The organism is Burkholderia sp. BCC0044, from assembly GCF_902832955.1.
Classification (GTDB): Bacteria; Pseudomonadota; Gammaproteobacteria; order Burkholderiales; family Burkholderiaceae; genus Burkholderia.
This window is the reverse complement of record NZ_CADFDO010000003.1, coordinates 621323-736665: the sequence shown is the minus strand read 5'-3', so window position 1 is coordinate 736665 and position 115343 is coordinate 621323. Positions and strand designations below refer to the sequence as shown.

Sequence of the window (115343 nt, the reverse complement as noted above, 5' to 3'; positions counted from 1 at the left end):
GATCTGAACCTGTTCGTCGTATTCGAGGCGATCTACAACAAGCGCAACCTGACGCGCGCGGCCGAGGTGCTGAACCTTACGCAGCCGGCCGTCAGCAACGCGCTGGCGCGGCTGCGCAAGACGCTGAACGATCCGCTGTTCGTCAGCACGCCGGCCGGGATGATGCCGACGCCGATGGCCGAGAACATCGTCGGCCGCGTGCGCGAGGCGCTGCAACTGCTCGATTCGAGCGCGCACGAAGGCGACGTGTTCGATCCGGCGTCGTCGGAGCGCGTGTTCCGGCTCAGCATGAGCGACCTGACGGAAGCGTTGCTACTGCCCGCGCTCGGCGAACTGCTGCAGACGCATGCGCCCGGCATGCACGTGCGCAGCTACACGATGGATCGCCGCGAAGTCGCGACCGCGCTCGCGAACGGCTCGGTCGACATCGCGATCGACGCGCCGCTGATCGGCGATCCGCATCTGCACCAGGCGCTGCTCGTGCAGGATCGCTACGCGTGCATGATTCGCGACGATCACCCGTTCAAGGGCGACAGGCTGACCATGGACGACTACCTGTCGATGGGGCACATCCACGTGTCGAGCCGCCGCAAGGGCAGCGGGCACGTCGACGCGGAACTGACGCGGCTCGGGCTGCGCCGCAACATCCAGATGCGTGTGCAGCACTACATGGTCGCGCCGCTGATCGCGATGCGCGGCGATCTCGCGCTGACGGCGCCGCTGCGGCTGCTGCAGCGCTATCCGGCGCGGATTCTCGAACTGCCGTTCGAGATGCCGGGGCTCGACTACTTCTGCTACTGGCATCGCAGCGCCGATCAGGATCAGGGCAGCCAGTGGCTGCGCGAGCAGTTGATGGCGTTGATGGGCGGGATGGGGGAGGTGCGGTAAAGGGCGGCGTGCGTTTGGCCCGGTCGCTCGTGCTTGTCGGCTCAATACGAATCGTCGTCGAAGCGGGACGACGCCGGCCGGCGCTTCATGTCCTTCAGCCAGCGCCTGACCTGATCCGGATCCTCGAACTCGCGCAGCGCGACGCTCAGATCCTGGTTGCTCCGCTGCATGCCGGCGATGTCGCGCGCCAGCATGCGCAGCACGGTATCGGGTGCGACCTTGGTGGACGATGCGATCCCGTACGTGCGGCGGAAGTCGTTCTCGACGTGAACGATCTCCTGATCGAGTTCGCGCAGTTGCTCGTCGAGGATCCCGTTGTAGCGCGTGAGCCGCGCTTCGCTGAGGCCGTCGATCGCACGCCGGTCGATCTGTTCGATCTCCAGTTGCAGTTCGAGCAGTTGCAGCAGATTGCCCTTCTCGTAGGCGCGGTTGACCCGCTGCATCAGCACGGTCTTGCGTTGCTGCTCCTGCGGATCGGTTTCGCGATCGGGATGCAAGGCGCTTGCGAGCTTGCGATAGATCTCGCGGATCGACTTGTTCGATTCGGCCTGCTCGGCTTCGATGCGAGCCTGTGTGGCCGATTGCTTCGGTGTTTTCTTGCGCTTCGCGCGCTGCGCCTCGCGAGCCGCATGGGCGGCCATGTCGCGCTCGAACTGTGCGTCGAGTTCGGCCTGCATGCGTGCTGCGAGTTCGTCAGGCGACAGCGTGTCGAGATCGTCCGACGACGCTTCGGCAGCGGATAGGGGTTCGGGTCCCGGCTTCGTCGGCGCTTGAGCGCCCGTTGCGGAGCCGCCGTCGCCGGACGCGGCATGCCGGTTGTAGATAATTTTCAACGTCGCGTCGTCGCTGACGTCGAGTAAGTCGCGCGCCATGTCCGTGATCAGGTCCGACAGCGTGCGCTGCTCGGCCTTGCTCAGGCCCTTCTGCAGGAACGCGTCGTCGAGCAGATGGATCAGCCGGATGCGCAGCGCCGTCGCTTCCTGTTCGAGCGGCAACAACCCGTCGACGAACTTCTTCTGGAACGCAGGCATCACGGCGTCCCACGCGCCGAGCCGCTCGCGGCGCTTTTCGATCTGCTTGACGAGCGTATTGAACGTTTGCTGGGCTTTCGACAGGCTGGCTGCCTCGTGGCCGGGTGCGATGGCGACCGCGGCACCGCGACGTGCGGTCATGTTGAGTGTCCTCCGGCCGCGGCGGGACGCGCGGCAGGCCGGTATTTTAGCCGGACCGGCGCGTGCCGGTGCGCCGATGCCGATGCGTTACAGCACCGCCATCGATTCCGTCATGTTCTGCTTCATGTAGTCGAGGAAGCGCTTCTGGAACAGCATCGTGTGCTCGTGTGCGGCGCGCTCGGCGGCGTCAGCATCGCGGCGCACGATCGCGTCGATCAGTTCGTCGTGGTCGCGGCCGAGCTTCGCGGCCGTCGGCGAACTCACGGTGAAGTCGAAATGCAGATGGAGCAGGCGCTGCCCTTCGCCGAGCAGACGCTCGTAGTAGCCGACGAAGTATGGGTTGTTCGCCGCATGCGCGATCGCCATGTGCAGCGCCTTGTTGGTCTCCGACATCGCCTGGAAGTCACCGCTCGCAACGGCTTCCATGTACACGTCGTCGGCCTTGCGAATCTTTGCGAGGTCGCCTTCGGAGCGCTGCGTGGCCGCGAGCCGCGTGACCGCACGCTGGATCAGGTCGAGCGCCGAGATGTATTTCGGGAATTCCTCGATCTCGAACGGCGTGACGAGCGTCGTGCGGTTCGGCAGGATCGTCACGAGCCCTTCGCTGCTCAATCGCGCGATCGCGTCGCGCACCGGAGAGCGCGACAGCCCGAACTGCGCGGCCAGCGAGATTTCGTCGAGCTGCACGCCCGGTTTCAGCTTCAGCGTCAGGATCTGCTTGCGCAATTCCTCATACACATACCGCCCGCCGTGCCGGCGGCCGCCACCTTCGGTTTCAACGGCCTCTTTGCTCATCTCGCTACCCTTCCTGTAATCGGCCCGGGTCGCCGGGCGCGCTCTGGAGTTTAGCATCGCGTCCTCACGTGCCCGACGCGGCCGACGGGCCGAATCCGTCGCCCCACGTGTCGCTGAGCATGAACCCGGCGGCGAGCGGATCGTCGGGGTCGACGCCGAGCTGCTGGAACCCGAACACCCATGCGCGCCCGGTCACGCGCGGCAGCACGGCCGGCCGGCCGCCCACTTCGGTCGTGCCGAGCAGCTCGACGCGGAATTCGCCGCCGATCGTCGAGCGCGACGTGAGGACGTCGCCAACCTGCACGCGTCCGCGCGCGGCGAGCGTCGCGAGGTTGGCCGAGCTGCCGGTCCCGCATGGCGAGCGGTCGACGCGGCCGGGCGGCAGCGTCGTGCAGGTCTGGTAGACGGTATCGTCGACGCGGTTGCGGAACATCACGTACGCGACCTCGTCGATCTCCCGGAACAGCGGATGCTGCACGGCGACCTGCCGGTTGATGATCTCCTTGAGCCGCACGCCATGCGTCGCAAGTTGCCGCGCGTTGCCTGGCGCGATGTCGAGTCCGATCTGGCCGACGTCGACGAGCGCGTAGTACACGCCGCCGAATGCGATGTCGACCTTGATCGTGCCGAACTCCGGCGTGTGGATGTCGACGTCCAGCTGTTCGACGAACGCCGGCACCATGTCGAGCGAAACGCCGACGCAGCGGCCGTCGCGGCACGCGGCCCGCGCGGTGACGAGCCCGGCCGGCGTGTCGAGCACGACCGTGGTCTCCGGTTCGTGCATCGGCACCATCCCGAGTTCGAGCAATGCCGTCACGACGCAGATGCAGTTGCTGCCCGACATCGGATGCGCCTTGTCGGCCTGCAGCACGATGAAGCCAGCGTGCGCGTCGGGCCGCGTCGGCGGCAGCAGCAGGTTGACCGACATCTGCAGGCAGCCGCGCGGTTCGAGCACGACCAGGCGCCGCAAGCTGTCGTCGGTCTCGTTGATGTGGTTCATCTTGTCGAGCATGGTCTTGCCCGGCACGTCGAGGACGCCGCCGGTGATGACCTTGCCGATCTCGCCCTCGCAATGCACGTCGACGAGCTGCAGCGTTTTGTTCCAGCGCATGATCGATTCACCTTCGTCTTACTTGATATACCAGCCCCACGGCTTGTCGCTGTCGTAGCGCGTGATCTGCTTGACTTCCAGGTAGTTGTTCAGGCCCCACTCGCCGAGTTCCCGGCCGATCCCGCTCTGCTTGTAGCCGCCCCACGGCGCCTCCGTGAAGGTCGGCTGCGAGCAGTTGATCCATACGATACCCGCGCGCATCGCGCGTGCGACGCGCTCACAGCGCGGCAGATCGGCCGACATGACCGCTGCCGCGAGACCGAAGCGCGAATCGTTGGCCGAGCGTACCGCTTCGTCTTCGGTATCGAACGGCCGCACGCACACCACCGGCCCGAAAATTTCCTCGCGCCAGATCCAGCTGTCTTCCGGCACGTCGGCGAACACGGCCGGCTCGATGAAGTAGCCGCGTTCGAGATGCGCGGGCCGCGCACCGCCCGTCACGAGCCGCGCGCCTTCGTCGCGGCCGCGCGCGATTGCCTCCCGCACCTTGTCGTACTGGCCGCGGCTCACGAGCGGGCCGAGCAGCACGCCGTTGTCGCGGCCGTTGCCGATGGTGATTTTGCGCGCTTCCTGCGCGAGCCGCTCGACGAGAGGAGCATACAGCGAGCGCTCGACGAGTACGCGCGACGTGGCCGAACATACTTCGCCCTGGTTCCAGAAGATGCCGAACAGGATCCATTCGACCGCGGCGTCGATGTCGCTGTCGGCGAACACGATGAACGGCGACTTGCCGCCAAGTTCGAGGCTCACGTTCTTGATGTCGCGCGCGGCGGCCTGCATGATCCGGCTGCCGGTCGGCACGCTGCCGGTGAACGCGAGCTTGTCGATGCCCGGATGCTCGGCGAGCGGCGCGCCGGCGTCCGAGCCGAGGCCCGTCACGACGTTCAGCACGCCGGCCGGGAGCCCGGCCACGTCGGCGATGCCGGCCAGTTCCAGCGCGGTGAGCGGCGTCAGTTCGGACGGTTTCAACACCATCGTGCAGCCGGCCGCGAGTGCGGGCGCGACCTTCCACGCGGCCATCAGCAGCGGGAAATTCCACGGGATGATCGCGCCGGCCACGCCGATCGGCTCCTTCCGGACGACCGTGCTGAAGCGTTCGTCCGCGAGCGGCACCGGCGTCTCGGCGTTGCCGTCGAGCTGTTCGGCGAGCCCCGCATAGAAGTCGAAGCAACCGGCGGCGTCGCCGAGATCCCACATCGCTTCGGGCAGCGGCTTGCCGTTGTCGCGTACTTCGAGCTCGGCGAGCTCGTGCAGGCGGTCGCGAATACCTTGTGCGATCGCGCGCAGCACGGCGGCCCGCTGCGCGCAGCTCATCCGCGGCCATGGGCCTGCGTCGAAAGCGCGGCGGGCGGCGTTGACCGCGGCGTCGATGTCTTCGGCGGTGGCGGCGGCCACCTTTGCGATCACCGTTTCATCGCTCGGATCGAGCGTATCGAAGGTACGGCCTTGAACGGGCGCTACCCAGCGCCCATCGATGAAAAGTCGTTCGTAGGAGTGCATGAGGGGTCTCGTAGGTCAGGCGAAGCGATAAGCGCTGAACGGCGTCAGGTCCTGCCGTGTCGGGCGGCCGGCTGCAAGGTCGCGGACCAGGCGCCCCGTGGTTGCACCGAGCGTGAGCCCGAGCTGGCCGTGGCCGAACGCCATGATGACGTTCGGCAGTCGCTTGGAGCGGTCGATTACCGGTTTCGTGTCGGGCAGGAACGGCCGATAGCCGACGCCGTATTCGACGCGGGCGGTCTGCAGCTCGGGCAGGATGCGTTTGGCCTTCTCCAGGATGATGTCCGCGCGCCGGAAGTTCGGTGCCGCATCACGGCCCGCGAACTCGATGGTGCCGCCGATCTGCAGGCCGCGTGTCATCGGGCTGAAGCAGAAGCCGCCGTCCGCATAGATGACGGAGTGACGGAACTCGACGCCCGGATCGGTCACCAGCGCCTGGTAGCCGGCGATACCTTCGAGCGGCACGCGTACGCCGAGCGTGCCGAAGAACCGCCGCGAACCGGTGCCGGCCGCGACGACCACATGATCGGCCGCAAGACGCTCGCCGTTCGCGAGCGTCACGCCGGTCGCGCGCCCGTCGGCTTCGTCGATGCGCGCGGCATTCGCGCGGATGCGGCGTCCGCCTTGCGCTTCGAAGCTGGCGGTGAGCGCCGCGATGAAGCCTTCGGTATCGTTGACCGCGCGCCAGTCGGGGAACAGCAGTCCATGCTTGAACCGGCCGGCGAGCGCCGGTTCGAGATCGCCGATGTCGGCGGCGCTCAGCCGCTGCGACGCGAAGCCGAGCGATTGCCGCAAATCGAGATGCGGCTGCTCGTGTGCGATGCCGGCCGGATCGTCGAACACTTCGAGCACGGGCCGTTGACCCAGCAGCGCGCGGTCGCCGCACGCATCGAGCAGCGGCGCGTAGTCGGTGTAGACGTCGTGCGTAAGGGTGGCCATCGCCTGCGCGATCGACACGATCTTCGCGTGACGGGCCGACGCGACGAACCGGAAGAACCACGGCAGGATGCCGGGCAGCGCGCCGGGCCGCAGCGCGAGCGGCCCTTTCTGGTCCATCAGCCAGCGCGGCACCTTCAGCAGGATGCCGGGTTTCGACAGCGGGATGACCTCGCTGACCGCCATCTGCCCGCAGCTCCATTTCGCGGTGCTGTCGCCGGGCGCGGCCGGATCGATCAGCGTGACCGCGCGGCCGTCGCGCTGCAGATAGAGCGCGCAGCACACGCCGACGATCCCGCCGCCGATCACGATGGCCGTTTCCTCGCGAGCGGTGCCCGGTGCAGCGGGCGCATGCTGTTGCGGAATCGCGTTCAATTGACGAACTCCTGCAAGCTGAAGCCGTGCGCGTACGGCTGGGACGGATCGACGCGATACTGCGCGCGCCCGGTCACCCATGCGCGTCCTTCGATGCTCGGCCGCACCGCGTCGAGTCCGCTGTCCAGACGCGCGACCGATTCCACGCGGCCGATGAAGCGGCTGCCGATCAGGCTCTCGTGGCAATATGCGTCGCCGGCCTTCAGCCAGCCGCGCGCGAAGCGCTGCGCGACGCGCGCGGAGCTGCCGGTGCCGCACGGCGAACGGTCGACGAGGCTGTCGCCGGCGATCACCACCGCGCGCCCGTGCGCATCGTCCGCGATCGGCTTGCCTGTCCACATGCAATGGTGGACGCCGCGAATCGCCGGATGATCGGGATGCACGACGTCGCGTGCCGCATTGACCGCGCGCTGCACGTCGCGTCCCCAGGCCAGTAGCTCATCCGGAGTGAAATGCTCGCAGCCGGGGAAGTTCGGCTGAACCTCGACGATCGGATAGAAGTTGCCGCCGTACGCGATATCGACGGCCAGCGTGCCGAGCGCGGGAATCTCGATCTCGACGTCGCGCGCGAGCAGGAAGCTCGGTACGTTGGTGAAGCGCACCGACGTCACGCGTGCGCCGTCCATCTCGTAGCGCGCGACGATCTGGCCGGCCGGCACGTCGACCGTGACCGTGCCCGGCTGTTTCGGCACGACGAGGCGCTCCTCGATCGCGAACGCGATCGAGCCGATCGTCGCGTGGCCGCACATCGGCAGGCAACCCGACGTCTCGATGAACAGCAGGCTGAAATCGGCGTTGTCGCTGACGGGCGGGTAGAAGATCGTCCCGGACATGTGCGCATGGCCGCGCGGCTCCAGCATCAGCGTGCGGCGCACCCAGTCGTGCTGCGCGACGAAGTCCTCGCGGCGCGCGTTCATCGTCGTACCTTGCAGCGCCGGCGCGCCGTCGATCACCATGCGCACCGGCATGCCTTCGGTATGGCCTTCGATACAGGTAAAGCTGTGAATCGTCATGTTTGAATTCCCCGGTCGGCGTACCGGCGCCCAACGGCGCCGGTACGGAAGCGCATTACGGTATTACGCCTGCGACGCCTCGAAGATCGTGCGGAACTCGGCCTTCTCCTGATCCGTCAGCGGCTGCAGCGGCATGCGTGCATTGCCGACCTTGAAGCCGGCCAGCTCGCAACCGTACTTGACCTTCTGGATGAACTTGCCCGACTCCATGCTCGCCATCACCGGGAACAGCGAGCGCATCACGTCCTGTGCACCGGCGATATCACCGGCCGAGAATTTGTCGTAGAAGCTCACGACCTGTTTCGCGAAGCAGTTCGCGGGCCCGCAGATCCAGCTTGCCGCGCCCCACAGGAAGAAGTCGAGCGCCTGGTCGTCCGAGCCGCACGACAGCTGGTAGTGGTCGCGGTACTTTTCGCCGATCTCGATCGCGCGCAGCAGGTTGCCGCTGCTTTCCTTGATGCCGATCACGCGCGGATGGTCCTTGAACGCGTCGAGCACGCCGAAGCCGACCTCGACGTTCGTGCGCACCGGATAGTTGTACAGAATCACGTTTACGTCCGTTACCGCCGCGAGGATCGCGTCGTAGTGGCCGATCAGTTCGTCTTGCGACGGCAGCGCGTAGTACGGCGGCGCGATCAGGATGTTCGTGTAGCCGGCATCGCGCGCCTGGCGAACCTGCTCGATCACTTCGCGCGTCGATGAGCCGTTCGCGCCAGCGATCAGCGTGCCGCGGTTGCCGACCACTTCGCGCACGGTCTTCATCACCGCGCGGCGCTCGTCGTTCGTGAGCGCGTAGTACTCGCCGGTCGACCCCAGCGGCACGAAGCCGCTGACGCCCGCGGCGAGCTGAAATTCGAGGATCGACGCGAGCGTGTCGTGATCGACCGCGCCCGATGCATCGAACGGCGTGACGAGGGCGGGCAGAATGCCTTTCAGTTGCATGAGATTTCTCCGGCTTGAGGAAAGCGTTGCGAGTTAATAGGCATAGCGCCTGAGCATCCTGGACTCCACTACGCCGACCAGGCGGGTCAGCGGAAAGGCGACGAGGAAATAGATGACGGCGACGGTCGTCAGGAATTCGACGGGTCGCGCGGTGCTGTTCGACACGTTCTGGCCGACGAACATCAGGTCGGCGATTCCCACCGACGAAATGAGCGCGCTTTCCTTGAACAGGCTCACGACGTTCGACAGCAGCGGCGGAATCGCGCGCAGCAGCGCCTGCGGAAAGATCACGTAGACGATCTTCACATGCGGCGACAGGCTAAGCGCGATGCATGCGTCGTGCTGCTCGCCGGCGATCGACTTCAGCGAACCGCGGAACGTCTCGCTCGTGATCGCGGCCATGTACAGCGTCAGCGAGATCAGCACCGACAGGTACGGCGGAATCGGCAACCGCAGCACGACCGGGAAGCAGAAGAACACCCAGAACAGCTGGATCAGCAGCGGCGTGCCGCGGAAGAATTCGACGAACGCGGTGACCGGCCCGCGCAGCCAGCGCGACGGCGACATCCGCAGCAGGCTCAGCACGAAGCCGAGCAGGCTGCCGACGAGCGCGCACGTCACGGTGAACGCGAGCGTCAGCCCGAGGCCTTTCGCAAGGACGAGCCAGTACGGCCAGACGACAGCAAAATCGAGATTCACGACGGGCTCCTCAGCGCTGGACGGCGACGTCCTGACGGCGCTCGATGACGTTGACGAGTTTCGCGATCGGCAGCGACAGCGCGAAATACACGAGTGCGACGACCGAATAGGTTTCGAGCGGCCGGTACGCTTCGGTCGCGATGCTCTTCGCGACGTACATCAGGTCGCCCACCGCGACGATCGCGACCAGCGCGCTTTGCTGCAGGCTGCCGATGCCGTTGGTCAGCAGCACGGGCATCGCGCTGCGCAGCGCCTGCGGCAGCACGACGAACAGCGTGCGTTGCCGCGGCCGCAGGCCGAGCGCCACCGCCGCGTCGAGATGCTCCTTCGGCACCGCCTGCACGCCGGCCCGGTAGGCTTCCGCGTTGAACGCGGTCAGGTTCAGGCCGAGCGCGAGCACGCCCATTGCGACTGGGTCGATGAACACGTCGACCATCATCGGGATGCAGTAGAAGAACCAGATGATCTGCAGCAGCGCGGGCGTGCAGCGGAAGAATTCGATGAAGAGCTGGGCGGGCCAGCGCACGATCGTCCAGCGGCTCATCGCGAGCAGGCACAGCGCGAAGCCGAACACGAGGCCCATCGCATTCGCGGCGACGGCCAGCACGACGGTGACCTTCAACCCGTCGAGCAGCGCGCCGACGCTGCCGGCGAGGAAGCTGAAATCGAAGTGGTAGTTCATGGCTTCGGGCTCAGTCGAGATGCAGCACTTTCTCGAGGAATTCGCGCGTGCGCACTTCCTTCGGACACTTGAAGATCTGGTCCGGAGTTCCTTCCTCGACGATCTTGCCGTTCGCGCAGAGCACCACGCGCGTGGCGATGTCCTTCGCGAAGTGCATGTCGTGCGTGACGATGATCATCGCCATCTTCTGCTCGGCGAGCTGCAGCATGACGTTCTGGACTTCGATGACCATCTCCGGATCGAGCGCGGACGTCACTTCGTCGAACAGCATCAGCTTCGGTTCGAGCATCAGCGCGCGCGCGATCGCCACGCGCTGCTTCTGGCCGCCGGACAGCTGGCTCGGATATGCATGCAGCTTGCTTTCGAGGCCAAGGCGCGCGAGATACATGCGCGCGCGCTCGGTCGCATCCGACTTCGACAAGCCGCCCACGCGCATGGGCGCGAGAATCAGGTTGCCGAGCACCGACAGGTGCGGAAACAGCGTGTAGTGCTGGAACACCATGCCGACCTGCTTCTGCAGCTTCGCGTCGATGCGCCAGCCGCCGCGCGCATCGCCGCCGCGGATGTACGACGCGCCCTGGAACGCGATCTCGCCGCGCTGGATGCCTTCGAGGCCCATCATCACGCGCAGCAGCGAGCTCTTGCCGCTGCCGCTCGGGCCGATGATCACGAGCCGGTCGTCGGCGCGCATGTCGAGGCTCATGCCGTCCATCACGACGAGGTTCGGGCCGTACGCTTTGTGCACGTCGCGCAACTGCACGAAATCGCCGTCCGGCGCGGACGTGGCGACGCGCGTGGTCGAAAGGGGATGCATGGCCGACCTGACGGCCGTCGTTTGAGGCGACAACATGACTGTCTCTCCAGGGGCGCCCGAGTTCGGCGCGCAAAGTGCGAATCGGGAAATCGGAGCCCGCCGGCGAGCGGCCGGGCCCGTTTGCGCGGCCGGCGCTTACTTGCCGGGGACGAGCATCGCCTGCACGGACGTCTTGATCAGGCGGTTCACGGCGCCCGACTTGACCTGCCGGGCGAGGTAGTCGTTGAGCACGTCGAGGTCGGCCTTCGACGTGTCCTTGCGCAGTCCGAACGCGACCTCCTGCTGCGCGAGCGGCGGCGCCGGATTGAAGCTGGCAGCCCAGTCGGGGTGTGCTTCGGTCAACAGCATGTTGGTGATGTTCGCGTCCGCGAGCAGGTCGGCGCGCTTCGAGATCAGCGACAGGCGCGTCTCGTCGTTGCCGGGCAGCCGCATGATCCGCGCCTGTTTCAGTTCGGCCGAAATCGCCTTGTCCTGCGACGTGCCGGACATTACCGCGACCGTGACGTTCGACTTGTCGATGTCTGCGAGCGAGCGCAGGGGCTTCGCGATTTTCGGATTGTTCTTGTTGTAGACGAACGAGACGTTGTAGTCGGTCGCCGGCGCGGAGAACGCGACGGCCTTTTCACGCTCGGGCGTGTCGTTCAGCGCGAGCGACAGGTCCCACTTGTCCGATTGCAGGCCGGCCACGATGTTGTCCCAGCTCGTGTCGACGAATTCGACCTTCACCTTCAGCACGTTCTGCCCGAAATCGCGGCACAGATCGGAGAAGAAGCCGCTGTAGGCGCCCGTCTTCGGGTCGCGCATCACGTACGGCGGCGCGACGGCCGCGCCACAGCGGAGCACGCCGGCCTTCTTCACTGCGGCCCAGGTATCGGGCCCGGCAGCGTGCGACGGCGCGGCGGCGAGCAACGATGCCGCCGCCACGGTGCACGCGGCGATTTGACGGGTGAAACGGGACAGTCGATTCATGGTGACCTCACTCGAGATGGGTAAGCCCGGATCCTGCTGATGGTTCCACACAATACTGTGTGGTTTGTTGTGTGCAGCGTTGTGTGCATATTAGGAGGACAAAAATCGCTGTGTCAACGGGAAGTTGCGCTGTGACGGGGGCGGGTTTCCCCGGGGCGAGGGAGGCGGTCGGCCGCATCCGGCGCGAGACGGCGGACGGTGGAGCGTGGAGAGCGGAGAGCGTGGGCGCGACGCGGAGCGGGCGGCGGCTACGGGGAAAGGCCGGAAGGTTCAGTTGGCGTCCGGGCGGACGGGGGCGCGGGTTCGGCGCAACAGACGGCTTGATGGAGGAGAGGCGGGGTCAGCACGCCGTCGTCCTGACCGACGACGGCGTCGTTGTTTCAGGCGGTGAGCGGTTCAGCGTGGGAGGCCATGCTTGCCGCGGCGCTGGCGGCGCGTTATTGCTTCACCGCGCCTGCCGGCGCGCCCGAGGACGTGCCCGGTGCGCCATTCGGCCCGTAGGCCGCTTCGGCGTTCTTCTGTTCGGCGAGGCGCTTCGCGGCCAGGCGGTCCTGCGCGGCGACGATGTCGTCCGGATAGCTGTCGCCGTCGCCAATCGTCGGGTTGTAGCCGACCGATTCGAGGTCGAGCAGTTCCTGGCGCACTTGCGCGCGGGTGAGCGTCGAGTGCGACGATTGCGCGTAGGACGTGGTCGGTACGGCGAGCAGCACGGTGGCGGTAGCGGCGATGGTAACGATGATCGATTTCACGATTTCCTCAGACAGTTTCGTTGCGGTTCGGCGCACGTGCGGTAGGCCGGACCGATGGAGCAAGTTTAGGAACCCGCAACGGCCGGATAAACGGCGATTCCTGGCGAGCTGTGTTCCAGAATGCGCGAGAGTGCGCAACGCGCGTTCCGTGGAGATCACGCATCGGCGGTTGCTGCGACGGTGCTTGCCGCATTGGCCGTGCCCGACGCGCGCGGCGTGCAGGCCGGATTTCCGACCGGGCAATCGGTTTTTGCTTATCGTTTGGCAGGTAGGCGCGTGCGAACGCCGATCTATGCCGCTATGGATCGATCGCGAAACAGTGGGCTACGCGCTGCTGAAGGAAATCGGTTGCACGCGCAACCGGGTCGGGCTCGAGCGTGATCCGTCAGTCGCCGAACAACTGCCCCTGCCCGGAGATCACGCGTTCGAAATCGTCGCGCAGGAACGGCAGGATCGCATCGGCGACGGGTTGAAGCTGGCGGCTCAGGTAGAACGCATAGTCGATCGGCGAGCGCATCGTCTCGAGCGGCTCGGGGCCGGCCGTCGTCATCACGTAGCTGATCCAGCCGCCGCGCTGATACTGCAGCGGTCGGCCCTGCGCGTGGTTGAACTCGTCGGCGATCCGTGCCGCGCGCACGTGCGGCGGCACGTTGCGCTCGTATTCGCGCAGCGGCCGGCGCACGCGCTTGCGGTAGACGAGTTGATCGTCGAATTCGCCGGCCAGCGTGCGCTGCACGTAGTCGCGAATGAAATCCTGGTACGGCTCGCGCCTGAACACGCGCCGGTACAACTCGCGCTGGAATTGCTGCGCGAGCGGCGTCCAGTCGGTGCGCACCGTTTCGAGCCCCTTGAACACGAGATCCTCGCCGCCGTCGGCCGTCGCCGCGAGGCCCGCATAGCGCTTCTTGCTGCCTTCTTCCGCGCCGCGCACGGTCGGCATCAGGAAGCGGCGGTAATGCCGTTCGTATTGCAGCTCCAGCGCGCTGTCGAGCCCGAACTGTTCGCGCAGGTGGGTATGCCACCAGCGATTCACGTGCTCGACGAGCGCGCGGCCCTTGGCGCCGGCTTCGTCGTCGTCATGCGCGCGGCCGAGCCATACGAACGTCGAATCGGTATCGCCGTAAATCACTTCGTATCCCTGAGCTTCGATCAGTTTGCGCGTGCGATGCATGATCTCGTGGCCGCGCATCGTGATCGACGACGCGAGGCGCGGGTCGAAGAAGCGGCAGCCCGTCGAGCCGAGCACGCCGTAGAACGAATTCATGATGATCTTCAGCGCCTGCGACAGCGGCGCATTGCGCTGCCGCTTCGCGTCGTCGCGGCCTTCCCACACACGGCGCACGATATCGGGCAGGCAGTGCGCGGTGCGCGAGAAGCGCGCGCCGAGAAAACCGGGCACCGATGCGTCGTCGCCGGGGTGCGCGAGCCCCTCGATCAGGCCGACCGGATCGATCAGGAACGTGCGGATGATCGACGGATAGAGGCTCTTGTAGTCGAACACGAGCACCGAGTCGTACAGCCCGGGGCGCGAATCCATCACGAAGCCGCCGGGGCTGTTCTGCCCCGTCACGTCGCCGAGGTTCGGCGCGACATAGCCGAGCCGGTGCATGCGCGGCAGGTACAGGTGCGTGAACGCCGCGACCGACCCGCCGGTGCGATCGGCCGCGAGGCCCGTGACGCTCGCGCGTTCGAGCGCGAAGGACAGCAGGTCGGCCTTGTCGAAGATGCGCGTGACGAGTTCGCAATCCTTCAGGTTGTAGCGTGCGAGCGCGGGCTTGTCGTGATCGAAGCGGCGCTGGATCTCGTCCATCCGCTGGTACGGATTGTCGATCGACTTGCCTTCGCCGAGCAGCGACTGCGACACGTATTCGAGGCTGAACGACGGGAAGGTCCACGTCGCGGATTTCAGCATGTCGATGCCGTCGAGGATCAGCCGGCCGGCCGCGCCCGCGAAGAAGTGGTCGGGCTGCTGGCCGTGCGCGCGCCAGTCGAGCACGCTGCCGCCGCGCCCGAGCTTCAGCGGGATGCCGTATTGCTCCGCGTGCGCGTGCAGGATGCGCAGGTCGAACTGCACGAGGTTCCAGCCGATCACCGCATCGGGATCGTGTTCGTCGAACCAGTCGTTGAGCCGCGCGAGCATCGCGGGGCGGCTGTCGCAGTAGTCGAGGTTGAAGTCCAGGGCGCCTGCGTCGCTGCCTGCGTCGCCGTTCGGCGGCCCGAGCATGTAGACCTGGCGCTGCCCGCACCCTTCGAGCGCGATCGAGTACAGCTCGCCGTGGACGCTGGTTTCGATGTCGAGCGACACGCAGCGCAGCGCGGGGCGGTAACCGGTTGCGGGCTTCAGCTCGCCGCCGGTGAGCGTGCCGTCGCGGCCGGGCTGACCGCGAAACTGGACGCATGCGGTGATGAAGCGCTCCATCGCGTAGCGGTCGGGCGGCTGCACGTCGGCCTCGTAGACGTCGACGCCGGCGGCGGCGAGCCGCTTCTGAAGCCCGGACAGATGGCGGTAGCGCTTGCAATAGAGGCCGACGACCGGGCGCTGCCGGAAGTCGCGCAGCGCGAGCGGGCGCAGCTCGGCTTCGTGCTCGCCGGCCAGCGTGCGTTCGGCGAGCGCCTGCTGGTCGGCCGGGATGAACGCGACGGCTTCCTGCGGGCGCAACCGTACGCGGCGCGGACCGTGTTCGGTTGCCAGCCAGAACTCGATCTCGATGCCGGATGCGGTGTCCCGCCAGTGGCGGGTAAGGATGAAGCCCTGCTCGAACGCCGTCAAAACGCTTGCTCGTCGTGGATGCCCAGGCGGCGGATTTTAGCGCCTGGAAGCGCTTCGCGCCGGCGGCGGCCGTCTGGCATCAGGTGGCAGGAAGGCGGAGCGCGACGCGCCATCCCGTCTGGGCCGCATCGATCGGCTGCAGCAACCAGCGGCGCGCGGCGATCGCGTTGCGTTTCTGCGTGACGTATTCGTCTACCGCGAGTTCAAGAGTATCGTCGCCGACGCGGGACAGTGTCGCGGCGGCGCCGGAGCCGTCCGCGAATTCGATGACGGCCGGATGCGGCTGGGCGGTGCGCGGCGCATCATGGTCGAGCGTCACGATGCTGCCCGGGTAGAGGTGCGAATGGCTTGTCCGCAGCAGGACGGCAGTGGGCATGAAAAGCGCTCCGGAAAACGCCGGCCTGGGCGACGTGAGCCGGCTTCCGGAGCCTACATGAAGGTGAGCGTTTGCGGGATCATGGCTGGCAGACGTCAGGGTGTTCGGTGCCGGGGGCCGGACTTGAACCGGCACCCCTCAAACATGCCCCTCATGCTCGATCGCCCCGCCATGCGCCGCCCGCGTCGCGACCCTCACCGGCACCCCGGAAGCCTTGGCCGCCCGCTTCGCCCACATCGCGGTCAGAATCGGCACGAGAATCGCCGTCACGAGGCATGCGGTCGCGACGATCGCCGTGGCCGCCGGCACCATCGGTTTGAACTTCGGAATCATCTCGCCGATGATCGCCGGGTTCGCGACCGCGGCGCCGGCCGTCGACGACGCGGCCAGCCCCGCCGTGCCATTGCCGCCGCCCAGCAACTTGTCGGCAAGAATCAGCGGCACGCCCGTCACGACGATCACCGCGAGCCCGAGCGCGATGCCCGGCAGCCCGCTCTTCGCGATCACGTTGAGATCGATGCCGTTGCCGAGCGCGAAGCCGAAGAACGGAATCAGCGGATGCACGCAGCGCCCGAACAATTCGCGCAGCTCAACATCGAGGTTGCCGAGCGTGAAGCCGATCAGGAACGGCAGCACCGCGCCGACGAAAAGCCGCGTCTCGAACACCGCGACGCCGGCCGCGCCGAGAATCAGCATGCTGACGAGCGGCCCCGATTCGATCGACATCAGCACGAACGCGCCGGCCTCTTCCCTGGTGCCGTACTGCTGCATCACGGCCGCATAGAGGCCGCCGTTGGTCATGTCCATCGACGTCGTGATCGCGAGCAGCGACAGGCCGGCGAACAGGCCCGTGCGGATGCCGTCGTCGGGGATGAACCGCGCGGCGATCACCGTCGCGAGCCACGCGACCACGATTTTCGTCGCGAGCAGCGTGCCCGATTTGCGCAGCACGACGCCCGTCGCGCGCAGGTCGATCGTCGCGCCCATGCAGAAGAACCACACGGCGAGGATCGGCACCGTGCCCGCGATCAGGCCGTTGGTGAACGAGCCGAAGTACTTCCCGGCATTCGGCGCGAACGTGTGCACGCACGCGCCCAGCAGCATCGGGACCAGCATGAGCCCGCCCGGAATGCGGTCGATGGCCTGTTTCAGCTTCACGTCTCCTCCGTGGACGTCGATGCGTCCCGTTGTCGAATGATGTCTGCTGACTGACTATAGGACATGATTCGGAACGGTGTTCCGTTTTTGTGGATTTCGACGTAGTCGTATCATCCGGAAGGGGCCGGCGTCGTAGCGACGAGTCGTAGCGACGACCGTCACGCAGGATTGAACGTGTGCCGGCCGCGAACCGGCAAACCGAAAAACGAGAGGGCGTAGAGGGCGAACGATGAAGATGAAAATGACGATGCGCACGGGCATCGCGATGCTGGTGCTCGGCGCGAGCCTGGCCGCGAATGGCGCGCATGCAAAGAGCGCGGTCGATTGCGGGAAGCTCGATGCGGCCACGAGCGGCCCCGACGACAACTTCCGGCCGCCGGCATCCGGCACGGTCATCGGCACGGGGCGCGCGTATTTCTACTCGGCGCCCGACGCGCAGTGCATCACGAAGCGGACCTTCATCGTCCCCGGCGATTCGGTGACCGTCTACAAGTCGCACGGGCGCTGGTACGACGTCATGTACGTGAACGGCAAGACCGGCGACGATTTCGAAGGATGGGTCGAGCAGGGCCGTGTGCACCTCGGCGGTCAATACGGCGCGCAGTAGTCGCCGTCGGCGCCGCCGCTACACCGTCGCGCAGGCGAAATCGCGCGTCAGGTTCTCCGCGCGCAGGGGGCGCTGATACAGGTAGCCCTGCGCGTACTGGATCCCGACCGCATGCAGCGCGCGATGCTGGGCCTCGGTCTCCACGCCTTCCGCGATGATCTTCAGGCCGTAGTGATGCGCGACGGCCGCGATCCCCTCGATCAGCTTCGCGCTGCCGGTGTCCAGTTGCGACACGAACTGTCGATCGATCTTCACGTAGTCGAACGGAAAGCGCGACAGCATGTCGAGATTGCTGCGATGCGTGCCGAAATCGTCGATCGCGAACTTCGCGCCTTTCGAGCGCAGCGTCTGGAAGATCTCGGTGGTGCGCGCGTTCTGCTCGAGCAGGATGCGCTCGGTGACTTCGAGCACCAGCGTGAAGCCGGGCGGCAGCGCGCGGATCGCTTCCTCGACGACGGCCACGAACTGCACACGCTCGAGGTCCTGCGGTGCAATGTTCACGGCGATGCGCAGCGGCGCGGACGGCGTCAGCGCGGTCAGCTCGGACACCGCCGTGCGCAGCACGAAGTCGGTGACCTTCGGCAGCAGCGTGCTCGATTCCACCTGCGGGATGAACACGGCCGGGCCGATGGCCCCCCACTTCGGATGGTGCCAGCGCAGCAGCGCTTCGACGCCGACCGTCCTGCGCGTCTGCACGTCGACGATCGGCTGGTACACGACATGGAATTCGTTGCGCCTGAGCGCGTGACGCACGGCCTTCAGCAACAGCCGCCGCGGCGCCATCGCGAGCAGGTAGGCGGCCATCACGAGGCTGTCGGCCAGCAGCACGATCGTCGCGCAGATCAGCCGGTAGTGGCGCTGGACCTGCGACGCATAGCGCGCCGATGCGACGACCGACACCGTGAACGGCCAGCGCTGCGACGCAATCGTGCTGCCGCCGGCGGCGCCCGCGTCGGTTTCCGGCGCGAACGTCCCGTGTTGATCGAGGCGGCCCGAACCCGCGATCGACAGCGTGGCCGTTTCCGCTTCGTTGCCGGTGCCGTGGGCGAGCGCGTCGGCCACGTAGTCGCCCTCGATCACATACAGGACGCCCGCGCCGCGCGCGGTGGCGCGAAATACGCACAGCACCGGAATGCCACGCTGGAACGGCGTCTGGCGCAGCAGCGTGACGGTCATCGCGCCCGGTTCGGGCTCGCGTGCATACGCGGCGAGCGGCAGGTCGATCGAACCGAGCGCCGACGAGCACATGAGGCGGCCGTCGTTCACCAGCCCGACCGCACGCAGATAGCGCAGGCGAGTGCCCACTTCGGCCAGCGTCCGGAACACCGTCTTGCAGGGCCGCCCGACGAGCGCGGTCAGCTCGTCCGCGTGTCGGAGACGCACGCCGTCCAGGATGCGGTCCACGGAAGCTACGATGTCGTTTGCCGCGACGCGCTCGTGCGCGGTGACGACATCGCGCGCGTAGCGGTCGGCGAGCACGAGCGCGAACGCGGGCACGAGTACGCAGATGATCGCGGCGGCGAGAAACATGACCCGCGGCCCCGCGCCGCGGCGGTGGAAAGCAGGCTTCGAGCCGGCGGTGCGCGCCCACAGTCCCGCGATTGCCTTTGGTGTTATACGCATGGCGTGGCAAGTCGAACCGGTCGATATGCAAACGGCGCGCATGCCGCATGCCTGATTCGGGCCATGCGGCTCGCGCGCCGGTTTCGGGACGCCGATCGATTCGGCCGTCGCGACGGGCATCGGCACGAGCCTGTCGCGATCGGCCACTTATCTGGCAGCATCACGCAATAACATGCGCGCATCAAGCATGTATATCGACGCAGCGTACCGAAAAAAGCCCCGGCCGCACGGTGTGTGCAGCCGGGACAAAAGACACCGTCTCTTGGCACGAGGATGGTGCGCGGCAAGTATATGACGCGGCGCGCCATTGCGAAATATTGTTGTTTAAATATTGATGAGGTTTCGTGATTGTGTCTCAAAAAGAAACATTTTCATGTGACGACGTTGTCGGCAGTCGGCTGCCTGCGCGTCGAACCCGGAGCGTTGCGATGGAAGACAATGCCGCACCCACGGTCATCGTGACCGATGGCGCCGCCGCGGCGGACGGCGGTTCGCTGTGGATTCGGATCGCGGTGGACGGAGCAGCCCGCGACTATTCGCTCGATCGCGCGCTCGCGTCGCGCGGCACGCCGCGTTACGACAGCATCCGCGGCGCGCACGGCGTGCTGTCGAACGAAGAACGACGGGAATTGCGGGCGCTGCTGGAGCGCATCGCCGACCCGGCGATGTGGGCCGGCATCGTCGGCACGTTCATCCAGGTGCTGAAGTGCCCCGACCCGTCATGATGATGCGGTGCCGCGGCGAGTCAGAAATCGTTGCGCATCTTGTGGAGCAGGCCGCGGGGCGACTGGTGCGTGTCCACGGCGGTGAGGACATCGGTCACGAACCACGGCAGGTTCAGCTGCGTGTCGGCATCGCCGACGCAGACGCGGATCGGCGGCGCGCTGGACGGTGAGCGGGCGCCTTGCGCGGCATCCCGCGACGGCACGCAATTCTTTGCGTATGCCTGAGCCGGAACCGGCGCGACGGCGCCGGAGGAGGCACCGGCGAGTGCCGGCACGGGCAAGCTGATGGCGGTAAACAGGGTCAGGGCAGCGGCAAGGGCGACGCGTTTCATGAGGGCTCTCCGACGATGCTCGTTCGACCATGCGAGCCGCCGCGAGTTCGTCGGCGCGAGATGCCGGCCGCCGCCCGCACCGCTGCCGGTTGCGCCGCTGACTATCGCATCACTGATACCCGTAACACTGCTTCAGCCCCGCGTAGTCGTAGAAGTGGCTGCCCGGCGCGATCTTGGCGCCGTCGCACGTGGCCTGGAAATCCGTCTCGCGCTCGTTGTACAGCATCTTCACGATGAGCCGCGACCCGTTGCGATAGACGTCCCACTGCATGTTCGCGGCCATCGGTGACACCTGGTCGCCGCGCCACGGATTGTTCGCATACGTGTACGTCTGCGCCTGCGGCGTCGGCACGAACACATTCTTCAGGTTCATGATCGACGCGAACGGAATCACGATCTCCGCATGCGTGAAGCGCAGCTTCGCGGCGTGCGTCAGGTCGCCGCGCGCGATCGCGTCGACTTCACCGAAGAAATCGTCCTGCAGCACCTTCGCCATCCGGTACGTCACGGGATTCGCTTCCTGGATGCCGGGCCCCTTCTGGTAGTAGTCCTCGGCATCCTGCAGGTACGCGAGATACTGCGCCTGCTCCGCGCCGATGTACTTCTCCATCGTGACGCCGCCCGTTTCCGCGGTCATTGCCGGCGCGACCTGCAGCAGGTTGTACAGCACGTTCACCGCATCGACGGCGGTCGCGATCTTCGTCTTGCCGTCGCCCTTCAGCGTGTTGGTGAACTTGCCGTCCGTCGACGTGAACGCATAGGTGCCGGTGTTCGCGAACGTGTAGCCGTCGGTGCCGAGCTTCGCGATGAAGGCCGGCGACACGAGCGCGGACAGCACCGTTTGCGCGACGTCGGCCGCCTGCGGCGCGGCCTTGATCGCTGCCAGCTTCGCGGCCACCGTCGCGTCGCTCGCATAGGTCTGGTACGTCTGGCTCGCCTGATAGGTCGCGTAGTATGGATCGCTTGTATCGGTCACGAGATCGGTGGCTGGCTTCAGCGAATGGAAATACAGCAGGAAACGGTTGGTGCCGGCCGGCTGCGCGACCGGCGCGCTCGCCGGATAGCCGGCCGGCGCGGCCGGCAGCGTGATGGCCGGCGCCAGCGCCGGCTGTGCGGTAACGAGTGCTGCCGAGAAGTACGTCGAACTGTCGACCGCGCGATCCTGGCCCGAGTTGACGACGATCACCTGCCGGTTGCCCGCGGCGAACAGCGCGGGCAACCGCTGCGCGAGACGCGCGGCGAGTTGCTGATGTTCGCGGATGCCGGTTTGCGTGAGGTTGCCGTAGCCGGGTGTCGAGATGCCCGGCACGCCATAGCCGAGCAGCGCATTGGCCTTCATCATCGCGTACGTGTCGGCCTTGAGCTGCACGCCGAGCGGCGTCAGCGCGCCGTCGGCCTCGGCCTTGACCAGCATCGCGTAGATCGCGCCGTCGTACTTGAAACCCGACAGCCCGCGCGAGCCGTGACGGGCGACGAGTTCGGCATAGACCGGCGCGTAGCCGGCCGGCGGCGCTTCGTACGTCGCGGCGTCCTGCTGCGGGCGGTACGGCGTCTTCGTCTGGTAGTAGGTCGCGGGTGCCGGGGTCGGCGTGGGCTGAGGTTGCGGCTGCGGCGTGGGCGCCGTGCCGTTGTTGTCGGCCGACGTAGCGGGTGGCGTCGAGTCTTCGCCGCCGCAAGCGGCGAGCAGCAGGCAGGCGATCGTGAGGGCGGAGGCGGTGCGGGTCGGGCGTGTCATCGTGGCGGGCAACGGACGGGACGATGCGCATGCGCGTCGTCCCGTCTCCGGGGGAAGGTGGTCGAGCCCCGGAGTGTTGCAAGCGACTTTGACAGCAGAATGTCAGGATGCGGTCGGACAATCGTCGGATTGCCGCCGGATCGCCGATGATGGCCGGCCGCGGCCGGCCCGTATGCGGGCCTTCAGTGCAGCCCGGCCGATGCGATCGAGCGCACGGTATCGGTGATGTTCACGCAGCGCGACAGCCCGAAATGCTCGGCTTCACGGCGTTCCGGTTCGCTGCTCGCGATTCCGACCGCGCGCTCGCGCGGCACGCCGAGTGCTTGCAGCGCGACATCGAACGGATGCTGATTCGATCTGGAGTCCTGTTGATTGGTGTCCGTGACGACGACCGAGAAGCGGTCGAGGTTCGCGCGGCCGAACTGGCCTTCGAACATGTCGTTGAGCCGCGCGGCCGGCAGCGTCGTGATGAGACCGAGTCGATATCCTTCTTCCGATGCCCGGTCGAGCCACTGGATGATCGCGTCGCGCTGATGGCGAGATTCGTGCGAATCGGGGGTGGCTTCGATTTGCGCGAATGCTGCGTCGAGACGGGTGACGATGGCTTCGATGACCACGGTGATTCCTTTTCAGAAACGTGATGATCCGTTCGCCGACGGGAATGCCACACACCTTAGCGTCGATCCGGAAAACGCGACCAATTAATATTTTTCGCCGACTCATACGGTTTGGCTAATGAATGGAGCGGCAAGCCAGAGCGGGCACGGGATGCGTGTCGCACGGCATGTCCCGCATGAACTGCATTGTGTCGACGGTGTTCAACGTGATGCACCAGCGTGGCGCGCATTGCGAATGCATCGAGCATATGCATATAAAAAAACGGCATATCGGGCGATGCCTGCCCGATATGCCGCGTTGCGATGCCGTGCGCGAGCGGGTGCGATCAATGCAGCTTGATCGACGGCTGGTTACGGCTTTGCAGCCAGTGGCTCAGCGACTGGAACAGCGCGCGCTTCATGCCGACCACGCTGAACAGGTGCTTGCGATACAGGAACTTGTACAGCCCGATCGCCGCCAGCCCATCGACGATCAGCGAGCGCGAGCGCATGCCGATGTCCGCCTGATACACGGCGCCCGCATGCCCGAGCGACACGACGGTGCCCGCATCGTGGAACGTGAAGCCTCCCACCGGCTTGCCGGCGATGCGGCGCGCGAAGGCGTTGACCAGATACACGGCCTGCTGGTGCGCGACCTGCGCACGCGGCGGCAGGCACCCGCTTGCACCGGCCGACGGGCACGCGGCGCAGTCGCCGAACGCATACACGTGCGGATCGTCGGGCGTCTGCAGCGTGTCGGTCACGATCACCTGGTTCGCGCGGTTGAGCGCGATGTCGCCGATGTCCCGCAGCATCGCGGGGCCCGCGACGCCGGCCGCCCAGATCGTGATGTCGCTCGCGAGGCGTTCGCCGGTCGCGGTCGTCACGGCATCCGCGCCGACTTCCGCCACGCGCGTATCGGTCAGCACGTCGACGTTCAGCGCGCGAAGCCGCGCGTGCATCTTGCCGGACAGCCGTTCGTCGAGCGCCGGCAGGATGCGCGGGCCGCCTTCGATCAGCCGGATGTGCACGTCGCGCGTGGACACCAGCGCCTTGAAGCGGTACGTCGTCAATTGCTGGATCGCGTGCCGCAGCGCGGCGGCCAATTCGACGCCCGTCGCGCCCGCGCCGATCACGTTGATGCAGATCGGTGCGCCGCGGCGCGCGGGCTGCTGCTCGGCAGCGTGATTCGCCTTCGTGCACGCGGCAAGGAACTTGCGGCGGAAATCCTCGGCCTGATCGAGGTTTTCGAGCGGCAGCGCATGACGCTCGGCGCCCGGCACGTTGAAGAAATTCGTCACGCTGCCGACCGCCAGCACGAGATCGTCATAGTCGAGCGTGCGCTGCGGCAGGATTTCCGTGCCGTCCGCATCCTGCACGGCCGCGATCGTCGCCGTGCGCGCCACGCGGTCGACCCGCTGCAGTGCGCCCTGCACGAAGCGAAAGCCGTGGCGCTTCGCCTGCGCCGCGTACTCGATCGTGTGGGACGCCGGATCGCGATGGCCCGATGCGGCTTCGTGCAGCAGCGGCTTCCAGAAGTGTGTCGGATAGCGGTCGACGAGCACGACGTCGGCCTGCCCGCGGCGTCCGACCGTATCGCCGAGACGCGTCGCGAGCTGCAGGCCGCCGGCGCCGCCGCCGACGATCACGATGCGCGGCAGGCGCGGTGTGCGATCCGTTGCAAGGGTGGGCGTGGTGTTGTCCATATCGGGCTCCCGCTGAATGACGATTCGGATGACATTGCTCAAGAACCGACGATATAGTTTCGAACCCAGTCGAACAATTTAATGTTTATAAGCGACTCATATGTATTCACTTATAGGAAAGACCGCGACGTTCCGGCAGTTGAAGGCGCTGGACATGATCGCGCGGCTCGGCAGCGTGTCGCGCGCGGCCGAGGAACTGAACCTGACGCAGCCGGCCGTGTCGCTGCAGGTTCGCCTGCTCGAGGAGGCCGTGGGCGCCGCGTTGTTGCAGCGGGTGGGGCGTGGCGTGCAGCTGACCGCGGCGGGCGAGATCGTGTCGCGCTACGCGCGCGAGATCCTGCATCTGTGGAGCGAGGCCGGCGACGAAGTGGCCGCGTTGACGGGCGATCTCGGCGGCACGCTGCGGATCGGCGCGATCACGACGGCCGAATACCTGATCCCGCCGCTGCTCGTCAAATTCACCGCGACGCGCCCGCACGTGAAGACGTATTTCAAGGTCGGCAACCGCGACGACATCATCCGCATGCTCGCGACGCATGAAATCGATCTCGCGGTGATGGGCAGCGCGCCGAAGGAACTGCGCACGCACGCGGTCGAGTTCGCGAAGCATCCGATGGTGTTCGTCGCGGCGCCGGGCCATCCGCTGATGCAGCGCAAGCGCGTCGCGCTGAAGGATCTCGAATCCGCGCACCTGCTCGTGCGCGAGCGCGGCGCGGGCACGCGCTCGACCGTCGAGAGCCTGTTCAAGAACGCGGGCCACCGTTTTCATGTGGGCTCCGAACTGTCGAGCAACGAGGCGATCAAGCAGATGGCCGAAGCGGGCCTCGGCGTCGCATTCCTGTCGTTGCATGCGTGTGCGCTCGAACTGCGCACGGGGTTGCTCGGGCAACTGCCGTTCCCCGGCAACCCGATCGAGCGCGAATGGTATGTGGTCACGCTCGCCGACCGGCGGATCTCGCAGGTGACGGGGCTGTTCCGCGACTTCCTGATCAAGCAGGGCGCGCCGGTGATCGACGGCGCGACGGTGGCGCCGCACGAGCGGCGGCGCAAGTAGGCGGTGTGTCGACCGGCCCGTCAGACGAGCCCGAAGTCGTCGTTGCTGTCGGGAATCGATGCGAGCAGCCGTTCGAGCCGGTACCAGCCGACGACGCGCAGGCACCACACGGCGAGGGCGGCGCGGCCGTTGCGGGAGTCGGGGCCGGATGAAGGGCGGGCGGCGGACGGCGAGCGCGCGATGAACGCCGCGCGTTGCGGGCAGTAATGGGGCATGACGGGCTCCGTAGGTGTCGGATGAGGCGATCGTAGGCTTTGCGGCGCCCGCCGGCGCGCACGCAAGGATCGTTCCGAGCAGAAACGGATGATCTTTTTCTGCTCGATTCGGCGGCCGCCGCGCAGGGCCGGCACGCCGGCTCGAAACGCGTCACAATGCACGTTCGGCACCTGAACTGGTGGAGACCATCAATGAGCGATCCGATTCTTGCCGCGCCGACGGACAACGGCGTCCCGGTCAGCCTGCGCTCCAGCCGCGGGCTCGGCTGGCACGGCTTCGGCGCGTCGCTGCTGGAGATCCGCGCCGGCACGTACCGGATTCCGGCGGCCGAACATCACCGGATCGGCGTGCATATCGGCGCGCCGGTGCGCGCGGATTGCGTGTGCGACGGCGAGCGCGTGTCGCGCATCCAGGCGCACGGCGACATCGACGTGATTCCGGCCGGCCTGCCCGGCCAGTGGACCGACAGCGCCGACTGCCAGATTCTGCACATCGCACTCAGCGACACGTTCGTACGGCACACCGTCGAACAGCTCGAACTGAAGCCGTCGCGCGCGCAGATCCGCCGGCGGCTGCAGGTGCGCGATCCGCGGCTGCAGCACATCGCGTGGGCGATGGCCGCCGAACTCGAAGCGGAAGACGCGTCCGACCCGCTCTATGCGGAAAGCCTGTGCACGGCGCTCGTCGCGCGGCTTGTCGACGGCCAGCCGGCGTTTCGCGAACGCCGACGCACGCTGGCGCCGAAAGCCGCGGCGCGCGTGATCGACTATGTCGAAGCGAATCTCGACCGGCGCATGACGCTCGCCGAACTCGCGGCGCTCGTGTCGATCAGCGTGCCGCATTTCAAGGTGCTGTTCCGCGAAACGCTCGGGATGCCCGTGCACCAGTACGTCGTGCGGCGCCGGGTGGAGCGTGCGAAAGCGCTGCTGCTCGAAGGCCGGCTCAGCATCAGCCAGATCGCGCTGGAAGCCGGGTTTGCGCATCAGAGCCACATGGCGAACTGGATGAACCGCGTGCTGGGTGCGACGCCGACGGAGGTCGCGCGGGGCGGGTTGCGGCTGGCTTATGACGGCGAGGATGGGGCGAAGCCCTCGCGTCGCTAGCGTTCCGATGGATGCGAGCCATGCCCGCGCTCGCATCCCGTCATCCTTTCCTGCTCGATTCATCCGTCCGTGCGCGCCTTCCCGGCCGCGCATACCGACAATCACAGCACTTTCATCCCTCGGGAGCAGATCGTGTTCGTGATCTTCGGAGCATCAGGCAACGTCGGCCTGTCGACCGTGACGACCTTGCGCAACGCAGGCCATTCCGTGCGCGCGGTGCTGCGCGACGCACGCCATCGTGAACGTTTCGTGCAGCTTGGCTGCGATGTCGCAATCGCGGACCTGACGGACGCGAACGCGGTCGCCGCGGCGATCGACGGCGCGCAGGCCGTGCAGCTACTGTGCCCGGTGCCGGCTGCCGATCCCGATCCGGCCGCGACGATGACGCGAACGATCGATGCAGCGACCGCCGCGCTCGCCGCGAACCCGCCGCCGGCGCTGCTTGCGTTGTCGGACTACGGCGCAGAGCTTGAAGGCAATACGGGTATCACGCGTCTGTTCCATGACTTCGAGGAACGGCTGAAGACGATCCCGACGCAGTTGACGCTGCTGCGCTCGGCCGAGCATCTGCAGAACTGGGCGCGCATGCTGCCGGTCGCGCTCGGCACCGGCGCGCTGCCGAGCTTCCACCATCCGGTCGACAAGGTGTTCCCGACGGTCTGGGCGCCCGATGTGGGCGTGGTCGCGGCGCGGCTGCTGCTCGATGCACCGGAAGGCGGGAGCGGGCCGCGCATCGTCAGCGTCGAAGGGCCGCGGCGGGTGAGCGTGACGGCGATCGCGGATACGTTGGGCGCGGCGGCGGGCCGCTCGATCGTCGCGCACGAGTTGCCGCGCGGCACGTGGAACGCGACGCTGCTGCGCGCGGGGCTCAGCGAACGTCATGCGCAACTGATTGTCGATCTGTACGACGTGCACAACGCGGGGCGGATCGATGTCGAGGCTGGTGCGTCGGAGCGAGTGTACGGGACGACGACGCTGAAGGAAGCGCTTGCTGTGCTGGTGCGCGCGCATGTGGCGCGGGCGTGAGGCGGGGCCACCGACCCAGTCGCATACGAGGTTTGCCGGCGAGACGCCGCCTGGTCGTCGTACGGTCGACTTCCGAATCTATTCCAGGCCATTCGCCTGATCCCATTGCGCAAGAAGCTCTGCGGGAATCGCGTTGACAACCTCGACATAGCGTTTGCCAACGCACTGTTCAGCCCGCTTCAGCAATACCGGGATAGGGCTGCTTGGTTCGTTTGCTTCGAACCACTGACGCGCCATACAGATCAGCGTCAGCGCCGCCTGGCGGTTCATCGGCATATGTTCGATACACGTGACGGCGGTCGGCGCGTGTGTGTCGGCGATGAATTTGCCATTCGCAAGCATTGACGGAAATGCTCCATCTTGCCGCCCACTGCCTGTATCCGGGCTTTCAATGTCGTCCTCGAAAGCGCGTGCGACGTTTGAAGCCGCTTCGGTATTCTCATCTTCGACATTTGACAGCCGCAGCAATCGAGTCAACGGCGAAAGGTCGGGAAGATACGTCTCGAGATGCGTAGCCGCCCACAGGTTGATCGCAGCAAGATTTGAGGTCGCCTGGTCGAACGCGCTCATCATTTCCGGCTGTCGGCTCCGCAGATCCTGCAACTGCTGGATGACCGAATCGGGCGCGAGCGCATCCGCCGAACGCGGGTGGGCAAAAGCACGCTCGATATCCCGCATCTGCAGGCGTGTGGCGGTTGACTTCATCAGCACGATCTCCCGGACGTCGGCCAGCAAGCCGTCGGGATCCGCCAATGCCTGCAGCGCATTCATGCGCATTTCCAACGCCGCGCCGCGATCGTCATCCGTGCTTGCCTGAGGGTGAATGCTATCGGGAAATGCCTCCAGCAACGCCGCAAGCAGCCCCGTTCCTTCGGCCAACCCTGACGGACCGCCGAGGCGCGTGCGGCAGCGGGCGTAGAGCACCGCGACACGCATATCCTTCGTGCGCAGCATCAGCCGGCGGCAGTTGCGTTCGAGTTCACTCCAGTTGAGCGGATCAGGTGATCCGACGAACGCGCCGTACTGCACGTCCGGTCTTGACGCGGCTTCAGCGAAAAGCACCACGAAGTCGTGGTCATACTCGAGATCCGAGCCGCACGGCGCGTCCTCGTTTACCGGCGCCAGCCAGTCGACGTGCGTGGTATCGATCGCGGTTGGTCGGCTCGACTTCGCGGAAGTGGCCGGCGGTTTCTTGCTCATGGTCAGTCAGTTCAGGGGGCTGGTCGGACGACGATTGAAATGGCGCGCGTAACGTTCGGGTTCGAACCGCATGCCGGTAACGGGGTTGCGCTGGTCCGGGCGGCCGAGCCATCCGGACCAGCCCATGCGTTGTGGACCGCCCATCACTGCCGGCGGTGCACTCTCGGGCTTGATACGCAACTCGAGTTCCCATTCCAGTTCATAGCCGACGAACGTCCGCACCCATTCGACAAGCCGTGGCAGATCCTCGCCCTGAGGTGTGAAGCGCAGATAAGCGTCGAGATCGAGCGGGCCGATGATGATTCGAAAGCGATGCTGACGGTCCGGTGCGACGCGTCCCAGTATCGCGCCGTGTCCCATCGTCGCGGCGGTGCCCGGGCGGCCCATGCGGCCGCAATCACCCGGATCGATTGCGATCCAGTGGAATACGTTCTCCTCAATCGCAACCGGTACGCCAAAGTAGCGTTCAAGCGTCGCGCGCAAACCATCAGGATTGCGCGATTCGCGGATGAGATGCGCCGAAGCGGCGAGGCACGCGTGCGAGGGGAGCGCACGCTGGGTGATTTCTCCGACGTCCAGTCCGGCGAGGCTCGCGATGTAGAACGAAAATCGCTCCTCGTGCTTTCGATCAAGTCCCGCGGTCGATTGAGCCGAAGCCCACGCCCGATAGAACAGTGTGAAGTAGCGGTGATGGAAGATGTCGAAAAAATCGACGGTCGTCGTGTCCCGCCGGCTGTCCTCACGATCCTTCGCGATCTCGGTGAAGTGGATCGGTAGCGGGCCATTGGGACCGAGCATCCCGAGACTGAAAAGCCGCAGCTTTAACCGCCCGTCCGTTTGTTCCGCGCTGGCGACTTCTCGCGGGGCAAAGGCGAGGCTCGGTTGCTGACCAAGCCGGAAAGGCTCCGCACCAGGCCGGCGTGCCGTGCCGATCGAATCGATCTCGGGGTTCGCGCCGATGCGTCGCAATAGCGACAAAAACCCGAACCGCCATGGCTCGGCGTGCAAGGATTCGAGTTGTTCGCGCGACAGCGTGCTGTCGCGCAGCAGTGCGGGCAGTGTGGCGCGTTTCATCACAGCGCTCCGCGCGTGCCGGTGCGTACGGGCCAGCGTGCGATGCGGCCCCGCTGCATCGAATGAAGTTCGGTCTGCGTAAAGCTGTTGATTGACACGTGCCGCGCAAGCCAATGCTCGACGACCACGCCGAACAGATAGGGGCTTATCCCCGAGAAGTCGGTCTCGTCGACTGTCAGTGTGCATTCGATGCCACGCCCGAATGTCATCGGGCCGCTCTGCAGCAGCTTGCGCGTCACCGGACGCGTCTTTACGCCGACGAGGCTTTCGACTTGCCGGCCTTGTCCCGAGTTGCCCTCCGCGACGTACAGGCGCAGCAGATCACGCAGCCCTTGACCTCCTTCACGGTGGTCGAAATCGTCGAGCGGCAGATAATTGAAGTTGAGCTGGCGGATCAGACGCCATGCCATTTCCCGCTCGGCATAGGGCGGCAGCGGCGGGCTCGGCGGGCGGAGGAGACCGATGCTCTCGACTGGCGCGGATTCTGCCGTGTCCAGGTCGTCGATACCGTTGCGCGGCACAAGCGTAGCGAGATCGCGGTTTGTCAGCAGCGCATCGACCGACAGATAGCGGATGTTTTCGTGATAAGGCGCTTCGTTCTGGTCGACGAGAGAGAGAAACACTTCCGTGCCGATGTACGGCGTACGTGTACCGTAGCGACGAGCGGAATCGGACATGAGACGCCGCTCGCGTCTTGCCGAAAAGTAGCGGCCGTGATTGCCTTCGTCATTGTTCAGCGTTTGGTACAGCGGGCGGAACGTGAGTTCGTCGGATGTCGCGGCCACGCGGCCATACACGGCCTCGACCGAAAACACCTCGTAGTCGAGCGGTGCGAGCCGCGTCGGTACCAGATGAAACTCGGTTTCTCGCGGCGTGATCTCGATCCGGTCGGTATGTTTGCTGAAGAGGTTGATGACGGGTGTGCAGAACAGCGCGAAGCGCGAGGCGTCGACGAGGTTTGCCAGTTGAGCCGGCGAGCGGTCGAGCAGCACGACGACCTCGACTTCCCGGCCGTGTACCGTCGAAAACCCTTCCGACAGCCCGGTCAGCGCAAAAAACCAGAACCGGGCCGGGCATGCGAAATACTCGTGCAGCAGGTTATGGCCATGGAACTTCGTCCATGTGAGCGGCAGCAGATTCTGGTCGGTGCGCAGCCCTTCGTGTTCCACTGCGTCACGCGTCACGGCTGCGAGCGGGCGCCCCGGGACGCCGAACTCGCCAGGCGTGCCGATCACGGACGCGACGGCGCCCACATGCAGCAGCTCGAACAGGTGCGATGCAACCTGCTCGTCACCGGCAAGGTAGACCGGAAGTCGATCAAGCCCCTTCAGGTCGGAGATTCGGACGTCACCGGTCGTCGCCAGCCGTAGCCGCAGTGCGCCCCGCACCTGCGTATCGGGCGGCGCGTAGCGCTCCAGGCCGGCGATGTCCGGCGGAACACCCGTCAAGCGGGCCTCGGTGATCGTCAGCGGCCACAGCATCACGTCCTGACCGCTCGTGAATTGGCACGCGGTTCTTTCGCCATCGGGAATGCGGGCAGTAAACGCGGTGCCGCGCGCAATTCGATATCCGTTCGCGAGGCTGCCTTCCGCCTCCCCGGGATGAAGGCGTGCGACCGCAATCGACGGCGTGGGCGCGACGTAGTTCGGGTAAACGACTTCGAGCAACCGTTCGGTAAAGCGCGGGAATTCCGCGTCGAGCTTGAGCTGCATGCGAGCTGCCATGAAGCTGAACGATTCGATCAGCCGCTCGACGTAGGGATCCGCCACTTCGCCCGCCTGCATGCCGAGCCGGCGGGCGATCTTCGGGTGTGCATGCGCGAATTCGGCCGCGAGCTCCCGCATGTAGAGAAGTTCCTGATTGTAGTAGTCGAGCAGTCGCGGGTCCATCGGAATGATCTCGTTATCGTTGTGGCGTGCCGCGCTTAACTCGTGCGCATGCCGGTGATGCGAATCTCGCTGGTTTCGAGATCCAGCGAGCTCTGCACCATGAACTCGAGCGGGTACGGATCCATGTGAATCAGGCCGCGAACTTCGAACGCGAGGACGTTGTGATGCTCGCCGGCATCGCCGCTGCCGGGACGTGGGGACACCACCAGGGATGCCGGAATCAGCCGCGGTTCGAAATCGGCAATGGCCCGCCGGATCGTCTGCTCGACGTCGTTCCAGTGACGTGATGCGATAAAGGCGCCCGCAAGGGGGGGCACGCCGAAGTTCACGGTCGACGCAGCGACTTGCGGGTGGCGGCTCCGATCGATCTGATCCTCGATGCTGGTTGTGTTGAGCAGGTAGGCGAGATCGCGCTGCACGATGTCGCGCATCTGTTTACGGGTGACCGTGTATTCTTCCGGCGCCTCCGTGCTTCGATGCGGTGCATCGTCACGCAGCCGGTCAAGCAAGGTCGGCATCAAATGCGTATTGGCGCGCCGTGGCGCGCGGACGGCGAGCGAGTCCGCGGCCCGCGGCACTTTCCTGCGCTCACTCATCGGTCGGCTCTTCGGTCGTGGCGCTGTTCTCGATACCCGCGCCGAACTCCGCGGTTGCCAGTTCGAACAGCCCGAAGTCGCCCTGATCCGTTGACCAGGTCTTTTGTCCAAGTGCCATGACGCCGGTTCGGCCGTGCTCTTGCCAGAACGTTTCGCGTCCGATGCGAGCGGCATCGATACCGGCTTCCGAACCCGGATATCGAGCCGGCATGAAACCGTGCATGATGGCGCCGTCGCCAAGCGTGAACGTGCAGGGCGCCCAAACCAGATCGACGACCTTCGTCGGAGGCGGCACGCGCCATGACGCCAGATCGGCGAACGGAATCCAGCGATAGTGCCCGGCCACGATGATTTCGCAGACGGGACCGAAGCGGGAGTCGCTATCGACGATCCAGGCTATCGCACCCTGCGGGATGCGCGCCGGGACGGTGAGAGCAGCGTCGAAGGCCGCTTCGCGCGCGGCGTCGGCTACGTCGATTCGTCCCGCCGCGGCCAGGTGCAGTGCATTCAGCAATCCGTCGATCCACGTAGGCTGCTCGAATACGAAGCCCGGACGCTCACACCCGTCGACCACTTGCTTGCGCTGGCATTCGGCGCGGATCAGATCGCGATAGACCTGTGCGGTTGCCGTTTGGCCGGGTTCGAGCATGGCCCATGTCTGTAGTTGCTGGATTGCCCGCGCCCATTCGCCCACGACGCACAGCAGCTGGAACAGCGCCCATCGATGAGACGCGATGGCCGGCTGCGCGCGCACGCGTGCGGAGATTCGTTCGATCTGTTCGCTGAAGGAGGCATCATCCAGACGAACGAGAGTGGGCGGGTGGGAAGTGGTAAGCCGGGTCAATCTTCGTCCTTTCGCACGGGCGCGGACAGCGGGCTGTCGATAGTCAACGTGTGGTGCTCGCGCCGGGTTAGCGCGGGGGGATGTTGGGCGGCCGTCGCTCGAAAATCGGGCGGCGCGAACAGATGCAGAATCTCGGGAACGGGTTCATCGTCCGACAACGGATCAGTGTGCTCGTCCAGTCGCTCGAATACGTCCTCGAGCGTGCGGTCACCAAACAGCAACGCTTCGATTGAATCGTGATCGCGACTCGCATCCGGACACTCCGGCGAATCAAGCACGGTCGTGCGCGTTGCCGGCTCCGCCGTCGCTGCGATTGACGCCCATTCAGCGGTAGCGGATGCGTGGGGATCGGCCAGCGCACGCCAATACTGGGCGTGCAATGTATCGATCAGCACGTCGGTGGTGTCGGGCGTGTCAACGGAAGCTCGGGACGAAGGAGCTGAATGTCGCGCGACGCGTTCCATGCCGTCGATGCCGAGTTGGCCGAGCAGTTCGTCGGCACAGGGCGACGTGGATGATTCGCTTGCTGGAACCGCCGGTTGGGCAGCAGCAGTGTGGCTGGGCCGCGCATGATCTTTACCACGCGCGAGCCTCGCGTGCGACACGTCCGATTGACGACACCATGGCAGGCGAGGGGAACGCATCTGGCTGTCCAATGATGAGAAGCCCGCATTTTAACCACGAGTTTCGGCAGATTGTTTATTGAGATGAAAATAATCTATTTGGTGTGGATGAGTGGAGTGTTTTTTGAGATGAAGTCCGAAATGTAAAATAAAGTCACAATATGGGTGTGATTATTTTGAGATAAAAATATCGATGAGGTGAGGAGTTTTGGCTCTTTGGAAAAATAAAATTTATCTCAAAATAACAATGACTTGCGATCGTTGGCCGTGAATGCTCTGGTTGGGGCTCTAACCGAAAATTGATCTGGCTTTGCGTATGGCGAGGCAGTAATTTGTCGAAAGGCGATCGGGGGAATTTCCAAGAAAAATTTCAGATCGAATGCATTGACGGAAGTTGTAACTCGTGCTGATAATGCGACTTCGATTTGATTGGCCGATCAAGTCGAGTTGAAGAGAGGGTGACGTACCGGTGCTTCCGGAGGGGCCTCTGGAAGATGATCTGTATGGCAGTCCTAATAGATCATGCGTGGCGCGGGAGTCATCGCGTCCGACAACAAAGATCAACATGACCATTTCTCGCCAAGCACTGTTCGGTAAGCTCGGGGTCCAGCTTTACCGAGGGATCGAGTCGGCGACGAATTTCTGCAAGCTGCGCGGGAATCCGTTCGTCGAGCTCGTCCACTGGCTGCATCAGTTGCTGCAGCTGCCGGACGGCGATCTTCAGCGGATCGTGCGTCACGCCGCGATCGATCGCGACGGGCTGGAACGCGATTTCGCGCGGGCACTGGCCGCGTTGCCGGCCGGCGCAAGTTCGATCAACGACTTTTCGTGGCATATCGAATCGGCGATCGAGCGGGCGTGGGTGCTCGCAACCCTCGAATACGGTGACCGACGCGTGCGCGGCGCATGGCTGATTGCGGCACTCGTGTCGGCCCCTGAGCTGCGGCGCGTCATGCTCGCGATCTCTCCGGCGTTCGGCAAAATTCCGGTCGACGATTTCGACGACGTGCTGCCAGCCTGGGTGGCCGGTTCGCCGGAAGCGGACGACGGGCCGTATGACCATAGCGAATATCTGCCTGCCACGCCGGGTGACGCATCCGGCGCGATGCCGGGCGCGCCGAAGGGCGGGACATTCGACCAATACTGCGCGGATCTGACGGCACGTGCTCGTGCCGGCGAGATCGACCCGGTCATCGGTCGCGAACTCGAGATTCGCACGATGATCGACGTGCTGCTGCGCCGCAGACAAAACAATCCGCTGGTGACCGGTGAAGCCGGGGTCGGCAAGACGGCCGTGGTCGAGGGGCTCGCTCGTGCGATCGCATCGGGCAACGTGCCGCCGAAGCTTGCGGATGTGCGTCTGCTGAGCCTCGATGTCGGAGCATTGCTGGCGGGTGCCAGCATGAAGGGGGAATTCGAAGCGCGCCTGAGGACGTTACTCGAAGCGGCCGCGAAATCGCCAGTGCCGGTCATCCTGTTCATCGACGAAATCCATACGCTGATCGGTGCCGGCGGCCAGGCCGGCACGGGTGACGCCGCCAACCTCCTGAAGCCGGCGCTCGCGCGCGGCACGCTCCGCACGATTGGTGCGACGACCTGGGCCGAGTACAAACGGCATATCGAGAAAGACCCCGCATTGACGCGACGCTTTCAGGTCCTCCAAGTCGCGGAGCCGTCCGAAGCCGCTGCTGTCGATATGGTGCGGGGACTCGTGCAAACGTTTTCCGCACATCACGGCGTAGTGGTGCGCGACGAGGCGATTCGCGGTGCAGTGACGTTGTCTCACCGTTACATCCCGTCGCGCCAGTTGCCGGACAAGGCGATCAGCTTGCTCGATACCGCCTGCGCACGTGTGGCGCTGTCTCAGCATGCCACGCCGCGACAACTCGACGACGTGCGTCAACGGCTTGCGGCGGCTCGCGCGGAAGAGGCGCTACTCGCGCAGGAGGCCCGTATCGGACTAGGCGTGGACAAGACACTCGACAGTGTGCACGAACGCATCGCGGCGCTTGCAGCGGACGAGGCATCGGTCGAGGTGCGCTGGCGTGAACAGATGGCGGCCGCGCAGGCATTGCTTGCGGCACGTGAAACGATGAGCGGCGATACGGCGCACGCGCCGGTGTCGGTTGATCGGCTTCGCGAGCTCGAACAGGCGTTGCTGGCGCTGCAAGGCGATGCGCCGCTCGTGTTTCCGGAGGTCGATGCGGCGATCGTCGCGGAAATCGTCTCCGACTGGACGGGCATCCCTGCCGGGCGCATGGTCACGGACGAAGTCGAGGCGGTGCGTCGCTTGTCCGAAACGCTGGAGGCGCGCGTGGTCGGCCAGACGGACGCGCTGCGCCTGATCGGCGAACGCGTGCAGACCGCACGGGCCGGCCTGACCGATCCGAAAAAGCCGCTTGGCGTGTTTCTGCTCGCGGGCCCGTCGGGCGTCGGCAAGACCGAAACTGCATTGGCGCTGGCCGACGCGCTGTACGGTGGCGAACAAAACCTGATCACGATCAACATGAGCGAGTATCAGGAAGCGCACACCGTCTCGGGGCTGAAAGGGGCGCCGCCCGGCTACGTCGGATATGGCGAAGGTGGCGTGCTGACCGAAGCGGTGCGCCGCCGCCCGTATTCGGTCGTCCTGCTCGACGAGGTCGAAAAGGCCCACGGCGACGTCCACGAAATGTTCTTCCAGGTGTTCGACAAGGGCTACATGGAAGACGGTGATGGCCGCCATATCGATTTCCGCAACACGACGATCCTGCTGACCAGCAATGTCGGCGCGGACCTGAGCGCGACCCTGAGTGCCGATCCCGCGCTCGCGCCGGACCTCGGCGGCTTGCGCGAGGCGCTTGCTCCCGAGCTGCTGAAAACTTTCCCGGCGGCTTTCGTCGGCCGCGTGACGGTGGTGCCGTATCGGCCGCTGGCGGACGACGCGCTCGCGCGCATCGTTCGCTTGCACCTGGAGCGCGTCGTGAAACGCATGGCCGACACGCACGATATCGCACTGACGTTCGACGATGCGGTGGTCGGCTACATCGTCGGTCGCTGTCTCGTTCAGGAAACCGGTGCGCGCGTTCTTATCGGTTTCATCGAACAACACATCCTGCCACGCCTGTCGGCGCTGTGGCTCGATACCTTCGCGTCGAAAGGCGCGCTCGCGCGCATTGCGATCGGTGTCGCCGACTCGGCCGCCGACCCCGTGCGGGCGCTGACCTTCGATGCAATGCCTTCTCGCCTGGACGAATCGCTTCGCTAAGCGCCGTCCACTTCCCACTGTTCAGGAGAACCTGTCCATGTCCGCTTCCAGCAGTTCGCAGAAATTCATCGCGCGCAATCGTGCGCCGCGCGTGCAGATCGAGTACGACGTCGAGGTTTACGGTTCGGAGAAGAAAGTCGAGCTGCCTTTCGTCATGGGCGTGCTGGCCGACTTGTCGGGCAAGCATCCGGTCGAGCCGCTTCCGGCGGTATCCGATCGGCGCTTCCTCGAAATCGACATCGATAATTTCGACGAGCGGATGAAGGCGATTCGACCGCGCGTCGCGTTTGCCGTGCCGAATACGCTGACGGGCGAAGGCCAGATGATGGTCGACATGACCTTCGAGAGCATGGAGGACTTTTCCCCGGCCGCCATCGCGCGCAAGGTCGAGCCGCTGCGCCAGTTGCTCGAGGCCCGCACGCAGCTTGCCAACCTGCAGACGTACATGGACGGCAAGTCGGGCGCCGAAGCGCTCGTCACGCAGTTGCTGCAGGATCCGACGCTCCTGAAATCGCTGGCCGCTGCGCCGAAGCCCGAGCATCACGAAGCGCGCGCCCTCGACCAGAACGAAGCCAACTGACCGACGAACCGATCGAGGATGACCACCATGGCGAAACAACACGCACAGGCCGCGCAAGTGCAGACGGCCACTGAATCCGACTTCGCGCAACTGCTGGAAAAGGAATTCCGTCCGAAGACCGACCAGGCACGCGAGGCCGTCGAATCCGCGGTCCAGACGCTCGCCGAACAGGCGCTTGCACAGACCGCGACCATCAGCGACGACGCGTACAAGAGCATCGCGGCGATCATTGCGCGAATCGACCACAAGCTTTCCGAGCAGATCAACCTGATCCTGCACCACGATGATTACCAGGCGCTCGAATCGGCATGGCGCGGCTTGAACCACCTCGTATCGAATACGGAAACCGACGAGCATCTCAAGATCCGTGTCCTGGACGTGTCGAAGACCGAGCTGCACCGCACGATGCGTCGCTACAAGGGGCTGGCGTGGGATCAAAGCCCGCTCTTCAAGCAGATCTATGAGCAGGAGTACGGCCAGCTCGGCGGGGAGCCGTATGGCTGCATGGTGGCCGACTACTACTTTGACCATACGCCACCCGACGTCGATCTGCTCGGTTCGATTGCGAAGGTCGCCGCGGCATCCCACACGCCGTTCATCACCGGGGCTGGTCCGTCGGTGCTCCAGATGGAATCGTGGCAGGAGCTTGCGAACCCGCGCGATCTGACGAAGATTTTCACGCAGAACCTCGAATATGCGGCGTGGAATTCGTTGCGTAATACCGAGGACGCCCGTTATGTCGGCCTGACGATGCCGCGCTTCCTCGCACGGCTGCCGTATGGGGCGAAGACCAATCCGGTGGACGAATTCGATTTCGAAGAAGACACCAACGGCTCTGACCACAGCCGCTACGGCTGGGCGAATGCAGCATATGCAATGGGCGTCAACATCAATCGCTCGTTCAAGCAGTATGGCTGGTGCTCGCTGATCCGTGGCGTCGAGTCGGGCGGTACGGTCGAAAGCCTGCCGTGCCATACGTTCCCGACCGACGATGGCGGCATCGACATGAAATGCCCGACCGAGATCGCGATCTCGGATCGCCGCGAGGCCGAATTGTCGAAGAACGGCTTCATTCCGCTCGTGCATCGCAAGAACACCGATCACGCGACCTTCATCGGCGCGCAATCGTTGCAGAAGCCGGCCGAGTATCACGATCCGGACGCGACCGCCAACGCGAACCTGTCGGCCCGCCTGCCGTATCTGTTTGCGTGCTCGCGCTTTGCGCACTACCTGAAGTGCATCGTGCGCGACAAGATCGGCGCGTTCAAGGAACGCGAGGACATGCAGCGCTGGCTGAACGAATGGGTCATGCACTACGTCGACGCGGATCCTGCCAACTCATCGCAGGACACCAAGGCGCGCCGGCCGCTCGCCGCCGCCGAAGTGCTCGTCGAGGACGTCGAGGGCAACCCCGGCTATTACCAGGCGAAATTCTTCCTGCGTCCGCACTTCCAGCTCGAAGGGCTGACGGTTTCGCTGCGGCTCGTGACGAAGCTTCCGTCGATCAAGGAAGCGGCGTAACCGGAAGGTAATCGACCCCGTCAGGCCGGGCATTCAATCGCTTCATCTCGTGGTGAACGGCCTGTTTCTACTCACGTAAGTCAAGGAGTACTACGCATGGCACAGGACATTTTTCTGAAGATCGACGGTATCAACGGCGAATCGCTCGACGACAAGCACAAGGACGAGATCGAAGTCCTGAACTGGGATTGGGAAATCACCCAGGAATCGTCGATGCATGCCGGCAGCGGTGGCGGCGCGGGCAAGGCGACGGTCAAGGACCTGACGTTCGAACACAACATCGATCGCGCGAGCCCGAACCTGATGAAGTACGCACTGACCGGCAAGCACATCGACCAGGCGACGCTCGTGATGCGCAAGGCCGGCGGCAACCCGCTGGAGTACCTGAAGGTCACGATGAGCGACGTGATCGTCACGCGCGTGAAGCCGTCCGGCAGCAAGAGCGACGCCGAGAAAAGCCGCGAGACGGTAGCGTTGTCGTTCGCGAAGGTGAAGCAGGAGTATGTCGTGCAGAACGCGCAAGGTGGCAGCGGCGGCGCGGTGACGGCCAGCTTCGACATCAAGGGTAACAAGGAAGCATAAGCCGGCAAGGTGTTGCGCGTGCGCAAGGGTGTTTCCGCGCACGCGCAATGTCCTTTTGCCGCGTTCCAAGACGAGATCTGCATGCGTTCGATCCTGATTGCCACCACGCTTGCCAGTGTCGTGATCCTCACGGCTTGTGCGAGCGGCGAACCGAAGCCCAAGGAGCCGGTTCGGCTCGACCTGACCGTCAGCGCGCGACCGGACGTCAACCCGGACGATCGTGGCCGTGCAGCGCCGATCGTCGTTCGCATCTATGAGCTGAAGAACGACAACGCCTTCAGCACGGCGGACTTTTTTACGCTGCAGACCCAGGAAAAGACGGTATTGGGCGATGACGTCGTGAAGCGTGACGAACTGCAACTGCGTCCCGGCGATCGCAAGACCCTCGTTCGGCGACCGGACCCGGCGACGACCGCCATCGGCGTGATTGCGGCCTATCGCGATTTGCCGAATGCGGTATGGCGTACGGTTTATACGATGCCGACCGCACCCGACAAGGCGTGGTACCGCTTGTTCACGCCGAAGCTGAAATTGACTGTCGATCTCGAGGCGAAGGCCGTCAAGGTCGAGGAAGCGAAGAAATGAAACACGTCGTGCAACAAACCGGACGGTATGTATGAGCTGGTATGCAAAGGTCGCCTGGCAGGAAGGGCTGTTTTTCCGTCCACAACTGTTCCAGCAGCAGGATCGCTACTTCGAGAAGTACGCGCATATGCGTGCGGCTCCGCTGTCGCCGTTCTTTTTCGGCTTTGCGAGCTATGCGCTCGACCTGGAGTCGCTGGCGCTCGGGAAGGTGATCGTCAAATCGGCCGCCGGCGTATTCGCCGACGGCACACCGTTCGATGCGCCGGGCAATACGCCCCTGCCGCCCCCGCTGACGATCCGGCCCGAACACCTCGATCAGGTGATCTATCTCGCGGTGCCGGTCCGGTTGCCGAACTGTGAAGAAACGACGTTCGAGAACAGCGCGGATTCTCTGGCGCGCTACCTGGTGTTCGATACGGAACTGCGCGACACGAATTCGATCGGCCTTGCCCCCGAGTCCGTGCAACTGTCGAATCTGCGCTTGCGCCTGATGCCGGAAAAGGAGTTAGGCGATGCGTGGATCGGCCTCGCACTCACGCGTGTCAAGACGATCCGTGCGGACGGCAGCATCGAACTCGACGATACGCTGGTGCCGCCTGTGTCGGGTTACGGCGCCAGCGACCTGCTCGCGAGCTGGGTGACGAAAATCCACGATCTCGCGCACCTGCGTGCAAAGGCGCTCGCAGCACGGCTCGCCGGCACCGACGAGACGACGGCGAGCGCGGCGACGGTTACGGACTATCTGCTGTTGCAGATCTTGAACCGCTACGAACCGCTGCTGCAGCACATGCTGCGGGTGCCGGCCGTGTCGCCGGCCGATGTCTATGCGTTGTTGATCAGCATGGCGGGCGAACTGTCGACGCATCTGCGCACGGAGACGCGTCGGCCGCTCGACACGCATCCGCCGTATCAGCACACGACGCCGCATCTGTGTCTGAAACCGGTTGTCGATGATACGCATCGGTTGTTGAACGCCGTGCTGGTGCGTAGCGCGCAGAGCATTGCATTCGAAGATCGTGGGCACGGGATGCGCAACGCGGTGGTCGATCCGGTCGACATGCAGGGCTTTACCGCGCTGGTGCTGGCCGTTCATGCGGCGATGCCGCCGGACGTGTTGAAGCAGCAGTTTCTGGCGCAGGCGAAGGCGGGGCCGTCGGAAAAATTGCCGAGCCTTGTGCGCAGTCACTTGCCGGGCATCGGTTTGCAGGCGCTGCCGGTGCCGCCGCGGCAAATTCCGTTCAATGCGGGATATATCTATTACGAACTGACGCAAGGCGGGCCGCTTTGGGAGGAAGTCGTGCGGCATGGTGGCTTCGCGTTGCACGTGGCAGGGGAGTTCCCGTCGTTGAGGTTGGAGTTGTGGGGTGTGCGCGCGTAAGCGCCGCCAGTGTCCTGTGGGGAGATGTTTTATAAATGCGCAAAATTTGTTTATTGAAAATAAGTATTACAACGTTGTTATTTGCGATTCTCGCAGAGGGAACGCTAGCGGCGTCGGAATCGACGATCAAGCTCTGCCAGGATGCAGATTGCGTGGTGCCATTGGCAAGCGAACCTTATCAATGGGTGACGCTCGATGGACGGGTTCTGATTGCCGGGATTGCCGACGAAAATGGTGATGCTCGCGTTATTTCAGAATCTAATGTCAAGAAGTATGCGCTCGAAACTGTCAATCGCCGTTGGGAATACTACGTAGAGTCGCGATGCTGGGCAGGTGAATTTCAGAATTGTATCAAGATGACTGATGCGAGAAACATTGATGGATTTTACGATCTGAAGTCGCACAAGAAGAGTGAGGAAAAGGCAAAAATTGAGGAGTATAAAAGGAAGCGAATAGAACAGGCGCTGCTGAGTGCTTATAAAGAAGCGGCTGACAAGAATGATGATCCATTGGCATGGCTTGGGCCGCTGCCGAAAGAATGGCGGCGGGGCGACGTGCGCGACCGCTTGGAGAAACTGACGGACCAAATCTCAAAGGATGTCACTGCATTCATAGAATCAGGTGATCCTTTCGCGAGTTTTCGTTGCGAAACACCGGCGGAATTTGGCGCGGTTCCGGACGAGGCCGCCGTGCGGAGGTTCATGACCGAGTTCGGCAAAGGCAAGGTGAGCGACGCTACATGGGACAGTGTGATGCTGGCGGCCAAGAAAGGCAACTGGCAAGCCCGATGGTTCGTGTATGCATATTATAGGGATTTTATCCGTCATAACGACAGCCTTGTGCTGTCTTATCGACTGCTGCAATTGAAGGAATGGCTGGTGTCTCATCAGGTAGGTCCGATCTATTTCGAGTTCTCGAACGCCTTGGATGCGACCGGTATTAGGGGCGGGCCGTCGGGATATATATCGCCTGCCACTCTTCTAGCAGCTCATCGAGGAAGCTATACGGCAATGTCGCAGGTGGGACATTCGCTCGAGAACGACGAATCGCCGGATGTTAAAAGATTGGGAAAGGCCATGATTGATTGCGCGAGCTCGATGGTGCCGAAAGGGATGCGATGAAAATCGGTGATTGAACAGTTCTCGGATGGGACTGATAGGCGCGGCCGTAGTTTTTGGCCGTCCGGGAATGAGCGCAAGTGGCAAGAAAGAGGCCGCATAGTCGGAGATCGTCGATGAATCGATTGATTCAATGGAGGTGCCGGGATGGCTCTGTTTGACGCACCACGGACGTTGTCGGTTTCCGGCGCGGCCCTGCCGGTGTATGGTGATCGTCCGATCCTCACGCCGGTGAAGCTTACGGGAGGCGAAACGCTTGGCGAGTTGTTCGAGTACACGCTCGAGCTGAAAACCCCGGACGAACTCGGGTTCTCGCATAGCATTGCCGCGAATATCGATCTCGACAAGCTGATCGGCACCGAACTGACCGTTTTGATTCAGCTCGAAGGTGTTGGGCATTTCATTCGCGGCCTTGCCGGCAACGCCGGAATGGCGAACATCGGCGCAGGCACGCGCGAGATCACCGGCATCGTCACCAACGCATCCATCCTGCGAGAAGACGGGCGCTCGATCGTATACGCGGTCACGCTTCGACCGTGGCTCTGGCTGGCGACGAAGAACTGCAATTGCCGCATCTTCCAGGATATGTCCGTGATCGAGATCACCGACGCGGTGCTCTCGGCCTACCTGTTCCCTGTCGACAAACGACTGACGCCGCCGCGTCCGAACAAGACCTGGCCCAAGCGGGATATCCAGCGCCAGCACCACGAAAGCGATTGGACGTTCCTGCAACGCCTGTGGGAAGAGTGGGGCATCTTCTACTTCTTCGAGCACGACGACGAGAAGCACCGTCTGGTGCTTTGCGATGCGATAGCGGCGCTCAAGCCGCATGGCGATGCCTATTCGACGATCCGCTACGAGGCTCCCGATAGCCGGCGTATTGACGAGGAACATATTCATGCGCTGTCGGTCTCGAATGCGCTGACGACTGGTGCGGTGACCAGTGTCGACTACGACTACACCCGGCCGCGCGCAGACCTGACGGTTGCGCGAGAAGACCCGCGCAATACGGGGCTCGCCAATCAAGAGCATTACACGTGGGGCGATTACACACAGCCGCAGGCCGGTACGGGCGGCTTGTCAGGCGCGCCAAACGAACCGCGGACCGAAGCGGAATACCTGACGCTCGTGCAGATGGAGGCGTGGCGCTGTCAGGGGCTCAGGGCTTCCGGTAAGGGCAACCTGCGCGGGCTGGTCACTGGCCGGACCTTCGTGCTTTCGCACTACCCGCAGAGTGCCGCGAACTGCGAGTACGCGGTTATCGCCGCGAGGCTGACGATCGAAGAGGTCGGCGAGGCATCGGGTTCCGGTCAGAGATACCACTGCGAAGCGGACTTCGTGTTGCAGCCGACCTACGAGCCGTTCCGACTGCTACGCACGATCGAGAAACCGCGTATTACCGGCGTCGAATATGCCGTTGTGACGTGTCCGGAAAATCAGGAAATCTGGACGGACGCGTACGGTCGGGTGAAGTTGCAGTTTCTGTGGGATCGGCTCGGCAACAACGACGAACGTTCGAGTTGTTGGGTGCGCGTGGCCGGCGCATGGCATGGCGATCAGTTCGGCGGGATCTTCCTGCCGCGCCGGGGCCATGAGGTTGAGGTTGCATTCGCGAATGGCGATCCGGACTTGCCGATCATCGTCGGCAGCGCGGTGAATGCGTTCAACAAGCCGCCGTTTGCTTTGCCGGAGAACCAGACGCTTGCCGGTTTTCGCAGCAAAGAGATCGGCGCTCGGCGAGCAAATACGCTGGCTTTCGACGATACGAACGGAAAGATTCAGGCGCACCTGTCGAGTGATGAAGGTAGCTCGCAGTTGAATTTGGGTTACATCACGCGTATCGCGGGTAACGCTGGTCGGCAGGATGAGCGCGGTCGGGGCGTCGAATTGCGTACCGATGGGGACGGCGTCTTCCGCGCGGCGACGGGCATGTTGCTCACGACGCAAGGCCGCCCTAATGCGCAGGGCCATACCAAAGCCATGTCGGAAGCGATCCGTCGGCTCGAAGTTGCACAGAGCCTGCATGTCGCGATGAGCCAGGCCGCCCAGGAAGCTCAAGCCCAGGAGACCGACGGGCACCAGTCGGACCTCGCGAAGACGATTGAAGCGCAGAACGACCAGATTCGCGGTGTCGCGCGCGGCGAAAATCCGTTCCCCGAATTTTCCGAGCCCCATCTGATGATCGATGGTAAGGCGGGTGTTGAAATCACGACGCCAGCTACGGTGCATGTGGCCGCGCAACAGGTCGCGTTAACGAGCGAGGGGCATGTCGGCGTCGCGAGCGGCCGAAGTTTCTTTGCGAGCGTGCGCGACACGATCAGTCTGTTTGCCCAACAGGCGGCTATCAGGATTTCGGCCGCGCTGGGTGACATCGTTCTTCACGCGTTGACCAGTTCGATCAAGCTGGAGTCCGCGAAGTCCATCCAGTTACTGACGAAAGTCATCCAGATCACGGGCGTTGAAAAGCTGGAGCTGCAAGGCGGCAAGACCCGCATGGTGCTTGACGACAGTGGCGCGCAGATATTTACGCCGGGCAAATTCGTTGCGTTCGCATCTACCCACTCGCTACCGGGACCGAAAGACGCGCCGGTCAGCCTTACGCCGAAGAGTATCTGCATCGAATGTCTTCTCAAAGCTGCTAGAGGTGGTTCGGCGCTGGTTCCGCGGCAATAGCCTCAACCTGCGGATCGATAGCATGATCAATAGCGCTTGTTTCTCACAGTTGGGAGTTTTCCTGAAGAGGATGCTGCCGGTGTTTTGCCTGTCATTGGGTGCGTGTGCCGGTGGCCAACCGGCAGGGCCGGCGATGGCAGTCGAGGTACCGAAACGGGTGCCACTGCTGTCGGGGGATACCAAAGCATTGAACTACACGGATTGGTATATCCACACATTCTCAATAGTTGGTCCGCGCGGAAGTGGCATCGGTGGCGGTGGTTCGAATGTGCTACCGATCAAGGCGAGTGGCCGTCCGTCCGAAGGTGGAGGAAAGTGCTGCACGAGCCTGCCCACCGAGTGGCAAGTGGATCTGACGCTGACGGTGCGCTGGCTGGTGGAAAAGAAGAGACCGGACGGAAAGAAGTGGGGCTATTGGTACAAAGCGGAGAACGTGAGGATTGCGCCATACAGCAGTGGCAATACCGGTGATGCGTGGGCAATCTTTTTGCCGGGAGATCGGGTGCGCGTGATGATCACCGACGGCAATCGGGACGGCGGGAACAATCCGAACAACCGTCCAGCCGACAACGATCCGTATATCGCACAGGGCGTGATTGACGAAGAGTGGAACCGGCGTTATCCGCCGGCTCACGATTGAGAAGGGGGGAATGCAGTGACGATTCGATGGCGTGGGGTGGGAACAGGCTTGCTGGCGGCGCTGTGTTTGTCGCTGATGGCGTGCGCGGGCGGGCAACCGAATGCAACCGTGCCGGAAGACGTGTCTCGCCCGGTGAAGGTTGGAGGCGGCATGGATGTTTTCGCTCTGAACTATTCGCCGTGGTACATCCACACGTTTTCGATGATCGGGCCGTCCGGGAGCGGGATCGGTGGCGGCGGTTCGAACGTGCTACCGATCAAGGCAAATGGCCGTCCGTCCGAAGGCGGAGGAATGTGCTGCATGCGCTATCCGCTTGAATGGCAAGCGGACCAGACGCTGACGGTGCGCTGGCTGGTGGACAAGAAACAGGACGGGAAAACACCGGGCTACTGGTACAAGGCCGAGAACGTGAGGATTGCGCCGTACGACGGTGCCAATGCCAATCATGCATGGGGCATCTTTCTGCCGGGCGACCGGGTGCGCGTGATGATCACCGACGGCAATCGGGATGGCGGAAACAATCCGAACATTCGCCCGGCAGATGACGATCCGTATATCGCACAGGGCGTGATCGACGAGGAATGGAACCGGAAGTACAGAAGAGGAGGCATGCAGTGACGATTCGATGGCGTGGGGTGGGAACAGGCTTGCTGGCGGCGCTGTGTTTGTCGCTGATGGCGTGCGCGGGCGGGCAACCGAATGCAACCGTGCCGGAAGACGTGTCTCGCCCGGTGAAGGTTGGAGGCGGCATGGATGTTTTCGCTCTGAACTATTCGCCGTGGTACATCCACACGTTTTCGATGATCGGGCCGTCCGGGAGCGGGATCGGTGGCGGCGGTTCGAACGTGCTACCGATCAAGGCAAATGGCCGTCCGTCCGAAGGTGGAGGAATGTGCTGCATGCGCTATCCGCTTGAATGGCAAGCGGATCTGACGCTGACGGTGCGCTGGCTGGTGGAAAAGAAGAGACCGGACGGAAAGAAATGGGGCTACTGGTACAAGGCCGAGAACGTGAGGATTGCGCCGTACGACGGTGCCAATGCCAATCATGCATGGGGCATCTTTCTGCCGGGCGACCGGGTGCGCGTGATGATCACCGACGGCAATCGGGACGGCGGGAACAATCCGAACAATCGTCCAGCCGACAACGATCCGTATATTGCCCAGGGCGTGATTGACGAAGAGTGGAACCGGCGTTATCCGCCGGCTCACGATTGAGAAGGGGGGAATGCAGTGACGATTCGATGGCCTGACGCAATGCCGGAGGGTGGCCGGTTGCCGCGCTCGCAAAGCGAAGACGCGTACGAGCAGGGCGCCCTGCGGATGCATGACGAAACGCGGTCGTGTCAGCAAACGCTGCAGATCAGCCTCTTCTTCGACGGCACGAACAATAATGACGCGGCGGATAACCCGCTGCGCGACTCGCTCAGTCGTAGCCATACCAATGTCGCGCGGCTGTTCCGTGCCGCACTTCATGACCCGGACCGCGGCATTTTCAAGTTCTACATTCCCGGCGTCGGCACGCCGCTGCCCGAGATCGGCGAAGGGACCTACCTGCAGATGGGCAAGGCGATGGCCAAGGGATTCAACGCGCGCTGCGTCCTGGGCTATGTCCGTGTGCTGAATGCGGTTTACCGGGCGATCGCACCGGACAAGTCGCTGGCCTTGATCTCGCCAGCGAAGGCAGAAAGAATATGTGATGCCGCTGCCAACGGCGACATGAGCGGATTCGACGAACCGATCCAGACGCTGAGCGTGACTCACAAGCTGGCGGTAGATGCCCAGCATCCGCCCGGCACGATTCGCAAGATCTGGATCAACGTGATCGGTTTTTCCCGCGGTGCCGCTGGCGCGCGCGCCTTCGTCCACAAGCTAGTGAACCAGTGGGCGCCAGCCGGGAATCTCGCGCGGCAGTTCACCGGCAAGTATGCGCTACCGTACCAGGTGAACTTCCTGGGATTGTTCGATACCGTCGCGTCCGTGGGTCCGCCTGATTTTACCCGCGCGACCGTCGACATCGGGTCGTTCGACGGACACTTCGCCTTTGCCAACAACGGCGCGATGCGCATTCCCGATTCGGTTCGCTACTGCGTTCATGCGTTCTCGATTCACGAGCAGCGCATGAGCTTCCCGGTTGATTCAATCCGCGAGGTAGGGGGAGCCTATCCACTCGGTATCCGCCACGAAATTGCCTATCCCGGTGTGCATTCGGATGTCGGCGGGGGCTATGTGCCGAACGAACAGGGCAAGGGCCGTGATCCCGACAAGGGCGACGGCGGCAAGCTGAGCCAGATCTCGCTGCACGATATGTACATCCACACGCTGAATTACGGCGTGCCGATGATGAAGGGTGACGAGATTCAATCCAGGGAGGACTTGAGTGCCGATTTCGCGTTGTTCCCCGAGACGATCGCCGCGTTCAACGCCTGGCTAAAAACCGCCGGGCCGATCGGGCGGATGGAGGACGCGATCAAGCATGGCATGGCCGAACTGCTGGCATGGCGGACACTACGTGCTCAGCCGGACACACCCGAATACGTGGCCAGTCAGGAATTCTTCCTCAAGGCGAGGGAAGACGGCATGACACCCTACAAAGTCGACGAGGCACTCGAGAAAGCAAAGAAGACGGATCCGCAACTGAAGATGCTCAAGGCTAAGCGAGCGCGGTTGGAGGCGCATAAGTCCCAAGAAACGGGTAACCACCGCTATCCGGCCAACATGCCCAGGATCATGGAGCTGGACGCGCAGATCAAGGCGACGAATCGTGAGATCGACCGTCGCACGGAGGCACTGTGTGGCGAGGTGGCTCACCCAGGCACCGAGGATGCCGCGCCGGCGCGTCCCGGCGAAGGTGCATGTGACATTACAACCAACGAGCAGACCGATTTGCGCCAGGGCGCAGAGGAGATGCGCTTGCTGCTGGGCTATTTGCATCCTGAGGATCGCGAATCGAAGTGGAAGGTAACCGTGACCGTACGCATGGACTCGGCGCTCCGGCAATACCCAGACACGGGTACGACGACAACGACACTTTCGGTGAAGCACGAGCAGCCTGGCAGTGATGCCCCCGAGGTCAGGCTTGCCGAGAGCGGAATTCTGCTTGCATCGACATGGAGCACGATTTTCAGCGTATTCAGCCCGTCAAATGACATCGTGGCGGCGCCCGCGCGCGGCGTCGTCAAGTTCCTGAAAATGTATGCGTCGATGGAAGCAGCCAACCGGCTCCAGAAGGAGAGCATCCACCTGCTCGACGACTATGTCCACGACAGCCGCATCTGGTTCCGCGTGCCCTGGTTTCACGAATACGCGCCGGGTGGCTATGGCTGGCCCCGCGTGATCTTCGAGGGCGGCAAGAAGCGGATAGCTTATTTGGGGCTGACTCCTGAATCCGAACTGCTGGTTGCCGGGAACACCAGCAAGGCCGCATGGGCATAGAGGCAGGGGAGGGATTCATCCATATGCAACAGCGCGCGCAATCATTCGGTCTGGTCGACGGTGCCGCCAACCCGGCAAGGATCTTGCCTTTGCTCGAGCAGTCCGGCACGCAGTTCGTTTCGCTCTTCGAGGGGCTGCCTGAGGAGCAACTCGGGCCGGCTTCCCTATTTCTTGCCCGTATTGATGATCCGGCCGCAACGTGGGTGAGCGAGCTGGATCGAATTGACCTTCACTCGCCATGTCTCACGCTTGTCTGGAGCCGTGTCGGATTGCATGAGCTCGCCACGCATTTCCGCGCGTTCCTGTTTGCAGGGATCGGAGACGGTATGGCCGCGATGGTCCGGTTCTTCGATCCTCGCAATACCGGTGCGGTGCTCGATATGTGGGGTAAACAGATCACCGATGTGTTCCTGGCCCCGATCGAGCGGATCAAATATCGCGGGCGTCACGCGCAGTGGCAGACGGTCGAGAATGATTCGCTCGACGTGGGGCGAATTTCCCGATCCGTGATGATCGAGCTTGACCAGACGGATGTCGACAAGCTGATGGCGCATACCGAGCCAGATGAACTCATCGCATCGCTGATCGACCTGGGACACATCGATGAAAGCCTGCCCTACAGGAGCCGCTTCATCGAGTTCGAGCCCCGGTACCGACGGGCACTGGAATGGGGATTCACCGAACCCGGCGACCGGTTGGCCTATTGCAACTACTCGTACCGCTACGGAGCAGGTTTTGATCGGCACCGGTACATTCGCGACGCACTGACGGCTCGTCGTCGAACTGGCGAGGGATTCGACGCGATGGTGGATCAGATACCCGGATGGGTATGGCGCGAACTCAAGCGCGGAAGTGAAGCTGGATTGCGCGCGCAATCTTGACAGGTCATTGACTCGGAAAATAAACATGGCGCTGAAAATCATCGTGGTCGGCGATACGACCTCGCACGGGGGTCGAGTCATCAGCGGCTCGGAAACGCACACCATCGGCGGTCGGCAGATCGCCCGGCTGGATGACTTGGTCGATTGCCCCGAAAAATATCCGGACGGTCGTCCGCACGGGGTCAACCGGATCGTCGACGCACATCCGACGTTCACGATCGGCAACCGACGCGTGGCGATGCACGGTCATCGCACGGAATGCGGTTGTACGCTGATCGGCAGTGTCGCAACGGACGCTGGAGGCTAACCCATGGCGACAATGAATTTTCCAGCTGACGAGGCTAAGGAACCGTCTGCCGTCGAAGAAAAAGGTGGAGCATCGTCGGCCAGCGTCCCGACCGCTTTCAGCGATGGAGATACTTTCGCAAAAGCGGTTCCAGAAGAGCGCCCGTCGGAGCCGTTTGACCAGCGGTTGGCTGCGGTTCGCGTGGCACGGAATCCGGTGCTGGAGGCGTCCCGTGTTTTGCTCCGCGCTCAGGCGGACATGCCCGATACGTTGACGTCGAACCAAGCCATTGCCCGGTTGAAGTCGTTACTTGAACAGGAGGTGCGCATATTCGAGAAGTTGTGCGAGCAGGCAAACATCCGTCGCGATCACATGATCGGCGCAAGCTACTGCCTCTGCACGGCACTGGACGAAGCGGCAACGCAAACCGCGTGGGGCAGGGAGGGCTCGTCAGCGATCGAGTGGATCCAAGGGGGGCTTGCAACCACTTTCCACGGCGATCTCAAGGGCGGTGACAAGGTCTATTTGCTGATCGCCCGTCTGCTCGAGGATCCCCATGAGCATCGCGATCTGCTCCAGGTGATCTACCGCGTTCTCAGTCTTGGCTTCGAGGGGCGCTATCGGGACGGCGCTGATAGCAAGCGCAAGCACGACACGATCCGCCAGCGTCTTTACAACGTCATCACATCGCAACGCGAGCCCGTTCCGATGGCCTTGTCACCGAACTGGCAATCGACCGCAAAAGGCAAGCGCCTGTCGTTCTACGATTTCCCGGTGTGGATCACCGTGGTGGTCCTGTCCGTGATCCTTCTCGGCCTGTTCGGCTGGTTCAAATACGAACTGATGACCCGTGCCGCCGAAGTCCAGAAGCAGATTGCCGTGATCGGCGCGATGACACCGCCCCCAGCGCCCCCGCAATTGCACCTCAAGCAGTTGCTCAAGGACGAAATCGCGGCCGGCACCGTCAGCGTCGACGAAGACGCTCGCCATAGCGCCGTGACGTTCCGCGGCGATGCGATGTTCAAGCCCGGCGGCGCGTCGGTCCAGCCGTCGATGAACCCGCTGATTTCAAAGATCGCCGCCGAAATTTCCAAGGTGCCCGGCAAGGTAGCCGTTCTTGGTTACACGGACAGCGTACCGATTCGCAGCCGTCATTTCGCGTCGAATCAGGTGCTGTCGGAAGAGCGGGCCATTCAGGTCATGCAGATGCTGCAAGCCGCGGGCGTGCCGGCGAATCGTCTCGAAGCCGCCGGCAAGGGTGATGCCGACCCTGTCGGCGACAACCGCACCGTGCAGGGCCGCGCGCAGAACCGGCGTGTCGAGATCGTCGTCGCGCGATAAGCCAGATCCGTTTCCGGAATAACACATGAAGAAGTTCCAGTTCCTGTCGTTTCTGGCCTCGCGCCAGTTCCTCGCGTTCCTCGCACTGATTGTCGTCGCACTGGTGATCTGGTTCGTCGGGCCGTTTTTCGCGTTCGGCGGACTGAAGCCGCTCGCCGGGGCCGGCATGCGCGTGTTGTTGATCGCATTGCTGCTCGCGGGGGTGCTGCTCTGGCTCATGGGCCAGCCGACGATCATCGTATTCGTCGCTCTGCTTTGCTTGTTGATCTGGTACGCGGGCCCGCTGCTTTCGTTTGGTCATATGGCTCCGTTCGAGCCAGCGTCGACCCGACTCACGGCAATCGCGGTGATTGTGGCCGTGCTCGTCATCTTCGGGATGTACCGCGTCTGGCAGAAGATGCGCGCGGACGATGCGTTCATGAAGAAAATGCTGCGCATGGGCGACAAGAAGGACGAGTCGCCTGCCGCATCGCGTCTTCGGAAAATCGAACCGATCATGACCAGCGCGCTCGCCCGCCTCAAATCGATGCGCACGGGTGCGCGCGGTCTCGGTCGGCTGTTCCAGGGCAAGCGCTATTTGTACGAGTTGCCCTGGTACATCACGCTCGGCTCGCGCGGGTCGGGCAAGACCAGCATGCTGATGAACGGCGGACTGGCGTTTCCGGTTGCCGAGCAGATGCAGCGTGCGGCGGGGAAGCCTGTCGCCGACGCCGCCTCGGTAGACTGGTGGTTGACCAATGATGCGGTGCTCATCGATACGACGGGCCACTACACGCGTCATGGCACCTCGCCTGCTGCGGACATCGATGAACCGAAACCGGCAACCCCGATCACCGGCGCGGATGCGAGCGACTCAAAGCCGGACGAGAAACGCGCCGAAAACGATCCGAAACAGGATACGTCGACGCAATCGAAGGAGGCCACAGCCTCGAAGTCGGGTGTCGATTCCACTCCGAGCCGTTCGGGCCCGCGCAATAGTCGTCAGGATGTCGACCGCGCGGAATGGCTCGGGTTTCTCGGCATGCTGCGCCGGAACCGGCCGCGCGCGCCGATCAATGGTGCGTTGCTGACGATCGATCTTGCGACATTGGCCAGCGCCGATGAGCAAGCACGCGTTGCCGAGGCGGCTGCATTGCGCGGGCGGCTGGCCGAGCTGAGGCAGGAACTGGGCATCCGCTTCCCGGTTTACGTGGCGGTCACGAAGATGGACGGCCTGACGGGCTTCCCGGAGTATTTCGGCACACTCACATCGGAAGGACGGGCACAGGCATGGGGCTTCACGCTTCCGTACGGCAAGGAAGCGGTTGCGAAGGAAGGGTTGCGTGCGCGTTGCCACCACGAACTCACGCAACTCTCCGCACGTTTGAGCGGCTCGATCGATACACACCTGCAGGATGAGTACGACTTGCCGAAGCGGCGAAAGCTTGCCGCGCTGCCGGAGGCGTTTTCTGCACTGCTCGGCCCGCTGACGGACCTGATCGACAGGGTCTTTCTCGATTCACGCTACGACGATACCCAACTCCATGCGACGTTGCGCGGCGTGTATTTCACCAGCGCCCGGCAACTGGGAGGCGAGGTCGTCGCAGAGCGCCATACGCTCGTTCAACGCCTGCTGTCGGTTCAGGAGCGTGCCCCCGTTTCGCCGCAGCGTGCGGAAGGCAACCAGAGTTTCTTTCTGCATGATTTCCTGACGCGTGTCGTATTCCCGGAAGCGCATCTCGTCAGTCCCAACCTGCGCTGGGAATTTCGCTACCGCTTGTTGCGCCTGATCGGCCACACCTTGACCTTGATGTTGTTCGTGTGGCTGGCGATCGGCTTGCGCGTGAGCTTCGGCCACAACAGCGACTATCTCGACGCGATGGGGCGCAAGGTGCAGGCGTTGACAGCGCGCGTGACGCAACTCTACAAGACGCCGAAACCGCAGGCCGTGCCGGACACGCTGACCGAAGCGCGTAATCTGCCGACCTTTCCGAATCTGGATGTGTCCGATCCCGGCAGCGAGTGGCGCTACGGGCTGTATGTGCCGCCGAATATCGCGACGGAGAGCGGTCGCGCGTACGATGCGCTCGAGGACAATCTGTTGCTGCCGCAAATCGTGCGCCGGATGGAGGACGTGATGTCCGGCGCGATTGCCGGTAACGACTCGAAGGCCGCTTACGATGCGCTGCGCGTCTATCTGATGCTCTACGACGCCGCGAAGTTCAATGCCGGCGACGTCAAGACGTGGGTGCTCGACGACTGGGCGAAAAATGACAGTGCAGCGATCTTCGGTGGCCGCGCATCGATGGTCGACCATGTCGAGCAGCTCTTTTCGGGCGATCGCGTGGTGAAGTCTCCGCTGATTCGCAATGACGCGCTGATCCAGCGGGCCCGGGCGTTTCTCGATGGCAGCAACGCGACCGGACGCTTGTACGAGCGCGCAAAGGCAGCGATGCAGAAGGAGGCGCCGGATGAGTTCACGCTGCTGCGCGCGGTGGGGCCGCAGGCCGGCACGGTCTTCACGCGGGCGAGCGACGCGCCGTTGTCGCGCGGCGTGTCGGGACTTTTCACGTTTGACGGTTATCGGAATCTGTTCGACAAGCGGCTGCCTGAATTCGTGCAGATTGCCCGCGACGATGACGCATGGGTGATGGGGCGCTCGTACCTGACGGGGGCATCGGACTCGGCTCAAAAAAAAACGGCTGAAATCGTGAGCAATGCGACGGGGATGGATGATGCGCTGACGGATGCCGTCCGTCGCGAATATCTGACGGAGTACGCGCAGCAATGGGACGCGTTTCTCGGCGACATCCGGACAGTGAGCGGCACGAGCCTCGCGTTCAATCTTCAGGTGCTGCGCCGCTTCGCGGCTCCGGACTCGCCACTCGTGCGGCTGGCCCGTGCGGCGGTGCATGAAACGACGCTCACGGCGCCGGTGAGTGGATCGGGCGGCACGTTTCTCCAGAAAGCTGCCGACCAGATCAACCAGAAGGCTGACAAGGCGCTCGGAATCCGCGCGTCGGAGCGGGTCGAACGCGACCTCGTCGACACCCGTTTCGCCGCGCTGCGCGAAGTCGTGACCGGCAACGCCGATTCGCCGGGCGCCACCGGGCCGGTCGCCCAGGCCAGCGCGACCGGCCTCGACGGCGTGACCAACCTGTTGAACGACTACTACACGGCGCTCACGGTCTCCGATAACGCGTTGTCGAACAACAGCATGCCGCCGGCCAGTGACGCGGCGGCGAAGCTGAAGATGGCGGCCAACACGATGCCCGCGCCTTTCCGTGCCGTGCTGCTGCAGCTTGCCGCGGACGGCTCGCGCGAAGTCAACCAGGGGATCGGGCAATTGTTGTCCCGCCAGATGCAGGCGACCGTCGGTGACACGTGCCGGCTGACCATCGAGGGCAACTATCCGTTTTCGCCCGACAGCAGGCGCGATGTCGGCATCGACGATTTCACCCGTGTGTTCGCGCAAGGCGGCGTGATCGACGATTTCTTCACGAAGACGCTGGCGCCTTTCGTCGACACGTCCGCGAAGCCATGGCGGTACCGCACGCTGCCTGGCGCGACGGAACCGGTACATGGGCCGGATCTCGAGCCTTTCGAGCACGCGAAGGCAATTCGAGACGTCTTCTTCAATAATCCCGGTCACAAACAGCTCGCATGGAAGATCGAGATCCGCGTTCCCGAACTGGATCCTTCGATCATGGGCCTGGCGCTCGACGTCGACGGCCAGACTTCGCTCTATCAGCATGGACCCGTGGCGCCGTTTTCGGTGTCGTGGCCGGGGCCGCGCGGCGGCGTCCATGCAGAGATCACTGCGAACCCGCGCATTCGTCCCGAGACGTCGACGATCGCGGCCGACGGGCCCTGGGCGCTGATGCGGCTGCTCCAGCGGGGACGGATTGTCGAAACAGCGACGCCCGGCCGTACCCGAGTCGCGTTCGACTTCGACGGTCGCAAAGCGGCGCTCGATATTGCGGGTACCGGAAGTGTGGCGAATCCGCTGACGAGCGACGTGCTGAGAACGTTCCGCTGCCCGAGTTCGATGCCGCTGTTCAATCTGTCGGATAGCGGCCCTCCGCCTGGATTGCCGCGCGGCGCGATGCCGGCGGGTCCGGCCGATGCCGTCCGATGAATCGCAGGGGGCGTGCACGGTGACGAATCTCATGGCCGATCCGAGGATCTCTGCCGGGCTGCCGGCATCCCCATCGCTTGCCGTGCGTCTGAGGGACGCGGAGCAAGCGGTCAATCCGCTGTTTGAATCCACGCGCACCTTGCTGCGAGCGCTGGCGGATACGCCCGCTGTGCTGGAACCTGGCGCCGTCACGCATCGGCGCTTGGGGCTGGAACAGGAGCTCAGGCTGTTCGCTCGTGTTTGCAGCGAGTTGAAGTTGCGGTCCGACCACGTCGTTCGCGCGAGCTACTGCCTGTGCGCCGCGCTCGACGAAGCGGCCATGCAGACGCGTTGGGGTAACGGCGGGGCGACGGGAGTCGACTGGCAGTCGAACAGCCTGGCAGTGGCGTTGGGTCACGACCGGCAGGGAAGTGATCGCGTGTTTCGACTGATCGATGAAGCGCTGGCTCGTCCTCGAGAACATCTCGATCTGCTCGAGCTGTATCAGAACATCCTCGATCTGGGTTTCAAGGGGCGATATCGCTTTGCAAGCGATGGGTCGACCGATCTTCAGCGCATTCGCGAAGTCGTGCACCATGTTGTCGCGGCCGACGGATTCGGCAACATGCCCGACAGCGAGCCGATCCGGCCGTCGCGGCGTTCGATTGTCGATCCGTGGGTGCGTCCTGTGCCGGTGCGTCGGACCCGGTGGTGGATTGGTGCGGGCCTTGCCGTTGCGTTGTTGCTGGGCGCGGCGGGTTATGCGGCGGTGGATCGTTGGATGCATGGTATGCCGGCTACGACGACGTCCTCGCTTGACGCCTTGTCGGAACGGCTCGGATCGAGCCTGCGTGACGAGGTGGCTGCCGGTAACGTCGAGTTGCATCAGGATGTGGCGACGAAGGTACTGACACTCCGGTTCAACGGGATGTACGCATCGGGTGACGTGACGGTCGCGCCGTGGTGGGCTTCCATGATGGCGACGGTTGGTCGGACCATTGCCACATCGGTGCCCGGTGCGTACGTGCAGGTGGTTGGTTATACCGACAACGTACCGGCTGGAGCGATATCCCGGAGCAACAATCAAGCGCTTTCAGAGGCTCGTGCTCGACAGGTCGTGCGGATTTTCGTGGCAGCGGGAGTGCCGGTGCAAAACATCTCGGCAACCGGACAGGGCGATGCCGATCCGCTCGCCGACAACGGCACGGCACCGGGCAGATCAAGAAATCGCCGCGTCGAAGTGACCGTATCGAACTGAGCGGCGCGTCGGGACACGTCGCGATTCGCCGATACAACGGACGTATCTGTTGCAGCAGGCATTGTGGGCCTGCTCAAACTCCCTAACGCCCCCGCACCCTGTTCAACACCCCATACGCCACCGACCCGATCACGATCCCCCAGAACGCCGACCCGAGCCCGAGCCACGTCATCCCCGACGCGGTCGCGAGGAACGTGATCACCGACGCTTCGCGATGGTTCTCGTCCTCGAAGATCCCGTGCACGTTCGCGCTGATCGCGCCGATCAGCGCGAGCCCCGCGAGAATCGCGACGAACGCCTTCGGCAGCGCGAAGAACAGCGTGACGATCGTGCCCGCGAAGAGCCCGCCGATCAGGTAGAACGCGCCGTTCGCGAGCCCGGCGACATACCGCCGGTCCGGATCCTCGTGCGCGTCCTTGCCGGTGCAGAGCGCCGCGGTGATCGCCGCGACGACGATCGTGATTCCGCCGAAGCACGCGACCACCAGCGACATCACGCCGGTCGCGGTGATGATCGGCCGCGCCGGCGTGTGATAGCCGGACACCCGCAAAATCGTCATCCCCGGCAGGAACTGGCCGGTGAGGCTGACGACGACGAGCGGCAGCGCGAGGCTGAGCGTCGTGCCGAGCGTCCATTCGGGGGCGATGAAGATCGGCCGCGCGAAGCTCGGTGACACGTTGCCGAGATGCGTCATCCCGAGCAGCGTCGCGAGCGCGGCACCCGTCAGCAGCACGAGCACGATGCTGTAGCGCGGCAGCAGTTGCTTGAAGATCACGTACGCCGCGATCATCCCGAAACCGAGCACCGGCTGCGCGGTCGCGGCGGAGAACGCATGCATGCCGAACGGCAGCAGGATGCCGGCCATCATGCCGCAGGCGATGCCGCGCGGGATGTGGCGTACGAGCCGGTCGAAATAACCGGACACGCCGATCGCCAGGATGATCAGCGCAGCGGTGATGTACGCGCCGACGGCCTGGTTGAGCGTCAGTTGCGGAAACAGGCCGACGAGCAGCGCGGTGCCGGGCGCCGACCACGCGGTGACGACGGGCACCTTCAGCTTCCAGCTCGCGAACAGGCCCGACACGCCCGCGCCGATCGAGATCGCCCAGACCCACGACGACACCATGTCGTTGGACGCATGCGCGGCCTGCGAAGCCTGGAAGAAGATCGCGAGCGGGCCCGCGTAGGAAATCAGGACCGCGAGAAAGCCCGCGGTGATCGCGGAAACGGACCAGTCGGTGGCAATCGTGCGGATCGTGCCGGGCGGGGTGTTCGGTTGCATCGTCGTCGGGGAATGCGGTGCGCGGCCGTGCGGCGGAGCCGGGGCGAATGATGGTTGGAAGCCCCGGATGAGCCGCCATTCTGCGCATTGCCGCCGCGATTGGCAATTCGCGGGCGACGCTCGGCTTTGTCGGCATTTCGTAAGGATAGATGCCGAAACGCGGAAACTTCCGACGTCAGGTACTGATCTGCAACACCCTGTCGACCACCGCCACCTTGATCCCGCTGCCCGTCGACAGTGATGCCGTGCCCTCGTCGAACGGATGCACGGGCGGATCGGTCGGCGACCACGCATGGCGCGCAAGCAACTCGCGATATCCGCCGCGGATCACGAAGCCGCCGCATTTCTTCGCATACGCGTCGCGCCGCATCCGGTACGCGCGCGGCAGGTCGTACCACGGCAGCTTCGGCAGGTCGTGATGGACGAGGTGATAGTTGTTGTTCAGGTACAGCAGTCGCATCGCGAAGCCGGCCTCGTTGATCGTGATGCGCGCCTTCGGATGCGGCGCGGCGCGATGCTCGTACAGCGAGCGGATCATCGCGAGCGACAGCGCGGGCCACGTGACGGCCAGCAGGTAGTACCACCACGGCACGCCGATCGCCCATTGCAGCCACGCGAGCAGCGCGGCCACGCACGCAACGTGAGTCGACCACATCGGCAGATAGCGGAAGTCGCCGCGGCGGAACGCGGCGAACGCATCGCGGAACGTCGCGGCGATGGCGAGCGGCGGCCCGACGACGATGCGTCCGAGGAAAGTCTTGCGCGCGACCGTCAGCGCCCGGCGCCAGCGCGGCAGCCGCGCCCAGCGTTCACGCGTCACGTAGTTCGTTTCCGGATCGATGCCCGGCACGGTCAGGTCTTCGTCGCGGTGATGCTCGAGGTGCGTGTCGCGATACAGCGTGTACGGATACCAGATCGTCAGCGGCGGATAGCCGAGCAGCTTGTTCACGCGCGCGGAGCGTGTCGGGTGGCCGTGCAGCAGCTCGTGCTGCAGCGACAGGTGCCACGCGCCGAGCAGGATCAGCGGCGTCGTCGCGGCCGCGAGCGACAGGATGCCGTCGCGCACGAGCAGCAGCACGGCGAGCCAGCCACCGTAGATCGCGACGACCAGCAGCCAGGTCGGCCACTCGGTGCGCGCGGTGAAGCGGGTGTCGAGCGCGGCGATCTCGCGCGCGTGGTCGACGTCGAAGTATTCGGCCATGGCGTTGAGGCGGGATTGAACGGGCAGTGCGGGGAACGAGCGGTTGAACCGGTGCGCTCGGCCAGGTGCGCAGGTATCTCGCAGATCACGGTCGGCCTGTCCGGTATCGCGTCGATGGCGATGCTCGGGCAGGCATCAGGACGGTACCGGGATCGCGTCGTGCGGCCAACCAATCGATTCGCATTTGCTTATCGTTACGCGGCCGATAAGCTTCGGGCGCGCTGCGTCCCGTTCGGCCCCCGTTTTGACGTGATCGAGCCGGCTTCCGCCGGGCGGGCGGCGATGCGTAGAATGCCCGCATGAACCCATGGATCGCAGTACTGCCGATGTACAACGTGACGCCGCGCCACGACGCGCTGTGGCGCGCACTGCTGCGCGATGCGTTCGATGCGTTCGCGAACGCGGGCGGGCCGGCCGACGTCGCGCTGCCCGACGAACCGTTCGACGACCTGCATGCGCTATGGCGGCGCGACGATCTGCTGCTGTCGCAGACTTGCGGCTATCCGTACCGGATGCTGGGTTTGCGCGATGTCGTGCGACTGATCGCGACGCCCGTGTTCGATGCGGATGGCTGCCGCGGCGCACACTACAGCAGCGTGCTGGCCGTATCGGCACGCGCGCACGCTGGCGGCGCGACGACGCTCGCTGCATGCCGGGGGCTGCGGGCAGCATTCAACGGCGGAGATTCGCACAGCGGGATGAACGCGCTCCGGCATGCGGTCGCGCCACATGCGCGCGACGGGCGGTTCTTCGGATCGGTTGCCGCGCTCGGCTCGCACCTGAACGTGCTGCGTGCGCTGGCTTCAGAAGAAGCCGATTGCGCGGCGATCGACTGCGTGACGTTTGCGTACGTGCGGGACGCACTGCCCGAATTGTTGAAGGACATCCGGATCATCGGGATGACGGCCTCTGCACCGGGATTGCCGTTCATCGCATCGCGCGCGCTGCCTGCAATGCAGGTCGTTGCGTTGCAGGATGCGCTCGATCGCGCGGTCGCCACCGATGCCGAGCGCGCGCGCGTGTTGCGGCTGAAGGCATTCGAACGGTTGTCGCCAGGCGACTACGACACGATTGCGCGGTTCGAGCACGAGGCGGCCGCGCACGGGTATCCGGCGCTGGCCTGAGCGCCGCGAGCGCGCCGTGAAGCGCTAGAACGGCAGCGTCCCGGGCGGCGCGTTGCGCACGACGGCGAGTGTCGTGCCGATATGGTCTTCGAGCGCGAGGGCGGCGCGCGCATCGGCGCGGCGCATCGCGGCTTCGAACAGGCACGCATGTTCCGCATGCACGTCGCGTTTCGAATCGCCGAGCCCGATGCACACGCGCCGGTACCGTTCGCTTTGCTGCGACAGCATGCGCAGGATCAGGTAGGTCCACGGCGTCGCGGCCGCCGAGATCAGCGCTTCGTGAAAGCGCCGGTTGCATGCTTCCCACGCGGTGCGGTGCTCGATCGATACCGGCTGCTCCCAGGCCGACAGCATCTCGAAGCTTTGCCGCACCCTGTGTTCCCACGCATCGTCGCCGCGCCGCACGGATTCGCGCAGCGCATCGACCTCGATATGGATGCGCAGCCGCGTGATCGCCTCGAGATCGTCGACCGACATCGGCGTGACGCGAAACCCGCGCTGCCCTTCGGCAACGACCAGCGCATCGCTGACGAGCCGCGTGAGCGCCTCGCGCAGCGTGCCCGCGCCGACGCCGTACACGTTCTTCAGATGCTCGACGCGCAGTTTCGCGCCGGGCGGGTAGTGCCCCTCGATGATGTGCTGGCGAAGCTGATGGTACGCATGCTCGCTGAGCGTGCGTGCGTGCGGTTCGACTGCATCGTCGGCGGCGGGCTCGATCGCGGGCGGCGTGTCGTCGCGCAGTGCGTCGGCGAACGGATGGGCGGGCAGGATGGTGTTCATGTCACGTTTCCTCCTGATCCTGTTTGCGGTTGAGGCGGTAGCTGAGCTGCGCGCGCGTCAGCCCGAGCAGGCGGGCGGCGGCCGACAAGTTGCCGTTCGCGCGCTCGACGGCCTCGTGCAGCAGCGCGCGCTCGAGGCCGTCGAGCCCGCCGCCGCCCTGTAACTGGTCGAGGATCGTCGCGCAGTCGATCGACAGCGTGGCGGCCGGCTTGATCTGCCCCGCCCGGTCGACGGTCGCGCCGCCAGGCAGCCCGACGCCGGGGAACAGGTCCTTCGCGTCGACCGGCCGGTTCGGGCGCGACAGGATCACCGCGCGCTCGATCAGGTTCTCGAGCTCGCGCACGTTGCCGGGCCATCGGTAGCCGCGCAGCGCGTCGTACGCATAGTCGGTCAGCGTCGGCGTCGGCTTGCCGTGCAGCGAGGCGAAACGCTCCAGCATCGCGTCGGCGAGCAGCGCGATGTCGTCCTGCCGCTCGCGCAGCGGCGGAATCAGCACCGGGTAGACGTTGATCCGGTAGTAGAGGTCGGCGCGGAAGGTGCCATCGCGCACAGCCTGTTCGAGATCGCGGTTGGTCGCCGCGACGACGCGCACATCCACCTTCCTGGCGTCGGTCGCGCCGAGCCGTTCGACCTCGCCTTCCTGTAGCACGCGCAGCAGCTTGGCCTGCACGTCGAGCGGCAACTCGCCGATCTCGTCCAGGAACAGCGTGCCGCCGTTCGCGCGCTCGAAGCGCCCGGCGCGGGCAACCTGCGAGCCCGTGAACGCGCCTTTCTCCGCGCCGAACAGTTCCGACTCGATCAGCGCGTGCGGAATGGCCGCGCAGTTGATCGCGACGAACGGCTTGGCGGCGCGCGGGCTGAGGCTGTGCAGCGCGCGGGCGAAGCGCTCCTTGCCGACGCCCGTTTCTCCGGTGAGCAGGACGGCCACCTTGGTCGGCGCGGCCGTTTCGAGCAGCGCATAGGCGGCACGAAACGCGTCGGAGCGGCCGACGAGCCGCGTGCGGTCATCGTCGGGTGCGATCTCGAGGCGCAGCGATTCGACCTCGGTCTGCAGGTCGCGGATCGTGTTGATCAGCGAATCGGCCTTGAACCACGACGAGATTTCCTCGGCATCGGGCCATTCCTCGGCCGGCTTGCCGACGATCGTGCAGTGCGGGTCGTGCATGCCGACGCAGCCGGTTTCCTTGAACAGGATCGTCCGGCCGATGAAGGCGCTCGTATAGCCGGTCGCATAGCCGATCAGCATCCAGCACACCGGCTCGGGCTGCGGCCCGAACGTGCGGCGGTGCACGTCGGCCTCCCAAGAATGTTCCCAGCGGTATTCGCAATAGAACGCGCCCGTCGCGGGATCAGCCTCGAAGCGCAACGGCGTGACCTGCACGGCGCCTTCGAGCATGTGCAGCTGCGGGCCGACATGGAACATGTCGAACAGCGACGCGCCGCTGCGGATCTCGCGGGCGAGCGCGGCGTCCCGCTCGCCCGCGGCGAAGCCGACCCGCGTGAAGAAGCGTCGCGTCTGCGCGGGGCCGACACTTTCCATCAGTTCCTGGCGCAGCGTCGCCAGCGCGCCGGCATGGAGCAGCACCATCCGCTGTCCGGCGAGCCAGATGCGACCGTCGCTCGCCGAAAAGTGGATCAGCTTGCGCAGGTCGGTGTCCGGCGGCAAGGGGGGCAGGCTGGGCCGCGTCATGTCTCCTCCGTCGAGATTTCTCGTGATTTTCGAAATTTCTGCTCGCGGCGCCCGAATCCGGGCAGCCGTTTGATCATTTCATCAAATGCGCGCCGCCGGGTTGCTCAAATGATGAAGAGGACCGCCAAATCAAGCGCTCGGCGCTTTCGTCCGGGTGTCGTTTCCATTCTGGTTAACCGCCATTGTGGATCGCGAATTCGAACTTCGCGTCAGGGCTTTCCCTGAATTATCGAGATTTTTTGCAGAACCGGCCGCGCGTGGCACGGATGCTGCATTGAAGGACGGCATGGAGGCGACACCGGACATGAATCCAACCGACACCGATCTTTCCCCGCTCGACCCGGGCCGCAAGTGCGTCCGCGTCACCGGCACGAACCCGCGCGGCTTCGTCGAATTCGAGTTTTCGATCGGCGGCGCGCCGGAGCTGTGCGTCGAGCTGACGTTGTCTCCAGCCGCCTTCGACGCGTTTTGCCGCGAACAGCAGGTCACGCGGCTGGACGTCGAAGCGAACCCATGACCTTGAGGAGCAAGAAGTGACCATCGAGCTGAAAACAGTCGACATCAAGCCGCTCCGGCACACCTTTGCGCACGTGGCGCAGAACATCGGCGGCGACAAGACGGCGACGCGCTACCAGGAAGGCATGATGGGCGCGCAGCCCCAGGCGAACTTCCATTACCGCCCGACGTGGGATCCCGATTACGAGATCTTCGACGCGTCGCGCTCGGCGATCCGGATGGCGAACTGGTACGCGCTGAAGGACCCGCGCCAGTTCTACTACGCGTCGTGGGCGACCACGCGGGCGCGCCAGCAGGACACGATGGAAGCGAACTTCGAGTTCGTCGAGTCGCGCCGGATGATCGGCCTGATGCGCGACGACGTCGCCGCGCACGCGCTCGACGTGCTGGTGCCGCTGCGCCACGCGGCCTGGGGCGCGAACATGAACAACGCGCAGGTCTGCGCGCTCGGCTATGGCACCGCGTTCACGGCGCCGGCGATGTTTCATGCGATGGACAACCTCGGGGTCGCGCAATACCTCACGCGGCTCGCGCTCGCGATGGCCGAGCCCGACGTGCTCGACACCGCCAAGGCGGCGTGGACGACCGGCGCCGCGTGGCAGCCGCTGCGACGTTACGTCGAGGACACGCTGGTGGTCGCCGATCCGGTCGAGCTGTTCGTCGCGCAGAACCTGGCGCTCGACGGGTTGCTCTACCCGCTCGTCTACGACCGCTTCGTCGACGAACGGATCGCGCTCGACGGCGGCTCGGCGGTGGCGATGCTGACCGCGTTCATGCCTGAGTGGCACACCGAATCGAACCGCTGGATCGATGCCGTGGTGAAGACGATGGCGTCCGAATCCGACGACAACCGCGCGCTGCTGGCACGCTGGACGCGCGACTGGTCCGTGCGCGCCGACGCGGCGCTCGCGCCGGTGGCGGCGCTGGCGCTGCGGGACGACGGCCGCGCGGCGCTCGACGAAGCGCGAGAACAGTTCCACGCACGTGTCGCGAAGCTCGGCCTCGCGCTCTGACGCCGGGCCGCCCACCTTTCATCCAGGAAAACAGCATGTCCAACGTATTCATCGCCTTCCAGGCCAATGAGGAGTCCAGATCGATCGTCGAGGCGATCGTCGCCGACAACCCGCTCGCGGTGGTCGTCGAGTCGCCCGGCATGGTCAAGATCGACTCGCCCGACCGGCTGACGATTCGCCGCGAAACGATCGAGGAACTGACCGGCACGCGCTTCGACCTGCAGCAGCTACAGGTGAACCTGATCACGCTGTCCGGCCACATCGACGAGGACGACGACCAGTTCACGCTGAGCTGGACGCACTGAACGACGCGCCACGCGCACCGACAACACCGGAGACACGAATGGACACGCCAACGCTCAAGAAAAAACTCGGCCTGAAGGACCGCTACGCGGCAATGACGCGCGGCCTCGGCTGGGAGACGACCTACCAGCCGATGGACAAGGTCTTCCCGTACGACCGCTACGAGGGCATCAAGATCCACGACTGGGACAAGTGGGTCGACCCGTTTCGCCTGACGATGGACGCGTACTGGAAATACCAAGGCGAGAAGGAAAAGAAGCTGTACGCGGTGATCGACGCATTCACGCAGAACAACGCGTTCCTCGGCGTGAGCGACGCCCGCTACATCAACGCGCTGAAGCTGTTCATCCAGGGCGTGACGCCGCTCGAATACCTCGCGCACCGCGGCTTCGCGCACGTCGGCCGGCACTTCACCGGCGAGGGCGCGCGCATCGCATGCCAGATGCAGTCGATTGACGAATTGCGGCACTACCAGACCGAAACGCACGCAATGTCGACGTACAACAAGTTCTTCAACGGGTTCCATCACTCGAACCACTGGTTCGATCGCGTCTGGTACCTGTCGGTGCCGAAGTCGTTCTTCGAGGATGCGTACTCGTCGGGGCCGTTCGAATTCCTGACCGCCGTGAGCTTCTCGTTCGAATACGTGCTGACGAACCTGCTGTTCGTGCCGTTCATGTCGGGCGCGGCCTACAACGGCGACATGTCGACCGTCACGTTCGGTTTCTCCGCGCAATCGGACGAGTCGCGCCACATGACGCTCGGCATCGAATGCATCAAGTTCCTGCTCGAACAGGATCCGGACAACGTGCCGATCGTGCAGCGCTGGATCGACAAGTGGTTCTGGCGCGGCTACCGGCTGCTGACGCTGGTCGCGATGATGATGGATTACATGCAGCCCAAGCGCGTGATGAGCTGGCGCGAATCGTGGGAGATGTACGCGGAGCAGAACGGCGGCGCGCTATTCAAGGATCTCGCGCGCTACGGCATTCGCGAGCCGAAGGGCTGGCAGGACGCGTGCGAAGGCAAGGACCACATCAGCCATCAGGCGTGGTCGACGTTCTATGGCTTCAACGCGGCGTCGGCGTTCCACACCTGGGTGCCGACCGAAGACGAGATGACGTGGCTGTCGGCGAAGTATCCCGATTCGTTCGATCGCTACTACCGCCCGCGCTTCGAGCATTGGGGCGAGCAGGCGAAGGCCGGCAACCGCTTCTACATGAAGACGCTGCCGATGCTGTGCCAGACCTGCCAGATCCCGATGCTGTTCACCGAGCCCGGCAACCCGACGAAGATCGGCGCGCGCGAGTCGAACTACCTCGGCAACAAGTTCCATTTCTGCAGCGATCACTGCAAGGAAATCTTCGATCACGAGCCGCAGAAATACGTGCAGGCGTGGCTGCCGGTGCACCAGATCCACCAGGGCAACTGCTTTCCGCCCGATGCGGACCCGGCTGCCGAAGGTTTCGATCCGCTCGCCGCGGTGCTCGACTACTACGCGGTGACGATGGGCCGCGACAACCTCGATTTCGACGGCTCGGAAGACCAGAAGAACTTCGCGGCCTGGCGCGGCCAAGCCACGAGCAACTGACCCGCAACCGACAAGCAATCTGGACGAAGGGCCCGCGAAGCGCCGCCGCGCAAACGCGGGCCGACAGGAGACAAACATGGCCGTCATCGCGCTCAAACCCTACGACTTCCCGGTGAAGGATGCCGTCGAGAAGTTTCCGGCGCCGCTGCTCTACGTGTGCTGGGAAAACCATCTGATGTTCCCGGCGCCGTTCTGCCTGCCGCTGCCGCCCGACATGCCGTTCGGTGCGCTGGCCGCCAGCGTGCTGCCGCCCGTCTACGGCTATCACCCGGACTTCGCGAAGATCGACTGGGATCGCGTCGAGTGGTTTCGCTCCGGCGAGCGGTGGGCGCCGGATGCGGCGAAGAGCCTGGCCGACAACGGCCTCGGGCACAAGGACCTGATCAGCTTCCGCACGCCGGGCCTTGACGGCCTTGGCGGCGCGAGCTTCTGACCGCCACGCGGACGAGCGAACCATCATGAGCCATCAACTTACCATCGAGCCGCTGGGCGTGACGATCGAGGTCGAGGAAGGACAGACGATGCTCGATGCCGCGCTGCGCCAGGGCATCTACATTCCGCATGCGTGCTGTCACGGGCTGTGCGGCACCTGCAAGGTCGCCGTGCTCGACGGCGAGACCGATCTCGGCGACGCGAATCCGTTCGCGCTGATGGACTTCGAGCGCGAGGAAGGCAAGGCGCTCGCATGCTGCGCGACGCTGCAGGCCGATACCGTGATCGAGGCCGACGTCGACGAGGAGCCGGATGCGGAAATCATCCCGGTGAAGGACTTCGCGGCCGACGTCACGCGCATCGAACAACTCACGCCGACCATCAAGTCGATCCGCCTGAAGCTGTCGCAGCCGATCCACTTCCAGGCGGGCCAGTACGTGCAGCTCGAGATTCCCGGGCTTGGGCAGAGCCGCGCGTTCTCGATCGCGAATGCACCGGCCGACGTCGCAGCCACCGGCGAGATCGAACTGAACGTGCGGCAGGTGCCGGGCGGGCTCGGCACGAGCTACCTGCACGAGCAACTGGCGACGGGCCAGCGCGTGCGCCTGTCGGGCCCGTACGGCCGCTTCTTCGTGCGCCGCTCGGCCGCGCTGCCGATGATCTTCATGGCCGGCGGGTCGGGGCTGTCGAGCCCGCGCTCGATGATCGCGGACCTGCTCGCAAGCGGTGTCACCGCGCCGATCACGCTGGTCTACGGTCAGCGCAACGCGCAGGAACTCTACTACCACGACGAATTCCGCGCGCTCGCCGAACGCTATCCGAACTTCACGTATGTGCCGGCGCTGTCGGAAGGCGCGCCGGACGCAGGCGGCGACGTCGCGCAAGGGTTTGTGCACGACGTCGCGAAGGCGCATTTCGACGGCGACTTCTCGGGGCACCAGGCGTACCTGTGCGGGCCGCCCGCGATGATCGACGCATGCATCACGACGCTGATGCAGGGGCGCCTGTTCGAGCGCGACATCTATCACGAGAAATTCATCTCGGCGGCCGACGCGCAACAGACGCGCAGCCCGCTGTTCCGGCGGGTGTGACATGGACGCGGGGCGCGTATGCGGGACGGTCAGGATCGCGCAGACCGACGAGCGCTATGCGTGCGTGTCCGGCGAATCGCTGCTGGCCGGCATGGCGAAGCTCGGCCGGCGCGGCATTCCGGTCGGCTGCCTGAACGGTGGATGCGGCGTATGCAAGGTGCGCGTGCTGCGCGGCGCGGTGCGCAAGCTCGGGCCGGTCAGCCGCGCCCATGTGAGCGCGGAGGAGGAGGACGACGGCTATGCGCTCGCGTGTCGCGTCGCGCCGGACGGCGACGTCGAACTCGAAGTGGCCGGCCGGCTGAAGAAGCCGTTCTTCTGCGGCACGACATGTGCCGGCACGACGGCCATCAACAAGTAACCAGGAGGAGACTCACCATGGGTGTGATGCGTATTGGTCATGTCAGTCTGAAGGTGATGGACATGGAAGCGGCGCTGCGTCATTACGTGCGCGTGCTCGGCATGCAGGAAACGATGCGCGACGCGGCGGGAAACGTTTACCTGAAGTGCTGGGACGAATGGGACAAGTATTCGCTGATCCTGTCGCCGTCCGATCAGGCGGGGCTCAAGCATGCCGCCTACAAGGTCGAGCACGACGCCGACCTGGATGCGCTGCAGCAGCGCATCGAAGCGTACGGGATCGCGACCGAGATGCTGCCCGAAGGCGCGCTGCCGGCGGTCGGCCGTCAACTGCGGTTCCAGCTGCCGAGCGGCCACGAGCTGCGGCTGTTCGCGAAGAAGGAGCTGGTGGGCACCGCGGTCGGTTCGCTGAATCCCGATCCGTGGCCCGACGACATTCCGGGCTCGGCCGTGCACTGGCTCGACCACTGTCTGCTGATGTGCGAACTGAACCCGGAGGCCGGCGTGAACCGCGTCGAGGAGAACACGCGCTTCATGGCCGACTGTCTCGACTTCCATCTGGCCGAGCAGGTGATGGTCGGCCCGGGCAACACGATCCGGGCCGCGACCTGGATGTTCCGCAGCACGACGCCGCACGACATCGCGTTCGTCGGTGGCCCGCGCAACGGCCTGCATCACATCGCGTTCTTCCTCGACGACTGGGCCGACGTGCTGAAGTCGGCGGACGTGATGGCGAAGAACAAGGTGAAGATCGACGTCGCGCCGACGCGGCATGGCATCACGCGCGGCACCACCATCTACTTCTTCGATCCGAGCGGCAACCGCAACGAGACGTTCGCGGGGCTCGGCTACCTCGCGCAACCCGATCGCCCGGTCACGACGTGGACCGAGGAAGAGCTCGGGCGTGGGATCTTCTTCCACTCCGGCGAGCTGAACGAAGCGTTCACGACCGTCTACACCTGATCTCGCAAGGAGCACCGCGCCATGCATCAGAACGATACGAACCGGAGCGTCGACGTGCGCACGATCGGCTGGCTCGCCGCGTCACGCGCGGCGCAGGCGGCGGCCGAGGCGGCCGAGCGGCTCGGCGTGCGCGTGAACGTCGCGGTCGTCGATGCGGCTGGCCTGCTCGCGGCATTCGTGCGAATGCCCGGCGCGCCGCTGCATTCGATCGACATCGCGATCGACAAGGCGTACACGGCCGCGAGCTTCGGCTTGCCGACCGGCGCGTGGCACGACGCGCTGGCGACGCACTCGGACGCCGTGCGGCAGGGCCTCGTGCTGCGCGCGCGCTTCGTCGCGTTCGGCGGCGGGCTGCCGATCGTCGACGACGGCGCGTTGATCGGCGGCATCGGCGTATCGGGCGGCAGCGAGGCGCAGGACGAGCAATGCGCGCATGCGGGCCTCGATGCAGCTGGCCTTGGTGGTCCGTGACGCGCGGCGCACGGAACGCGAACGCTTCACGAACCCATCGGATCACGGATTCACGACCATCGGCAGACACATCATGTACGACACGGAAACCCTCGCCGCGACACGCGGCCCCGCCGGCGGGCAGCCGGAACCGCGGCACGTCCGCAACTTCATCGACGGCGACTATCGTGCGGGCGAGCGCTGGTTCGACAAGCGCTCGCCGCTCGACAACGCGGTGATCGCTCGCGTGGCCGAAGCGAGCCGCGCCGACGTCGACGCGGCCGTACAGGCGGCGCGGGCGGCGCTCGCGGGGCCGTGGGGCGGCCTGACGGTCGCGCAGCGCGTCGAGATCCTGTATGCGGTGGCCGACGGCATCACGCGCCGCTTCGACGATTTCCTCGAAGCGGAAGTCGCCGACACCGGCAAGCCGGTGAGCCTCGCGAGCCATATCGACATCCCGCGCGGCGCCGCGAACTTCAAGGTGTTCGCCGACGTCGTGAAGAACGTGCCCGGCGAGACCTTCGAGATGGCGACGCCGGATGGCGCTGGCGCGCTCAACTACGCGATCCGCCGCCCGGTCGGCGTGGTCGGCGTGATCTGCCCGTGGAACCTGCCGCTGCTGCTGATGACGTGGAAGGTCGGGCCCGCGCTCGCGTGCGGCAACACGGTGGTCGTGAAGCCGTCGGAGGAGACGCCGCAAACGGCCGCGCTGCTCGGCGAAGTGATGAACGCGGCGGGCGTGCCGCGCGGCGTCTACAACGTCGTGCATGGCTTCGGGCCTGGTTCGGCCGGCGAATTCCTGACCACCCACCCGGGCGTGAACGCGATCACGTTCACCGGCGAGACGCGCACCGGCGCGGCCATCATGAAGGCCGCGGCCGACGGCGCGCGGCCCGTCAGTCTGGAGATGGGCGGCAAGAACGCGGCGATCGTGTTCGCCGACTGCGATTTCGACGCGGCCGTCGAAGGCACGCTGCGCTCGTGCTTCGCGAATACGGGGCAGGTCTGTCTCGGCACCGAGCGCGTGTATGTCGAGCGGCCGCTGTTCGAGCGCTTCGTCGCCGCGCTGAAGGCCGGCGCCGAGCGGTTGCGGCCTGGCCGCCCGGAAGCGGAGTCGACGGGCCTCGGCCCGCTGATCAGCCAGGAACATCGCGACAAGGTGTTGTCGTACTACCGCCAGGCCGTCGAGCTCGGCGCGACGGTCGTGACGGGCGGCGGCGTGCCCGACATGCCGGACGACCTGCGCGACGGCGCGTGGGTGCAGCCGACGATCTGGACCGGCCTCGGCGACGATTCGCCGATCGCGCGCGACGAGATCTTCGGGCCGTGCACGCTCGTGATGCCGTTCGATTCCGAGGCCGAAGCGATCGGCCGCGCGAATGCGAATGCGTACGGGCTGTCGACCGCGATCTGGACCAGCAACCTGTCGCGCGCGCATCGCGTCGCGGCGTCGATCGACGTCGGCATCGCATGGGTCAATTCGTGGTTCCTGCGCGACCTGAGGACCGCATTCGGCGGCGCGAAGCAATCGGGTATCGGCCGCGAAGGCGGCGTGCATTCGCTCGAGTTCTACACGGAGCTGCGCAACGTCTGCGTGAAGCTCTGACATCCCCGTTACCGACCGGATAACTTTTATGGATTCCACATTGATTACCACGCTGGGCGACCGGCTGTACGACGCGATGACGTCGCGCACGCCCATCGCGCCGCTGACGTCGCAGCACGAAGACCTGTCGGTCGACGACGCGTACCGGATCCAGCAGCGCTTCGTGCAGCGCCGCCTCGATGCCGGCGAGACCGTCGTCGGCAAGAAGATCGGCGTCACGTCGAAGGCGGTGATGGACATGCTCGGCGTGTACCAGCCCGACTTCGGCTACCTGCTGTCGGGCATGGTGGTCGGCGAAGGCGAGTGCATCGCGCTCGACACGCTGATCCAGCCGAAGGCGGAAGGCGAGATCGCGTTCGTGCTGAAGCGCGACCTGCTCGGCCCGGGCGTGACCAACGCGATGGTGCTGGCGGCGACCGAATGCGTGATGCCGTGCTTCGAGATCGTCGATTCGCGCATTCGCGACTGGAAGATCCGCATCGGCGACACGGTGGCCGACAACGCGTCGTGCGGCGTGTTCGTGCTCGGCGACCGCGCGGTGAGCACGCGCAGCGTCGATCTGTCGACCTGCGGGATGGTGCTCGAGAAGAACGGCGACGTGATCGGCACCGGCGCCGGCGCAGCCGCGCTCGGCTCGCCGGTGAATGCCGTCGCGTGGCTCGCCAATACGCTCGGCTGCCTCGGCATTCCGCTGAAGGCCGGCGAAGTGATCCTGTCCGGCGCGCTCGCTGCAATGGCGCCGGTCGGACCCGGCGACAACTTCCGCGTGTCGATCGGCGGGATCGGCGCGTGTTCGGTGCGGTTCGCGTGAGCGCGGCCCATTCCCCTTTTCAGTCAAACGAGGCAATCCCCATGACCCGAAAGATCCGTTGCGCGCTGATCGGCCCCGGCAACATCGGCACCGACCTGCTCGCCAAACTGATGCGCAGCCCCGTGCTCGAACCCGTGTGGATGGTCGGCATCGACCCCGATTCGGACGGTCTGAAGCGTGCGCGCGAACTCGGCCTGAAGACTACCGCGGACGGCGTCGACGGCCTGCTGCCGCATGTGCAGGCCGACGGCGTGCAGGTCGCGTTCGACGCGACCAGCGCGTACGTCCACGCGGAGAACAGCCGCAAGCTGAACGCACTCGGCGTGCTGATGATCGACCTGACGCCGGCCGCGATCGGCCCGTACTGCGTGCCGCCCGTCAACCTGAAGGACCACATCGGCTCCGGCGAGATGAACGTCAACATGGTCACCTGCGGCGGCCAGGCGACGATCCCGATGGTGCGCGCGATCTCGCGCGTGCAGCCGGTCGCCTACGGCGAGATCGTCGCGACCGTGTCGTCGCGCTCGGTCGGCCCCGGCACCCGCAAGAACATCGACGAATTCACGCGCACGACGGCGGCGGCCGTCGCGCAGGTCGGCGGGGCGAAAGAGGGCAAGGCCATCATCGTGATCAACCCGGCCGACCCGCCGCTGATCATGCGCGACACCGTGCATTGCCTGACGGAAGGCGCGCCCGACGAAGCGCGCATCGTCGAATCGGTGCACGCGATGATCGCCGACGTGCAGCGTTACGTGCCGGGTTACCGGCTCGTCAACGGGCCGGTGTTCGACGGCAACCGCGTGTCCGTCTATCTCGAGGTCGAAGGCCTCGGCGACTACCTGCCGAAATATGCGGGCAACCTCGACATCATGACGGCCGCCGCCGCGCGCACCGCCGAAATGTTCGCCGAGGAACTGCTGGCCGGCCGCCTCACGCTGGCATCGATCGCGCAGGCAGCGGCCTGATGCGCGTCGACGCGAACTCCACGACCGCACGAAAAGGAACGGCTATGAATCTCAAAGGCAAACGCATCACCGTCCACGACATGACGTTGCGCGACGGCATGCACCCGAAGCGTCACCAGATGACGCTCGACCAGATGCGCTCGATCGCGACCGGGCTCGACGCGGCCGGCGTGCCGCTGATCGAGGTCACGCACGGCGACGGCCTCGGCGGCTCGTCGGTCAACTACGGCTTTCCCGCGCACACCGACGCCGAATATCTCGGCGCGGTGATCCCGCTGCTCAAGCGCGCGAAGGTGTCCGCGCTGCTGCTGCCGGGCATCGGCACCGTCGATCACCTGAAGGAAGCGCATGCGCTCGGCGTGCATACGATCCGCGTCGCGACGCACTGCACCGAGGCGGACGTGTCCGAGCAGCACATCGCGATGGCGCGTCAGCTCGACATGGACACCGTCGGCTTCCTGATGATGAGCCACATGAACAGCCCGGAAGGACTGGTGAAGCAGGCGAAGCTGATGGAGTCGTATGGCGCGAACTGCATCTACATCACCGACTCGGCCGGCTACATGCTGCCCGACGACGTGAAGGCGCGCCTCGGCGCGGTGCGCGACGCGCTGCAGCCCGACACCGAGCTGGGCTTTCACGGTCACCACAACCTCGCGATGGGTGTCGCGAACTCGATCGCCGCGATCGAGGCCGGCGCGAACCGGATCGACGGTGCGGCTGCGGGGCTCGGCGCCGGCGCGGGCAACACGCCGCTCGAAGTGTTGGTCGCCGTGTGCGAGCGGATGGGCATCGAGACCGGCATCGACGTGTGGAAGATCCAGGACGTCGCGGAGGATCTCGTCGTGCCGATGATGGACTTCCCGATCCGTATCGACCGCGACGCGCTGACGCTCGGCTATGCCGGCGTCTACGGGTCGTTCCTGCTGTTCGCGAAGCGGGCCGGCGAGAAGTACGGAATTCCGGCGCGCGACATTCTCGTCGAGCTGGGCCGGCGCGGGATGGTCGGCGGGCAGGAGGACATGATCGAGGACACCGCGCTGACGCTCGCGAAGGCGCGCGCCGCGCAAGCGAAGCGGGAGGCAGCATGAACCTGTCGATTGACACGATCGAGTCGCTGGCCGCGCATCTCGACGACTGCATGCGCGAAGCGCGCGACACGCCGAAGATCACCGATCGTCATCCGGAGATGGACTGGGACGACGCCTACGCGGTGCAGGATGCGATCCGCCGCCGGCAACTCGCACGCGGCGCGCGCATCGTCGGCTACAAGGCCGGCCTGACCTCGCACGCGAAGATGCGGCAGATGGGCGTCAACACGCCCGTCTTCGGCTTCCTGACCGACGTCTACGACCTGCCCGACGGCGGCGAATGCGACACGTCCGCGCTGATTCATCCGAAGGTGGAGCCGGAGATCGCGTTCGTGACGAAGGCCGAGCTGAAGGGGCCGGGCTGCCATGTCGGCGCGGTGCTCGCCGCGACCGACTTTGTCGTCGCCGGGATCGAGGTGATCGACAGCCGCTACCGCGATTTCAAGTTCGACCTGAAGAGCGTGGTGGCCGACAACACGTCGGCCGCGCGTTTCGTCGCAGGCGGCCGCCCGCTGGCGGTGGACGGCGTCGACCTGCGCACGCTCGGCATCGTGCTCGAGAAGAACGGGCAGCCGGTTGCGTTCGGCGCCGGCGCGGCGGTGCTCGGGCATCCGGCCGCCGCGATCGCGATGCTCGCGAACCACCTCGGCGCGCGCGGCGAATCCATTCCCGCCGGCAGCCTGATCCTGTCGGGCGGCATCACGGAGGCGGTGGCGGTTGCGGCCGGCGACAACGTGACGCTGCGCGTGCAGGACATCGGCTCGGTCGGCCTGCGCTTCATCTGAACGAAACAAGGAGGCCATCGTGCCGGTAGCGCATCTGTACATCCTCGAAGGCCGCGACGACGACAAGAAGGAACGCCTGATCGCCGAAGTCACCGAAGCCATCCATCGCTCGCTCGATGTACCGATCGAATCGGTGCGCGTGATCATCACCGAGATGCCGAAAGGGCATTTCGGGATCGGCGGGCAGAGTGCGAAAAAGCGCGGACGCTGACACGGCGTGCGCCACGGAAATCGACTGGAGGAGCGTCATGTCAAGCAACCCTGAAATCGGCCGCCGGATCGTCGCGGGCGGCCTCGACACCAACTATCACGACGTCGGCGACGGGCCGTCCGTGCTGCTGATTCACGGCTCCGGGCCGGGCGTCACGGCCTACGCGAACTGGCGGCTCACGATGCCCGCGCTCGCCGAGCAGTTTCGCGTGATCGCGCCCGACATGGCCGGGTTCGGCGAAACCGAACGGCCGAGCGGGTACACCTATTCGATGGACAACTGGGTCGACCACGCGCTCGGCCTGCTCGATGCGCTCGGCGTCGAACGCGCGCACGTGGTCGGCAATTCGTTCGGCGGCGCACTGGCGCTGGCACTCGCAATCCGCGCGCCGGAACGGGTTGGCAAGCTCGTGCTGATGGGCGCCGCCGGCACGCGTTTCACGCTGACCGAAGGGCTGGACGCCGTCTGGGGCTATACGCCGTCGATCGCGAACATGCGCGGCCTGCTCGACATCTTCGCGTTCGATCGCACGCTCGTGAACGACGAGCTCGCGAAGCTGCGCTACGACGCGAGCGTGCGGCCCGGCTACCAGGAGGCATTCGCGAACATGTTCCCCGCGCCGCGTCAGCGCTGGGTCGATGCGCTCGCGAGCGACGACGCGAAGCTGCGCGCGCTGCTGCACGACACGCTGATCGTCCATGGCCGCGAGGATCGCGTGATTCCGCTCGACAGCTCGATGAGGCTGCTGGAGCTGCTGCCGAACGCGCAGCTGCACGTGTTCGGCCGCTGCGGGCACTGGACGCAGATCGAGCACGCGGCGCGCTTCAACCGGCTCGTGATCGAGCACTTCAACGAGTAGGCGAACGGCAGGGCGATCAGGGCGGACATAAAAAATCAATTCAGTAGAACGAATATTGGAGACATCGATGAAACGAAAGGCTGCAGTCGGACTGGTCTCGCTCGCCGCGTGCGCGAGCATGGCGCTGAGTACGGGAGCATGGGCGACGGAGGGGGGCGGCGATACGATCGGCGAGGGCGCGGAGGCGTTCTTCGCCGGCGCATTGCCGCCGGCCGGGCTCTACGGGTTGCTGTACTACACCCATTACCATGCGTCGCACTTCAACGATTCCCACGGCAACAGCTCGGTGCCGGGCTTCAAGCTCGATGCCGACGTGCTGATTCCGCGCGTCGTGTGGATGTCGAACCTGTCGGTGCTCGGCGGGCGTTACGGCGCGTATGCGGTACTGCCGATGGAGCATCTGGCGCTGGATGCGGGCGGCGCGTCGTTCGACCGCACCAATCTCGGCGACCTGATCGTCAGCCCGGCGTTGATCGCATGGGGGGCGGGCGCGCTGCGCACGGTCGCGGCGATCGAGTTCGTGTTCCCGACCGGCCAGTACGACATGCATGCGGCGTTGAACACCGGCAAGAACTACTACACCGCGCGGCCGGTGTTCGGCGTGTCGTGGTTGCCGAACGACAAGGTCGAGGTGTCAGCGAAGGTCACGTACAGCTTCAACTCGCCGAACAACGACACGCACTACCACTCGGGCAACCTGTTCCACGTCGACTACTCGGCGAGCTATGCGGTCACGCCGACGGCGCGGGTGGGCCTGTCGGGCTACTTCGTCAAGCAGACGACCGACGACATGCAGAACGGGCAGGCGGTCGGCGGCGACGGCTTTCGCGGGCAGGCGTTCGCGATCGGCCCCGGGTTCCGTTACCAGTTTGGCAAGATCAGTCTGGAAGCACGTGTCGTGAAGGAGTTTTTCGTGCGCAACCGGCCGGCCGGCGAGGCGGTGTGGGCGAAGGCCGTCATTCCGTTCTGACGCGCCGGCCCCAGCCGGTAGGGTGCGTGACGCCGCCGTCGCGGGGCGTCACGTTGCATGGCCTCGTGCGTTACCGGGCGAGCGCGGCGACGCGCGGGAACAGCGGCAGCGCGTTCGTGCGGTTGATCGCGGCGTGCCGGTCCGCGCCCAGCCCCAGCGGGGCATACGCATCCTGCGCGTGGGTGAACGACGTGCTGACCGCCGGCGGCGCGTACGGGAAGTCGCTGCCGTACAGCACGCGCTCGGGCCGGGCGAATGCCGCGAGGCTCGGCAACGCGGACGGCGACGACAGCGCGGTATCGAAGTAGAACGTGCGCAGCAGGTCGAGCAGCCCGTCGCGATCCGGCACGTCGTTGCGCACGCCCGGCGCGAGTTCGGCGAAGCGGTACGCGGTGTACGGCAGGAAGCCGCCGGCATGCGACAGGATGATGCGCACGTTCGGGTAGCGTGCGATCACACCGGTGAGCACGAGCTGCAGCGCGGTGCGCGTCGTATCGAACGGGTAGTCGAGCAGCGGGCCGGGTATGCCGGGCAGCACGTCGAGCGCGGGCTTGGCCGGATGAATGAACACCACCGCGTGACGACGGTCGAGCGCGGCCCACACGGCGTCGAATGCCGCATCGCCGAGATACGTGCCGCCGTAGTTGCTGAGCAGCACGACGCCGTCGGCTTTCAGCGTGTCGAACGCGTGGTCGATTTCGGCGAGCGTGCCGTCGACGTCCGGCAGCGGCAGCGTCGCGAAGTTGCCGAAGCGGGTCGGCCATTTCGCGACGAGGCTGGCCACGTATTCGTTGACCTGGCGGGCCATGTCGCACTTGGCCTGGCCGCTCCAGCCCTGCACGCCGGGCGCGGTCAGCGACAGCACGCCGGTCCGGATCTCCAGCGAATCCATGAACGCGAGCGCGGCTTCCGGGCTCCACGCGGGGCTGCTCCAGCCGGACGGATCGCCGCCATGGGCGGGCAGGGCGTCGGCCCAGAACGGCGGAACGACATGCTGGTGAACATCGATGCGGTTGCGCTCTGACATGATCGGCTTCCTTTGAACGTTCGCTGCGGCGCAGCGGATGCTCAGAAGGATGCGCGCGGTTGATTTTTCACTCCAATAGATTAAATTTCGAGATTAATCGTTTCAAGTGATCAATCGACCCTATGGACCTTCGCCATTTGCGCTACTTTCTCGCGGTTGCCGAAGAGGGGCATTTCGGCCGCGCGGCGGAGCGGCTGCACATCGTGCAGCCCGCGCTGAGCGCGCAGATTCGCGCGCTGGAGGAGGAACTGGGTGCCACGCTGTTCGAGCGCAGCACACGCAAAGTGCTGTTGACCGATGCCGGCCGGCTGCTCGTCACTGAAGCACGGCACACGCTCGAGCAGGCCGAGCGTGCGAAGACGGTGGTGCGGCGTGCGGCACGCGGCGAGACGGGCGTGGTGCGGATCGGCTTCGTCGGCAATGCGGTCGCGACGGGGCGGCTGTCCGACGACCTGATCGCGTTTCACGCCGCATGGCCGGAGGTGGCGCTCGACCTGCACGAGATGGCGCCGGCCGCGCAGCAGGACGCGATCCTGGCCGGCCGGCTCGACATCGGCTATTGCCCGGCCTTCGGCACGGCGTTCGATCCGAAGCTGGCCGTGCGAACGGTCGGTAGCTGGGCGTGGGAAGTGATGATGAGCGACCGGCACGCGCTCGCGAAGCGGCGCTCGGTGAGTGTCGCGGTGCTGGCGGACGAACCGTTCATTTTCTACGCCGCCGACGGCGACGACGAAGGGCAGCTGGCGATCCTGCGGCGGGTGCTCGGCAAGACGCCGCGCATCGCGCACAAGGTGAGCAGCACGCTGTCGGTGCTGGCGTTGACGGGGGCCGGCCTCGGGGTGGCGCTGGTGCCGGCGCCGCTGAGCCGGATCGCGGCGCCGAACATCGTCTACCGGAAGCTCGCGGGCAGCGTGCCGGGCTCCGAACTCGTCGCGCTCAGCCGGAGCGGCGGGGAATGGGGCGTGGTACAGCAGTATCTGGCGATGCTCGGCGCGCCCGCCGCATGAGCGGCACGGCGCGCCGGCATCGGTGCATCACTCGTCGTCCATCAACCGGACCTTGACCCGCTTGCCCTTGATCTTCCCTGCATTGAGCTTGCGCAGCGCGTCGCGCGCGACGCCGCGCTCGATCGCGACATAGGTCGAGAACTCGGTCACGTTGATCTTGCCGATCTGCTTGCCGTCGAACCCGGCGTCGCCGGTCAGCGCGCCGAGCACGTCGCCCGGGCGGATCTTGTCCTTGCGCCCGCCGAGGATCTGCAGCGTTTCCATCGGCGGCAGCAGCACGGTGTCGTCCGCCGGCTTCAGCTCGGCGAGCGGATGCCATTCGACCTCGCGCTTCTGCGCCTGTTCGATCGCGCCGACGCGGCCCATCTCGTCCATGCTCGCGAGGCTCAGCGCCCAGCCGTCCTGATCCGCGCGGCCCGTGCGGCCGATGCGGTGCACGTGCACTTCGGGGTCGGGCGTCACGTCGACGTTGATCACCGCCTCGAGTTGCGCGATGTCGAGCCCGCGCGCGGCGACGTCGGTTGCCACCAGCACCGAGCAACTGCGGTTCGCGAACTGGATCAGCACCTGGTCGCGCTCGCGCTGGTCGAGCTCGCCGTGCAGCGCGAGTGCGTGGAAGCCCTGCGCGTGCAGCACGTCGAGCAGGTCGCGGCACTGCTGCTTGGTGTTGCAGAACGCGATCGTGCTCACCGGCCGGTAGTGGTTCAGCAACTGGCCGACCGCATGCAGCCGCTCGTCCTCGGTCACTTCATAGAAGCGCTGGCGGATCTTGCTGTCGTCGTGGCGTTCCGCGAGCTTGATTTCCTTCGGATTGCGCAGGAACTGCTGGCTCAGCTTCGCGATGCCGTCCGGGTAGGTCGCGGAGAACAGCAGCGTCTGGCGCGTCGTCGGGCACATCCGCGCGACCTTCGCGATGTCGTCGAAGAAGCCCATGTCGAGCATCCGGTCGGCTTCGTCGAGCACCAGCGTGTTCAGCGCGTCGAGCTTCAGGTTGCCGCGGTCGAGGTGATCCATGATGCGGCCCGGCGTGCCGACGACGATATGCGCGCCGTGCTCGAGGCTCTGCGCCTGCGGGCGCATCGGCGTGCCGCCGCACAGCGTCAGCACCTTCACGTTCTCCTCGGCGCGCGCGAGGCGGCGCACTTCCTGCGCGACCTGGTCGGCGAGCTCGCGCGTCGGGCACAGGATCATCGCCTGCACGTCGAAACGGCGCGTATCGAGGCGCGCGAGCAGCGCGAGCGAGAACGCGGCGGTCTTGCCGCTGCCCGTCTTCGCCTGCGCGATCAGGTCCTGGCCGGCCAGCGCGATCGGCAGGCTGGCGGCCTGAATCGGCGTCATGTCGACATAGCCGAGCTGCGCGAGGTTCGCGAGCGTGGCGGGCGTCAGCGGCAGCGCGCTGAACGGCGTGGCGGTCGGTTGGGTCAAGACAGGTCTCCGAGGTAGGGACGGCCTTCCATCTGCTCGTAGACGACGTTGCCTTCGTCGTCCTCGAAGCGTTCGAGATAGTTGCGGGCGCCGCACAGCGGGCAGCGGAACAGCAGCCCCTGGCCTTCGTCCTTGATGACGACGTCGGATTGCTCCCACTGCGTGCCGCAGCTCTGGTTTCGGCAGGTAAACACGGTCTTTCTCCAGCTGAATTCGGTTGATGGCGCGCCCGGGCGGGCGCGGCCACGGCGGGCGGCGCTCGCGCGGCTCGGGCGCGGGCCGCACCGGCGGTGGCTCGGGTTGGGTCGATGCGGATGATGGATCGGGCGGCGACGGGGTCGCGCGTGCCGCAATTCTAGCGGAAGCCGGTGCCTCCGCCCGGCGCGCACCATGAAAACGGCCGCCCCGGAGGGCGGCCGTGTCGGGCGGCACAACAGTGGCGCGCAGGCGCCGCGCGGATGTTGCGCGGCGTCGGGCGCGTTACAGCGCCATGTCGGCCGATGCCTTCGCCGGGCGGGCCGGCGCGGTGCCGGTGGCCTGCGACGGTGCGCCGAGGTCGATCTTCGGCGGCGGCGACAGTTGCAGCACGTCGCTCGTGTACGTCCATTCCTCGACGACCTTCGCCGGGCTGTCGTTCAGCTTGGTGCCGTAGCTCGGCACGATCTGGCGGATCTTCTGCTGCCACTCGGGCGTCGCGACCTTGTCCTTGAACACCTTCTTCATCAGGTTCAGCATGATCGGCGCGGCGGTCGACGCGCCCGGCGATGCGCCGAGCAGGCCCGCGATGCTGCCGTCCTGCGACGCGACGATCTCGGTGCCGAGCTTCAGCACGCCGCCCTTGACCGGGTCGCGCTTGATGATCTGCACGCGCTGGCCGGCCTGCCACAGGCGCCAGTCTTCCTTCTTCGCGTTCGGGAAGTATTCCTTCAGCGCGTTGAAGCGGTCGTCGTCGGTCAGCATCAGCTGGCCGGCGAGGTACTGCACCAGCGGGAATTCGTCGACGCCCACGCGCATCATCGGCGCGACGTTGTGCAGGTTGGTGCTCTTCGCGAGGTCGAAGTACGAACCGTTCTTCAGGAACTTGGTCGAGAACGTCGCGAACGGCCCGAACAGGATGATCTTCTTGCCGTCGATGATCCGCGTGTCGAGGTGCGGCACCGACATCGGCGGCGAGCCGACCGACGCCTTGCCGTAGGCCTTCGCGAGATGCTGCTTCACGACCTCGGGGTTGTCGGTCACGAGGAACGAGCCGCCGACCGGGAACGCGCCGTAGTCCTTCGCCTCGGGGATGCCCGACGCCTGCAGCAGGTGCAGCGCACCGCCGCCCGCGCCGATGAACACGAACTTCGCGTCGACCGATTGCGGCGGCTCGTCGGAATGCAGCTTGACCCACGACACGTGCCACGTGCCGTCGGCGTTGCGCGAGATCTCGCGTACTTCGCTCGACAGCGACAGCGTGAAGTTCGGTTGCGTCTTCAGGTAGCCGACGAACTGGCGCGTGATCTCGCCGAAGTTCACGTCGGTGCCGATCGGCGTCCACGTCGCGGCTACCTTCTGGTTGCGGTCGCGACCTTCCATCATCAGCGGCACCCACTGCTTGATCTGGTCGTAGTCTTCCGAATACTGCATCCCGCGGAACAGCGGGCTCGCCTGAAGCGCTTCGTAGCGCTTCTTCAGGAAGCGGACGTTGTCGTCGCCCCAGACGAAGCTCATGTGCGGCGTCGAATTGATGAACGCGTGCGGGTTCTTCAGCACGCCTTGCTTGACCTGCCACGCCCAGAACTGACGCGAGATCTGGAACGACTCGTTGATCTCGATCGCCTTCGAGATGTCGACCTTGCCGTCCGCCTTCTCCGGCGTGTAGTTCAGCTCGGCGAGCGCCGAGTGGCCGGTGCCGGCGTTGTTCCAGCCGTTCGAGCTTTCCAGCGCGACGCCGTCGAGGCGCTCGACCATCGTCATCGACCAGTCGGGCTGGAGTTCGTGCAGCCAGACGCCGAGCGTCGAGCTCATGATGCCGCCGCCCACCAGCAGGACGTCGACTTTCTTCGTATCGGCGGCGTGCGCGGACGATGTCGCGACGCACAGCGCGAGCGCCGACAGTATTACCCGTAACGTTTTGATCACAACAGATCCCTTTTTCAACTTGGATGCATCGGTTTGCCATGCCGCCCGGCGCGCGGTTCCGTGGCGCGGAAACGCGGGTCCGGAGATCCGGATCGCGAATCCGGAATTCCGGATCGGCGCTGCGCGCCGTTGCATTTGCGCACGCGAAGCCGTTCGGAAGGACACCTTCGGATCGGCTTCACGCGGGCAGGCTATTGCCTGCGTCGCGACGGTGCGTCACGCGCCGGGGCTCTGGCGGCAAGCCTGAGCGGACGGCGCTTCAGGCTGCGTTGAAAGAGGCCGCGCGCGACGCGTTTTGCGGGGGCGGGGTGGCAAGGGGCGCGTAATATAACCGAACTCGGACAATGTGTCGCAGACGACGAATATCCCTGTTTTCGTGGGGTTTTTTGTGCGTCCGGGTTTCCGGAATGACGGTGCGCGACGCGGGAAAATCGGTGGGGATCAGCAGGGTTGAATGCGTGCGATGGACGGGCCGTGCACCGGACCGGAACAACATCGGATCGCGGCGTTGCACCGCGACCCGTTTACTCGCATCACATCACTTCACTTCGCTCCGCCGTTTCGGCAGAACTGCTGATAAGCCTGCGCCGAATTCGCGAAACCCTGCGCCTTCGCGAGTTCCCATGGACGCTCGCATTGTTGCGTCCGCTCGCACCACGCGTAGCCGGCCGAGCCGATGCAGCCGTGCGCATCGCGGTCGCCGCCGACGAGCGGCGGGGCCGCTTGCGCGGCAGTGTCGGCCGGCGCCGACGATTGCGCCGCGCAGGCGCTCAATGCGAACGCGCAGGCGATCGCGGCGGCGAACGATGCGGAAGAACGATGACGTTTCATCGGGTAGCGCTCCATGGGATGACGATCGATAGCGAATGCCCGTGTGCGGGCGCTTGAAAGCATGAACGATCACGCGTCCGGCACCGGCACGCGCGACGAGAACTTCACCTCGCGCAATGCGAGGCTCGACTGGATCGACGACACGCCGGCCTGCTTCCTCAGCACGCGCTCGACGAATTCCGCATACGCGTCGAGATCGGCCGCGACGACCTGCAGGAGGTAGTCGGCCGCGCCGGTGATCTTGTGGCACGACGTCACTTCGTCGTGACGCCGCATCACGTCCTCGAAGTGATCCGAGTCCTGGCCCGAGTGCATGTTGAACGTCACCTGCACGAACGCGAATACGTTCATCCCGAGCGCGCGCCGGTCGAGGTTCGCCTGGTAGCCGGTGATCACCTGCTCGTCCTCGAGCCGCTTGCGGCGGCGCCAGCACGGCGTGACGCTCAGCGACAGCTTCTCGCCGAGCGTCGCGTTCGACAGCGCGCCGTCTTCCTGCAACAGGCGGAGCATCGCGCGGTCGACGCCGTCCAGTTCCACTGAAGCGCGATTTTTGCTCATATCCGGTAGTCCGTAGGCAGATTTCTCAAAATTGTACGAAACGAGGAAGCGAAAAGCAAAGTTATTGCCGGCTGGCCTCAATAGACTGTTGCCAACCCCTTTCTCTCGTCATCCCTGCAACGGTCAACCATGCTCACGGTCTACAGCAGCGATCACTACCTGCATCGCGGCGTCGAACTGAAGGACGGCGCGATCACCGAGTCGTTCGAAAACCCCCTTCGCGCCGAAACGGTGCTCGCGCAGGTCCGCGCGGCCGGCCTCGGCGACGTGATCGCGCCGCGCGCGTTCGACCGTGCGAGCTATGCCGGCGCGCACAGCGCGCGCTACGTCGCGTTCCTCGCCGGCGCATGGGACGAATGGGCGGCGACCGGCCGCACCTGCCAGGCGCTGCCGCTCGTGTGGCCGGTGCGCGCGATGCCCGCGTCGGCCGCGCTGCCCGAGTTCATCGACGGCAAGCTCGGCTTCTTCGCGATGGACGCCGGCGCGCCGATCAACGCCGGCACGTGGGGCGCGGTGAGCGCGAGCGCGAACTCGGCGCTGACCGGCGCCGACCTGCTGGCGGGCGGCGGCGCGCGCGCGGCGTTCGCGCTGTGCCGCCCGCCCGGCCACCACGCGGGCCGCGAATACATGGGCGGCTACTGCTACCTGAACAACGCGGCGATCGCCGCGCAGCACGGCATCGCGCGCGGTGCGGCGCGCGTCGCGGTGCTCGACGTCGATTTCCATCACGGCAACGGCACGCAGGACATCTTCTACGAGCGGTCGGACGTGCTGTTCGCGTCGCTGCATGGCGAACCGGCGGTGTCGTATCCGTACTTCTCCGGCTACGCGGACGAGCGCGGCGCGGGCGCCGGCGCAGGCTTCAACCTGAACCTGCCGCTGCCGAAGGGCACGCGGTGGGACACCTACTCGGCGGCGCTCGACCACGCCGCGGCGGCGATCGCGAAGCACGCGCCCGACCTGCTCGTCGTATCGCTCGGCGTCGACACGTTCGAGCACGACCCGATCAGCCATTTCAAGCTGCGCTCGCCCGACTTCCTGCGGATCGGCGAAACGCTCGCGCGCCTGAACCTGCCGACGCTGTTCGTGATGGAAGGCGGCTACATGGTCGACGAGATCGGCATCAACGCGGTGAACGTATTGCTGGGATTCGAAGGGCGGGCGTGAGCGTACGGCATGACCTTCGGCGAACGACGAATCTGAACGCGAACGAAACGCGACAAGGAAGGAGACAAGCATGAACCGGCATCACAAGACCGTACTCGCCACCGCAGTTGCGCTGATGGGTGCACTGCCCGCATGGTCCGCGCAGGCGGACGACGTCGTACGCATCGGGCACGTCGCGCCGCTGACCGGCGCGATCGCGCATCTCGGCAAGGACAGCGAGAACGGCGCGCGGCTCGCCGTCGAGGAAATCAACGCGAAGGGGCTCGTGATCGGCGGAAGGAAGGTCACGCTGCAGCTCGACGCGCAGGACGACGCGGGCGACCCGCGCACCGCGACGCAGGTCGCGCAGCGGCTCGTCGACGACAAGGTGGTCGGCGTCGTCGGCCATCACAATTCGGGTACGTCGATTCCGGCGTCGCGCGTGTATCGCGACGGCGGCGTCGTGCAGATCTCGCAGGCCGCGACCAACCCGACGTACACGCAGCAGGGCTTCAAGACGACCTACCGCGTCGTCGCGACCGATGCGCAGCAGGGGCCGGCGCTCGCGATGGTTGCGGCGAAGAACCTGGGGATCAGGACGGTCGCCGTGGTCGACGATTCGACCGCGTACGGGCAGGGCCTCGCGACCGAATTCGAGAAGGCCGCGAAGGCGGCCGGGATGCAGGTCGTGTCGCGCGACGCGACCAACGACAAGGCGATCGACTTCCGCGCGATCCTCACGAGGATCAAGGGCGTGAACCCGGACGCGATCATGTACGGCGGGATGGACGCGACGGGCGGCCCGCTCGCGAAGCAGGCGCGCCAACTCGGCATGCGCGCGAAAATTCTCGCCGGCGACGGCGTGTGCTCGACCGACCTGCCGAAGCTCGCGGGTCCGGCATCGGACAACGTCGTGTGTTCCGAGGCCGGCATCGCGCTCGAGAAGATGCCGGGCGGCGCGGCGTTCGCGAAGCGCTATGAAGCGCGTTACCATCAGCCGATGCAGGTGTATGCGCCGTTCTCGTACGACGCGGTGTACATCATCGTCGACGCGATGAAGCGCGCGAATTCGACGGACCCGGCGAAGGTGCTGGCCGCGATGCCGGCCACCGACTATCGCGGCGTGATCGGCGAAACGAGCTTCACGCCGCAGGGCGACCTGAAGCACGGCGCGATCTCGGTGTTCACGTACAGGAACGGTCGGAAGGCGCTGCTCGACATCGTCAGGATGTAACGCCGCGGCCGGCGCGCGCCGCTGCCTTACGAAACGCGCACACGCGCATCGGGTGCTTGGCGCTCCGCGTCGTGCACGATATGCAGCTCCCGCGTGCGGATCGGCAGCGCGCAATCCGCATCGGCGAGCGTCTTACGTACCTGGCGCGCGAGGCGCCAGCGCAGCGCCCAGAACGTGTCGGTATGCGTCCACACGCGCATGTTCGCGACGGCCGTGCTGTCGTCGAAGCGCATCACCATCACGTCCGGCGCCGGGTCCTGCAGCACGTCGGGATCGGCCGCGGCCAGCGCGCGCAGCGCATCGAGCGCGCGATCGATATCGTCGTGCACGGACACTTCCACTTCGAGATCGAGGCGGCGCGTCGGGTTGCGCGTGTAGTTGCGGATCGCGCTGCCCCACAGCGCGCTGTTCGGCACGTACTCGCAGATGCCGTCCGGCTTCGTGAGGCGCGTCATGAAGAGCCCGACCTCTTCGACGGTGCCCGCGACGCCCGTGCCGCCGTCGATGTAGTCGCCGACCTTGAACGGTCGCAGCAGCAGAAGCATGATGCCGGCCGCGATGTTCTGCATCGTGCCCTGCAGCGCGAGCCCGATGGCGAGGCCCGCCGCGCCGAGCACCGCGACGATGCTCGCGGTTTCGATGCCGAGCTGCGACAGCGCGCCGACGATCGCGACGATGCGGATGCCCCACACCGCGACGTCGCAGAGGATCGGCCGCAGCGTGTCGTCGACGCGCTCCTTGTTCGAAAGCAGCCGGTTCAGCCAGTTGCCGATGCGTTTCGACAGCCACCAGCCGGCGACGAGCAGCGCCAGGCCGGCGGACAGCTTGAGGGAAAGGGTGGACAACGCGTTCCACAGGAACGTCCAGCGTTCCGGATGAAGATGATCGAGAAACATGACGGGATTCCGGTTTTGAAGACACTGTGCGCGGCGCGTGTCGCGCGCCGGCAGCCCTCGACTGTACACGGCAGCGCGGGGTTCGCGCGAATGCATCGCGTTCCGGCCGCATTGGTTTAGTACGGGTACTACGATTATTTTCGAACAAATAAGACGAGTCTTATTTAGCCGTTTCGACCACGCCGATACACTCGCTTTTCGAGTTGCCGGCTCGCGACGATCGTTCCTCCGCGACGCCCGGTTCTTTCCCGATTTTTCATTGAATAGCGAGTGACGACGTCATGCGGTCAGACCTGCGTTTCCGTGTCGCACGCGAGCAAGGTCGACCCGTACCCCGCGGCGTTCACCGTTTCCCGCTTGGCCGCGCGTTACTGCGCGGCGTCGTCGCGGCGGCCTGCGTGGCCGGCGCACAGGGCGCGGCAGCGCAGGCGTTTCACGACGCCGCGCTGGTCGCGCCCGCGACGGCGGAAACCAACGACCTTGGCGACGTGCCTTTCTTTAATTCCGCACGCACGACGTGGGGCAGCCTGCATGCATCGTCAGCGCCGCTCGATGTCGCGTACGTGTCGCACGCGTTGAACGTGTCGACCGACACCGGGCGCGGCGATCCGGTGGCGCGCTTCGGCGCGTGCGTCGCGTATCGCGTGCTGTGCGATACCGCGCGCGATGCGGTCGAACGCGGCTATGCGTCGCGATTCGATTACGGGCTGGCATCGGCGTTGCCTGCGACCGGTGCGCAGCCGGCGTTCGTGGAAGGTCCGGTCGATCTGGCATCCGCCGAGCCGTTCACGCTCGCGCAGCCGGATCGCGGCACGCGCGCCGGCGCGATCGTCGGCAGCCTGCACGCGTCGCTGGCGCGCGCCGATCTGCCGGCCGGCGTCGCCGCGCAGATCGTCCGCATGGTGGGCGGGCGCATCGATCCGAAACAGCGCGGCGCGCATGGCGACACCTTCCGCGTGGCATTCGAGCCGGATCACGACGCCACGCGGCCGGGCCGCGTGCGCGTGACGGCGCTCGACGTCCGCTTTCGCGGGCAGCGCGTCGCGGCCGTGTGGTTCGCCCCGCAGGCCGGCTCGCCGGGCGCCTATTACGAACTCGACGGCATGCCGCTCGCCGGCGCGCGCTTCGCGATGCCGGTCGCCGCGACGCGCATCAGCTCGCGGTTCGGCACGCGCGTGCATCCGGTGAGCGGTGCGCGTCACGTGCATTCGGGCGTCGATCTCGCGGCGCCGGCAGGCCGCGCCGTTCATGCGTCGGAGCGCGGCGTCGTGACGTTCATCGGCACCGAGCCGCGCGGCTACGGCAAGTACGTGGTGATTCGCCATGACGGCGGCTACGCGTCGTACTACGCGCACCTGTCGGCGTTCGAGCCGACGCTGCGAACCGGCGCGCGCGTCATGCGCGGTCAACGCGTCGGCGCGGTCGGCAGTACGGGCACGGCGACCGGCCCGCATCTGCACTTCGAGGTTCGCCGGCATGCCCGCCTCGTCGATCCGATCGAACTCGTGCATGCAGCCAAAGCGGCGAAGCTGAAGGGCGAGCAGCGCGTGGCGTTCAATCGCGTGGCGCGCGACGCGCGCACGCAGCTCGCGTCGGCCGCGCTCGCGCAGCCGGTGGCGATGGCGAAGGCGGTCGCGGCGCGGGCGGGGTGACCGGCGCGGGGCGCGTCGTCCAACTGACGAAGCGCGTCAGCGTAGCGTCGAGCGCAACGCAGGCCAATCGGCCTGGTCCGATTTTGCGGAACCCGGCAACCGGGCGCGCTATGCGATGCGTGGCGGTGCGTCGGTCGTGGTGTCCCGGGATGATGCGCGTCCCAGACCGGGGTGCACCAGATCGAGATAGCGGAAGGCGGCGCGGTTCCGCGAAACTGCCTCCGGATCGATACCGACGTCGAGCACCGCGTCTCGGTCTGTCGGCGCCGCGGCAATGACATCGCCGTCGGGCGAAGCGACGATGCTTTCTCCGCTGAACGTATAGCGATCGCCTGGCCCGACCCGATTGGCCATCGCGACGAAGACCTGATTTTCGAGCGCGCGTACGGGAATCATTTTCCGATGGACATGGCCATGAGGTTGCATCATGCCGTCCGGGATGACGATCAGTTCCGCGCCGGCCCGCGCGAGCGCCCGGGCCGTTTCCGGGAATTCCAGATCGAAGCAGATCAACAGGCCGACCTTGATGCCGCGCCATTCGCATACGTCGAACGTGCCGCCCGCTTCGAAGACGCCCACATCTGATTCGTACAGGTGGGACTTGCGATAGCGCAGCTGGAGCTCGCCGCATTCATCGACCAGAATCGCCGTATTGAAGTAGCGCCCATCGTCCTGTTCGGCGAACCCGATGACGACGGCGACGCGCGCATCCCGCGCGGCGGCGCGAATGGCCGATACGGACGGCCCGTCGAGCGGCTCCGCCAGTAGCGCGACGTTGTCGGGTGTCGGAAACCCCGGAACATAGGTCTCGGAGAAGACGACCAGATCGGCTTTGCCTCGCGCCGCCGCGATGTGCGCAAGGGCCTGGGCAAGGTTCGATGCATGCGCGCCGTCCGTCAGGACGGACTGGATCAGGCGCAATCGCAAGATACTCATTGTCGGTACTCGATGACAGTTGATGGCGAGCGTGACGGAAGCCGTTCAGGCGAGAGAGTCGGGATGCGATGCCGCGCAGACTCGGTCGGCTGGCGCATCGACGACGGGCGTCTCAGCGATGACGCGCCGTTCGTGATCGAGGTCGAGCGAGCGCGACAGCAACCAGTAGACGCCTCCGGAGACGATCAGGCCCACGAGCCACGCGATATCGACGCCCCCGAGCATTCGCGCAAACGGCCCGACGAATACCTCCCGGTTCGCCTCCGCGTCGAACACATAGAAGAACGGCACCATCGACGCGAATCCGATCATGTACGACAGGATCCCGCGCAATTGCCACGCCCCGTACAAGCCGCGCGGCGTGAAGAAATGCGCGATCGCGTAATGGCCGCGACGCACGAAGAAGTAGTCGACGAGGTTGACGGCGGTCCACGGCACGAGGAAGTAGAGCATCAGCGTGAGGAACGTCTGAAGCAGCGCGATGCCATTGCCGCGGATCGCGAACACGCAGGCGAGCACGAACGTGCTGATCGCGACAATCGACGCGACCCGCGCGCGGCGCGTCGGTTTGATCGGCATGATCGAGTCGATGCCGGTCAGTACCGTCAGCATTGCGCTGTATGCGTTGAGCGCAATGATCGGGAGGAAGCCGACGAGCGACACGAACGCGATCAGCTTGCCGAGACCGAGACCGGGGGCGAGCGATGCGCCGACCTCGTTCATCGCGACCAGCGCATCGGCCGCGTGCAGCTTCTGGGCGAGCCATGCCCCCAAGCCGATCATCCAGGTGCCCGACAGCGATGCGCCGGCGAAGATCACCGCGATCAGCTTTGCGCGACTTGTCCGTTTCGGCAGGTAGCGCGAATAGTCGGAGACATACGGCGCATACGAGATGTTGTAGCTCGCGGCAATCGCAAACTGGGTCGCGAAGCCGACCCAGTTGAAGCCGGAGCCGGACGGCGTCGACGGTACGAGCGCACTCGCCGGCGCGGCATGGCCAAACACGAGCGCGAGCGTGACGAGCGCATAGAGCGGCAGCGTCGCGACCAGCGCCCACGTGAAGGTGCGATGCATCAGGTCATGCCCGTAGATCGCGAGCAATGCGCCGATTGCAACCGCCGCGACGGCGACGAAACCGCCATCGACGCCGAAGACGTTGTGCACGCCGTCGACCATCAGCGACACGTTGACGACATTGAAGCCGACGAACACGAACAACGTTGCGAGCAGCGCGACGATGACGCCGCGATAGCCGAACTGCGCGCGCGACTGGATCATTTGCGGCAATCCCATTTCGGGCCCCTGCGAGCCGTGGAACGCCATGAATAGTGTGCCGAACATGATGCCGAGCGCGCCTGCGAGCGTCGTCCAGCCGGCCGACAGGCCCATGCCGGGCCCGACGAAACCGATCGAGATCGTGAAAAAGTGAAAATTGCCGAGAAACCAGAACGGTCCCTGGCTGGCGAGCTTCGCATGGCGCTCGCTTTCCGGAATGTAGTCGATCGAATGATGCTCGATCTGGAGGCCGGTCGGTTCGGCGCGAGCGAGGTCGAGGGTCTCGGGATGCATGACGACGATGTCTCCGTGAACATGTCGCGGTGGGCGGCATGTGTGCGCCAACGAGCGTGGCGCTTGATGATTGTTCGTATGAGCAGGGACTGCGTGGGGCGAAAGGCCGTACGCGGGGAGCGGCGTGTCAGCCGCGATGAGCCGCGATGAGCCGCGTCGCCGCAGGACGTAGTTGTACGCGGATGATCCGAAAAGAAGAATGCGAATGTATCGACGTAAACATCGATCCAGATCGATGCATGCGCGATGTGAGGGTCGGTCAGTTGCCTGACGAACTTTGGGCGGCGAGGATCAGCGCACGATTACCGGCCATGCGGGTGCGGGGTGAGCGTGGTGATTTGACGGAGACGACACCGGGATCGATCGGCCGTGGCGCGCATCGTCGCGGCCGATCGCGTTCTTGCGGCGCGGGCCGGGGCGTGCGGAGGGCCGACGCGCACCGGCCCATCGCCACGCCGGGGCGGCGTGGCGATGCTCGTCAGGCTCCTGCGACTCAACCCAGCGGCCAGTTCAGGATCGCGATGCCGTCGTTGTAGTCGCCGTCGCCGCCATCTTCCGACCCGACCAGCCCGAAGTAGGTCTTCTTGAAGATGTCGACCTGACGCGAGCCGATCTTCGACGGCTTGCCGTTCGCCGTCACGACCACGCGCACCTTCCCCTTGCCCGAGTTCACGATCTGCGTGTTCAGGTTCGCGTCCTGCGTGCCGGCGCCCTGGAACGTCGCGGCCGGCTTCGGATTGTCGTCGACGAAGACCTCGATCGTCTGCTGCGCGGACGAATTGACCAATGCGGTCACGCCGAACGCGATGTTCGGCGGCAGGTTGAAGACGCCGTCGCGTTCGCCGCCGCCGGTCGGCACGGGCTCCGGCTGCACGGGTTGCGGCGTCGCTTTCGAGAAGTAATTGACCACCGCGCCGACGCCGAACTTCGCCGCGGCGCCGGGCAGCACGCCCGGCGCGCCGGCCCACGTCACCGTGCAGGCAACGACCTGGCCTGCCGCATCGGCTTTCACCTTGTTCTGCCAACTGCCGACGTCGAAGCTGTACGGGATCGTCGCGATATCGACGAACACGTCGTACTGCGGCAGTTTCTCGACGAGCTGCGCGGTCATGAACTGACGCATCCGGTCGAGCACGGCCTGATCGCCGTTGGCCTGCACGGCGGTGACGTCGTTGCCCGCGAGTTGCAGCAGCGCGTACAGGTCGTCGTGGGTAAAGGGTTGTGACATGTCGTCCTCGTCTTGATGGAAGGTCTCGCGTCGCGCGGCCGGCGAACGGATTTCGCCGGCCGCGCGCGGAGCAAAGCGTGGAACTGCAAATGACTGCTCGAACGATTCGCGATGGAGGATGGGCCCCGTCGCCATTGCGATGTTTCGCGACGGCCGCCGCTCAGCCGAGCGGCCAGTTCAGGAACACGATGCCGTCGTTGTAATCGTCGTCGGCGCCGTCTTCCGACCCGACGATCCCGAAATACGATTTCTTGAAGATATCGACCTGTCGCGAGCCCAGGCGCGACGGCCTGCCGTTCGCCATCACGATCACGCGCACGCGTCCCTTGCCGGAATCCAGCACCTTCGTGCCGAGGTTCTGGTCCTGAACGCCGGCGCCCTTGAATGTCGCGGCCGGTTTCGGGTCGTCGTCGATGTAGATGTCGATCGTCTGGTCGTTCGCCGCGTTGGTGAGCGCGGTGACGCCGAACTTGATGTTCGGCGGCAGGTTGAACGTACCGTCGCGCTCGCCGCCGCTGCTGTTGCTGGACCCGCCGCCGGTTTCGCCGCCCTGATTCCCGCCGCCTTGCGACGACGATGACGCGGCCGTTTCCCCGATCGCGGAAAGGCTCGCGTACGAATCGATGTGCATCGCGCTGCCGCGCACGCTTTTCCACTGGCCCTTCACGAACGTGACGCCGCTGCCGACGTCGATCGTCGCGACGAGCGTGAACGGCATGCGTCCGGTGCTTTCGGGCACCTTCGACGAATAGGTGAAGCAGCCGTCCGCGACGACGCCCTTGTCGGTCGCGATCGCGAAATAGATGCCGGGGAAGTTGTTGCCGGTCGCGTAAGGCGTCGGCACGTTGAGGATGACCTGCAGTTTCCCGTCGCGAATCGCGGCCTTCGCGATGTCGATATACAGGCCCGGGATATCGACGTAAACCTCCGACGTCACGACGGGCGCGCTGACGATCGAAGCGGAAAGGAGCGGCATGGATGTCTCCGGTGATGAGGCGGTTTTTTCTGGATGGGGCGTGAGGGTCCGCGGAGCGCGGCGCAAACCCGCCAGCCGCCACGGAGGCGGCCGGCGACGGTCGATCGTCGATCCGCGCGTCAGGTCAGCCGATCGGCCACTGGAGCACGACGATTCCGTCGTTGTAGTCGCTGTCGTGGCCGTCTTCCGACACGACGATCCCGAAGTTGACCGTGAACGGCGAGCCGTCCGATTTCTTGCCGGTGATCGGCGCGAGGCGCGCGTCGGTCGCCGACTTCTTGCCGTTCACCGTTACTTCGAAACGGATCTTGCCGTTACCGGAATTCAGCGTGGTTTCGCGCGGGCCGTCGCGCGTCGTCAGCTTGTGATACGCGGCGGGTTCCTGGCTGTCGCCGATAAACAGCTTGATGTGCTGTTGCTCGGCTGCATTCGCGAAGAAAATCGCGCGGAAATCGGTATTCGGCGGAATCGAAAACTCGCCGGCGCGGTTGGATGAGGTTTGAGAGTCGGCCATGCTGTTCTCCTGTGGCTTGTTGGGTAAGGCCAGGGGCCTTGTCGCGCAAACGTTTTCGGTTTGAAACGCGACATGCCGAGCATGACGAAAAATAAATAAAAAAATATTCAGATGGGAATGGCTATTGTTCAGTAAATCGGAAAGCCATGCTAATCGATTTAGTGAAATGTGCTTAATTAAAGCGATTTATATATATTCGATAAATTATATCGATGCGCGTATCGGTTTCCTGAATGATGCGCGAGCGCGCAACGCGCAGCGAGAGAGGCGGGACGCAATCGGGCTTCGGAGCAGACGCTCGGCGTTCGCATATGGCAGCGTTTCGTTTCAACATCGACATCTCTGTCGTGGCCGCGCCCACCGGCCACCGTCGAACGCCCACACCGAAGCCCGATTGCAACGGACGGGTGTGCGGCGACCGGCGAAGAGGATGGACCGACTCACTCCGAACATGAATAGGGCCTCACCGGCGCCGCACCCGTGAAGCATATCGACGGGGGAAGCCGTCGCCTATCGGACGGGGCTGATTCTGCGCCAACGCGCATGTCGCGGGATGGCGCGGGACGGCAGCGCACCCGTACCTGGTTGACAGCCGTGGTCACCCTGTGATTTGATGCCGGCCATGCACGCCGCCCAGTTCCTCTTCTCGCTACGACTACTAGCCCGCTTCTCCGGGCTGGGTCTGCGGCTGCGCGCTTTCCATCTGCTTCGTTCCTGAAGCGCCAGATTTTTCCCGCATCACCGACCTGGCCCCGGTTGTCGACCGGCGCCTGAGTTCGTCTTTCTTCCGTCATCACTCCGCTCCGTCCCGGTCGCTCAACCGCCAAGGCCGTCGTTTGCCGTACCGCTTTGCCGTTGTGCCGCTTTTGCCGCTTTCTTGCCGTTTTCACCGCTGCGCGCGCAGCCGGCTTTTGATGCCGATGGCCGCCGCGCCGCGCTTCACCGACAAACAGACCGAGGACCGACATCATGATGCTGAAGAACCCCGCGACGAAATACCGACCGTTTACGCCCGTCAACCTGCCCGACCGCACGTGGCCGTCGCGCACGATCACGCGGGCGCCGATCTGGATGAGCACCGACCTGCGCGACGGCAACCAGGCGCTGTTCGAACCGATGGACGCCGCGCGCAAGATGCGGATGTTCAAGACGCTGGTGGCGATCGGCTTCAAGGAGATCGAGGTCGCGTTCCCGTCCGCGTCCGAAACCGATTTCAACTTCGTCCGCGAGCTGATCGAGGGCGGCCACATTCCCGAGGACGTGACGATCGAAGTGCTGACGCAGGCGCGCGACGACCTGATCGAGCGCACCTTCGCGTCGCTGCGCGGCGCGAAGCGCGCGATCGTGCACCTGTACAACGCGACCGCGCCGGAATTCCGCAAGATCGTGTTCGGTCTCGATCGCGACGGCGTGAAGCAGCTCGCGGTGAATGCGGCGCGCACGATCAAGCGCTGCGCCGATGCGGCGACCGACACGCAATTCACGCTGCAGTACAGCCCGGAAACGTTTACGGCGACCGAACTCGATTTCGCGAAGGAAGTCTGCGATGCGGTGTTCGACGTGTGGCAGCCGACGCCGGAGCGCAAATCGATCGTGAACCTGCCGGCTACGGTGGAAATCGGCACGCCGAATTACTACGCGGACCAGATCGAATGGATGCACCGCAACCTCGCGCGCCGCGATTCGCTGATCCTGTCCGTGCACCCGCACAACGATCGCGGCACCGCGGTCGCCGCGGCCGAGCTGGCGGTGATGGCCGGCGCCGACCGGATCGAGGGCTGCCTGTTCGGCAACGGCGAACGCACGGGCAACGTCGATCTCGTGACGCTCGCGCTGAACCTGTACACGCAGGGCGTCGATCCGGGCCTCGATTTCTCGCAGATCAACGAAGTCGCGCGCACGTCCGAGGAGTGCACGCAGTTGCCGATCCACCCGCGTCATCCGTATGTCGGCGACCTCGTGTTCACCGCGTTCTCCGGTTCGCACCAGGACGCGATCAAGAAGGGCTTCGCGGTCCAGCGCGCGGACGCCGTCTGGGAAATGCCGTACCTGCCGATCGATCCGAACGACCTTGGCCGCACGTACGATTCGATCATTCGCGTGAACAGCCAGTCGGGCAAGGGCGGTATCGCGTATCTGCTCGAACAGGGCTACGGCGTCGCGCTGCCGCGCCGCATGCAGGTCGATTTCAGCGCGGCCGTGCAGCGCCTGACCGACGACAGCGGCCACGAGGTGACGAGCGCGCAGATCTGGTCGCTGTTCCAGCGGGAATATGTCGAAAGCGATACGCCGCTGCGCTATGTCGGCCACGAGCTGACCGAACGCGACGGCCGCGAGTCGATCGTGCTGACCGCCGACGTGCATGGCGAGCGCCGCGTGCTGCGCGGCGAAGGCAACGGCCCGCTCGACGCGCTGATGCATGCGCTGCGCACGCCGCTGCGGATCCAGCATTACGAGGAACGCGCGCTGTCGCAGGGCGCCGATGCGAAGGCGATCGCGATCGCCGAGCTGGCCGGCACGGGCGTGCGCGGCAGCGCGTTCGGCGTGGGTGTCGATGCGAACCTGACGACCGCGTCGATTCGGGCGGTGATCAGCGGCGTGAACCGCGCGTATGCCCGTGCGGATGAGGGTGTGCAGGCAACTTTCTTTGCCGGTCAACCGGCGGTGCAGGCCGTCGCGTAACGGCGGCAGGGGTGGTCGCGCCGGGATTGTCCGGTGCGGCCGCGTCGCCGACAGGGTCGCTGCACGGGCCGCCGAGTGCCGCCAGTAGCGCCTGCTTCATGAAGTCCACCCACGCGCGTGTCTTCGCATCGAGATGTCGGCGCGACGGATACACCAGAAACACCCCTACTTCGTCCGCGTGATAGTCGGGCAGCACGCGTAGCAGCGCGCCCGAACGCAGCGCGTCGTCCACGACGAAATCCGGCAGCAGGCCGATGCCTGCGCCTTCTTGTACCGCGATCGCGAGAGATGCCGCGATGTCGGCCGTCATCGCCGGTTCGAACGTGATCGTCTCCGAAGCCGTGCCGCTCGTCAGTGTCCACTCGTGCGCCGGATACGCAGGCGCGACCAGTTGTACGCAGCGATGCTGCACGAGCGCGCGAGGCGTGTCCGGCACGCCGTGACGCGCGACGTACGCGGGCGACGCGCACAGCACGCTACGGATCCTGCCGACCTCGATCGCGACCTGGTCGGAATTCGGGAGGCTCGGCATCGCGATCACCGCGACGTCGTAGCTGTCCCGGATCAGGTCGGGCACCTGCGGCGCGAGTGTCAGGTCGACGCTGACATCCGGATAGCGTGCCTGGAAGCACGCGGCCAGCGGCATCAGGAAGCGGTTCGCAATGCTCGCGCTGCAGTGCGCGCGCAATCGGCCGTGCGGATGCAGCCGTGCGCCGCGAGCTTCGCGTTCGCTCGCTTCGACGGCGAGCGTGATGTCGCGTGCGCGGGCCAGGTAGCGTTCGCCGGCTTCGGTCAGGCACATCGAGCGTGTCGTGCGGTTCAGCAGGCGGATGCCGAGACGGGTTTCGAGCGCCGCGATCGTGCGGCTGACATGTGCAGTCGTGAGGTCGAGCCGCTTGCCGGTCGCGGTGAAGGTGCCCGCGTCCGCGAGCGCAACGAAAACCTGCATGCTTTGAATCAGATCCATCGGCGTGGCGCGGGTGGCGTGCAATGCCGCTAATGTAGCGACGGCCGCGGAACGCCGCGCGCGCGCATCGACGCTCGATCGTCGCAAAACGGACAATCGATGTGTGCGTTCAGCGGCGTCGGAAGTATTCGCTCGGCGCGACGCCGAGCGTCTTGCGGAACATCGCCGCGAACGCGCTCGGGCTGTCGTAGCCGTGTTCGAGCGCGAGTTCGAGGATCGGCGTGCCGGCGGCGAGGCGCGGCAGGCTCAGCAGCAGCCGCGCGTGGCGGCACCATGCACCGTGCGTCATGCCCGTCTCGCGCTTGAACGCGCGGGCGAGTGTGCGCTCGTTCATGTGCGCGTCGCGCGCCCACGCCTGCAGCGTGACAGCCGACGATGGGTCGTTGATGAGCCGCGTGCACAGCGCGACGAGCGCGGGATGGCGCGGCATCGGCACGTGCAGCGACAGCGACGGCGCGATCTCGATCTCGTCGAGGATCAGCGCGAGCACGCGGCCCGCGCGGTGCGACAGGTCGTAGTCGGCGGGCAGGTCGCAGGCCGTCACGATCAGTTCGCGCAGCAGCGTGCCGACCTCGATCACGCGGCATTCGGTCGGCAGGCTCGGCCGCACTTCCGGGCCGACGAACACGGTGCGCATCTGCACGTCGCCGGCCGAGCGGATCTCGTGCTGCGTGCCGCCCGGCACCCACACCGCGCGGCCCGTCGGCACGACCCAGCTGCCCGCGTCCGCGTGCACGATCATCACGCCGGAAATCGCGTGGATCAGCTGGCCCTGGCGGTGCGAATGCGGCGGGTACGCCATGCCCGCCGGCGAGTCGGAGGCGACGATGGCGATCTGCTTGTCGCGCGCCAGGCGCTCGAGTGCGATGAAGAAATTGTCCAATTGATCGGCGTGTCCTTTTCTCGACGACGAATGCGCTTTACGCGCGAGATCGACCGCATAGGTCGAAATTACCATAAGCCCATCGTTTGTTCGACCTCCTTGCCCCCCGATGCGCGTTCCGTCTCTTCCGTTCGCTTCGCCCGTTTCTCCCGCCGTCGATGCCCGCGCGCCGCGCGTGCGGCGCGCCACCTGTGCGGCCGTGCTGCTGGCCTCGGCCGCGCTGACCGCGTGTTCGGTCGGCGAGCCGTACCGGCCGCCTGTGTCCGACGCGACGCGCACCGGGCCGTTCGACGCGGTGTCCGACGTGCCGGCCGCGGCTGTCGGCGAACCGCCGCAACGCTGGTGGCGCCTCTACGACGATCCCGTGCTCGACGGTCTCGTGCGCGATGCGCTCGCGCAGAACCGCGATCTTGCGGCGGCCGCAGCGCGGGTCGAGCGCGCGCGTGCCGTGTTCGACGAGGCCGGCGCCGCGCGGCTGCCCGATACGACGGCTGGGTTCGGCGTCGACTACGGCAAGCACGCGCCCGACCAGATCGTCGCGGCGGCCAAGGGCACCGAAGCGCATACGCGCTGGGGTTTCGCGCCGTCGTTCTCGCTGTCGTGGGAAGTCGATCTGTGGGGCCGCGTGCGCCATCTGGTCGATGCCGCGCGCGCGGATGCGGATGCGGTGCAGGCCGCGTCCGACGCGATGCGCGTCGTGGTGGCCGCCGAGACGACGGCCGCTTACGCGCAGGTGTGCGCGTACGGTGAGCGGATCGACGTGGCGCAGCAGTCGGTCGGGATCGCCGACCGGCTGGCCGCGCTGACGGCGAAGCAGCGCGTGCACGGGCTCGTGTCCGATCTCGAAGTGGCGCGGTCGCGCGCGTTCGCCGACGACACGCGCGCCGATCTGCCGGCGCTCGTCGGCTCGCGGCGCGGGGCGCTGTACGAACTCGCGGTGCTGACCGGCCGCGCGCCCGGCGCGCTGCCCGCCGCCGCCGCGCATTGCCGCACCGCACCGGTGCTCGCGCGGCCGTTCCCGGTCGGCGACGGCGCGTCGCTGCTGCGCCGCCGCCCCGACCTGCGCGAAGGCGAGCGCCAGCTGGCCGCCGCGAACGCGCGGATCGGCGTGGCGACGGCCGAGCTGTATCCGTCGATTTCGCTCGGCGGCTCGGTGAACTGGCTGTCGACCGGCGACGATCCGTCGACGCTCGGCGACAAGTACGCGATCGCCTGGGGCGTCGGCCCGCTGATCACGTGGCGCTTTCCGAACATGGCGGCGAGCCGCGCGCGACTCGGGCAGGCCCGCGCCGACGACACGCTCGTCCGCGCGCAATTCGATGCGCAGGTGCTGCGCGCGCTGAAGGAAACCGAGCAGGCGCTGGCCCGGTACGGCGCCGCGTGGCGCCGTCGCGCCGCGCTCGAAACCGCCCGCGCCGAGCATGCGCGCGCCTATCGCCTCGCCGAGTTGAACTACGAGGCCGGCGCACTCGATTTCCTCGGCGTGCTCGACGCGCAGCGCAGCCTCGTCGCGGTCGATTCGGCGCTGGCCGAGTCGACGCAGCAGGTCTCGCTCGATCAGGTCGCCGTGTTCAAGGCGCTCGGAGGCGGCTGGCAACCGTAGCCGGCCGCGTTCGCCGCGTCCCTGTCCGTTCTGTTGCACGCCAACTCATCATTCCGATCATGAGCACGACTGCCGTACCCGAAAAAACCAAAGCCGCCCGGTTCTCCCGGCGCCAACTGATCACCGCGGGCGTCGTGCTCGCCGTCATCGCGCTCGCCGTGTTCGGTTGGCACTGGTGGACCGTCGGTCGTTTCATCGAAAGCACCGACGACGCGTATGTGCGCGCCGACGTCGTGACCGTCAGCTCGCGCGTGTCGGGTTACGTCATGCAGGTCGCCGTCGACGACAACCAGCCGGTGAAGCGCGGCGACGTGCTCGTGCAGCTCGACGACCGCGACTATCGCGCGAAGGTCGACGATGCGCAGGCCGCCGTCGCGGCGGCCGACGCGACGCTGCAGGCCGAGCAGGCAGCGGCCGCGACGCTCGACGCGCAGATCGGCCAGCAGCGCAGCCAGATCGCGCAGGCCGACGCCGATGCGACCGCCGCGCGCGCCGAAGCCGCACGGCGCGACGCCGATGCGACGCGCTACAAGCAACTGCTGGCCGAATCCGCCGCGAGCGGACAGCGCTGGGAGCAGGCCCACGCGGACGCGTTGAAGGCGCGCGCCGAGCTGGCCCGCGCCGGCGCGGCCGTGCGCGTGCAGACCGACCAGCAGACCGTGCTGCAGCGCCGCCGCGAACAGAGCACGGCCGCGATCGCGCAGGCGCGTGCGCGGCTTGCAGCGGCCCAGGCGAAGCTCGCGCTCGCGCAGTTCGATCTCGACCACACGGTGATCCGGGCGACGCGCGACGGCAGCGTCGGTCAGCGCGCGGTGCGGGCGGGCCAGTACGTCGAAGTCGGGATGCCGTTGCTCGCGGTGGTGCCGCTGAGCGACGTGTACGTGGTCGCGAACTTCAAGGAAACGCAGTTGGGCGCGATGCACGACGGCCAGCCCGTCGAGATCGACGTCGACACCTATTCGGGCCACACGCTGCACGGCCGCGTGATCGGCCTCGCGCCGGGCTCCGGCGCGCAGTTCGCGCTGCTGCCGCCCGACAACGCGACCGGCAACTTCACGAAGATCGTGCAGCGCATCCCGGTGAAGATCCGCGTCGATGCGCCGCCGGCCGGCGTCGTGCTGCGGCCCGGGATGTCCGTGATCGCGCGCGTCGACACGCGTGGCACGCAGGGGGCCGGCACGTGAGCGCGACGACCGCGCAGGCTGCGCACGAAGACACCGTTTCGCTGCGCGCGTGGGTCGCGGTGCTCGGCGGCGTGTTCGGCTGCTTCATGGCCGGCATGAACGTGCACGTGACCAACGCATCGCTGCCCGACATCCGCGGCTCGCTCGGCGCGAGCTTCGAGGAAGGCTCGTGGATCACCACCGCGTACCTTGTCGCCGAGATCGTCGTGATTCCGCTGACCGGCTGGCTCGTGCAGGTGTTTTCCGCGCGACGCGTGCTGCTGGTCGGCGCGACCGGCTTTCTCGCGTTTTCGCTCGCGTGCTCGGTCGCGCCGAGCATCTCCACGATGATCATCGCGCGGGCATTGCAGGGCGCGTTCGGCGGCGTGCTGATTCCACTGTCGTTCCAGCTGATCGTCACCGAATTGCCGCCGTCGAAACATCCGCTCGGGATGGCGCTGTTCGCGATCGCGAACAACGTCGCGCAGGCGGCGGGGCCGTCGATCGGTGGCTGGCTCACCGACATGTATTCGTGGCGCTGGATCTTCTATCTGCAGATTCCGCCGGCGCTCGCGCTGGTCGCGGCGATCGGCTGGGCGATCCGGCCCGTGCCGGTGCAACTCGGGATGCTCAGGCGGGCCGACTGGTTCGGCATCGCGACGATGGCGGTCGGCCTGAGCGCGTTGCAGATCGTGCTGGAGGAGGGCGGGCGCAAGGACTGGTTCGCGTCGGACCTGATCGTCGAACTGTCGATCGTCGCGGCGCTCGGGCTGGCCGCGTTCGTCGCGATCGAGCTGCGGCGCAAGGAGCCGTTCATCAACCTGCGGCTGCTCGGCCAGTACAACTTCGGGATCGCGAGCCTCATGCAGTTCCTGTTCGGCGCGGTGGTGTTCGGCGTGGTGTTCCTCGTGCCGAACTACTTTGCCGAGCTGCACGGCTACAGCGCGCGCGACATCGGCCTCGCGATGATTCCGTACGGGCTCGTGCAGTTCGCGATGTCGTTCCTGACGCCGCCGCTGATGCGCCGTACCAGCCCGCGCACGACGATCGTGCTCGGCTTCGCGCTGGTCGCGGCCGGGTGCCTGATGAACATCCACCTCGACGCCGATGCGGCATCGAACGTGATCGTCCCGTCGCTGATCGTGCGCGGGATCGGGCAGTCGTTCGTCGTGATCGCGCTGGCCGTGATGGCCGTCGACGGGATCGAGAAGGCGCAGCTCGGCTCCGCGTCGGGCGTGTTCAACATGGTCCGCAACGTCGGCGGCGCGATCGGCATCGCGGTGATGAGCCAGATCGTCGTCGAGCGGCAGAAGCTGCATGCGATGCGTATCGGCGAGGCGGTCACGCCGTTCTCCGAAGCGTTCCAGGAGCGCATGGCGATGCTTGCGCGGTTGCTTGCCCGCGTGCATGCGCCGCGCGCAGACGTGCTGCCCGGCGGGTCGATCTCCGGCGTGCAGGAACTGGCGCTCGGGCTCGTGAACCAGCGCGTGATGCGCGAGGCGTTGCTGATGGCGTACAGCGATACGTTCCTGATCGCGGGAATCGCGATGATCGGGTGTACGGCGGCGGCGTTCGTGTTGCGGGGCAAGAAGAAGGCGTGACGGCGGAGGGTTTGCAGCCGGTCGCCGCGTCGCCATGCCGATAGCGGCATGACGACAGCCGCGGCGCGTGCGATGCCCTCCGGTCAGCGGACGAGATCGTGCAGATCGGCGATGGCTTCGTCCAGCACGGGCTGCCAGTCGGCGAACGTCTTCTGGCGGTATAGCGACACGCTCGGATAGAACGGGCTGTCGCGGCGATCGTGCTGCCAGACCCAGTGCGGGTTCGCATCGAGCAGCACCCACGTGAACTGGCCCAGCGCGCCGCTCAGGTGGGCGGCCGACGTGCAGACGGTGATCACGAGATCGAGCGCGCCGATGAAGGCGGCGGTGTCGTCGAGCGTTTTCCATTCGCGGGTGGTGTCGGTCACGACGAAGCCGTTCGAGCGGGCGGCTTCGATGTCGTGCTGCGCGCCGGGCTGCAGCGAGTAGAACGCGACGTCCTGCTGCAAGCCGCCGAATGCTTCCGCGAATCGTTCCAGGCCCACACGGCGGAAGCGGTTGCGCGGGTGCGTGAGGTTGCCCGTCCACGCGAGCCCGACCTTCAGCCGCTTTTCGCCGGCGAGCGCCGTGCGCCACGCGTCGGTGGCTGCCGGGTCGGCATGGAGATAAGGCATCGTCGTGGCGATCGTGTTGCCGTCTAGGCCGAGCATGCCCGGTATGCTCATCAGCGGCAGTTCGAAATCGAATGCGGGCAGATCCTCGATCCGCGTGCTGGTGTCGAACACGTCGACATGCCGCGCGACACTGCGTTCGAGCAGCGCGCCCATCACCGGAAACGCATTCCACACGATCCGGCCGCCTTCGCGATGCACGCGCTCCGCGAGCTGCGGCACGTAGCGACAGAACTGCAGCGCGTCGCCGAGCCCTTGTTCACCCCATACGAGCAACGTCTTGCCTTTCAGCGATTCGCCGCGCCAGCGCGGGCCGGAAAACGCCGGCAGGTTGCCGCGCAATTCGGCCGACCCTTCCCAGCGCGATTCGTAGTTGACCCAACCCGCGGCGTAATCGCCGCGTCCGAGTTCGAGCAGCGACAGGTTGTGGCGGTACGTCGCGCTGTGCGGCGCGCGTTCGACCGCGAGCGCGGCGTACTGCTCGGCCTCGTCGCGGCGTCGCGCTTCCTTGAGCGCGAGGGACGTGTTGTTCAGCGCCAGCGCATTGTCCGGTGCGAGCATGGCCGCTCGGGCGGCGGCGCGCAACGCGCCGTCGAGATCGAAGCGGTCGACGCGCGTGACGACGGCGTTGGTCCATGCGCGCGGATCGTCGGGGTTGTCGTCGAGTGCACCTTCGATCAGCGCGAATTCCACTTCGGGATCGCCGCCGGTGAGGCGGATCGCCAGCGCGAGGTTGTTCTTGAGCGACGGCCACGACGGGGCGAGTTCGAGCGTGCGGCGATACGGTGCGAGGGCGTCCGCGTGGCGGCCTGCCATCTGCATCGCGTAGCCGCAGTTGAATGCGGCCGTGGGCGAGTCGGGACGCAGGTCCCAATGCGCGGCGGCCAGTGCGGCCGCGCGTCCGACTTCACCGCGATCGATCAGCGTTTGCGTGGCGGTCGCGACGGCGTCGTCGTTCACGTCGAGCGTCGCGTCGTCGATGCCGTGTACCTGCACAGCGGTGTCGTCGAAAGCAGGCGTGTCATGGGCCGGGGTGGTCTGCATGGGATGGGCTCTCCGGAAACCCGCACGCGTGTCGATGCGGCGGGCGATTGCGTGGTCTATGTCGGGGCACTGGTGGCTTGCGCTTTCGGGCACAAGCGGCACGGCGCCGTCTTGATCGCCACTTTATGGATCGGCATCCGGCAACTGAATAAGACCAGTCCGATTTGGCGATTTCGTACTCAATCACTGGAGCACGCCGACTTCACCTGCCGTCACGGTTGTAGTCCCAGTCCTATTTTTGCGTTCACGGTGTGCCAATAAGACCTGTCCGATAGAGATCGCGGCCGACGATCTTTTTAATACGCGGTATTCCGGCTGACGTCGTTCGGCCAGCTCAGACAGGGAGTACAGATTGATGCGTGCGGCAGATTTTCCGGTGAATGGCACCGTATTGGGGAGCGGCGCGCGCGAGGCTGGGTTTCCGCCACGCGCCGTGACGATGAATGCGCACCCGACATCGACGATTCAACGGTGATGTCGTGCGGAATAGGACTCGGCTGATTGTGCGGACGTCGTATGCGCTTCGACAATGCGAAGGTCGGGCGGCTGCATGGTATGCGCCCGATACCTCGTATCCGAAGCCACGCTTCGTTGGATGCGCTGCCCGGTCGCCGGGCAGCGTATTTTTCTCCGCGCGCGGCCGAAGCGAACGATGCCCTGAGCGCCCGCCAAGCCGGACGGACACACATGAATGCCTTGCGGCGACCGGTGGGCTCGGTCGCGTCTGCACCATTTGGGTCGCAGGTTGGGAGAACGCTGCCTCATGCGAGCGCAGGGCATTCATCTCTGTCTTTCCGTCCGTCGATCGTCGCCGTGTGACCGGCGACGACGACGCTGCAAAGCCCTGCGCAACCGGCCCGACCGGTTCGCACGTCAGGTCTGGCCGTGATGCGATCGCTCGCGCGCGGCCTGTCAGGCGCCGATTCGATCGGCTGCCCGCGGCGAAGCTGCCGCATCGCCTCCCGGCCGCCATCGCGTGCGGTATCTCCCTCCCTCGATGAAGGAATCGTCATGAAGAAGCATCACATTTCCATTGTTTCCACGCTGATCGCACTCGCGTGCGCCTGCGGCGCCCCTGTCGCACGCGCCGCAGGCACGAAAACCGAAACGCCGCTGCCGGCGAGTGTCGAAGCGGTCGTCAACGACACGCCCATCGCGCGCAGCGATGTGGACGGCATGATCGAAGCATCCGGGCAGGCCGTCACGCCCGAGCTGCGCGCGCAGGCCAGGCAGGAACTGATCGCCCGGCATCTGGTCGAGCAGGCGGCGGAACAGGCCAATTACGGCAGCCGCCCCGAAGTGAATCGCGTCGTGATGCGTGCGCGTACGGTCGCGGCGACGGATCTCTACCTGCGCGACAACGTGCATCCGCAAGCGGTGACCGATGCGCAGGTGAAGGCGCGTTACGACGACATCGTCGCGAATGGCGGACAGTTTCAATATCGCGCGGAAGTGATCGCGGTGGCGGATCCGGCCGAAGTGAACGCGCTGGTCGCGGAGCTGAAGCAGGGCGCTGCGTTCGACGCCGTGGCGAAGAAGTACAACACGACGCCGAACGGTGGTGTTGCGCAGTGGGTCGAGTTGCGTACGCCGGTGGCCGACGGGAAGACGGGCGGCTTGCCCGTGTCGCTTGCGCAGGCGATTACGTCGCTGCAACCGGGCGCCGTCGCGGGTCCGATCCGGATCGGTAATGCGTTTGCGATCGTGAAACTCGACGAGAAGCGCCCGACGGTCGTGCCGACGTTCGAGGCGGCGAAGACGGTGTTGCGTCAGCAGCTCGAAGCGCAGGCGCAGCAGCGTGCGATGACGGCGCTGGTGGACAAGTTGGCCGCGCAGGCGACGATTCAGCAGTAAGCGGGTGTATCAGGAAGACGGCGGATCGGGTGATCCGTCGGGTTGGCCGCTGCCGTCGATCTTGGTAGCGGTTTTTTCTTTTGTCGATTACTTATTTGAGTCGGGGCGCGGAAAATGTGGCCCCGGTGTACGGTATGGCGCGCCGACGTGCTAGTACGTGGTAGCGTGCGGCAAGAAATTCGTCGTCTCGTTTGGTTGCGTGAATCCGGAATCCGCTACGGATCGCATCGAATTTATTTAGCCGCGTGACCGAACAGACGTGGATCCAGTGTGAAGGGTTCCGTGCTGAGGACCTTAACGGTCTTCATGTCTGGATGCATCGGGTTCAGCAGAAGATTAGTGTCGGTCCGACACACGACTGAGGGCACGCGCATCGCTAGTCGTTCACCTGCCTCGATCCATTGCCGGCCCAGATTGACTGTGGCGGTTGGATCTTGCGTGAGATCCGCCCAACCGTCCGGCAATGACGGAGTGAACGCTTCGTCGTATGTTGCATCCGGCACTTCGAGTGTCACCAGAAAATACCCGCTGGCCGGCATCAAGCCGGCCATATGCACCAGTGCCTCGAGCAGTGCGGTCGATGCGTGAGCGCACGTATAGACAACACGCATACCGCGTGGGATCCAGCGCCCACCCGCCAGCGCAGCACCATTTCCGCTCAGATCGTCGGCACGGTAATAACCTCGCCGCTCCTTTGCAAGTCGATACAACTTCATGCGCCAATCCCATGAATGACACGCATAAGCAGATCTCGAACACGGTCATACCCAGGCTGTGAATCCAGCACTTCAAGTGGTCGCAACCCGCCGAGTTCAGCGTGCGGCAGTTGCATCCACTCGGCGGCTAGCGCTTCGTTTTCGAAAACGTCGATCGCAAGCCGGAATACATACAGCACACGTGCGACTCGATCCGATTCTGCGGGTGACAGACGCTCCTCGCGCGCGATCTTGCGCAAAATCGTCGAGCTAGGAAGACCGAGGCTTGCGAGTAACGTTTGGACAGGCACGTGCAGCAGACTCTTTGCGACACGATCGATGATGTCGGCTTGCATGCCTTCGCGGATCTGCTGGCGCTGTTCAAGTGCATCAAACTGGCGGAGAAACATTTCGATATCCTGGTCGTAGGTGCCGCGCCGCTGCGACGCAACCGGTGATTTGTCTGTTTTCGCAGCAGTGGGCCGAGCGGCCGAATGACGGCCGGTGGGTCGATTTCGCGCCATGGCAAGATATCTCTCAAATGAGAATGTTAGTATTCTCATTGTAGATTTATCCAAATGAGAGTCAAGATCTTCTCGTTTGGTACGCATGCCGTTGCTCCAGAAAATGGGTGCGCAATCTGAGCCGAATGGACGTGGTCAAGGTGGTTCGCCGAATCAGCCTGGTCTGATTGGCTGTGACAATCCGCCACGTTAAATTGAACGAGTGTGGCGCCGGAGCCGCTTCGGCGGCGGCCGTTGGGCCCGGCCGTCGTCATGCTATGTGTTTGATAGCACCTACTCCTAACGCTGCCTCATGCGAGCGCCGAGGCGCTTCCGGCCGCCACACACTTCCTTGAGCCCGCTCTGCGGGCCGTCAGACCGAAACCGTAATCCCCGCCGGCCCCGATTCCCCCGCCGGCCTCACCACGATCTCCACATGCTGGCCGAACGACGCCAGCGTCAGCATCAGTTGATCCAGCGTCACGTTCCGGAGCCGCTCGCGCTGCTCGGGGGTGACTACCGGCCGCGCCATTTCGGTGAGCGCCGCAGCCTCTTTTTCGGTTAGGCCGCGCGACGCCATCAATGCGTTGAGTTTTAGTACGAGTACGGACTTGGCCGTCAGTTCACCGACGTCGTAGTAGTCGAAATCGTCCGGCACGTCGTCGGTGTAGGGGTTCGATGCATCGTGGCTCATTACGCTTCCTCCGTCGTTACCGAAAATCGCTGCTGCTGTCGCATCGCCGCCGGATCGATATCGGGGAATCCTTCTTGCGCACCATGATCGCAATCCGCATCGTCGATCGGCGTGATCACCAGCCGCTTGTGCGATACCTCGATTCGAAGGCGCTGCTCGGGATCGAAGCCTGCTGCCTCGATCCATCGGCCGGACAGCTTCGCCCACAGATACACGACAGGTGGCGCCATGTCGGCCAGCCTGATGTGCGGAACGACGCGGCCAGATTGAAAGGACGATTGCGGGGAGACAAAACAATCGCGGAAATACGTCGGTGCGTTATGATTCGCGCCAGCCATGGTCAACTCCTTGGTTGAGTTGGTTGTGGTCAGCGGCCCGCAGGTGATAACAGCACCTGCGGGCCGCGCTCGTTTACGCAGCGGATTTCCAGCGTCGCTTCGTCACACGTGCTGCATGCCGAAGCGACCTGAGAAATCGTTGCGAAAACGTGCAATCACTGTAGCCGAGAACATCCGGCGTCAGGCACCAGTCATGTACGAATTCATCGGCATTGGCCATCTGGCCAATGCTTCGAATGCTTGCTGCACAACGAATCCAGCGCGATCGCCTTGGCGGACTGCATCGTCGAATCGTTCCTGATATGTCAGAAAGCGTTTCAACCGACGACTTCGATCAGCCTGCCGCCCGTCGCACGAGGATCTCGTTCGCAGCCTCTCGATAGCGCTCGAACTCGCGCGCGAACGCCGCCGCATCCCCCGCCAGCGCCAGCGCTTCCATCGACGCGCAGAGCCCTGAAATCTCCCGCTCGCCGATCATCGCGAACGCACCGCGCATGCTGTGAATCTCCGAACGCGCGACCTTCAGGTCGCCGTCCTGCAACGCCCGCGCGATGGTCGCGCTCGAGCGTTGCGTCGCATCGACGAGCACCGTGTGCAGGTCTTTCGGCAACGGGCCAGGCGCGCGCGCCGGTGCGGGCGGATACGTCGGCCGCCGCCACGTCCCCGCGTACTTCGCGATCGCCTGTTCGAGCGATTTCAGCGACGTCGGCTTCGTGACGATCTCGTCGATGCCCGCTTCCCAAGCCAGACGCAACACGTCGGGTTCCGCATGCGCGGTCACCGCCAGGATCGGCTGCACGCGGCCGCGCTCGCGCAGCACGCGCGCGAACGCGTACCCGTCGAGGCCGGGCATGTTCAGATCGGTCAGCACCACCGCGTAGTCGTGGCGATCCACCAGATCGAGCGCGTCCGCAACGTTCGACGCGATATCGGCCTGATAGCCGAGTACGTCCAGCTGATCGTGGACGAGCGAACGGTTGACCGGGTTGTCGTCGACGAACAGCACGCGTACGTTCGGCGCGTCCTCTCCTGAAAGCGCCTGCGCGGCGCCCGGCTGGCGGTCGAGCGGCAGCGGCAACGTGACGACGAAGGTCGACCCGACGCCCGGCACGCTGTTCGCCTCGATGCGCCCGCCCATCGACTCCGCGAGCTTGTAACTCAGCGCGAGGCCGATGCCCGTGCCGCCGAAGCGGCGCGCGATCGACTCGTCGGCCTGCGCGAACGGCTCGAACACGTGCGCGAGCTGATCGGCCGTCATGCCGATGCCGGAATCGCTGACGCGGATCGTCACGGGCGTCGCGTCGCCACCGGACGGCGCCGACACCGACAACGCCACCGCGCCGCGGTCGGTGAACTTGATCGCGTTGCTGACCAGGTTCACGACGATCTGCCGCACGCGCATCGGGTCGCCGAGATACGTATGCGTGACCGCCGGATCGACGTCGATCCTCAGCGCGATGCCCTTCGCGCCGGCCACTGGCTCGAACAGGTCAGCGACGTCGCGCATCAGCTCGTCGATCCGGAAGCCGGTCGCTTCGAGCGTCATCCGGTCGGCTTCGATCTTCGTCATGTCGAGCACGTTGTTCAGCATGTCGAGCAGCATCCGTGCGGCCGACGTGACCGCATGCAGCCGCGGTTTCTGGCGGCTCGGGTCGGGCGCCTTGTCGAGCAGTTCGAGATTGCCGAGCATCGCGTTCAGCGGCGTGCGGATCTCGTGGCTGATCGTCGCGAGGAACGTCGATTTCGCGCGGTTCGCGCTGTCGAGCGCGCGCTCCGCATCGGCGCGCGTCGTGATGTCGGAGAAACTGCACAGCAGCGCTTCCTTGCCCTTGTAGCGGACGCGTACGAAATTGACGAGCAGGTCGCGGGCGCGGCCGTCGTCGAGCGTCACCGGCAGTTCGACGTCGAGCTGGACCGGCGACGCATCCGCGTGCTCGCGGTAGCGCGCCAGCAGCCGTTCGTGCAGCGGCGGGTCGCCGGCCTCGCGCTCGTACAGCTCGAGCATCCGGTTGCGCAGCAGCACCTGGTGCGTGTCGGGTGCGACGAGGCCGATGCCGAACGGCGCGGTCGCGACGATCGTGCGACTCATCCGCTCGCTTTCGAACACGCGTCGCGAGCGGCGGAACAGCGGCGCGAACACGCGCAGGTCGAACGCGATCACGAGCGTCCACAGCACGATCAGGATGGTCGCGGTCGTGCCGAATTCGCGCAGCATCGTCGACCAGATCGCATAGGCGATCGTGTGCCACGAATACGCATAGACGATCGCGTAACCGGTATCCGAGATCCGGTCGGTGATCGTGAACACGCCGTGCCGGTAGCTTTCGTCGAAATTCACGAGGCCGCGGCGCCACGTACCTTCGGCGAGCGCGTGTTTCATCAGCGCGGCGCCGTCTTCCGCGTCGCCGGTGCGATCGACGTGCAGCAGCACGCGGCCGTTCTCGTCGATCAGCATCGCGACCGCATCGTCGGGCGCGTGCTTCATCCGGTCGGCGATCACGTCGACGTCGAAGTCGCTGACGAACGTCATGAAATGCTTCTGCCCGTCGAACGCGGGTTCGACCAGGCGGAACACCGTCTTGCCGGTCAACGGATCGATCGCCGGCGCCTGCCACGCGATCCGGCGCGACAGGCGCCAGTAGCGCGCGATCGCCGGATCGGACCAGTCGGCGACGTCGAACGCGAGGTGCTGGATCAGCGCGTGCGTATCCGTCACACCGATGCGTGCGAGCACGTCGTGATACGGCATCGACGGCGGCGGCGTGATCGCGATCACGTTGCGGTCGGGGCTGTACGCGTAGCCGCGCACCGCGCGCCCGGTCTGGCGTTCGGCGGCCGCGACGGAAATCGTCTGGCGCTCCATCAGTTGCACGTAGCGATCGGTTTCGTTGTCGGCCAGCGCGGCGGGCGACGCGGCCAGGAAGATCTCGCTCACGCCGCGCATCGGCGCGAGCAGCACGTGGCCGTCCTTGCGCAGCGCGTCGGACGCTTCCCACGCATGCGGCGGATGACCGTTCCACAGCAGCTCGGCGTTGATCACCGCGCGGCGCATCGACGCCTGCTTCGCGTCCATTTCGAGCTGCACGAGCGCCTTGTGCGTGATGAACAGGTCGCGCCGCTCCGCGATGTAGTCGCGCACCGAGCCGACCAGCAGGATGCCGGCGGTGATCAGGATCACGAGCGACAGCACGACCGCGCCGCCGTACAGCGTGAAGCGCTGATACCGGTTCAGCAGGCTCAGATCGCGCGCGTCGTCGTCGATCGACGCGAACGGCGCGCTGGCGTCCGTGTGGGACGCGAAGAGATGGCGGATGGGCATGAGACGAAGACCGGTGAATCAATGCGCAAATCGGGAGACACGCACGGCGCGCGCGGCAAGAGCCGCGGCGAGGCCGGGACGCGGACGATATCCGCGAGCCATGCTGATGGCAGCGCAATGCGTTGCCGGCTCGGGGAACGGGAAAATTATCGGGATAGCGGACGGGCCTGTATGTAGGGCAGTCCGAAACACTCGCGCGCGATGGATAGGACCAGTCCTATTCATGCAATCGGTTGCGCGCTGCGTATATAAGGCCTGACGCGCGGATGTGTCAAACGGAATCGATCAAGCGAACGGTGCGTCGGGGCGTGTTTTGCATGACCGATTGTCAAGCAACGTCATGTTAGGACTGGGCCTACAAAATAAGTCATCGCACGTCCAGCCGTCTGATTATCGAAATGACAGGCGATCAATACATTGGCAACTGTGGACGAGGTTCGTCCTTCCCACTTCTCTTCTACAGGGGCTATCAACGTGAACAAGTCATATCGGACCGTCTGGAACGCGACGACGGGCACATGGGCGGCGGCGCCCGAAACGGCGCGGATGCGCACCAAATCGAAAGCGAACTCGACGATGCGCTCGTCGGTGACGGCGGCTGTCGCGGTGATGGCCGGGGTGGGGGGCGGGACCATGTCTGTCGATGCGATGGCGCAGGCGACCGGCGGGGGTCTCAACCTGTGCTCGAATACGACCGCGGCGAACGGGGTGAGGTACGGGCAAACCTTTGGTGCGCTGAGTAACACGACGAGTGCCAACTGTGCGCCTATCAATACCAGTTTGCCGACGTATCAAGGGCATGCACCTTCTTTTGTCCTGGGCAACAATGCCGGCACGAACGGTGCCACCGGCTCGACTCCTACCGCGTCCGTCATGGGCGCCACCGACGGCCATCTGGTCCTGTACGGTCAGAACGGCGTGCACATCAGCGGTCCGGCCGACTTCAACAACAACGTCAACATGACGAACCACCGCATCACGGGGCTGGCCGCGGGTACGGCCGGGACCGATGCGGTCAACCTCAATCAGTTGAATTCGGCGATTGCGGGCGCGGCGACGGCAAGCAACCCGTATGTGGCGATCAGCACCGGAACGTATGCTGCGGCGACGGCTGCGCGGGCAGGCAGCAGCGCGACCGCGATCGGCGCCAATGCCAGCGCGACGGGTACTTCTGCAGTTGCGCTCGGCGGCAACACTGTGGCGAGCGCTCAGAACGCTACCGCCATCGGCACGTTGTCGCGTGCGACCGGGGCGGAAAGCGCTGCGGTCGGTACGAGCGCAAATGCTGCGGGTGCCAACGCGTCCGCCTTCGGGCAGGCAGCCGGCGCTCAGGCTGTCAATACGACTGCCATGGGTTCCCGTTCCGCTGCCACCGCGGATGGCGCGACTGCGCTTGGCTATTCGGCGAGCGCTGTCGGCGCGAATGCCATTGCGGTCGGTCGTCAGGCGAGCACCAGCGGCACGTATGGCACGGCGATCGGTTATCAAGCGAAGGGTGCGACCAACGCGGTCGGCGTGGGTGTGCTCGCGGATGCGAGCGGGAACGCGAGCGTCGCGCTGGGTAATCGCGCCACGTCGACGGGCGCCAATGGCATCGCAATCGGTAGCTCGGCAACGGCTGGCAACACGAATACCGTAGCGATCGGTGCGGTTGCGAGGGCGGCCGGCGAGGCCGGTACGGCGGTTGGCATCGGCGCAGCCGCGGCCGGCTATCACTCGGCGGCCTTCGGCGCTAACGCAAACGCGGGCCATAGTGAATCGGTGGCGATCGGTGTCAATTCGGCTACCGATAGAGCCAACAGCGTGTCGGTTGGCTCCGCGTCTCTGCAACGACAGATCACGAATCTGGCAGCCGGCACGGCGAACACCGATGCCGTGAACCTCGGCCAGATGAACACGGCGCTTTCGACGAAGGTCGACAACACATACATCAAGATTGCGACCGCCGCTGGTCCGGCAACGGTCGGTGGTAACGGTGTTGCGATCGGCGGTGCCGCAAGTGCGACGGGCGCGAGCTCGCTTGCGGTCGGTAATGGCTCGTCCGCAACGGTGCAGTCGTCTGTCGCTGTCGGTAACGGCTCAGCTGCCACGGGCGGAAACAATGCTACGGCAGTTGGAGCAGGTACTTCGGCCACGACAGCATGGGCGACCGCATTCGGTTCAGCGGCAATAGCAAGCGCGAATAGTGCGATTGCGGTCGGTGCGCAAGCGAATGCGAGCGGTGTAGGAGCCGTCACGGTCGGCAATACCTCGAATGCGACCGGTGATCGCGCGGTCGCAATGGGATCGCGCTCGACAGCGAGCGGCGATTTCTCGGTTGCACTCGGAGCGCAGTCGATCGCGGATCGAGACAATTCCGTGTCGGTCGGTTCGACGACTCGGCAACGACAAGTCGTTAACCTGGCGGCAGGCACGCAGGCGACTGATGCGGTGAACGTGAGTCAGTTGACCGGCGTGACGAAGGCGCTCGGCGGCGGCGCGGCCGTCGATGCAAACGGCAGCATCACGAATCCGACCTACAACGTTGGCGGGACCGACTATCACAACGTCGGCGACGCGCTCGATGCGCTTGCGTCGAGCGGTATCGGCAATCCCAATGCGGTCATTTACGACGATGCGACCAAGAGCACCGTGACGCTGGGCGGCACGGGTGCGGC

At 65.4% G+C, this 115343-nt stretch carries 102 protein-coding genes (2 of these 102 running past the window's edge); 51 read left to right on the top strand and 51 right to left on the bottom strand.

Annotated elements, in window-relative coordinates; translation table 11 throughout:
- Positions 1–888, top strand: the 3' portion of a protein-coding gene (locus HWX14_RS20300; RefSeq protein ID WP_175884190.1) for a LysR family transcriptional regulator. Its footprint begins 18 nt before the window's first position; 888 of the gene's 906 nt are visible here — the last part of the coding sequence; the start codon falls outside the window, past its left edge; the stop codon is at positions 886–888.
- A 41-nt stretch (positions 889–929) separates the two neighbouring features.
- On the opposite strand, the gene HWX14_RS20295 is transcribed toward HWX14_RS20300, so the two are convergent.
- The 15 genes from HWX14_RS20295 to kdgT form a co-directional block, all read right to left on the bottom strand.
- Positions 930–2060 carry a J domain-containing protein gene (locus HWX14_RS20295; protein ID WP_175884189.1) on the bottom strand — a complete coding sequence of 377 codons (1131 nt, stop codon included), beginning with the start codon at positions 2058–2060 and terminating at the stop codon, positions 930–932.
- Positions 2061–2147: 87 nt separating this feature from the next.
- Positions 2148–2855, bottom strand: a complete 708-nt coding sequence (locus tag HWX14_RS20290) for a GntR family transcriptional regulator (protein WP_175884188.1) — start codon at positions 2853–2855, stop codon at positions 2148–2150.
- Positions 2856–2919: 64 nt separating this feature from the next.
- Positions 2920–3966 (bottom strand): proline racemase family protein, encoded by a 1047-nt coding sequence (locus HWX14_RS20285; RefSeq protein WP_175884187.1) that lies wholly within the window; start codon positions 3964–3966, stop codon positions 2920–2922.
- A gap of 18 nt (positions 3967–3984) precedes the next feature.
- Entirely contained in the window at positions 3985–5466 is a 1482-nt protein-coding gene (locus HWX14_RS20280) for an aldehyde dehydrogenase family protein (protein WP_175884186.1), read from the bottom strand.
- A gap of 15 nt (positions 5467–5481) precedes the next feature.
- A complete protein-coding gene (locus HWX14_RS20275) occupies positions 5482–6774 on the bottom strand; it encodes an FAD-binding oxidoreductase (RefSeq protein WP_175884185.1) in 1293 nt (430 codons plus the stop codon).
- Positions 6771–7787 carry a 4-hydroxyproline epimerase gene (locus HWX14_RS20270; RefSeq protein WP_175884184.1) on the bottom strand — a complete coding sequence of 339 codons (1017 nt, stop codon included), beginning with the start codon at positions 7785–7787 and terminating at the stop codon, positions 6771–6773. Before HWX14_RS20270 ends, HWX14_RS20275 begins: the two co-directional genes overlap by 4 nt.
- A 63-nt stretch (positions 7788–7850) precedes the next feature.
- Positions 7851–8729, bottom strand: coding sequence for a dihydrodipicolinate synthase family protein (locus tag HWX14_RS20265; RefSeq protein WP_175884183.1), 879 nt, complete (start codon positions 8727–8729; stop codon positions 7851–7853).
- A 33-nt stretch (positions 8730–8762) separates the two neighbouring features.
- Positions 8763–9428 carry an amino acid ABC transporter permease gene (locus tag HWX14_RS20260; protein ID WP_124500541.1) on the bottom strand — a complete coding sequence of 222 codons (666 nt, stop codon included), beginning with the start codon at positions 9426–9428 and terminating at the stop codon, positions 8763–8765.
- A gap of 10 nt (positions 9429–9438) precedes the next feature.
- Positions 9439–10110, bottom strand: coding sequence for an amino acid ABC transporter permease (locus tag HWX14_RS20255; RefSeq protein WP_175884182.1), 672 nt, complete (start codon positions 10108–10110; stop codon positions 9439–9441).
- Positions 10111–10120: 10 nt separating this feature from the next.
- Entirely contained in the window at positions 10121–10960 is an 840-nt protein-coding gene (locus HWX14_RS20250; protein WP_175884181.1) for an amino acid ABC transporter ATP-binding protein, read from the bottom strand.
- Between the two features lie 99 nt (positions 10961–11059).
- The gene (locus HWX14_RS20245; protein WP_175884180.1) at positions 11060–11893 is read right to left on the bottom strand and encodes a transporter substrate-binding domain-containing protein; all 834 of its coding nucleotides are present in this window, start codon (positions 11891–11893) and stop codon (positions 11060–11062) included.
- A gap of 437 nt (positions 11894–12330) precedes the next feature.
- A complete protein-coding gene (locus tag HWX14_RS20240; RefSeq protein ID WP_175884179.1) occupies positions 12331–12642 on the bottom strand; it encodes a DUF4148 domain-containing protein in 312 nt (103 codons plus the stop codon).
- 385 nt (positions 12643–13027) lie between these two features.
- Positions 13028–15412: a DNA polymerase II gene (locus tag HWX14_RS20235; RefSeq protein ID WP_175884178.1), complete on the bottom strand. Its 2385-nt coding sequence runs from the start codon at positions 15410–15412 to the stop codon at positions 13028–13030.
- Positions 15413–15491: 79 nt separating this feature from the next.
- The gene (locus HWX14_RS20230; RefSeq protein ID WP_175884177.1) at positions 15492–15788 is read right to left on the bottom strand and encodes a hypothetical protein; all 297 of its coding nucleotides are present in this window, start codon (positions 15786–15788) and stop codon (positions 15492–15494) included.
- Positions 15789–15926: 138 nt separating this feature from the next.
- Positions 15927–16946: a 2-keto-3-deoxygluconate transporter gene (gene kdgT / locus HWX14_RS20225; protein WP_175884176.1), complete on the bottom strand. Its 1020-nt coding sequence runs from the start codon at positions 16944–16946 to the stop codon at positions 15927–15929.
- A 247-nt stretch (positions 16947–17193) separates the two neighbouring features.
- Here kdgT and HWX14_RS20220 point away from each other — a divergent pair, with 247 nt between their 5' ends.
- Positions 17194–17553 carry an SH3 domain-containing protein gene (locus HWX14_RS20220; protein WP_244130301.1) on the top strand — a complete coding sequence of 120 codons (360 nt, stop codon included), beginning with the start codon at positions 17194–17196 and terminating at the stop codon, positions 17551–17553.
- An 18-nt stretch (positions 17554–17571) separates the two neighbouring features.
- Here the strand turns inward: HWX14_RS20220 and HWX14_RS20215 are convergent, their stop codons facing one another.
- Positions 17572–19176, bottom strand: a complete 1605-nt coding sequence (locus HWX14_RS20215) for an EAL domain-containing protein (RefSeq protein WP_175884175.1) — start codon at positions 19174–19176, stop codon at positions 17572–17574.
- Positions 19177–19604: 428 nt separating this feature from the next.
- On the opposite strand from HWX14_RS20215, the gene HWX14_RS20210 reads away from it, so the two are divergent.
- Entirely contained in the window at positions 19605–19901 is a 297-nt protein-coding gene (locus tag HWX14_RS20210) for a hypothetical protein (RefSeq protein ID WP_175884174.1), read from the top strand.
- A 20-nt stretch (positions 19902–19921) separates the two neighbouring features.
- Here the strand turns inward: HWX14_RS20210 and HWX14_RS20205 are convergent, their stop codons facing one another.
- The 4 genes from HWX14_RS20205 to HWX14_RS20190 form a co-directional block, all read right to left on the bottom strand.
- Positions 19922–20233, bottom strand: coding sequence for a hypothetical protein (locus tag HWX14_RS20205; protein WP_175884173.1), 312 nt, complete (start codon positions 20231–20233; stop codon positions 19922–19924).
- A 109-nt stretch (positions 20234–20342) separates the two neighbouring features.
- A complete protein-coding gene (locus HWX14_RS20200; protein ID WP_175884172.1) occupies positions 20343–21968 on the bottom strand; it encodes a histidine-type phosphatase in 1626 nt (541 codons plus the stop codon).
- Between the two features lie 182 nt (positions 21969–22150).
- The gene (locus tag HWX14_RS20195) at positions 22151–22585 is read right to left on the bottom strand and encodes a phosphatase (protein WP_175884171.1); all 435 of its coding nucleotides are present in this window, start codon (positions 22583–22585) and stop codon (positions 22151–22153) included.
- A gap of 326 nt (positions 22586–22911) precedes the next feature.
- Positions 22912–24270, bottom strand: coding sequence for an NAD(P)/FAD-dependent oxidoreductase (locus HWX14_RS20190; protein ID WP_175884170.1), 1359 nt, complete (start codon positions 24268–24270; stop codon positions 22912–22914).
- A 100-nt stretch (positions 24271–24370) separates the two neighbouring features.
- Here HWX14_RS20190 and HWX14_RS20185 point away from each other — a divergent pair, with 100 nt between their 5' ends.
- Complete coding sequence (locus tag HWX14_RS20185; protein ID WP_174920212.1) at positions 24371–25324, top strand: LysR family transcriptional regulator; 954 nt, start codon at positions 24371–24373, stop codon at positions 25322–25324.
- 20 nt (positions 25325–25344) lie between these two features.
- On the opposite strand, the gene HWX14_RS20180 is transcribed toward HWX14_RS20185, so the two are convergent.
- Positions 25345–25539 (bottom strand): hypothetical protein, encoded by a 195-nt coding sequence (locus HWX14_RS20180; protein WP_175884169.1) that lies wholly within the window; start codon positions 25537–25539, stop codon positions 25345–25347.
- A gap of 192 nt (positions 25540–25731) precedes the next feature.
- On the opposite strand from HWX14_RS20180, the gene HWX14_RS20175 reads away from it, so the two are divergent.
- The gene (locus HWX14_RS20175; protein WP_175884168.1) at positions 25732–26643 is read left to right on the top strand and encodes an AraC family transcriptional regulator; all 912 of its coding nucleotides are present in this window, start codon (positions 25732–25734) and stop codon (positions 26641–26643) included.
- A gap of 132 nt (positions 26644–26775) precedes the next feature.
- On the top strand, positions 26776–27669 hold the full coding sequence (locus tag HWX14_RS20170; protein WP_175884167.1) for an NAD(P)H-binding protein: 894 nt from the start codon (positions 26776–26778) through the stop codon (positions 27667–27669).
- Between the two features lie 78 nt (positions 27670–27747).
- On the opposite strand, the gene HWX14_RS20165 is transcribed toward HWX14_RS20170, so the two are convergent.
- Genes HWX14_RS20165 through HWX14_RS20140 form a run of 6 tightly spaced genes read right to left on the bottom strand, consistent with a single transcriptional unit; the run spans position 27748 to position 33916 of the window.
- Positions 27748–28869, bottom strand: a complete 1122-nt coding sequence (locus HWX14_RS20165) for a type VI secretion system ImpA family N-terminal domain-containing protein (RefSeq protein ID WP_175884166.1) — start codon at positions 28867–28869, stop codon at positions 27748–27750.
- A gap of 6 nt (positions 28870–28875) precedes the next feature.
- Positions 28876–29943, bottom strand: a complete 1068-nt coding sequence (gene tssG / locus HWX14_RS20160; RefSeq protein ID WP_175884165.1) for a type VI secretion system baseplate subunit TssG — start codon at positions 29941–29943, stop codon at positions 28876–28878.
- Complete coding sequence (gene tssF / locus HWX14_RS20155) at positions 29943–31832, bottom strand: type VI secretion system baseplate subunit TssF (RefSeq protein WP_175884164.1); 1890 nt, start codon at positions 31830–31832, stop codon at positions 29943–29945. Before tssF ends, tssG begins: the two co-directional genes overlap by 1 nt.
- A 35-nt stretch (positions 31833–31867) precedes the next feature.
- Entirely contained in the window at positions 31868–32428 is a 561-nt protein-coding gene (gene tssE / locus HWX14_RS20150; protein ID WP_175884163.1) for a type VI secretion system baseplate subunit TssE, read from the bottom strand.
- A complete protein-coding gene (locus HWX14_RS20145; protein ID WP_175884162.1) occupies positions 32421–33272 on the bottom strand; it encodes a type VI secretion system accessory protein TagJ in 852 nt (283 codons plus the stop codon). Before HWX14_RS20145 ends, tssE begins: the two co-directional genes overlap by 8 nt.
- Entirely contained in the window at positions 33269–33916 is a 648-nt protein-coding gene (locus tag HWX14_RS20140) for a TagK domain-containing protein (protein WP_175884161.1), read from the bottom strand. Before HWX14_RS20140 ends, HWX14_RS20145 begins: the two co-directional genes overlap by 4 nt.
- Before the next feature lie 544 nt (positions 33917–34460).
- On the opposite strand from HWX14_RS20140, the gene tssH reads away from it, so the two are divergent.
- The 17 genes from tssH to icmH all read left to right on the top strand — a co-directional run bounded on the left by tssH (position 34461) and on the right by icmH (position 57515).
- Entirely contained in the window at positions 34461–37142 is a 2682-nt protein-coding gene (tssH, locus tag HWX14_RS20135; RefSeq protein ID WP_175884637.1) for a type VI secretion system ATPase TssH, read from the top strand.
- Positions 37143–37179: 37 nt separating this feature from the next.
- Positions 37180–37722 carry a type VI secretion system contractile sheath small subunit gene (gene tssB / locus HWX14_RS20130; protein ID WP_175884160.1) on the top strand — a complete coding sequence of 181 codons (543 nt, stop codon included), beginning with the start codon at positions 37180–37182 and terminating at the stop codon, positions 37720–37722.
- A 27-nt stretch (positions 37723–37749) separates the two neighbouring features.
- Positions 37750–39243 carry a type VI secretion system contractile sheath large subunit gene (gene tssC / locus HWX14_RS20125; RefSeq protein WP_175884159.1) on the top strand — a complete coding sequence of 498 codons (1494 nt, stop codon included), beginning with the start codon at positions 37750–37752 and terminating at the stop codon, positions 39241–39243.
- 96 nt (positions 39244–39339) lie between these two features.
- Entirely contained in the window at positions 39340–39825 is a 486-nt protein-coding gene (locus HWX14_RS20120) for an Hcp family type VI secretion system effector (protein WP_121862593.1), read from the top strand.
- Between the two features lie 81 nt (positions 39826–39906).
- Complete coding sequence (tssJ, locus tag HWX14_RS20115) at positions 39907–40410, top strand: type VI secretion system lipoprotein TssJ (protein ID WP_175884158.1); 504 nt, start codon at positions 39907–39909, stop codon at positions 40408–40410.
- Between the two features lie 31 nt (positions 40411–40441).
- Positions 40442–41788, top strand: a complete 1347-nt coding sequence (gene tssK, locus HWX14_RS20110) for a type VI secretion system baseplate subunit TssK (RefSeq protein WP_175884157.1) — start codon at positions 40442–40444, stop codon at positions 41786–41788.
- Between the two features lie 35 nt (positions 41789–41823).
- Positions 41824–42909 (top strand): hypothetical protein, encoded by a 1086-nt coding sequence (locus HWX14_RS20105; RefSeq protein ID WP_175884156.1) that lies wholly within the window; start codon positions 41824–41826, stop codon positions 42907–42909.
- Positions 42910–43053: 144 nt separating this feature from the next.
- Positions 43054–45579: a type VI secretion system Vgr family protein gene (gene tssI / locus HWX14_RS20100; protein ID WP_175884155.1), complete on the top strand. Its 2526-nt coding sequence runs from the start codon at positions 43054–43056 to the stop codon at positions 45577–45579.
- Positions 45580–45601: 22 nt separating this feature from the next.
- Positions 45602–46219, top strand: coding sequence for a DUF3304 domain-containing protein (locus tag HWX14_RS20095; RefSeq protein WP_175884154.1), 618 nt, complete (start codon positions 45602–45604; stop codon positions 46217–46219).
- 48 nt (positions 46220–46267) lie between these two features.
- Positions 46268–46837 carry a DUF3304 domain-containing protein gene (locus tag HWX14_RS20090; protein WP_244130280.1) on the top strand — a complete coding sequence of 190 codons (570 nt, stop codon included), beginning with the start codon at positions 46268–46270 and terminating at the stop codon, positions 46835–46837.
- A complete protein-coding gene (locus HWX14_RS20085; protein ID WP_244130279.1) occupies positions 46834–47436 on the top strand; it encodes a DUF3304 domain-containing protein in 603 nt (200 codons plus the stop codon). Before HWX14_RS20090 ends, HWX14_RS20085 begins: the two co-directional genes overlap by 4 nt.
- A 15-nt stretch (positions 47437–47451) precedes the next feature.
- Positions 47452–49653, top strand: a complete 2202-nt coding sequence (locus tag HWX14_RS20080; RefSeq protein ID WP_175884152.1) for a DUF2235 domain-containing protein — start codon at positions 47452–47454, stop codon at positions 49651–49653.
- A gap of 23 nt (positions 49654–49676) precedes the next feature.
- Entirely contained in the window at positions 49677–50534 is an 858-nt protein-coding gene (locus HWX14_RS20075; protein ID WP_175884151.1) for a DUF4123 domain-containing protein, read from the top strand.
- 25 nt (positions 50535–50559) lie between these two features.
- Entirely contained in the window at positions 50560–50841 is a 282-nt protein-coding gene (locus tag HWX14_RS20070) for a PAAR domain-containing protein (protein WP_175884150.1), read from the top strand.
- 3 nt (positions 50842–50844) lie between these two features.
- Positions 50845–52161, top strand: coding sequence for a type VI secretion system protein TssL, long form (tssL, locus tag HWX14_RS20065; RefSeq protein WP_244130278.1), 1317 nt, complete (start codon positions 50845–50847; stop codon positions 52159–52161).
- A gap of 25 nt (positions 52162–52186) precedes the next feature.
- Positions 52187–56278 carry a type VI secretion system membrane subunit TssM gene (gene tssM, locus HWX14_RS20060; protein ID WP_175884149.1) on the top strand — a complete coding sequence of 1364 codons (4092 nt, stop codon included), beginning with the start codon at positions 52187–52189 and terminating at the stop codon, positions 56276–56278.
- 31 nt (positions 56279–56309) lie between these two features.
- A complete protein-coding gene (gene icmH / locus HWX14_RS20055; RefSeq protein WP_244130277.1) occupies positions 56310–57515 on the top strand; it encodes a type IVB secretion system protein IcmH/DotU in 1206 nt (401 codons plus the stop codon).
- 82 nt (positions 57516–57597) lie between these two features.
- On the opposite strand, the gene HWX14_RS20050 is transcribed toward icmH, so the two are convergent.
- Entirely contained in the window at positions 57598–58797 is a 1200-nt protein-coding gene (locus HWX14_RS20050; protein WP_175884147.1) for a benzoate/H(+) symporter BenE family transporter, read from the bottom strand.
- 175 nt (positions 58798–58972) lie between these two features.
- On the bottom strand, positions 58973–59998 hold the full coding sequence (locus HWX14_RS20045; protein WP_175884146.1) for a fatty acid desaturase: 1026 nt from the start codon (positions 59996–59998) through the stop codon (positions 58973–58975).
- 299 nt (positions 59999–60297) lie between these two features.
- Here HWX14_RS20045 and HWX14_RS20040 point away from each other — a divergent pair, with 299 nt between their 5' ends.
- Positions 60298–61122, top strand: a complete 825-nt coding sequence (locus HWX14_RS20040) for a PhnD/SsuA/transferrin family substrate-binding protein (RefSeq protein WP_175884145.1) — start codon at positions 60298–60300, stop codon at positions 61120–61122.
- Positions 61123–61146: 24 nt separating this feature from the next.
- Here HWX14_RS20040 and HWX14_RS20035 read toward each other — a convergent pair whose 3' ends face one another.
- A complete protein-coding gene (locus tag HWX14_RS20035) occupies positions 61147–61902 on the bottom strand; it encodes a GntR family transcriptional regulator (RefSeq protein WP_174939713.1) in 756 nt (251 codons plus the stop codon).
- A gap of 1 nt (position 61903) precedes the next feature.
- Positions 61904–63592, bottom strand: coding sequence for a sigma-54-dependent Fis family transcriptional regulator (locus HWX14_RS20030; protein WP_175884144.1), 1689 nt, complete (start codon positions 63590–63592; stop codon positions 61904–61906).
- 184 nt (positions 63593–63776) lie between these two features.
- Here HWX14_RS20030 and HWX14_RS20025 point away from each other — a divergent pair, with 184 nt between their 5' ends.
- The 17 genes from HWX14_RS20025 to HWX14_RS19945 all read left to right on the top strand — a co-directional run bounded on the left by HWX14_RS20025 (position 63777) and on the right by HWX14_RS19945 (position 77606).
- On the top strand, positions 63777–64109 hold the full coding sequence (locus HWX14_RS20025; RefSeq protein ID WP_244130276.1) for a phenol hydroxylase subunit: 333 nt from the start codon (positions 63777–63779) through the stop codon (positions 64107–64109).
- A 16-nt stretch (positions 64110–64125) separates the two neighbouring features.
- Complete coding sequence (locus tag HWX14_RS20020) at positions 64126–65121, top strand: phenol hydroxylase (protein WP_175884143.1); 996 nt, start codon at positions 64126–64128, stop codon at positions 65119–65121.
- A 35-nt stretch (positions 65122–65156) separates the two neighbouring features.
- Positions 65157–65426 carry an MmoB/DmpM family protein gene (locus HWX14_RS20015; protein ID WP_175884142.1) on the top strand — a complete coding sequence of 90 codons (270 nt, stop codon included), beginning with the start codon at positions 65157–65159 and terminating at the stop codon, positions 65424–65426.
- 38 nt (positions 65427–65464) lie between these two features.
- Positions 65465–67015, top strand: a complete 1551-nt coding sequence (locus HWX14_RS20010; protein ID WP_175884141.1) for an aromatic/alkene/methane monooxygenase hydroxylase/oxygenase subunit alpha — start codon at positions 65465–65467, stop codon at positions 67013–67015.
- A 76-nt stretch (positions 67016–67091) separates the two neighbouring features.
- Entirely contained in the window at positions 67092–67448 is a 357-nt protein-coding gene (locus tag HWX14_RS20005) for a phenol hydroxylase subunit P4 (RefSeq protein ID WP_175884140.1), read from the top strand.
- A gap of 25 nt (positions 67449–67473) precedes the next feature.
- Entirely contained in the window at positions 67474–68538 is a 1065-nt protein-coding gene (locus HWX14_RS20000; RefSeq protein ID WP_175884139.1) for a phenol 2-monooxygenase domain-containing protein, read from the top strand.
- Between the two features lies 1 nt (position 68539).
- A complete protein-coding gene (locus HWX14_RS19995) occupies positions 68540–68896 on the top strand; it encodes a 2Fe-2S iron-sulfur cluster-binding protein (RefSeq protein WP_175884138.1) in 357 nt (118 codons plus the stop codon).
- A gap of 17 nt (positions 68897–68913) precedes the next feature.
- Positions 68914–69858 (top strand): catechol 2,3-dioxygenase, encoded by a 945-nt coding sequence (locus HWX14_RS19990; RefSeq protein WP_175884137.1) that lies wholly within the window; start codon positions 68914–68916, stop codon positions 69856–69858.
- 21 nt (positions 69859–69879) lie between these two features.
- Positions 69880–70329 (top strand): heme-binding protein, encoded by a 450-nt coding sequence (locus tag HWX14_RS19985; protein WP_175884136.1) that lies wholly within the window; start codon positions 69880–69882, stop codon positions 70327–70329.
- Positions 70330–70402: 73 nt separating this feature from the next.
- Positions 70403–71914 carry a 2-hydroxymuconic semialdehyde dehydrogenase gene (locus tag HWX14_RS19980; protein ID WP_175884135.1) on the top strand — a complete coding sequence of 504 codons (1512 nt, stop codon included), beginning with the start codon at positions 70403–70405 and terminating at the stop codon, positions 71912–71914.
- Positions 71915–71942: 28 nt separating this feature from the next.
- The gene (gene dmpE, locus HWX14_RS19975) at positions 71943–72725 is read left to right on the top strand and encodes a 2-oxopent-4-enoate hydratase (RefSeq protein WP_175884134.1); all 783 of its coding nucleotides are present in this window, start codon (positions 71943–71945) and stop codon (positions 72723–72725) included.
- A gap of 41 nt (positions 72726–72766) precedes the next feature.
- On the top strand, positions 72767–73690 hold the full coding sequence (locus HWX14_RS19970; protein WP_175884133.1) for an acetaldehyde dehydrogenase (acetylating): 924 nt from the start codon (positions 72767–72769) through the stop codon (positions 73688–73690).
- Between the two features lie 44 nt (positions 73691–73734).
- Complete coding sequence (gene dmpG, locus HWX14_RS19965) at positions 73735–74781, top strand: 4-hydroxy-2-oxovalerate aldolase (RefSeq protein WP_175884132.1); 1047 nt, start codon at positions 73735–73737, stop codon at positions 74779–74781.
- Positions 74778–75566 carry a 2-oxo-3-hexenedioate decarboxylase gene (gene dmpH / locus HWX14_RS19960; RefSeq protein ID WP_175884131.1) on the top strand — a complete coding sequence of 263 codons (789 nt, stop codon included), beginning with the start codon at positions 74778–74780 and terminating at the stop codon, positions 75564–75566. Before dmpG ends, dmpH begins: the two co-directional genes overlap by 4 nt.
- 19 nt (positions 75567–75585) lie before the next feature.
- A complete protein-coding gene (locus HWX14_RS19955; RefSeq protein ID WP_175884130.1) occupies positions 75586–75777 on the top strand; it encodes a 2-hydroxymuconate tautomerase in 192 nt (63 codons plus the stop codon).
- A 37-nt stretch (positions 75778–75814) separates the two neighbouring features.
- Positions 75815–76636 (top strand): alpha/beta fold hydrolase, encoded by an 822-nt coding sequence (locus HWX14_RS19950; RefSeq protein WP_175884129.1) that lies wholly within the window; start codon positions 75815–75817, stop codon positions 76634–76636.
- 67 nt (positions 76637–76703) lie between these two features.
- A complete protein-coding gene (locus HWX14_RS19945) occupies positions 76704–77606 on the top strand; it encodes a transporter (RefSeq protein WP_175884128.1) in 903 nt (300 codons plus the stop codon).
- Positions 77607–77676: 70 nt separating this feature from the next.
- On the opposite strand, the gene hndA is transcribed toward HWX14_RS19945, so the two are convergent.
- Entirely contained in the window at positions 77677–78633 is a 957-nt protein-coding gene (gene hndA, locus HWX14_RS19940; protein ID WP_175884127.1) for a 2-hydroxy-1-naphthoic acid nonoxidative decarboxylase, read from the bottom strand.
- Positions 78634–78755: 122 nt separating this feature from the next.
- Here hndA and HWX14_RS19935 point away from each other — a divergent pair, with 122 nt between their 5' ends.
- Positions 78756–79640, top strand: coding sequence for a LysR substrate-binding domain-containing protein (locus tag HWX14_RS19935; RefSeq protein ID WP_175884126.1), 885 nt, complete (start codon positions 78756–78758; stop codon positions 79638–79640).
- A 27-nt stretch (positions 79641–79667) separates the two neighbouring features.
- Here HWX14_RS19935 and dbpA read toward each other — a convergent pair whose 3' ends face one another.
- The 5 genes from dbpA to HWX14_RS19910 form a co-directional block, all read right to left on the bottom strand.
- Entirely contained in the window at positions 79668–81065 is a 1398-nt protein-coding gene (dbpA, locus tag HWX14_RS19930; RefSeq protein WP_175884125.1) for an ATP-dependent RNA helicase DbpA, read from the bottom strand.
- Positions 81062–81259 carry a hypothetical protein gene (locus HWX14_RS19925; protein WP_006483193.1) on the bottom strand — a complete coding sequence of 66 codons (198 nt, stop codon included), beginning with the start codon at positions 81257–81259 and terminating at the stop codon, positions 81062–81064. The genes dbpA and HWX14_RS19925 overlap by 4 nt, the downstream gene beginning before the upstream one ends.
- Before the next feature lie 286 nt (positions 81260–81545).
- Positions 81546–83207, bottom strand: a complete 1662-nt coding sequence (gene mqo / locus HWX14_RS19920; RefSeq protein ID WP_175884124.1) for a malate dehydrogenase (quinone) — start codon at positions 83205–83207, stop codon at positions 81546–81548.
- 525 nt (positions 83208–83732) lie between these two features.
- On the bottom strand, positions 83733–84020 hold the full coding sequence (locus HWX14_RS19915) for a hypothetical protein (protein ID WP_175884123.1): 288 nt from the start codon (positions 84018–84020) through the stop codon (positions 83733–83735).
- 69 nt (positions 84021–84089) lie between these two features.
- A complete protein-coding gene (locus tag HWX14_RS19910) occupies positions 84090–84578 on the bottom strand; it encodes an Lrp/AsnC family transcriptional regulator (protein ID WP_175884122.1) in 489 nt (162 codons plus the stop codon).
- Positions 84579–84707: 129 nt separating this feature from the next.
- Here HWX14_RS19910 and HWX14_RS19905 point away from each other — a divergent pair, with 129 nt between their 5' ends.
- Positions 84708–85745 (top strand): histone deacetylase family protein, encoded by a 1038-nt coding sequence (locus HWX14_RS19905; protein ID WP_175884121.1) that lies wholly within the window; start codon positions 84708–84710, stop codon positions 85743–85745.
- 70 nt (positions 85746–85815) lie between these two features.
- On the top strand, positions 85816–86958 hold the full coding sequence (locus tag HWX14_RS19900; RefSeq protein ID WP_175884120.1) for a branched-chain amino acid ABC transporter substrate-binding protein: 1143 nt from the start codon (positions 85816–85818) through the stop codon (positions 86956–86958).
- A 26-nt stretch (positions 86959–86984) separates the two neighbouring features.
- On the opposite strand, the gene HWX14_RS19895 is transcribed toward HWX14_RS19900, so the two are convergent.
- Positions 86985–87854 carry a mechanosensitive ion channel family protein gene (locus HWX14_RS19895; protein WP_175884119.1) on the bottom strand — a complete coding sequence of 290 codons (870 nt, stop codon included), beginning with the start codon at positions 87852–87854 and terminating at the stop codon, positions 86985–86987.
- 281 nt (positions 87855–88135) lie between these two features.
- Between HWX14_RS19895 and HWX14_RS19890 the strand changes: the two genes are divergently transcribed.
- Positions 88136–89506: a M23 family metallopeptidase gene (locus HWX14_RS19890; RefSeq protein WP_175884118.1), complete on the top strand. Its 1371-nt coding sequence runs from the start codon at positions 88136–88138 to the stop codon at positions 89504–89506.
- Between the two features lie 108 nt (positions 89507–89614).
- On the opposite strand, the gene HWX14_RS19885 is transcribed toward HWX14_RS19890, so the two are convergent.
- From HWX14_RS19885 to HWX14_RS19865, 5 genes are all read right to left on the bottom strand, one after another.
- Positions 89615–90442 (bottom strand): carbon-nitrogen hydrolase family protein, encoded by an 828-nt coding sequence (locus HWX14_RS19885; protein ID WP_175884117.1) that lies wholly within the window; start codon positions 90440–90442, stop codon positions 89615–89617.
- Positions 90443–90487: 45 nt separating this feature from the next.
- Positions 90488–92011 carry a cytosine permease gene (locus HWX14_RS19880; protein ID WP_175884116.1) on the bottom strand — a complete coding sequence of 508 codons (1524 nt, stop codon included), beginning with the start codon at positions 92009–92011 and terminating at the stop codon, positions 90488–90490.
- 493 nt (positions 92012–92504) lie between these two features.
- Positions 92505–93239, bottom strand: coding sequence for a fucose-binding lectin II (locus HWX14_RS19875; RefSeq protein ID WP_175884115.1), 735 nt, complete (start codon positions 93237–93239; stop codon positions 92505–92507).
- 160 nt (positions 93240–93399) lie between these two features.
- Positions 93400–94215 (bottom strand): fucose-binding lectin II, encoded by an 816-nt coding sequence (locus HWX14_RS19870; protein WP_175884114.1) that lies wholly within the window; start codon positions 94213–94215, stop codon positions 93400–93402.
- A gap of 124 nt (positions 94216–94339) precedes the next feature.
- A complete protein-coding gene (locus HWX14_RS19865) occupies positions 94340–94729 on the bottom strand; it encodes a fucose-binding lectin II (protein WP_175884113.1) in 390 nt (129 codons plus the stop codon).
- A gap of 972 nt (positions 94730–95701) precedes the next feature.
- On the opposite strand from HWX14_RS19865, the gene leuA reads away from it, so the two are divergent.
- Complete coding sequence (gene leuA, locus HWX14_RS19860) at positions 95702–97411, top strand: 2-isopropylmalate synthase (RefSeq protein ID WP_175884633.1); 1710 nt, start codon at positions 95702–95704, stop codon at positions 97409–97411.
- Here leuA and HWX14_RS19855 read toward each other — a convergent pair.
- On the bottom strand, positions 97320–98378 hold the full coding sequence (locus HWX14_RS19855) for a LysR family transcriptional regulator (RefSeq protein WP_175884112.1): 1059 nt from the start codon (positions 98376–98378) through the stop codon (positions 97320–97322). The genes leuA and HWX14_RS19855 overlap by 92 nt on opposite strands.
- Before the next feature lie 109 nt (positions 98379–98487).
- On the bottom strand, positions 98488–99261 hold the full coding sequence (locus HWX14_RS19850) for a helix-turn-helix transcriptional regulator (protein ID WP_175884632.1): 774 nt from the start codon (positions 99259–99261) through the stop codon (positions 98488–98490).
- Positions 99262–99436: 175 nt separating this feature from the next.
- Between HWX14_RS19850 and HWX14_RS19845 the strand changes: the two genes are divergently transcribed.
- The 3 genes from HWX14_RS19845 to HWX14_RS19835 are packed head-to-tail and all read left to right on the top strand — an operon-like array spanning position 99437 to position 103628.
- Positions 99437–100864, top strand: coding sequence for a TolC family protein (locus tag HWX14_RS19845; protein WP_244130275.1), 1428 nt, complete (start codon positions 99437–99439; stop codon positions 100862–100864).
- 59 nt (positions 100865–100923) lie between these two features.
- Positions 100924–102048 carry an HlyD family secretion protein gene (locus HWX14_RS19840; protein WP_175884110.1) on the top strand — a complete coding sequence of 375 codons (1125 nt, stop codon included), beginning with the start codon at positions 100924–100926 and terminating at the stop codon, positions 102046–102048.
- A complete protein-coding gene (locus HWX14_RS19835; RefSeq protein ID WP_175884109.1) occupies positions 102045–103628 on the top strand; it encodes a DHA2 family efflux MFS transporter permease subunit in 1584 nt (527 codons plus the stop codon). Before HWX14_RS19840 ends, HWX14_RS19835 begins: the two co-directional genes overlap by 4 nt.
- A gap of 83 nt (positions 103629–103711) precedes the next feature.
- Here HWX14_RS19835 and HWX14_RS19830 read toward each other — a convergent pair whose 3' ends face one another.
- Positions 103712–105283, bottom strand: coding sequence for a tetratricopeptide repeat-containing glycosyltransferase family protein (locus HWX14_RS19830; protein ID WP_175884108.1), 1572 nt, complete (start codon positions 105281–105283; stop codon positions 103712–103714).
- 1011 nt (positions 105284–106294) lie between these two features.
- Between HWX14_RS19830 and HWX14_RS19825 the strand changes: the two genes are divergently transcribed.
- Positions 106295–107137: a peptidyl-prolyl cis-trans isomerase gene (locus tag HWX14_RS19825; protein WP_175884107.1), complete on the top strand. Its 843-nt coding sequence runs from the start codon at positions 106295–106297 to the stop codon at positions 107135–107137.
- 233 nt (positions 107138–107370) lie between these two features.
- On the opposite strand, the gene HWX14_RS19820 is transcribed toward HWX14_RS19825, so the two are convergent.
- The 5 genes from HWX14_RS19820 to HWX14_RS19800 all read right to left on the bottom strand — a co-directional run bounded on the left by HWX14_RS19820 (position 107371) and on the right by HWX14_RS19800 (position 112686).
- Positions 107371–107853: an RES family NAD+ phosphorylase gene (locus tag HWX14_RS19820; protein ID WP_175884106.1), complete on the bottom strand. Its 483-nt coding sequence runs from the start codon at positions 107851–107853 to the stop codon at positions 107371–107373.
- Positions 107850–108443, bottom strand: coding sequence for an antitoxin Xre/MbcA/ParS toxin-binding domain-containing protein (locus HWX14_RS19815; RefSeq protein WP_244130274.1), 594 nt, complete (start codon positions 108441–108443; stop codon positions 107850–107852). Before HWX14_RS19815 ends, HWX14_RS19820 begins: the two co-directional genes overlap by 4 nt.
- 265 nt (positions 108444–108708) lie before the next feature.
- On the bottom strand, positions 108709–109029 hold the full coding sequence (locus HWX14_RS19810; protein ID WP_175884105.1) for an XRE family transcriptional regulator: 321 nt from the start codon (positions 109027–109029) through the stop codon (positions 108709–108711).
- Positions 109029–109367 (bottom strand): SymE family type I addiction module toxin, encoded by a 339-nt coding sequence (locus tag HWX14_RS36555; protein ID WP_244130273.1) that lies wholly within the window; start codon positions 109365–109367, stop codon positions 109029–109031. The genes HWX14_RS19810 and HWX14_RS36555 overlap by 1 nt, the downstream gene beginning before the upstream one ends.
- 334 nt (positions 109368–109701) lie before the next feature.
- A complete protein-coding gene (locus tag HWX14_RS19800; protein WP_175884104.1) occupies positions 109702–112686 on the bottom strand; it encodes an ATP-binding protein in 2985 nt (994 codons plus the stop codon).
- A 426-nt stretch (positions 112687–113112) separates the two neighbouring features.
- On the opposite strand from HWX14_RS19800, the gene HWX14_RS19795 reads away from it, so the two are divergent.
- Positions 113113–115343, top strand: partial view of a YadA-like family protein gene (locus HWX14_RS19795; protein WP_244130300.1) — the beginning only. Its footprint extends 7945 nt past the window's final position; the window shows 2231 of its 10176 coding nt (coding positions 1–2231); the start codon lies at positions 113113–113115; its stop codon lies off the right edge, out of view.

Coding starts and splice junctions, on each gene's coding strand:
- HWX14_RS19980 (WP_175884135.1), top strand. CDS start 70,403: ATGTACGACACGGAAACCCTCGCCGCGACACGCGGCCCCGCCGGCGGG.
- dmpH (WP_175884131.1), top strand. CDS start 74,778: ATGAACCTGTCGATTGACACGATCGAGTCGCTGGCCGCGCATCTCGAC.
- HWX14_RS19800 (WP_175884104.1), bottom strand. CDS start 112,686: ATGCCCATCCGCCATCTCTTCGCGTCCCACACGGACGCCAGCGCGCCG.
- HWX14_RS20175 (WP_175884168.1), top strand. CDS start 25,732: ATGAGCGATCCGATTCTTGCCGCGCCGACGGACAACGGCGTCCCGGTC.
- HWX14_RS20265 (WP_175884183.1), bottom strand. CDS start 8,729: ATGCAACTGAAAGGCATTCTGCCCGCCCTCGTCACGCCGTTCGATGCA.
- HWX14_RS19840 (WP_175884110.1), top strand. CDS start 100,924: ATGAGCACGACTGCCGTACCCGAAAAAACCAAAGCCGCCCGGTTCTCC.
- HWX14_RS20140 (WP_175884161.1), bottom strand. CDS start 33,916: ATGCGTTCCCCTCGCCTGCCATGGTGTCGTCAATCGGACGTGTCGCAC.
- HWX14_RS19810 (WP_175884105.1), bottom strand. CDS start 109,029: ATGAGCCACGATGCATCGAACCCCTACACCGACGACGTGCCGGACGAT.
- HWX14_RS20040 (WP_175884145.1), top strand. CDS start 60,298: ATGAACCCATGGATCGCAGTACTGCCGATGTACAACGTGACGCCGCGC.
- HWX14_RS20070 (WP_175884150.1), top strand. CDS start 50,560: ATGGCGCTGAAAATCATCGTGGTCGGCGATACGACCTCGCACGGGGGT.
- HWX14_RS20285 (WP_175884187.1), bottom strand. CDS start 3,966: ATGCGCTGGAACAAAACGCTGCAGCTCGTCGACGTGCATTGCGAGGGC.
- HWX14_RS20120 (WP_121862593.1), top strand. CDS start 39,340: ATGGCACAGGACATTTTTCTGAAGATCGACGGTATCAACGGCGAATCG.
- HWX14_RS20035 (WP_174939713.1), bottom strand. CDS start 61,902: ATGAACACCATCCTGCCCGCCCATCCGTTCGCCGACGCACTGCGCGAC.
- HWX14_RS20005 (WP_175884140.1), top strand. CDS start 67,092: ATGGCCGTCATCGCGCTCAAACCCTACGACTTCCCGGTGAAGGATGCC.
- HWX14_RS19900 (WP_175884120.1), top strand. CDS start 85,816: ATGAACCGGCATCACAAGACCGTACTCGCCACCGCAGTTGCGCTGATG.
- HWX14_RS20045 (WP_175884146.1), bottom strand. CDS start 59,998: ATGGCCGAATACTTCGACGTCGACCACGCGCGCGAGATCGCCGCGCTC.
- HWX14_RS19825 (WP_175884107.1), top strand. CDS start 106,295: ATGAAGAAGCATCACATTTCCATTGTTTCCACGCTGATCGCACTCGCG.
- HWX14_RS20050 (WP_175884147.1), bottom strand. CDS start 58,797: ATGCAACCGAACACCCCGCCCGGCACGATCCGCACGATTGCCACCGAC.
- HWX14_RS19870 (WP_175884114.1), bottom strand. CDS start 94,215: ATGCCGCTCCTTTCCGCTTCGATCGTCAGCGCGCCCGTCGTGACGTCG.
- HWX14_RS20210 (WP_175884174.1), top strand. CDS start 19,605: ATGGAAGACAATGCCGCACCCACGGTCATCGTGACCGATGGCGCCGCC.
- tssM (WP_175884149.1), top strand. CDS start 52,187: ATGAAGAAGTTCCAGTTCCTGTCGTTTCTGGCCTCGCGCCAGTTCCTC.
- leuA (WP_175884633.1), top strand. CDS start 95,702: ATGCTGAAGAACCCCGCGACGAAATACCGACCGTTTACGCCCGTCAAC.
- HWX14_RS19875 (WP_175884115.1), bottom strand. CDS start 93,239: ATGTCACAACCCTTTACCCACGACGACCTGTACGCGCTGCTGCAACTC.
- HWX14_RS20015 (WP_175884142.1), top strand. CDS start 65,157: ATGTCCAACGTATTCATCGCCTTCCAGGCCAATGAGGAGTCCAGATCG.
- HWX14_RS19970 (WP_175884133.1), top strand. CDS start 72,767: ATGACCCGAAAGATCCGTTGCGCGCTGATCGGCCCCGGCAACATCGGC.
- HWX14_RS19880 (WP_175884116.1), bottom strand. CDS start 92,011: ATGCATCCCGAGACCCTCGACCTCGCTCGCGCCGAACCGACCGGCCTC.
- HWX14_RS20185 (WP_174920212.1), top strand. CDS start 24,371: ATGTATTCACTTATAGGAAAGACCGCGACGTTCCGGCAGTTGAAGGCG.
- HWX14_RS20280 (WP_175884186.1), bottom strand. CDS start 5,466: ATGCACTCCTACGAACGACTTTTCATCGATGGGCGCTGGGTAGCGCCC.
- HWX14_RS19905 (WP_175884121.1), top strand. CDS start 84,708: ATGCTCACGGTCTACAGCAGCGATCACTACCTGCATCGCGGCGTCGAA.
- tssE (WP_175884163.1), bottom strand. CDS start 32,428: ATGAGTGAGCGCAGGAAAGTGCCGCGGGCCGCGGACTCGCTCGCCGTC.
- tssG (WP_175884165.1), bottom strand. CDS start 29,943: ATGAAACGCGCCACACTGCCCGCACTGCTGCGCGACAGCACGCTGTCG.
- HWX14_RS20250 (WP_175884181.1), bottom strand. CDS start 10,960: ATGTTGTCGCCTCAAACGACGGCCGTCAGGTCGGCCATGCATCCCCTT.
- HWX14_RS19985 (WP_175884136.1), top strand. CDS start 69,880: ATGCATCAGAACGATACGAACCGGAGCGTCGACGTGCGCACGATCGGC.
- tssC (WP_175884159.1), top strand. CDS start 37,750: ATGGCGAAACAACACGCACAGGCCGCGCAAGTGCAGACGGCCACTGAA.
- HWX14_RS20290 (WP_175884188.1), bottom strand. CDS start 2,855: ATGAGCAAAGAGGCCGTTGAAACCGAAGGTGGCGGCCGCCGGCACGGC.
- HWX14_RS20010 (WP_175884141.1), top strand. CDS start 65,465: ATGGACACGCCAACGCTCAAGAAAAAACTCGGCCTGAAGGACCGCTAC.
- dmpE (WP_175884134.1), top strand. CDS start 71,943: ATGGATTCCACATTGATTACCACGCTGGGCGACCGGCTGTACGACGCG.
- HWX14_RS20180 (WP_175884169.1), bottom strand. CDS start 25,539: ATGCCCCATTACTGCCCGCAACGCGCGGCGTTCATCGCGCGCTCGCCG.
- HWX14_RS20000 (WP_175884139.1), top strand. CDS start 67,474: ATGAGCCATCAACTTACCATCGAGCCGCTGGGCGTGACGATCGAGGTC.
- HWX14_RS20165 (WP_175884166.1), bottom strand. CDS start 28,869: ATGAGCAAGAAACCGCCGGCCACTTCCGCGAAGTCGAGCCGACCAACC.
- HWX14_RS19915 (WP_175884123.1), bottom strand. CDS start 84,020: ATGAAACGTCATCGTTCTTCCGCATCGTTCGCCGCCGCGATCGCCTGC.
- HWX14_RS19890 (WP_175884118.1), top strand. CDS start 88,136: ATGCGGTCAGACCTGCGTTTCCGTGTCGCACGCGAGCAAGGTCGACCC.
- HWX14_RS19910 (WP_175884122.1), bottom strand. CDS start 84,578: ATGAGCAAAAATCGCGCTTCAGTGGAACTGGACGGCGTCGACCGCGCG.
- HWX14_RS20105 (WP_175884156.1), top strand. CDS start 41,824: ATGCGCAAAATTTGTTTATTGAAAATAAGTATTACAACGTTGTTATTT.
- HWX14_RS20205 (WP_175884173.1), bottom strand. CDS start 20,233: ATGAAACGCGTCGCCCTTGCCGCTGCCCTGACCCTGTTTACCGCCATC.
- HWX14_RS20190 (WP_175884170.1), bottom strand. CDS start 24,270: ATGGACAACACCACGCCCACCCTTGCAACGGATCGCACACCGCGCCTG.
- HWX14_RS19935 (WP_175884126.1), top strand. CDS start 78,756: ATGGACCTTCGCCATTTGCGCTACTTTCTCGCGGTTGCCGAAGAGGGG.
- tssJ (WP_175884158.1), top strand. CDS start 39,907: ATGCGTTCGATCCTGATTGCCACCACGCTTGCCAGTGTCGTGATCCTC.
- HWX14_RS19855 (WP_175884112.1), bottom strand. CDS start 98,378: ATGGATCTGATTCAAAGCATGCAGGTTTTCGTTGCGCTCGCGGACGCG.
- HWX14_RS20270 (WP_175884184.1), bottom strand. CDS start 7,787: ATGACGATTCACAGCTTTACCTGTATCGAAGGCCATACCGAAGGCATG.
- HWX14_RS19885 (WP_175884117.1), bottom strand. CDS start 90,442: ATGAGTATCTTGCGATTGCGCCTGATCCAGTCCGTCCTGACGGACGGC.
- HWX14_RS19830 (WP_175884108.1), bottom strand. CDS start 105,283: ATGCAGACCACCCCGGCCCATGACACGCCTGCTTTCGACGACACCGCT.
- HWX14_RS20030 (WP_175884144.1), bottom strand. CDS start 63,592: ATGACGCGGCCCAGCCTGCCCCCCTTGCCGCCGGACACCGACCTGCGC.
- HWX14_RS19995 (WP_175884138.1), top strand. CDS start 68,540: ATGGACGCGGGGCGCGTATGCGGGACGGTCAGGATCGCGCAGACCGAC.
- icmH (WP_244130277.1), top strand. CDS start 56,310: ATGGCCGATCCGAGGATCTCTGCCGGGCTGCCGGCATCCCCATCGCTT.
- HWX14_RS19945 (WP_175884128.1), top strand. CDS start 76,704: ATGAAACGAAAGGCTGCAGTCGGACTGGTCTCGCTCGCCGCGTGCGCG.
- tssI (WP_175884155.1), top strand. CDS start 43,054: ATGGCTCTGTTTGACGCACCACGGACGTTGTCGGTTTCCGGCGCGGCC.
- tssK (WP_175884157.1), top strand. CDS start 40,442: ATGAGCTGGTATGCAAAGGTCGCCTGGCAGGAAGGGCTGTTTTTCCGT.
- HWX14_RS19950 (WP_175884129.1), top strand. CDS start 75,815: ATGTCAAGCAACCCTGAAATCGGCCGCCGGATCGTCGCGGGCGGCCTC.
- tssL (WP_244130278.1), top strand. CDS start 50,845: ATGGCGACAATGAATTTTCCAGCTGACGAGGCTAAGGAACCGTCTGCC.
- tssH (WP_175884637.1), top strand. CDS start 34,461: ATGACCATTTCTCGCCAAGCACTGTTCGGTAAGCTCGGGGTCCAGCTT.
- HWX14_RS20095 (WP_175884154.1), top strand. CDS start 45,602: ATGATCAATAGCGCTTGTTTCTCACAGTTGGGAGTTTTCCTGAAGAGG.
- HWX14_RS19865 (WP_175884113.1), bottom strand. CDS start 94,729: ATGGCCGACTCTCAAACCTCATCCAACCGCGCCGGCGAGTTTTCGATT.
- HWX14_RS19990 (WP_175884137.1), top strand. CDS start 68,914: ATGGGTGTGATGCGTATTGGTCATGTCAGTCTGAAGGTGATGGACATG.
- tssF (WP_175884164.1), bottom strand. CDS start 31,832: ATGGACCCGCGACTGCTCGACTACTACAATCAGGAACTTCTCTACATG.
- tssB (WP_175884160.1), top strand. CDS start 37,180: ATGTCCGCTTCCAGCAGTTCGCAGAAATTCATCGCGCGCAATCGTGCG.
- HWX14_RS36555 (WP_244130273.1), bottom strand. CDS start 109,367: ATGGCTGGCGCGAATCATAACGCACCGACGTATTTCCGCGATTGTTTT.
- HWX14_RS20230 (WP_175884177.1), bottom strand. CDS start 15,788: ATGCCCACTGCCGTCCTGCTGCGGACAAGCCATTCGCACCTCTACCCG.
- dmpG (WP_175884132.1), top strand. CDS start 73,735: ATGAATCTCAAAGGCAAACGCATCACCGTCCACGACATGACGTTGCGC.
- HWX14_RS20245 (WP_175884180.1), bottom strand. CDS start 11,893: ATGAATCGACTGTCCCGTTTCACCCGTCAAATCGCCGCGTGCACCGTG.
- HWX14_RS19820 (WP_175884106.1), bottom strand. CDS start 107,853: ATGAAGTTGTATCGACTTGCAAAGGAGCGGCGAGGTTATTACCGTGCC.
- HWX14_RS19895 (WP_175884119.1), bottom strand. CDS start 87,854: ATGTTTCTCGATCATCTTCATCCGGAACGCTGGACGTTCCTGTGGAAC.
- HWX14_RS20200 (WP_175884172.1), bottom strand. CDS start 21,968: ATGACACGCCCGACCCGCACCGCCTCCGCCCTCACGATCGCCTGCCTG.
- HWX14_RS20255 (WP_175884182.1), bottom strand. CDS start 10,110: ATGAACTACCACTTCGATTTCAGCTTCCTCGCCGGCAGCGTCGGCGCG.
- HWX14_RS20220 (WP_244130301.1), top strand. CDS start 17,194: ATGCGCACGGGCATCGCGATGCTGGTGCTCGGCGCGAGCCTGGCCGCG.
- HWX14_RS19815 (WP_244130274.1), bottom strand. CDS start 108,443: ATGCGTACCAAACGAGAAGATCTTGACTCTCATTTGGATAAATCTACA.
- HWX14_RS20295 (WP_175884189.1), bottom strand. CDS start 2,060: ATGACCGCACGTCGCGGTGCCGCGGTCGCCATCGCACCCGGCCACGAG.
- hndA (WP_175884127.1), bottom strand. CDS start 78,633: ATGTCAGAGCGCAACCGCATCGATGTTCACCAGCATGTCGTTCCGCCG.
- HWX14_RS20215 (WP_175884175.1), bottom strand. CDS start 19,176: ATGCGTATAACACCAAAGGCAATCGCGGGACTGTGGGCGCGCACCGCC.
- HWX14_RS20075 (WP_175884151.1), top strand. CDS start 49,677: ATGCAACAGCGCGCGCAATCATTCGGTCTGGTCGACGGTGCCGCCAAC.